The sequence below is a fragment of the Planococcus beijingensis genome, from assembly GCF_016820615.1.
GTDB lineage: Bacteria > Bacillota > Bacilli > Bacillales_A > Planococcaceae > Planococcus > Planococcus notacanthi.
This window is the reverse complement of sequence record NZ_JADHDZ010000005.1, coordinates 1-115,343: the sequence shown is the minus strand read 5'-3', so window position 1 is coordinate 115,343 and position 115,343 is coordinate 1. Positions and strand designations below refer to the sequence as shown.

At 44.7% G+C, this 115,343-nt stretch carries 102 protein-coding genes, 1 tRNA gene, 2 pseudogenes and 2 riboswitches (1 of these 107 running past the window's edge); of the genes and pseudogenes, 67 read left to right on the top strand and 38 right to left on the bottom strand.

Annotated elements, in window-relative coordinates:
* On the bottom strand, nt 1–797 hold the 5' portion of the coding sequence (locus tag IRE19_RS13670; RefSeq protein ID WP_203340838.1) for a GNAT family N-acetyltransferase. Its footprint begins 70 nt before the window's first position; 797 of the gene's 867 nt are visible here — the first part of the coding sequence; its start codon is at nt 795–797; its stop codon lies beyond the left edge, outside the window.
* A 176-nt stretch (nt 798–973) separates the two neighbouring features.
* Here IRE19_RS13670 and IRE19_RS13665 point away from each other — a divergent pair, with 176 nt between their 5' ends.
* From IRE19_RS13665 to IRE19_RS13625, 8 genes and pseudogenes are all read left to right on the top strand, one after another.
* A complete protein-coding gene (locus tag IRE19_RS13665) occupies nt 974–1,774 on the top strand; it encodes an SDR family NAD(P)-dependent oxidoreductase (protein ID WP_203340837.1) in 801 nt (266 codons plus the stop codon).
* Nucleotides 1,775–1,907: 133 nt separating this feature from the next.
* Nucleotides 1,908–2,465, top strand: coding sequence for an MEDS domain-containing protein (locus IRE19_RS13660; RefSeq protein ID WP_203340836.1), 558 nt, complete (start codon nt 1,908–1,910; stop codon nt 2,463–2,465).
* Nucleotides 2,466–2,594: 129 nt separating this feature from the next.
* A pseudogene (locus IRE19_RS13655) lies at nt 2,595–4,109 on the top strand (aldehyde dehydrogenase family protein).
* 34 nt (nt 4,110–4,143) lie between these two features.
* On the top strand, nt 4,144–5,268 hold the full coding sequence (locus IRE19_RS13645) for a zinc-dependent alcohol dehydrogenase family protein (RefSeq protein ID WP_203340833.1): 1,125 nt from the start codon (nt 4,144–4,146) through the stop codon (nt 5,266–5,268).
* Between the two features lie 135 nt (nt 5,269–5,403).
* Complete coding sequence (locus tag IRE19_RS13640; protein ID WP_203340832.1) at nt 5,404–5,904, top strand: SRPBCC domain-containing protein; 501 nt, start codon at nt 5,404–5,406, stop codon at nt 5,902–5,904.
* 28 nt (nt 5,905–5,932) lie between these two features.
* Complete coding sequence (locus tag IRE19_RS13635; RefSeq protein ID WP_191716161.1) at nt 5,933–6,370, top strand: VOC family protein; 438 nt, start codon at nt 5,933–5,935, stop codon at nt 6,368–6,370.
* Between the two features lie 192 nt (nt 6,371–6,562).
* Entirely contained in the window at nt 6,563–7,426 is an 864-nt protein-coding gene (locus IRE19_RS13630) for a PPK2 family polyphosphate kinase (RefSeq protein WP_203340831.1), read from the top strand.
* A gap of 279 nt (nt 7,427–7,705) precedes the next feature.
* Nucleotides 7,706–8,548 (top strand): YitT family protein, encoded by an 843-nt coding sequence (locus IRE19_RS13625; RefSeq protein WP_203340830.1) that lies wholly within the window; start codon nt 7,706–7,708, stop codon nt 8,546–8,548.
* Nucleotides 8,549–8,625: 77 nt separating this feature from the next.
* Here the strand turns inward: IRE19_RS13625 and IRE19_RS13620 are convergent, their stop codons facing one another.
* From IRE19_RS13620 to IRE19_RS13600, 5 genes are all read right to left on the bottom strand, one after another.
* Complete coding sequence (locus IRE19_RS13620; RefSeq protein WP_203340829.1) at nt 8,626–9,450, bottom strand: STAS domain-containing protein; 825 nt, start codon at nt 9,448–9,450, stop codon at nt 8,626–8,628.
* Between the two features lie 68 nt (nt 9,451–9,518).
* Complete coding sequence (locus IRE19_RS13615) at nt 9,519–10,736, bottom strand: EAL domain-containing protein (protein ID WP_203340828.1); 1,218 nt, start codon at nt 10,734–10,736, stop codon at nt 9,519–9,521.
* Nucleotides 10,737–10,782: 46 nt separating this feature from the next.
* Nucleotides 10,783–11,160 carry a YidH family protein gene (locus IRE19_RS13610; protein ID WP_203340827.1) on the bottom strand — a complete coding sequence of 126 codons (378 nt, stop codon included), beginning with the start codon at nt 11,158–11,160 and terminating at the stop codon, nt 10,783–10,785.
* A 194-nt stretch (nt 11,161–11,354) separates the two neighbouring features.
* Nucleotides 11,355–12,197 carry a DUF4097 family beta strand repeat-containing protein gene (locus IRE19_RS13605; RefSeq protein WP_203340826.1) on the bottom strand — a complete coding sequence of 281 codons (843 nt, stop codon included), beginning with the start codon at nt 12,195–12,197 and terminating at the stop codon, nt 11,355–11,357.
* 38 nt (nt 12,198–12,235) lie between these two features.
* Nucleotides 12,236–12,448 carry a helix-hairpin-helix domain-containing protein gene (locus IRE19_RS13600; protein WP_203340825.1) on the bottom strand — a complete coding sequence of 71 codons (213 nt, stop codon included), beginning with the start codon at nt 12,446–12,448 and terminating at the stop codon, nt 12,236–12,238.
* A 315-nt stretch (nt 12,449–12,763) separates the two neighbouring features.
* On the opposite strand from IRE19_RS13600, the gene IRE19_RS13595 reads away from it, so the two are divergent.
* Nucleotides 12,764–13,315, top strand: a complete 552-nt coding sequence (locus IRE19_RS13595; protein WP_203340824.1) for an alpha/beta fold hydrolase — start codon at nt 12,764–12,766, stop codon at nt 13,313–13,315.
* 241 nt (nt 13,316–13,556) lie between these two features.
* Here IRE19_RS13595 and IRE19_RS13590 read toward each other — a convergent pair whose 3' ends face one another.
* The 6 genes from IRE19_RS13590 to IRE19_RS18440 form a co-directional block, all read right to left on the bottom strand.
* Complete coding sequence (locus IRE19_RS13590; RefSeq protein WP_203340823.1) at nt 13,557–14,702, bottom strand: CapA family protein; 1,146 nt, start codon at nt 14,700–14,702, stop codon at nt 13,557–13,559.
* Between the two features lie 274 nt (nt 14,703–14,976).
* On the bottom strand, nt 14,977–15,432 hold the full coding sequence (locus tag IRE19_RS13585) for a GtrA family protein (RefSeq protein WP_203340822.1): 456 nt from the start codon (nt 15,430–15,432) through the stop codon (nt 14,977–14,979).
* Between the two features lie 34 nt (nt 15,433–15,466).
* Nucleotides 15,467–16,606, bottom strand: coding sequence for a glycosyltransferase family 4 protein (locus IRE19_RS13580; protein ID WP_203340821.1), 1,140 nt, complete (start codon nt 16,604–16,606; stop codon nt 15,467–15,469).
* Between the two features lie 43 nt (nt 16,607–16,649).
* Nucleotides 16,650–17,798 carry an NAD-dependent epimerase/dehydratase family protein gene (locus IRE19_RS13575; RefSeq protein ID WP_203340820.1) on the bottom strand — a complete coding sequence of 383 codons (1,149 nt, stop codon included), beginning with the start codon at nt 17,796–17,798 and terminating at the stop codon, nt 16,650–16,652.
* 140 nt (nt 17,799–17,938) lie between these two features.
* Complete coding sequence (locus IRE19_RS18445) at nt 17,939–18,298, bottom strand: hypothetical protein (RefSeq protein ID WP_238943233.1); 360 nt, start codon at nt 18,296–18,298, stop codon at nt 17,939–17,941.
* Nucleotides 18,292–18,675 (bottom strand): hypothetical protein, encoded by a 384-nt coding sequence (locus tag IRE19_RS18440; RefSeq protein ID WP_238943232.1) that lies wholly within the window; start codon nt 18,673–18,675, stop codon nt 18,292–18,294. Before IRE19_RS18440 ends, IRE19_RS18445 begins: the two co-directional genes overlap by 7 nt.
* Nucleotides 18,676–18,887: 212 nt before the next feature.
* Here IRE19_RS18440 and IRE19_RS13565 point away from each other — a divergent pair, with 212 nt between their 5' ends.
* Both IRE19_RS13565 and IRE19_RS13560 read left to right on the top strand, forming a co-directional pair.
* Nucleotides 18,888–20,921 carry a Na+/H+ antiporter gene (locus IRE19_RS13565; RefSeq protein WP_191716144.1) on the top strand — a complete coding sequence of 678 codons (2,034 nt, stop codon included), beginning with the start codon at nt 18,888–18,890 and terminating at the stop codon, nt 20,919–20,921.
* A 188-nt stretch (nt 20,922–21,109) separates the two neighbouring features.
* Nucleotides 21,110–21,583 (top strand): DinB family protein, encoded by a 474-nt coding sequence (locus IRE19_RS13560; RefSeq protein ID WP_203340819.1) that lies wholly within the window; start codon nt 21,110–21,112, stop codon nt 21,581–21,583.
* A 48-nt stretch (nt 21,584–21,631) separates the two neighbouring features.
* On the opposite strand, the gene IRE19_RS13555 is transcribed toward IRE19_RS13560, so the two are convergent.
* From IRE19_RS13555 to IRE19_RS13525, 7 genes are all read right to left on the bottom strand, one after another.
* A complete protein-coding gene (locus IRE19_RS13555) occupies nt 21,632–22,228 on the bottom strand; it encodes a polysaccharide deacetylase family protein (protein WP_290215223.1) in 597 nt (198 codons plus the stop codon).
* 60 nt (nt 22,229–22,288) lie between these two features.
* Complete coding sequence (gene phnC, locus IRE19_RS13550) at nt 22,289–23,059, bottom strand: phosphonate ABC transporter ATP-binding protein (protein WP_203340818.1); 771 nt, start codon at nt 23,057–23,059, stop codon at nt 22,289–22,291.
* A 12-nt stretch (nt 23,060–23,071) separates the two neighbouring features.
* On the bottom strand, nt 23,072–23,827 hold the full coding sequence (gene phnE, locus IRE19_RS13545) for a phosphonate ABC transporter, permease protein PhnE (protein ID WP_191716141.1): 756 nt from the start codon (nt 23,825–23,827) through the stop codon (nt 23,072–23,074).
* A gap of 11 nt (nt 23,828–23,838) precedes the next feature.
* Complete coding sequence (gene phnD / locus IRE19_RS13540) at nt 23,839–24,741, bottom strand: phosphate/phosphite/phosphonate ABC transporter substrate-binding protein (RefSeq protein WP_203340817.1); 903 nt, start codon at nt 24,739–24,741, stop codon at nt 23,839–23,841.
* A 116-nt stretch (nt 24,742–24,857) separates the two neighbouring features.
* Entirely contained in the window at nt 24,858–25,907 is a 1,050-nt protein-coding gene (gene selD, locus IRE19_RS13535) for a selenide, water dikinase SelD (protein WP_203340816.1), read from the bottom strand.
* Between the two features lie 50 nt (nt 25,908–25,957).
* Complete coding sequence (locus tag IRE19_RS13530; protein ID WP_203340815.1) at nt 25,958–26,953, bottom strand: glycosyltransferase; 996 nt, start codon at nt 26,951–26,953, stop codon at nt 25,958–25,960.
* 407 nt (nt 26,954–27,360) lie between these two features.
* Nucleotides 27,361–27,457, bottom strand: a tRNA-Sec gene (locus IRE19_RS13525).
* Between the two features lie 158 nt (nt 27,458–27,615).
* Here IRE19_RS13525 and selB point away from each other — a divergent pair.
* Complete coding sequence (selB, locus tag IRE19_RS13520) at nt 27,616–29,517, top strand: selenocysteine-specific translation elongation factor (protein WP_203340921.1); 1,902 nt, start codon at nt 27,616–27,618, stop codon at nt 29,515–29,517.
* Nucleotides 29,517–30,920 (top strand): L-seryl-tRNA(Sec) selenium transferase, encoded by a 1,404-nt coding sequence (selA, locus tag IRE19_RS13515; RefSeq protein WP_203340814.1) that lies wholly within the window; start codon nt 29,517–29,519, stop codon nt 30,918–30,920. The genes selB and selA overlap by 1 nt, the downstream gene beginning before the upstream one ends.
* 57 nt (nt 30,921–30,977) lie before the next feature.
* Here the strand turns inward: selA and IRE19_RS13510 are convergent, their stop codons facing one another.
* Complete coding sequence (locus IRE19_RS13510; RefSeq protein ID WP_203340813.1) at nt 30,978–31,511, bottom strand: hypothetical protein; 534 nt, start codon at nt 31,509–31,511, stop codon at nt 30,978–30,980.
* 156 nt (nt 31,512–31,667) lie between these two features.
* On the opposite strand from IRE19_RS13510, the gene IRE19_RS13505 reads away from it, so the two are divergent.
* Nucleotides 31,668–32,042, top strand: coding sequence for a hypothetical protein (locus IRE19_RS13505; RefSeq protein ID WP_203340812.1), 375 nt, complete (start codon nt 31,668–31,670; stop codon nt 32,040–32,042).
* Nucleotides 32,043–32,222: 180 nt separating this feature from the next.
* Nucleotides 32,223–33,512: an MFS transporter gene (locus tag IRE19_RS13500; protein WP_203340811.1), complete on the top strand. Its 1,290-nt coding sequence runs from the start codon at nt 32,223–32,225 to the stop codon at nt 33,510–33,512.
* A gap of 150 nt (nt 33,513–33,662) precedes the next feature.
* Here IRE19_RS13500 and IRE19_RS13495 read toward each other — a convergent pair whose 3' ends face one another.
* The 5 genes from IRE19_RS13495 to cysK all read right to left on the bottom strand — a co-directional run bounded on the left by IRE19_RS13495 (nt 33,663) and on the right by cysK (nt 38,336).
* Nucleotides 33,663–34,379 (bottom strand): 3-ketoacyl-ACP reductase, encoded by a 717-nt coding sequence (locus IRE19_RS13495; RefSeq protein ID WP_191716133.1) that lies wholly within the window; start codon nt 34,377–34,379, stop codon nt 33,663–33,665.
* A gap of 148 nt (nt 34,380–34,527) precedes the next feature.
* On the bottom strand, nt 34,528–35,514 hold the full coding sequence (locus IRE19_RS13490; protein WP_191716132.1) for an ABC transporter substrate-binding protein: 987 nt from the start codon (nt 35,512–35,514) through the stop codon (nt 34,528–34,530).
* 114 nt (nt 35,515–35,628) lie between these two features.
* Complete coding sequence (locus IRE19_RS13485; protein ID WP_203340810.1) at nt 35,629–36,384, bottom strand: ABC transporter permease; 756 nt, start codon at nt 36,382–36,384, stop codon at nt 35,629–35,631.
* A complete protein-coding gene (locus tag IRE19_RS13480; RefSeq protein WP_191716130.1) occupies nt 36,368–37,156 on the bottom strand; it encodes an ABC transporter ATP-binding protein in 789 nt (262 codons plus the stop codon). Before IRE19_RS13480 ends, IRE19_RS13485 begins: the two co-directional genes overlap by 17 nt.
* 259 nt (nt 37,157–37,415) lie before the next feature.
* Nucleotides 37,416–38,336: a cysteine synthase A gene (gene cysK, locus IRE19_RS13475; protein WP_203340809.1), complete on the bottom strand. Its 921-nt coding sequence runs from the start codon at nt 38,334–38,336 to the stop codon at nt 37,416–37,418.
* A gap of 187 nt (nt 38,337–38,523) precedes the next feature.
* Between cysK and IRE19_RS13470 the strand changes: the two genes are divergently transcribed.
* Nucleotides 38,524–39,417 carry a sulfurtransferase gene (locus IRE19_RS13470; RefSeq protein ID WP_203340808.1) on the top strand — a complete coding sequence of 298 codons (894 nt, stop codon included), beginning with the start codon at nt 38,524–38,526 and terminating at the stop codon, nt 39,415–39,417.
* A 65-nt stretch (nt 39,418–39,482) separates the two neighbouring features.
* On the opposite strand, the pseudogene ade reads toward IRE19_RS13470, so the two are convergent.
* Nucleotides 39,483–41,211: pseudogene (gene ade, locus IRE19_RS13465) on the bottom strand (adenine deaminase).
* A gap of 285 nt (nt 41,212–41,496) precedes the next feature.
* Here ade and IRE19_RS13460 point away from each other — a divergent pair.
* Complete coding sequence (locus IRE19_RS13460) at nt 41,497–42,555, top strand: AbrB family transcriptional regulator (RefSeq protein ID WP_238943231.1); 1,059 nt, start codon at nt 41,497–41,499, stop codon at nt 42,553–42,555.
* Between the two features lie 50 nt (nt 42,556–42,605).
* Here IRE19_RS13460 and IRE19_RS13455 read toward each other — a convergent pair whose 3' ends face one another.
* Nucleotides 42,606–44,219: a glycoside hydrolase family 43 protein gene (locus IRE19_RS13455; RefSeq protein ID WP_203340807.1), complete on the bottom strand. Its 1,614-nt coding sequence runs from the start codon at nt 44,217–44,219 to the stop codon at nt 42,606–42,608.
* A 240-nt stretch (nt 44,220–44,459) separates the two neighbouring features.
* Between IRE19_RS13455 and IRE19_RS13450 the strand changes: the two genes are divergently transcribed.
* The gene (locus IRE19_RS13450; RefSeq protein ID WP_203340806.1) at nt 44,460–44,648 is read left to right on the top strand and encodes a hypothetical protein; all 189 of its coding nucleotides are present in this window, start codon (nt 44,460–44,462) and stop codon (nt 44,646–44,648) included.
* Between the two features lie 22 nt (nt 44,649–44,670).
* Here IRE19_RS13450 and IRE19_RS13445 read toward each other — a convergent pair whose 3' ends face one another.
* A complete protein-coding gene (locus IRE19_RS13445) occupies nt 44,671–45,879 on the bottom strand; it encodes an ROK family protein (protein ID WP_203340805.1) in 1,209 nt (402 codons plus the stop codon).
* Between the two features lie 316 nt (nt 45,880–46,195).
* Between IRE19_RS13445 and IRE19_RS13440 the strand changes: the two genes are divergently transcribed.
* The 3 genes from IRE19_RS13440 (at nt 46,196) to IRE19_RS13430 (ending at nt 49,305) form a co-directional block, all read left to right on the top strand.
* Nucleotides 46,196–47,497: an extracellular solute-binding protein gene (locus IRE19_RS13440; protein ID WP_203340804.1), complete on the top strand. Its 1,302-nt coding sequence runs from the start codon at nt 46,196–46,198 to the stop codon at nt 47,495–47,497.
* Nucleotides 47,498–47,591: 94 nt separating this feature from the next.
* On the top strand, nt 47,592–48,470 hold the full coding sequence (locus IRE19_RS13435; protein ID WP_191716123.1) for a carbohydrate ABC transporter permease: 879 nt from the start codon (nt 47,592–47,594) through the stop codon (nt 48,468–48,470).
* Between the two features lie 13 nt (nt 48,471–48,483).
* Nucleotides 48,484–49,305 carry a carbohydrate ABC transporter permease gene (locus tag IRE19_RS13430; protein ID WP_191716122.1) on the top strand — a complete coding sequence of 274 codons (822 nt, stop codon included), beginning with the start codon at nt 48,484–48,486 and terminating at the stop codon, nt 49,303–49,305.
* A gap of 30 nt (nt 49,306–49,335) precedes the next feature.
* On the opposite strand, the gene IRE19_RS13425 is transcribed toward IRE19_RS13430, so the two are convergent.
* Nucleotides 49,336–49,971: a YesL family protein gene (locus IRE19_RS13425; RefSeq protein ID WP_203340803.1), complete on the bottom strand. Its 636-nt coding sequence runs from the start codon at nt 49,969–49,971 to the stop codon at nt 49,336–49,338.
* Between the two features lie 209 nt (nt 49,972–50,180).
* Here IRE19_RS13425 and xylA point away from each other — a divergent pair, with 209 nt between their 5' ends.
* From xylA to IRE19_RS13405, 4 genes are all read left to right on the top strand, one after another.
* On the top strand, nt 50,181–51,503 hold the full coding sequence (gene xylA / locus IRE19_RS13420; protein WP_203340802.1) for a xylose isomerase: 1,323 nt from the start codon (nt 50,181–50,183) through the stop codon (nt 51,501–51,503).
* Between the two features lie 30 nt (nt 51,504–51,533).
* Nucleotides 51,534–53,033, top strand: a complete 1,500-nt coding sequence (gene xylB / locus IRE19_RS13415) for a xylulokinase (RefSeq protein ID WP_203340801.1) — start codon at nt 51,534–51,536, stop codon at nt 53,031–53,033.
* 78 nt (nt 53,034–53,111) lie between these two features.
* On the top strand, nt 53,112–54,095 hold the full coding sequence (locus tag IRE19_RS13410) for an aldo/keto reductase (RefSeq protein ID WP_203340800.1): 984 nt from the start codon (nt 53,112–53,114) through the stop codon (nt 54,093–54,095).
* 81 nt (nt 54,096–54,176) lie between these two features.
* Nucleotides 54,177–55,190 carry a Gfo/Idh/MocA family protein gene (locus IRE19_RS13405; protein ID WP_203340799.1) on the top strand — a complete coding sequence of 338 codons (1,014 nt, stop codon included), beginning with the start codon at nt 54,177–54,179 and terminating at the stop codon, nt 55,188–55,190.
* 68 nt (nt 55,191–55,258) lie between these two features.
* Here the strand turns inward: IRE19_RS13405 and IRE19_RS13400 are convergent, their stop codons facing one another.
* Complete coding sequence (locus tag IRE19_RS13400; protein ID WP_203340798.1) at nt 55,259–56,179, bottom strand: PhzF family phenazine biosynthesis protein; 921 nt, start codon at nt 56,177–56,179, stop codon at nt 55,259–55,261.
* A 145-nt stretch (nt 56,180–56,324) separates the two neighbouring features.
* Here IRE19_RS13400 and IRE19_RS13395 point away from each other — a divergent pair, with 145 nt between their 5' ends.
* The 4 genes from IRE19_RS13395 to IRE19_RS13380 all read left to right on the top strand — a co-directional run bounded on the left by IRE19_RS13395 (nt 56,325) and on the right by IRE19_RS13380 (nt 59,313).
* Entirely contained in the window at nt 56,325–56,978 is a 654-nt protein-coding gene (locus IRE19_RS13395) for a potassium channel family protein (RefSeq protein WP_191716115.1), read from the top strand.
* Nucleotides 56,979–57,017: 39 nt separating this feature from the next.
* Nucleotides 57,018–57,677 (top strand): reverse transcriptase-like protein, encoded by a 660-nt coding sequence (locus IRE19_RS13390; protein WP_203340797.1) that lies wholly within the window; start codon nt 57,018–57,020, stop codon nt 57,675–57,677.
* 222 nt (nt 57,678–57,899) lie between these two features.
* Nucleotides 57,900–58,697, top strand: coding sequence for a DUF4397 domain-containing protein (locus IRE19_RS13385; protein ID WP_203340796.1), 798 nt, complete (start codon nt 57,900–57,902; stop codon nt 58,695–58,697).
* A complete protein-coding gene (locus tag IRE19_RS13380) occupies nt 58,657–59,313 on the top strand; it encodes a class F sortase (RefSeq protein ID WP_225218572.1) in 657 nt (218 codons plus the stop codon). Before IRE19_RS13385 ends, IRE19_RS13380 begins: the two co-directional genes overlap by 41 nt.
* 47 nt (nt 59,314–59,360) lie before the next feature.
* On the opposite strand, the gene IRE19_RS13375 is transcribed toward IRE19_RS13380, so the two are convergent.
* Nucleotides 59,361–59,966, bottom strand: a complete 606-nt coding sequence (locus IRE19_RS13375; protein ID WP_203340795.1) for a TetR/AcrR family transcriptional regulator — start codon at nt 59,964–59,966, stop codon at nt 59,361–59,363.
* Nucleotides 59,967–60,154: 188 nt separating this feature from the next.
* Between IRE19_RS13375 and IRE19_RS13370 the strand changes: the two genes are divergently transcribed.
* From IRE19_RS13370 to IRE19_RS13360, 3 genes are all read left to right on the top strand, one after another.
* Nucleotides 60,155–60,913, top strand: a complete 759-nt coding sequence (locus tag IRE19_RS13370; protein WP_203340794.1) for an SDR family oxidoreductase — start codon at nt 60,155–60,157, stop codon at nt 60,911–60,913.
* A 174-nt stretch (nt 60,914–61,087) separates the two neighbouring features.
* The gene (locus tag IRE19_RS13365) at nt 61,088–61,741 is read left to right on the top strand and encodes an SDR family oxidoreductase (protein WP_203340793.1); all 654 of its coding nucleotides are present in this window, start codon (nt 61,088–61,090) and stop codon (nt 61,739–61,741) included.
* A gap of 108 nt (nt 61,742–61,849) precedes the next feature.
* Nucleotides 61,850–62,677 carry an undecaprenyl-diphosphate phosphatase gene (locus IRE19_RS13360; protein ID WP_191716109.1) on the top strand — a complete coding sequence of 276 codons (828 nt, stop codon included), beginning with the start codon at nt 61,850–61,852 and terminating at the stop codon, nt 62,675–62,677.
* A 37-nt stretch (nt 62,678–62,714) separates the two neighbouring features.
* Here IRE19_RS13360 and IRE19_RS13355 read toward each other — a convergent pair whose 3' ends face one another.
* The 4 genes from IRE19_RS13355 to IRE19_RS13340 all read right to left on the bottom strand — a co-directional run bounded on the left by IRE19_RS13355 (nt 62,715) and on the right by IRE19_RS13340 (nt 64,919).
* On the bottom strand, nt 62,715–62,990 hold the full coding sequence (locus IRE19_RS13355; protein WP_203340919.1) for a spore coat protein: 276 nt from the start codon (nt 62,988–62,990) through the stop codon (nt 62,715–62,717).
* Between the two features lie 131 nt (nt 62,991–63,121).
* Nucleotides 63,122–63,322: a YvdQ family spore coat protein gene (locus tag IRE19_RS13350; RefSeq protein WP_191716108.1), complete on the bottom strand. Its 201-nt coding sequence runs from the start codon at nt 63,320–63,322 to the stop codon at nt 63,122–63,124.
* Between the two features lie 111 nt (nt 63,323–63,433).
* The gene (locus IRE19_RS13345; protein ID WP_203340792.1) at nt 63,434–64,207 is read right to left on the bottom strand and encodes an alpha/beta fold hydrolase; all 774 of its coding nucleotides are present in this window, start codon (nt 64,205–64,207) and stop codon (nt 63,434–63,436) included.
* A 160-nt stretch (nt 64,208–64,367) separates the two neighbouring features.
* The gene (locus IRE19_RS13340; protein ID WP_191716106.1) at nt 64,368–64,919 is read right to left on the bottom strand and encodes a TVP38/TMEM64 family protein; all 552 of its coding nucleotides are present in this window, start codon (nt 64,917–64,919) and stop codon (nt 64,368–64,370) included.
* Nucleotides 64,920–65,129: 210 nt separating this feature from the next.
* On the opposite strand from IRE19_RS13340, the gene IRE19_RS13335 reads away from it, so the two are divergent.
* The 5 genes from IRE19_RS13335 (at nt 65,130) to IRE19_RS13315 (ending at nt 70,358) form a co-directional block, all read left to right on the top strand.
* Nucleotides 65,130–66,179: a YkvI family membrane protein gene (locus IRE19_RS13335; protein WP_203340791.1), complete on the top strand. Its 1,050-nt coding sequence runs from the start codon at nt 65,130–65,132 to the stop codon at nt 66,177–66,179.
* 141 nt (nt 66,180–66,320) lie between these two features.
* Entirely contained in the window at nt 66,321–67,259 is a 939-nt protein-coding gene (locus IRE19_RS13330) for a ketopantoate reductase family protein (RefSeq protein WP_203340790.1), read from the top strand.
* A gap of 69 nt (nt 67,260–67,328) precedes the next feature.
* Entirely contained in the window at nt 67,329–68,291 is a 963-nt protein-coding gene (locus tag IRE19_RS13325) for a TRM11 family SAM-dependent methyltransferase (protein WP_203340789.1), read from the top strand.
* 255 nt (nt 68,292–68,546) lie between these two features.
* On the top strand, nt 68,547–69,788 hold the full coding sequence (locus IRE19_RS13320) for a cysteine desulfurase-like protein (RefSeq protein ID WP_203340788.1): 1,242 nt from the start codon (nt 68,547–68,549) through the stop codon (nt 69,786–69,788).
* A 123-nt stretch (nt 69,789–69,911) separates the two neighbouring features.
* Complete coding sequence (locus IRE19_RS13315; RefSeq protein WP_238943230.1) at nt 69,912–70,358, top strand: HEAT repeat domain-containing protein; 447 nt, start codon at nt 69,912–69,914, stop codon at nt 70,356–70,358.
* A 41-nt stretch (nt 70,359–70,399) separates the two neighbouring features.
* Here IRE19_RS13315 and IRE19_RS13310 read toward each other — a convergent pair whose 3' ends face one another.
* Entirely contained in the window at nt 70,400–70,981 is a 582-nt protein-coding gene (locus tag IRE19_RS13310; RefSeq protein ID WP_203340786.1) for a biotin transporter BioY, read from the bottom strand.
* Nucleotides 70,982–71,117: 136 nt separating this feature from the next.
* The gene (locus IRE19_RS13305) at nt 71,118–72,395 is read right to left on the bottom strand and encodes a glucose-6-phosphate isomerase (protein WP_203340785.1); all 1,278 of its coding nucleotides are present in this window, start codon (nt 72,393–72,395) and stop codon (nt 71,118–71,120) included.
* Nucleotides 72,396–72,630: 235 nt separating this feature from the next.
* Between IRE19_RS13305 and IRE19_RS13300 the strand changes: the two genes are divergently transcribed.
* The 16 genes from IRE19_RS13300 (at nt 72,631) to IRE19_RS13225 (ending at nt 94,949) form a co-directional block, all read left to right on the top strand.
* Nucleotides 72,631–74,655 carry a penicillin-binding transpeptidase domain-containing protein gene (locus IRE19_RS13300; RefSeq protein WP_203340784.1) on the top strand — a complete coding sequence of 675 codons (2,025 nt, stop codon included), beginning with the start codon at nt 72,631–72,633 and terminating at the stop codon, nt 74,653–74,655.
* A 201-nt stretch (nt 74,656–74,856) separates the two neighbouring features.
* Nucleotides 74,857–75,789, top strand: coding sequence for an aldo/keto reductase (locus IRE19_RS13295; protein ID WP_238943229.1), 933 nt, complete (start codon nt 74,857–74,859; stop codon nt 75,787–75,789).
* A gap of 72 nt (nt 75,790–75,861) precedes the next feature.
* Nucleotides 75,862–77,493: an alpha-amylase family glycosyl hydrolase gene (locus IRE19_RS13290; RefSeq protein WP_203340782.1), complete on the top strand. Its 1,632-nt coding sequence runs from the start codon at nt 75,862–75,864 to the stop codon at nt 77,491–77,493.
* A 269-nt stretch (nt 77,494–77,762) separates the two neighbouring features.
* Nucleotides 77,763–79,022 carry a S8 family peptidase gene (locus IRE19_RS13285; RefSeq protein ID WP_203340781.1) on the top strand — a complete coding sequence of 420 codons (1,260 nt, stop codon included), beginning with the start codon at nt 77,763–77,765 and terminating at the stop codon, nt 79,020–79,022.
* 96 nt (nt 79,023–79,118) lie between these two features.
* Nucleotides 79,119–80,357, top strand: a complete 1,239-nt coding sequence (locus IRE19_RS13280) for a helix-turn-helix domain-containing protein (protein ID WP_203340780.1) — start codon at nt 79,119–79,121, stop codon at nt 80,355–80,357.
* 263 nt (nt 80,358–80,620) lie between these two features.
* Nucleotides 80,621–81,286, top strand: coding sequence for a GNAT family N-acetyltransferase (locus IRE19_RS13275; RefSeq protein ID WP_203340779.1), 666 nt, complete (start codon nt 80,621–80,623; stop codon nt 81,284–81,286).
* 220 nt (nt 81,287–81,506) lie between these two features.
* Nucleotides 81,507–82,496: a hydroxyectoine utilization dehydratase EutB gene (eutB, locus tag IRE19_RS13270; RefSeq protein ID WP_238943228.1), complete on the top strand. Its 990-nt coding sequence runs from the start codon at nt 81,507–81,509 to the stop codon at nt 82,494–82,496.
* Between the two features lie 4 nt (nt 82,497–82,500).
* The gene (aspA, locus tag IRE19_RS13265) at nt 82,501–83,937 is read left to right on the top strand and encodes an aspartate ammonia-lyase (RefSeq protein ID WP_203340778.1); all 1,437 of its coding nucleotides are present in this window, start codon (nt 82,501–82,503) and stop codon (nt 83,935–83,937) included.
* Between the two features lie 126 nt (nt 83,938–84,063).
* The gene (locus IRE19_RS13260) at nt 84,064–85,770 is read left to right on the top strand and encodes a PucR family transcriptional regulator (protein ID WP_203340777.1); all 1,707 of its coding nucleotides are present in this window, start codon (nt 84,064–84,066) and stop codon (nt 85,768–85,770) included.
* A 217-nt stretch (nt 85,771–85,987) separates the two neighbouring features.
* Complete coding sequence (locus tag IRE19_RS13255) at nt 85,988–87,172, top strand: M24 family metallopeptidase (protein WP_203340776.1); 1,185 nt, start codon at nt 85,988–85,990, stop codon at nt 87,170–87,172.
* Nucleotides 87,173–87,201: 29 nt separating this feature from the next.
* Nucleotides 87,202–88,206 carry a cyclodeaminase gene (locus IRE19_RS13250; RefSeq protein WP_203340775.1) on the top strand — a complete coding sequence of 335 codons (1,005 nt, stop codon included), beginning with the start codon at nt 87,202–87,204 and terminating at the stop codon, nt 88,204–88,206.
* Between the two features lie 13 nt (nt 88,207–88,219).
* On the top strand, nt 88,220–89,419 hold the full coding sequence (locus tag IRE19_RS13245) for a cystathionine gamma-synthase family protein (protein WP_203340774.1): 1,200 nt from the start codon (nt 88,220–88,222) through the stop codon (nt 89,417–89,419).
* A 26-nt stretch (nt 89,420–89,445) separates the two neighbouring features.
* A complete protein-coding gene (locus IRE19_RS13240; RefSeq protein ID WP_203340773.1) occupies nt 89,446–90,663 on the top strand; it encodes a M20 metallopeptidase family protein in 1,218 nt (405 codons plus the stop codon).
* Nucleotides 90,664–90,789: 126 nt separating this feature from the next.
* Nucleotides 90,790–91,845 carry a homoserine dehydrogenase gene (locus IRE19_RS13235; RefSeq protein WP_203340772.1) on the top strand — a complete coding sequence of 352 codons (1,056 nt, stop codon included), beginning with the start codon at nt 90,790–90,792 and terminating at the stop codon, nt 91,843–91,845.
* 21 nt (nt 91,846–91,866) lie between these two features.
* A complete protein-coding gene (locus IRE19_RS13230) occupies nt 91,867–93,309 on the top strand; it encodes an aldehyde dehydrogenase family protein (protein WP_203340771.1) in 1,443 nt (480 codons plus the stop codon).
* 38 nt (nt 93,310–93,347) lie between these two features.
* Nucleotides 93,348–94,949 carry a BCCT family transporter gene (locus IRE19_RS13225; RefSeq protein WP_203340770.1) on the top strand — a complete coding sequence of 534 codons (1,602 nt, stop codon included), beginning with the start codon at nt 93,348–93,350 and terminating at the stop codon, nt 94,947–94,949.
* Nucleotides 94,950–95,046: 97 nt separating this feature from the next.
* Here IRE19_RS13225 and IRE19_RS13220 read toward each other — a convergent pair whose 3' ends face one another.
* Entirely contained in the window at nt 95,047–95,547 is a 501-nt protein-coding gene (locus tag IRE19_RS13220) for a GNAT family N-acetyltransferase (RefSeq protein ID WP_203340769.1), read from the bottom strand.
* Nucleotides 95,548–95,878: 331 nt separating this feature from the next.
* Here IRE19_RS13220 and ilvD point away from each other — a divergent pair, with 331 nt between their 5' ends.
* The 14 genes from ilvD (at nt 95,879) to IRE19_RS13150 (ending at nt 114,882) form a co-directional block, all read left to right on the top strand.
* On the top strand, nt 95,879–97,564 hold the full coding sequence (ilvD, locus tag IRE19_RS13215; protein ID WP_191716092.1) for a dihydroxy-acid dehydratase: 1,686 nt from the start codon (nt 95,879–95,881) through the stop codon (nt 97,562–97,564).
* 324 nt (nt 97,565–97,888) lie between these two features.
* A complete protein-coding gene (locus tag IRE19_RS13210) occupies nt 97,889–98,902 on the top strand; it encodes a TRAP transporter substrate-binding protein (protein WP_203340768.1) in 1,014 nt (337 codons plus the stop codon).
* Between the two features lie 123 nt (nt 98,903–99,025).
* Entirely contained in the window at nt 99,026–99,496 is a 471-nt protein-coding gene (locus IRE19_RS13205; RefSeq protein WP_203340767.1) for a TRAP transporter small permease, read from the top strand.
* Between the two features lie 2 nt (nt 99,497–99,498).
* Nucleotides 99,499–100,767, top strand: a complete 1,269-nt coding sequence (locus tag IRE19_RS13200; protein ID WP_191716089.1) for a TRAP transporter large permease — start codon at nt 99,499–99,501, stop codon at nt 100,765–100,767.
* An 18-nt stretch (nt 100,768–100,785) separates the two neighbouring features.
* Entirely contained in the window at nt 100,786–101,859 is a 1,074-nt protein-coding gene (locus IRE19_RS13195) for a tartrate dehydrogenase (protein ID WP_203340766.1), read from the top strand.
* Between the two features lie 16 nt (nt 101,860–101,875).
* Nucleotides 101,876–102,631: an SDR family NAD(P)-dependent oxidoreductase gene (locus tag IRE19_RS13190; protein WP_203340765.1), complete on the top strand. Its 756-nt coding sequence runs from the start codon at nt 101,876–101,878 to the stop codon at nt 102,629–102,631.
* A gap of 19 nt (nt 102,632–102,650) precedes the next feature.
* Nucleotides 102,651–104,093 carry an aldehyde dehydrogenase family protein gene (locus tag IRE19_RS13185; protein ID WP_203340764.1) on the top strand — a complete coding sequence of 481 codons (1,443 nt, stop codon included), beginning with the start codon at nt 102,651–102,653 and terminating at the stop codon, nt 104,091–104,093.
* Nucleotides 104,094–104,600: 507 nt separating this feature from the next.
* Nucleotides 104,601–106,070: a nicotinate phosphoribosyltransferase gene (locus tag IRE19_RS13180; protein WP_203340763.1), complete on the top strand. Its 1,470-nt coding sequence runs from the start codon at nt 104,601–104,603 to the stop codon at nt 106,068–106,070.
* Between the two features lie 11 nt (nt 106,071–106,081).
* Nucleotides 106,082–106,912 (top strand): NAD(+) synthase, encoded by an 831-nt coding sequence (nadE, locus tag IRE19_RS13175; protein ID WP_191716084.1) that lies wholly within the window; start codon nt 106,082–106,084, stop codon nt 106,910–106,912.
* Between the two features lie 157 nt (nt 106,913–107,069).
* Nucleotides 107,070–108,020, top strand: coding sequence for an AAA family ATPase (locus IRE19_RS13170; protein ID WP_191716083.1), 951 nt, complete (start codon nt 107,070–107,072; stop codon nt 108,018–108,020).
* A complete protein-coding gene (locus tag IRE19_RS13165; RefSeq protein WP_203340762.1) occupies nt 108,017–109,231 on the top strand; it encodes a DUF58 domain-containing protein in 1,215 nt (404 codons plus the stop codon). Before IRE19_RS13170 ends, IRE19_RS13165 begins: the two co-directional genes overlap by 4 nt.
* Entirely contained in the window at nt 109,228–111,411 is a 2,184-nt protein-coding gene (locus tag IRE19_RS13160) for a DUF4129 domain-containing transglutaminase family protein (protein WP_203340761.1), read from the top strand. Before IRE19_RS13165 ends, IRE19_RS13160 begins: the two co-directional genes overlap by 4 nt.
* Nucleotides 111,412–111,443: 32 nt before the next feature.
* Nucleotides 111,444–111,545: riboswitch (purine riboswitch) on the top strand.
* Between the two features lie 125 nt (nt 111,546–111,670).
* Nucleotides 111,671–113,209: a glutamine-hydrolyzing GMP synthase gene (guaA, locus tag IRE19_RS13155; protein WP_203340917.1), complete on the top strand. Its 1,539-nt coding sequence runs from the start codon at nt 111,671–111,673 to the stop codon at nt 113,207–113,209.
* A gap of 117 nt (nt 113,210–113,326) precedes the next feature.
* Nucleotides 113,327–113,428, top strand: a riboswitch (purine riboswitch).
* 116 nt (nt 113,429–113,544) lie between these two features.
* A complete protein-coding gene (locus IRE19_RS13150) occupies nt 113,545–114,882 on the top strand; it encodes an NCS2 family permease (protein WP_191716080.1) in 1,338 nt (445 codons plus the stop codon).
* Nucleotides 114,883–115,343 lie beyond the last annotated feature (461 nt).

Here is a 115,343-nt window from a genome sequence, read left to right as displayed (position 1 = left end):
GGCAAACTGCTGGCTTGATCGGGGGTTAAATCCATCCAGATCAATGTTTCGGATTTCACTTTTTCGCTTAAGCGATGCTGCGCTGTTGAAATGGTTTCCCAAAGCCCAGGCTGTTCCATGAGGTCATCCCATGGATAGACGGCATGCAGGTAATAATTCCGTTTATAATCCTTTTTGGCAATCAACACACGGCTCTTATCCCGATTTTCAAAAAATGCCCATTGAGACAAATCGGCATCAGCAAACAAGGCTTGAGAAGACGGAAACGTATAATAGCATTCATAAGGGAAAACCGCTCCGGTTTTAATGTACAGCTGATTGATCCACTCTTGCTTTTGCGAGAGATCGGATAGCTCCTGCCAAACAGCACCACCGGTGATAAGCGCGGCAACATCAGAAGAAATGGCGCTGTAGAGAGTAGAAATCTCTATAAGCCCCAGTTTGTCCATGACGCGCCGGGCAGAGCTGTTTTCCACTTGCGTATTCGCACCTACCCATTGCACACTGGGCAGTGAAAAAACCTCTTCCATGATATGGGCCATCAATTGCGTGGAAAGATTATTGCCACGGTAGCGCAGATCACTGCGCATTCGCCCAAGCATAGCGTATTGACCGGCGAAAATTGTGTAGCCTCCGATGCTGGCAAGCTGGCCATCTTGGAACAAACCGAATAAGCGGCTGGATCCCCCCGCTATGCGGTCGTATACCCGGAGAATGTAATCATCTTCAATTCCGGTCTTCATTTGCTTCAGGTAATGCAGGTCGTCCAGGTTCAGCTGGCGAATTAATTTTTCCATATATGGGCACCCCTTGCTCGTGTTGAAAAGACTACTTGTATTATATACGGAAAAAACATTGGAATGCATGCCTGAAACTGTCGCAAGTAAGGAGTGGCAACATCAGGTTGACCGTATGTTTGAGAAATGAGAGCAAACGGGAAATGTAAGGGCATATTCTAAAGGAGGCTGTCGGCATGACTGTTTTTTCAACTGAAGCATTAGCGCACAAACACGTATTGATCACCGGGGCAACTGGAGGCATCGGCATGGAAACAGCTCGGACATTGGTGAAAATGGGTGCACGCATCACTATTACGGGCCGCAACAAAGGCAAGCTGAGAGAGTTAGAGGGAGAGCTCCTGGATCACGTTCCTGCAGACAGGATCTGCATGGTGGAAGCGGATTTGACCAAACCTGAAGACCGGCTGCGCCTGATTGAACGCGCAGAAAGCGAACTGGGTTTCATCAATGGGCTGGTGAATTCAGCCGGCGTTTCGGGAGGCAAGGTCGTGGAAGACATTGACGAGGCATTTCTTACCGATATGATGAATTTGAACTTTGTATCGACGTTCCTTCTGACGCAAGGGGTATACCGGAAGATGATGGAACATAAAGAAGGGGCTATCGTCAACTTGGCATCTTTATCGGGGCTGCGGGGAACCTATGCAAACACGGCTTATTCAGCCAGCAAGTTTGCAGTTGTCGGATGGACTCAGTCAATGGCGGTAGAAGCCATTGAATACGGTATTCGTATCAATGCGGTTTGTCCGGGCTACGTGGATACTGAAATGGCAAGAAGCAGCCTGCGCAGAAAAGCAGAGCGCAACCAAACCAGCTTTACGGAAGAATTGGAACTCGCTGAAAAGTCGATTCCATCTGGGCGCCTGTCGACAGCTTTGGAAGTGGCGAATACCATCGCCTTTTTATTGACGGATGCCGCTGGAAATATTGTGGGTGAGTCGGTTAAGATTTCGGGCGGAAGTGTCATGAGGTGAAACAGCTAAAACTTTGCTGAAAGCGAAGTCCGGTGTTGCGTTGTCTTTTGGCGCTATTGTTGTGTATAGTAGATAGAGTGAATTAATTATGTTGAGAAGTCAGTAATTCTTTTGTTTAAAGGAGATTAATGATTTGGAAAAAGAAATTACAGACATCCAAAATATTTTTAAAACTGCTGAAGCTGCCCATGTTTTTTATTATGTGGACAATGCAGAACGTTATATTGACAATGCAGTTTCATATATCCTGGCTGGCATTGAACAGGGAGATCAAGTTCTCTTAGTTGAGAACGAACGTCTATACCCGAAAATCTTAAAGCGTGTGGAAGAGTTGGTTTCTAAAGAACAACTGCAGAACATACATTATGTAAATAATTTTACCTTCTATTGGCGCAACGGCAACTTCCATCCGCCGACCATCATTGCCTACTTTTTTGATGCAATCAGTCCTTTTGTGAAAGGGGAACAGAGCTTCCGGACATGGGGACATATCGAGTGGCGGGATGAGATGGAAATCACGAAAGACATTCAAGAATATGAATGCGGCATCGATCAGCTAATCCCGGGAATCAAAGCAATTTCCGTTTGTGCTTACGATGCGGCTCGGGTTTCAGATTCGCTTAAGAGAGTGTTGTTAAACTGTCATGGCTTTTTGATGACAGATGACAGCCTATCACCGATTTCCGGTTGAGAAATTAAATAGGATAAAAATTCTTTCTCTGTGAAGTTACAGCGAAAGTTTTTTTTGTAGAAAAATATTGACGGAATATTGACAATTATACAAAAGGGCATACTATATTAAGTAACAAGACCTTAAAAAATGAATGTTTTTTTTGAAATAAGAGCAGAGTTCGGCAGATTGAAGAAAGGAGGAGCCGGCATGGCTGATTCCGGAAACGACTATCTGTCTTCAATCATAAATGGTGTGGAATTGCCTGAAGATGGCCGCAGCAAATTGATGGGTGTTAATCCGTTTACCCATGAAACCATCTCCAAGATTATCTGTGCCACACCTGAGGATGCAAGGAATGCAGTGGCAGGAGCTCATCGGGCATACAGTATAAGTATAAAGAAAATGCCTGCTCATCTGCGGGCCGAAATATTGCAGAAAACAGCCGAATATCTGCAGGCTGAAAGTGGTGAATTCATATATCTGCTGTCAAACGAGTCTGGCAAAACCGTTAATGAAACCCGTCAGGAAGTGGAACGCGCCATTCAAGTGCTGCTGTTTTCTTCAACAGGAGCACAATCAATCTACAAAGAATTGATTCCTTTGGGGAGTTCGGGAGGTACAGAAAGCCAACTCAGCATGTCGAAGCGGGTTTCTATCGGAACAGTGGTCATTTCCACACCTTTTAACCTTCCAATTAACCTTGTGCTTTATCATATAGCACCGGCAATAGCAGCAGGAAATACAGTAGTCTTTAGGCCTTCATTAAAAACGGCACGTTCTTCCGTATATCTGTACCGGTTATTCGAAAAGGCCGGATTGCCGAAGGGAGCTTTCACCATCGTTCTGGGGGTGGGAGAGGACCTAACTCAAGCATTGGTGACTCATCCGAAAGTAAAAAAAGTGGTTTTTACCGGGAAAGATGAGACGGGTTGGAAAGTGAAGGAAATGGTGAAGCGGAAAAAGTTGAAACTGGAGACGGAATCGAAAGTCGTGAATGTCATCTTTGATGATGCTGATTTGGATACGGCGGTCAATGCAGTCGTCATTGGCGGATTTAGGTTTGCCGGACAATCCTTTATATCCACTCAACGGGTTTACGTACAGGAGATTGTCTATATGGAATTTTTGGATAAGCTGTCTTCCAAAATGAAAACGCTTAAAATTGGTGATCCACTGGATGAATTAACTGATATAGGCCCGATGATCACCAAAGAATCCGCTGAAAAAGCGATGTCTTAGGTGAGGGAAGCTATTGAACAAGGTGCGACTCTTTTAACCGGAGGGAACCGGCGTGAAGCTTTGATGGAACCGACCCTTATCAGTCATGCGACAATCCGTATGAAAGTCGTCAGTAAACAGATGCTGGCGCCGGTTGTCAGTGTCATGCCTTTCGATAAAGAAGAACAAGCCCTGACTGGTATCACGGAGTTGAACTTAGACAGATATGCAGCCGTATTCACAGCAGACATCAGAAAGGCGGTGCGTGTGGCTGATGTTCTGGGGAGGGAGGCAGTCTGGATCAACGAAGTGGCAGTTAACCGTTATGATCAAATGCCATATGGTGGTGTAAACAATAGAGGCATGAGACGAAAAGAGACGTATCGTGCTATTGAAGACATGACAGAATTAAAATTAGTCAGTATGCAATTGAAACAGCAATGAGTTTGGAAAAATTGGCGGAGGAGAGGGTGGCAATATGCAAGTGAAATCAGCGGTACTGCGTGAAATTGGGGCATCTGTCCCTTATGAGGAGAGCCAGCCAATAAAGATTGAAACATTGGAATTGGATTCACCGGAAAAAGACGAAGTATTGATTCAAATAAAGGCGGCCAGCTTGTGCCATTCCGATTTATCGGTGATGAATGGCAGCCGGCCACGGCCGGTACCGATGGCGCTGGGCCATGAAGCGGCAGGAGTGGTCATTGACATAGGGCAAGAAGTTACGGATTTGGAGCCGGGAGATCATGTTGTCTGCGTCTTTGTTCCAAGCTGCGGACAATGCGGACCATGCCGGGAAGGACGCCCAGCTTTATGTGAGCGAGGGGCCGCTGCCAATACAGCTGGGACATTGCTGGGTGGCGGGCAGCGTCTTCATAAGGAATCCGAAACCATCAACCACCATCTAGGCGTCTCTGCATTTTCGGAATACGCGGTGGTTTCAAGAAATTCCATCATTAAAATAAGCAAAGACATCCCTTTTGAAAAAGCGGCATTGTTTGGTTGTGCTGTCATAACAGGAGTTGGTGCAGTAGTGAATACTGCAAGTATTAAATTGGGCAGCACAGTCGCAGTGGTCGGACTTGGTGGGGTAGGGCTGAGCGCACTGCTGGGGGCCATCGCTGCTGGGGCGAGCCGGATTGTCGCCGTGGATATCAACGAAACCAAGTTGAAGCAAGCAAAAGAATTAGGGGCTACCGATGTCTTCAATTCCAAAGACCCAAATGTCATTGAACAGATACGGCAAGCGACAGGCGGGGGCTTGGATTATGCTTTTGAAACAGCGGGTGCCGTACCGGCAATGGAAGTCGCATATGGGATAACCAAACGAGGGGGAACTACTGTAACAACCGGTTTGCCTCATCCGGAACACCAATTTTCATTTCCATATGTGTCGCTGACCGCTGAAGAGCGCACATTGAAGGGATCCTATCTGGGAAGCTGTGTGCCAAGCCGGGATATTCCGCGTTATATGAATCTGTTTCAGGAAGACCGGCTGCCTGTCGATAAATTAATCACGGACTTTATCACATTGGATGAAGTGAATAAAGGATTCGATATTTTGGCAAAAGGCGAATCTTCACGGATCATCATTAAGTTTTAACTGATTCGATTACCGGCAGCATTTTTCGCCTGTTCAAATGAAATTCGCAACGGGGATAGAAAATAAGAAAGGAGGCAGCCCGAGTTTCTGTTGCCGCAGAGCCAAGGGAGCAAGTACAAACAAGGAGGATTTACCATGTCTGCAAATAAGGTTTCTTCAAGAGTTGAGGGACTGGAACTTGTGATGGAAAGATCTTTTGACGCGCCAAAAGATCTGGTGTTTTCAATGTTTACAGAACCTGACCATCTTGTTCGTTGGTGGGGACCATTTGACTGGGAAACAGCAGTTTATAAAATGGATGTCAAACCAGGCGGTATCTGGCATTATTGTATGCGCTCGCCGGATGGACAGGAAGCCTGGGGGAAATCCATTTACCAAGAAGTCGACCCGCCGAACAAATTGGTTTATACCGATGCTTTTTCCGATGAGCAGGGAAATGAAGTTGATGGTATGCCGAAAATGCTGATTACGATGGTTTTTTCTTCTGATGGACCTGGATGTATTGTTAGTTCCAGCACGAAGTTCGATTCAAAAGAAGAATTGCAAAAGGTAATCGATATGCAGGCTGTAGAGGGCATGTCCCAAACTTATGACCGACTTGAAGCATATCTGGCTAAGCTGCAGCCATCCGAATAAAATCTGATTTTTGGAGAGTGGAGCTCTAATGATTACAAAAGTTTTTCCCTATCTGAACTTTGAAGGCGAGGGACAGGAAGCTACTCATTTTTATGCGGAGGTCCTTGGTGGAGAATTGGCTGGAATATCCACATACGGCGAAGCCCCTGATATGGGTGGCGGTGAGGTGCCGGAAGAAGCAAAAGACATGGTCATGAATGCGCAGATCAACTTTAATGACGGCAATACCTTAATGATTTCAGATGTGCCTCCCGGAATGGGCATGCCATTCAAAAAAGGAAACAATGTATCAATTACTATCCTTTATGACGACATAGAGGAAGCAAGAACCGTATTCGGCAAGTTGGCTGAGGGCGGCACTGTCATCATGGAATTGCAGGAAACGTTTTGGAGTCCATTGTACGGGAATTTGACAGATCGTTTCGGAATCGACTGGCAGATTTCCGTGGAAGGGGAGATGGAATAGATTTTTGTAAACCGCACTCCTTTCAAGGGTTGCGGTTTTTTGTCAGTTTTTTTGGATAGCAGGAGGTGAAGAAACTTTTTTCTGTTTTAAGGATCCTCTGTATCAGTGTGTTAGAGTCTTCACACATGAGGGTATGGAAGAAAGGGACAGCCAATCAAGCTAAAGCTACAAAAAACACAAAGGAGGATGACCATGGATACCGATAAATACTTAGTCAAAAAAGACAAGAAAATCAAACTCTCTGATTATCCCACGACAGAAAAAGATATATACAGTGAAGAAGAACTGAAAGAAAAACTAATTCCGGAAAGTCTTGAAAAGCTCAAGGAATTGCATATGAAACTGCATGCTCAAGAAGAGAAAGGAATTGTTGTGGTGCTACAGGCGATGGATGCTGCTGGGAAAGATGAAGCCATTACATACATCTTTTCGAACTTGACGGCACAGGGTCTGAAAGTGACGTCATTTAAAAAACCGTCAGACACTGAACTTGCCCATGACTACTTATGGCGTTTCAAGGAAGGCATGCCATCTAGAGGGCAAATCGGTGTTTTGAACCGATCCTATTACGAAGAAGTGATTGCACCAAGGGTCCATGACCTGCTCGGAGAGACACCACTGCCGGACGAACTGATTGACGAGAATATTTGGGCAGTCCGTTATCGCCAAATTACGGATTTTGAACGCTATATGGGAGAAAACGGTTTCCCCGTAGTGAAGTTCTTTTTTAATATGTCTTTTGAAGAACAGCGGAACCGCTTGCTTGAACGCATGAAAAACCCGGAAAAAAACTGGGAGTTTTCGTTCAATGATGTAAAAGAACGTGAGCATTGGGACGGCTATCAAGAAATATTCGAAGATCTATTGAACCATACGTCGACTGAGTATGCGCCGTGGTATGCCCTTCCTGCCGACGATGAATGGTTTTCGCGCTATATCATATCAGAAGTGATGGTCAAAACCTTGGAGCAAATCGATCCTCAGTACCCCGAAATTACGGGCGAGGAAAAAGAAGAACTGGAAAAAGCGATACGCAAGCTGGAAGAAGAGGATTAACTAAGAGGGTTCGGAATTGTCATTCCGAGTCCTTTTTTAATATGTGAAAAGAACGTGTCCAAAAGAAGAAAGGCTTGCATTTGTATCCATAAAGCTACTATAATATGAAACGTTGGTTCACTATAAAAAGAACAATTTATCTTTTTCACGTAGTTTTTATTGCAAAGTAAGATTACATAAAAATAAATGCTCTTAAGGTGACGTGCCTCTGCACGGCCTTTTTTTGTGGCTTGAACAAAATAGAATGATTAAGAATATCCTTAAGAATGGAGTATGGACATGAATAAATGGACGAGATTAATGATTATTTTTATTTCTTCAATAGTGCTTGGATTTGCGTTTAATATGTTTTTGCTGCCCCACGAAATACTGGCGGGCGGAGTAACGGGAATTGCGATGATGCTGGGGTTAGTGACGCCTTTGAATGCCGGGATTTGGATGATTATTTTGAATATCCCGATTCTGATTGTGGGCTGGATGAAACTGGGCAAGACGTTCATCGCCAATAGCCTGTTTTCTGTAGTCGTGACATCCATTTCAATGCTGTACATTCCAGTAGTCAAGTTGACGGAAGATGCATTGCTGTCATCCGTTTTTGGAGGAGTAGTGGCGGGAGTGGCCATTGGGCTTATCATCCGTTTCTACAGCTCGACCGGCGGTTTTGATGTGATTGGATTGTTGTTGTCGATGAAGCGCGATATTCCGCTTGGAACCTTGGTATTTATCTTGAACAGTGCTGTGGTTTTTGTATCTGGATTTATCTTTTCATGGGAATTGGCGATGTATACGATGGCTTCCATCTACATCACCGGTTTGGTGATCGACCGAGTCCATACCCGCCACATTAAGCTGAGCTTGATGGTAGTGACCAATCAAGGCGAAGCAGTCAAAAAAGAGTTGCTTGATAACCTTTACCGCGGCATCACCGTAGTTGATGGTGAGGGGGCTTATTCATCGGCAAAAGTAAAAGTGCTTTATAGCGTAATCAGCCGCCATGAATTGGCTTTTGTACGGCCATTGATTAAAAACATTGATCCGAAAGCATTTGTCAGCATCAGCGAAACGATGGAAGTCATGGGGAACTTCAGAAAAGACGATAACTTCATGAAACTTCCGATGTAACGAAAAACCACCTTTTCTGTAAGCCGAGCTTACAGAAAAGGTGGTTTTTATTTTAATGAAACCGAGCTTAACCAGTGCTAGAAAATCAAGTATTCTTTCAGTGCTTGCTGCAGGGTACCAGCAGTTTTCGTTTTTTCGTCGAATTTCATCCCTGAATGAATCATTTGGCGGACTACTTCTGCACGCAATCCTGTGATGATTGTGCTGCACCCCATTAAGCTTGTCCCATCGATAAGTTTCATCAAGTGGTGGATGACCTGCGCTTCCATTTCAGCAATCCCGGACAAATCGATGATCAATGTCTGGATCTGCAGTTTTCCTATTTCAGTCAACACTTTTTCTTCGATAATCGAGGCCCGTTGAGCATCGACTGCACCGATAACCGGCAGGATACAGACCGTACTGTTAATCGGGATGATGGGAACTGAAAGGTTTTCAACCAATTGGCGATGTGCCTTCAACAAAGTGTCTTTGTATGTAGAATAGTTCAGGAAAAAAGAATTCAAAAATGAGTCGATTCGCGTGTTAACATCTTTTTCCATGCGGAAAAAATTCATGTCTTTTCCTGCTGGAACATCCTGATTGAACTTTTCAATGAATTTCCATAAAGTACGGCGAATGGCTTGCACCCATTCGAGCTTGAATGAAAGTTCAATCGAATGAGTTGCCCATGCAATTCCTTCTTGTTTTGCGAATAATTCCAGTTCTACTTCCTGTCCATCAATAATATAAATAACCAGTTTATGGGCGTTCGTCACCAAATCAATGTTGCCAATCGATAAAATTTCCTCAATTTTATCTTTGACGTTCACAGCCTCCATTAAGAGGCTATCTTCAAATTCTTGATTATGGGTATCAAAAAAAATTTGCAGTTCCAAAGAATTCTGCAGCGACTGTGCCATTTCCATTCTCCTTCTTTCTTCCTAATATAACAAATTGCATGAAATTTTCTTGAGTGATTTCAGCACGATTATTGAAACAGCAGATAGTCTGATTCAGACAAAAAATCATGGCTGATATCAACGAATAAATAACAGTCCTCTGATAAAGGATAACTGAATGTGCGAATTATTTCACCTGTTTCAATATCCGAATAGATGTCCGACAAAATCCCTTTATGCCAGGTTTTCATTTGCATGGTGTTCTCCAGGAAGAAAGGGCGGAATGCCCAATGAGACCCAATTTGATCCCGTTCAAATCCCCACTGCTTATTGTGTTTTCTGAAGTTGGATGACACTTGTTGCCCATCGCTGTTGCAGATATACAAACGGAAACTTTCTTCATCGAAAGCCTCGGAGACCAATTCAATAAAATCATCAGCTTTTTCAGGTCCGTGCCAGTTGGAAAGCAATTTTTTTACTTTTTCTTCACGGCTCACTACAAAAGCATAGCGCCCTTCCACCATCGATTTTTCCCGTTGGACAAAAGCCTTAATTTTATCTCCCACATCAAGTGACATGGCATCGTTTATCGGCAAGTCAAAATCAGGTTTAGCCAAATAGAACCCCTGGTAATAATGGCCGCCGTGCTTCCAGGCAAAATACAATTGGTGGTCGTCTTCAATATTTTCATAAGACAGTTTAGCTCCGATGCGCCGTGCCAGTACTGACAATGTCTGAACGACGTCTTGAAACACATCTGAATTAACATTTCGGACTAAACTAGTATCAATTTTCAGGATGTGGGGTCTGAGTTGGCGGATCCGGTCAATATTGGAGCTTTTTGCTCCTACATGATCGACAGCAATTTGTATGCCGTAGGTTTTATAGTAAATCAATAAATGCGCCAGTTGATCAAAGTCTTCATCAAAGTCATGTTCAGTGATTTCAAGAACAATCCGGTCCATGGCAAAACCCTTCTCCACAAACGCTTGCAGTGTTTTCAAAAAATCTTCCCCGTCGTTAATCATTAATTGCCGGGCGTTGCGGTTGATGAATAGCAGTCCTTCATTGCCGGAATCGAGCATTTGGCTAATCGCCAACTTCAATAAATGTTGATCGACTTCTACTTTGTATTCATCCGGAACGTCATTGTCTTGAAAAAAATCACCCAAGCTGCTCCAGTCGTTCTCAACTTGGAACCGTCCCAAAACTTCATAGCCAATAACAGTATGCTTAACTGCACTGACAATTGGTTGGAAAGCAGGTTTTACTTTATCTAAGTTCTCGAGTATATCTAATGGGTCCATAATTTGTTCTCCTTTGCTGCCAATCTGTAAAGCATCAATGGACAGCCTACATGATCATAAAGAAATAAATGATGACCATGATGATCATGACTGCCAACATTGATGAAATCAATGTGATGTGCATATTTGATGGTGTAAAGGTCTCATTGATGATTTGCTGGCGTTTCTTTTTATAATTTTGTGTTGCCGAAAAAATAACAGTGAGCCCGAAAATACAGGCAAAAATGCCGAGAGCGATGGTAAAGACATCGACAAATTGGTTGCGCGTGACGCCCATCGTGAAATGCAGGCTTGTAGCCAGAAACCCGACGCCGACAATTGAAATAACAGTCCGGATCCATGCCAGATAAGTGCGTTCATTGGCAAGGTGCTGTTGGGTATAGATCAGCTGGTTTTTTTCTTTTCGATATGATTGACGCGACATTTCATTTCTCCTTCCGAAAATAAGTGGTTTCAGAAATTCGGCAATCCGAAATCGGAAAAACTGATGATCTTTTAAGTATAAAGGAACGAGGAATAAAAAGAAATTTCGAATAATGGATCTTAAATGTTCAAAAATTGAATAGAGAAAGGCACCGCTCCAATTAGGGCAGTGCCTTTTATAGTTTTCAACTTTCCTTATTCCATTACAATATCGCCGTTTACAGTCTCTGCTTTTAAATGGGGGAACTCCCCGCCAAATGACACGTTTCCAGAATCATCCCCGAAAATGTCGATCATGCCATTTGAAGCTTTTGCTTCAACATAGCCTTGCGTGGGTTTGTTTTCTGTGTAAATAGTGACATCTCCATTATCTGTTGTAAACTCGATAGAAGAATTCAGCATTTCAGTTTTCATTTCGATGCTGCCATTGGAGGAGTGGGCGATTAAATTTACGTCTGAAGTTATATTCTCCAGTTGGATATCGCCATTTGAAGAGTTTGCCCAAATCCCTTGCGCTGCACTGTCTTTCATGAAAATCGAGCCATTCGCTGTTTCTGCTGAGAAATATTTGGCATAGACATTTTGTATGTCAATATCTCCATTGGCTGTGTATGCTTCGAATTCATAGGGACCGATATCAGCCATATTCAAATTGCCGTCGCCGCTATTGACTTTGAGAATCGTGGTGTTGGCTAAAGGAATATGGACCGTTAAGACGGGGGGATTGGAAGAGCCAAAATCAAAAAAACTTGAGTTGCTTCTGGCTTCAACAGTAAACTGCGTTCCCTTAAGTTGGGTCAATAATTTGGAGTCATTCTTGCTGTCGGACAATTCGATCGTGGTGCTTTCGTTTTCAGAAGAGAGCATGATGACGTTCGCATTTTCAACCTTGACGGTGATGTTACGGATTTCTTCATCGAAAAAAGCTTCCTGTGAACTGCCGCTTGCAGTAAAGGTGTTGAATAAGAAGATGATTAATCCGATGGCCAAGAGTAAAAAGAAGACAATCAATAAAATGATTCTTCCAGATTTCCTCATAAATGACCTCTCCTTTATTCAAATCTAGTGAGCGATTGTCACGATTTGAAGCTCTTTCCTTGAGCAGCAAGGGCCTCACGCAAAATCCGCAACGCCTTTGGCCCGAAGCCATGCAGTTTCAGCAAGTCCTGTTCAGTCGCTGAAGTCAAATCCTGCAGGCGCTGATAGCCCGCTGCCAGCAAAGCTCGCTGTGCCGGCTTGCCGATGGTGCTTGGGAAATCGTGTTCTGTATTAGAGGGGTTTTCTGCCATCTTAATCGCACCTCCTATTCACTAATAGCTTTGCACAAAGTGATCTGGTACTCGAGACAAGCGTTGAGGAAGTCAATGTCTAAATCTTTCCTTCCTTATGATCGATCAGTTCAGAGATGAATTCTATAGCGGCTTCGTCGAATCCTTCTTCTATAACTCTGTATTTCCAGTACCATTTGTTATCGCTATTTTATCAGGAATGGTTCAAGAAAGGTATGTTTGAAAAAACGGATAACGGAGAAACAAGTAATGAAATTATCTTTTTGGTGAGCAGTTTGATGTACTGACAGGAGAAATGATAAGGAGGTGGCTGCGATGGTGCAGCAGGTTTTGTTCATCCATAGTGCCGGCCCTCAAGGTGAGCAGGAGGGGAGTTGGGGCTTAGTGCAGTATTTGCGAAACGAATTAGGAGCAGCTTATGAAGTCCATGCTCCAGCCATGCCAAACCCGGAAGACCCAAAGTATGAAAATTGGAAGAAGAGATTAAAAGAAGAGATTGCTTCTTTGGATGATGGAGCCGTTTTGGTGGGGCATTCCATCGGTGGGTCGGCTTTATTGAAGTTTTTATCGGAAGAAGAGTTGGGCAAGTCATTTGCAAAGCTCATTTCCGTTGCTGCGCCATTTTGGGGGATTGACGAAGAATGGAAACTAGAAGAGTTTACTTTAGCAGAAGATTTTGTTTCCCGAAATTCACTGTTGCCGGATGTTGTTCTTTTCCACAGCATCGGAGATGAAACCGTCCCTTTTAAACACTTGGAAAAATATATGGAAAACCTGCCAAGCGCGACCATCAAAAAAATCTCCGGAAATGATCATATTTTTCAAGAAGGGCTTCAGGAGCTGGTGGACGAAATTCGGAGAGGGTAAACAAAAAATGCCCGCCATCATCTTTTGATAGCGGGCATACTGACTTTATCTAGAAAAACAACAGATTCAATAGAATCGTCAGGATAATCGAAAGAATAATCGAAATGAGCAGACTTCCCATACAGGATATTCGCATAACCATCCCACCTTTTTGAAGATAATATCAGATACCCGAACTATCGAGGCGTTCAAACCCTATTCCTATTTATAAAAAACGCATCGAGCCAGCAGCTCGATGCGTTTACTCAATGAACCGAAGATCGTTGATCCAAGTGGAGAGATGATTTTTGGTAGCTGTGTTTAAAGCGGGATCAACGTTTTTCAATAAATCCACGTGATAGCCTTTTTCGTTTGAGCTTCGGACAAATGTTGGTGTAAAAGCTGGATTCTGAATGGTGATGGCAGTCGAATCAGCCGTCACTTTTTTTTCAATATCAAGATGGAGAATCGCGCCGATTTGACGGTCCGGTTCATCTTGGCCAGACAGGAAATTCCCAAGAGAATAAATCACGAACACTTTGCGTCCATCTGCAGTGTCAATCCATTCAGGGGGCTGCAGCACGTGAGGATGATGCCCGAGTATAATATCGGCTCCATTTTCAGCGGCAAACTGTGCCAGTTCAATCTGTTCGGCATTAGGCATTTTTTGATATTCTACTCCAAAGTGAAGATTTAAAACGACCACATCTGATTTCTCTCGTGCACGCTTCAAATCCTGCTGAATGATAGCCGGATCAATCCGGTTAACTAAATAGTCCCTGCCAGCGGGTGTCTCGATTCCATTCGTTCCATAGGTATAGGATAAGAAAGAAAACGTGATATCATTTCGTGTCATCAAAGCGATTTCCGAGCGGTCATCAGCGGATAAATAAGAGCCAGCATGGACCATTCCGATTTGGTCCCAATAACGTACAGCATTTTCAATGGCTGGAACTCCACGATCGAGTGTATGGTTATTGGCGAGAGTCACGACATCAACGCCTGCCTGCTTTAAAGCATCTCCCACTTCGTAAGGGCTGTTGAAAGCAGGATAGGTGGAGAGGCCGATTTCGCTTCCTCCAATTATGCTTTCCGAATTGGCGACGGTAATATCCGCTTGTTCCATGAAAGGTTTCACTGTTTCGAGCATAGGATTGAAATCATAGCCTTCTTCAGTTAAGGCATCTTTATAGACGCGTTCGTGTATGAGTATATCTCCGACTGCTGACAATGTGGCAGACGCAGTCAAGCCCACTTCCGAAGGGGAAGTGGCAATCGGAAGCTTGCGTGTTTCAAAAACAAGCTCCTGGTTTTCATCAGCAACGGAAGTCTGCTCTGTGGTACATCCAGTTAAAAGAAACAGGGCAGTAATAACGGATGAGAAAATGGATTTTTTGCGGGCATTCACTGGTTTCACTCCTTGAAGTTAGTAAGATGGCGAGCGGAATGTCCCTGAGTAAAAGTCAAATAAATTCCATCTGTATATCTTTTCCAATAATAATATTTAATCAAATAGTCTTTAATTTAGAATACTACGGAATTGGCGTTTTAACCATAGGCATCGAATGGAATATTTTTTGCCTTTATTTTTTTGTGATCCATAATGTGGGGGATATGAAAAGATCTTTGGAAATTTCATAAAACGCCTATCTGGTATCGACAGGCGTTTGGCGTATATATACTTAGAAACGGCTGTTTCGCTTTGGCTGTTCTTTAAAAACAAAGTACTTCATCATAAAGAAACTGGCTGTAAAGGAAGCGAACATTGCCACAGCTTTTGCTGAATTATGGCGAATCCATGCTGGCATGCCAATGAATTGGAAAAGGAAATTGAACAACAGGAAAACGCCGTTATTAATCAACAGGCTGAACAGGGCTTGCAGGAAAAAGCCAAACCGTTGCTTAGAGTTTCCTCGAGCGGTATGGCGAAAGGTGATCATGGAGTTCCAGAGGTAACTATTACTTACTGCTAAGCAATAGGCGATGGTATTGAAAGTCGTCAAAGTGAGATTTTGATTCGTCGGGTGCAACAGCAATAACAAATTGAGCGAACCGATATCCACAGCTGCATTCGATAAGCCGATAATCGTAAACTGCATAGTTTGGATAGGAGTTCGGGGTTTTTCGTTTTTTTCCATAAGGCCCCTCAGTTCTGCCGGAATTCCGGGTTTCCTATTCTGTTGCTTCCAAGGAGTTTGCGGTCTTCGCATCGGCTACCTGTCTGTACAAATCCCGAATTTGTTCTGCAGCGGCAGCCCAGCCTAACTCTGACACATCAGCCACAGCTTGTTGTGCCAGCTGTTTTCGAAAGGAGCTATTTTCCAATAGGCGAACGGTTTTCTTGAAACTGTCGGGATCTTTTGAATTGTAGAGCAGTCCGTTTCTCCGATGGGTAACTTGTTCTTTTGTAGGTCCACTTTCAGCTGCCACTACCGGAAGACCCGAAGCCATTGCTTCCATGATGACCAGCCCCAAGGTTTCGGTAGTGGAAGGGAAGATGAACGCATCAGATGAAGCAAAGGCTGAAGCCAGTTCCTGTCCATGAATAAAGCCGGTAAATACGGTGGCTGTACCAGCAAAATGTTTTTCGAGTTGCTTTCGGTGCGGGCCATCTCCGACAAGTGCCATACAAAACTGGCTTGATGCAGTTAAGACATCCCGGATTTTTTCGATTTCTTTTTCAGCTGCCAGGCGGCCAACGTAGAGAAGGAGGATTTTATCTGGTTGTCCCCCCGATAACCTGTTACGCATAGCTGTACTGGAATGCTTTGGATGGAATTGTTGGGTATCAACGCCGCGCTTCCAGACCTGCATCCGTTCAAAGCCCTTTTGATTCAACTCCTCCAAAACAGTGTGAGAAGTACATAAATTGAGGTCAGCCTGATTGTGCATCTTTTTCATAAACCACCACATCAGCCAATCTAATTTGCCCAATTTGTAATAGGACATATACTGAGGGATATGGGTATGGTAGGAAGCAATCAATGGAATGTCCAGTTTTTTCGCGTAAGTGACTCCGGAATAACCGACAACTGCAGGATTGACGACGTGAACGATATCCGGATTAAACGCTGCCATATATTTTTTGACTACAGGATTGGGAAAAGCGAATTTTTTGGAACGATAAAATGGGAATGCAAAAGCAGGGACTCCTTTTATGAAAGCCCCGTCAAATTCACGAACACCCAAATCTGGTGCAACGATTTGGACTTCGTGGCCATCACGGTGAAGCCAACGGATACAGGCTGTCAATCGCGTAACGATTCCGTCCGTAGAAGGCAGAAAAGTTTCGGTGACGATCATGATCTTCATAGAAACAGCTCCCTCCGGAAATATTCGGTTCGGCGACGACTACTTACTTCCAGGTAACAGTCGGCAGGACGTTTTCTTTGATGACACGATCTTTATGATCAATAGCGGTCTTTAAAATACTTCCAATAACATCCTCAGTCAATAGATGCGGTTTTAATCCCAGATCTAGCAAGCTCGTATTAGCAGCTTCATAGAAATGCTCTTCCTTTTCAACCCGAGGATTTTCCAGGTGAGAAATGTTCACGGACAATCCTACTTTTTCGGCTGCTTTTTTGACCATCTGAGCCAGTTCCATAACCGAGAATTCTTCTGTAAACTGATTGAAAACACGGAACTCCCCGACGTCAGCTGGGTTTTCGGCTGCAATTTCAATGCAGCGCACGGTGTCTTCGATATTCAAAAAGCCGCGTGTCTGTCCGCCTTTTCCGTAGACAGTCAGGTCATGGCCAATGGCAGCCTGAATGATAAAGCGGTTCAGCGCAGTACCGAATACAGAATCGTAATCGAGGCGGTTGGCAAGAATCGGGTCCAAACTGGTTTCGTTTGTAGATAGCCCGTATACGACCCCTTGGTTCAAATCAGTTGCACGAATTCCCCAAATACGACAGGCGAACATGATATTGTGGCTGTCATGGACTTTGGACAAGTGATAGTAGGAACCTGGTTGCTTTGGGAAAGGCAACCGGTCTTTTCGGCCTTTGTGCTCGATATCCAAATAACCTTCTTCAATCGGAATATTCGGTGTCCCGTATTCACCCATGGTCCCCAGCTTGATCAAATGGCAATTCGGTACAATGTCTTTTATCCCGTAAAGCACATTGAGTGTTCCGACCACATTGTTGACCTGGGTATAAATCGCGTGTTTCCTGTCAATCATCGAGTACGGTGCAGACCGCTGCTCCGCATAATGGACAAATGCTTCGGGCTGCTCTTTTTCAAGGACCATCTTCAAGAAATCAAAATCCTGCAGATCGCCTTCATATGTACGTATTTCTTTTCCGGTTAAATCCTTCCATTTAGCTACCCGTTCTTCGAGGGCGGCAATCGGTGTGAGTGAATTGGATCCTAATTCTTCATCAATATGCCTTCTCACCTTACTATCCACAATTGATATGTCGTGTCCTTTTTGAGATAAATACAAAGCAGTGGGCCATCCGCAAAATCCGTCTCCGCCTGCTACAATAATCTTCATCTGAAATTCCCCCATTCCGACAATTTGTCTGACGGTCCTGATGTTACTCTTTTATTAATATCAGATTTTTCAGATTAATACATATATCTTTTGTACCACTTTAAGGTGAAAAGTAAACATTCAAACCGAAAAGCCATCCCTTACAGGATGACTTGCAATAATACAGTGATAATAACTAGGCCAGCGACGAATGAAGGATAGCTGCTGTTTTTCTCGACTGGAAGTTCATCGTTTAAGATATTCAAAATGACGCCTCCAGTAAGGAAGGCAGAGAAAAACGCAATATTCAACTCGGTAGTTTCCGTGAAATTATAAAGTACCCATCCAGCTAATACGGACAAAGCAAGGGTCCAGCGGCCAATTCGGGTATAAAGTTCTTCATGGGTCAAATGCAGGACCCGATTATTGGCGATAAAATGAAAGGAAAAAACAATAAAGTAAATGAAGTAATCGATGAGCTTATCGCCGCTCAAATCAATAAGCAGATAGCCGATCAGCACGTATAAAGGGAGAACGAAAGAATATCCAATGCGAAAACCGGTTTGCTCGGTCGTGTGAGGTCTTTTTGTCTTTTGTTTTTTTCTTGGGATTTGTCATTCAATTGACTGATCCCGTAGAAAAAAGCGATGCCGGCAAGAGTCGCAAGGTAAGTCACATAATCAAGGTTTTCCAACCAAGTCGGCAAATGAGCCTCTTCGGCTACTTCTTGATAATGGGTCAACTCAGGGACCAGGTGCAGGAAGACGTAAGCAATCGAGCCGCCGGATACAAAAGACATTAACCTGTTTTTCGGTTTGCGATCCAGGAACTTAATGTAATTCGTAAAGATATGAATTATCATGAAACCGATAATAAACGCCAGGCTCAGATAGAACATCGAAGCACCTCCTGAGTATTTTAACTACCTATACCCGAATTCACATAACAAGATCTTTGATTTGAAGAAAATAGTTTAACGGAAACAAAGGGCTACAAGATCAAAACTCTGAACGAAATACTCCGAATCTGCGTATGCAGCAACAGATTTTGGGTATACATAAACTACTCATATTGAGAAGGCTCAAAATTAGAGCAGAATGGAGAACAGTTATGGACTTATTGCTTACCATCTTTCTTTTGCTGATTTGTCTGCTTATTTCAAATGTCGTGAGCCATTATATTCCTTTTATCCCTACGGCATTAATCCAAGTGGCTCTTGGAATTATTTTGGTTTTGGTTTATCAGGACATTTCCTTTGAAATCGAAACGGAATGGTTTTTGCTGCTGTTTATCGCACCGTTGTTATTTAATGACGGCCGCCATTTTCCGCGGGAAGAACTCTGGCAAATGAAAGGCCCTATCTTAGGCAATGCCATTATTTTGGTGTTGCTGACAACTATCGTCGGCGGTTATTTTATTCACTGGCTGATTGATGAGATTCCGCTTGCTGCTGCATTTGCCTTAGCGGCTATCCTGTCGCCTACAGATCCGGTGGCAGTGAACGGCATTGCACAGCGAATTCGGATTCCGCAGAAAGTGCTGAGTCTGGTGAGAGGCGAGTCACTGATTAATGACGCCTCAGGTCTTGTGGCATTTAACTATGCGGTGACGGCTGTTGTCACAGGGTATTTTTCGTTGTCGGAAGCTGTCTTGGACTTTTCTTATAAATTTTTTGCTGGCGGGTTGTTGGGTCTCCTACTCGGATTGCTGATTATCGGAATCCGTTTGGTTCTGCGCAAGCAAGGCATCAATGATGTGACGTTTCATACCCTCTTGCAGATCATGACTCCGTTTTTGATTTTCATTGTCACAGAAGATATTCTCCATGCTTCCGGTGTCATCGCCGTGGTGGTTGCGGGAATCGTGCATTCCTTGGTTAGGGAGCAGACTGAAACCTTTATAGCCGAAGAACAAGTGGCGACTGAGAATATTTGGACAATCATTCTCTTTGTTTTGAACGGTATTGTGTTCCTGTTGCTTGGCTTGAATATCCCCACCTCAATGAGTGGTGTTCTGGAAAATCCGAATTCCAGCTTATGGCTGATTTTTTCATATGTGGTTGCTATCGGTTTGATGATTCTTGGAATCCGTTTTATTTGGGCTTATCTGTTTTCCGTTTATGAATACCGCTTCGGTAAAATGGAAGAAGCCGCTAAACCCAGTTTGAAATTAACGTTATACGTCAGTTTAACGGGAGTACGCGGAACAGTAACGATGGTCGGGGTCTTGTCATTGCCTTTTCTATTGGATACCGGAGAGGCCTTCCCCAATCGTTCACTCATTCTCTTTTTAGCTGCAGGGACGATTTTATTCACGTTGATCGTTGCGACGATTCTGCTGCCGCTGCTGAGCAAGGGGCAGCTGTCCGACGGGAAAGAAGAATTGAAAATGGATTTGGAGGAAGCACGGCGCCGCATTTTGCTTGATTCGATCAAAAAAATCAAATCTGAAATAACAGAAGAAAATGAAGCCGCCGCTTACGAATTGATGGATGAATACAAATTGCGGTTCCAGCAGATTCAGCCCGAAGAAGATGCCGCAGAGCAAGCGAATAAAAAGTATCAACGGAAAATGCGGGAAGTCCGCCTACAGGCATTGAAGCTTGAACGAAAATACATTCAGGAGCTCCATCGCAAAAAAGAGCTGACTGGTGAAGTGTACGAAGCCTTTGAAAGTTCTTTGGACCGCCGGGAAGAAGTGATTGCTGATACTACGCGTTCAACGTTCTTGTATTTGCAAGGTAAGCTGATTCGGGCATGGCGACGCTTTAGAGGACAGAATCTCAAAGAAGAAGAGACGCGTTTGGTTGAATTCCAGGAAGGGCGCGAAATTCAGTTGCACGCATTGCAGGCAGCGTTGCAAGGGCTTGAAAAAACAGCAGGAAAATACAAACCTAAAAAAATTATGGATGCAGTCATCTCTGATTACAAGCAGATGATCAGCCGTTTGAAAAAGCCGGAAGCTTTGTATGATGAGAAATACGAGTTGCAGAAAGAAGAATTGCGGGTCATTGTCATGGACATGGGCCGCTCAGAGATTTATCAGATGTATGCTGCAGGCGACATCACAAGAGAGCAATCCAAAGAATTGAGACGCTTCATCAATTACATTGAAAGTGTCACGTTGCACGAGCACGGAGAATGATTGGTATCTGTCTAAGAAATTTTGTTAGTAGAGCTATCTGGTCTATCCATAGTTCTCCCGCTGGCTTGTTTATCACATTTAGCAAAAAAACAGTTCTCGGCCTAACTGAATAGGGTTCAACGCTTTTGAAAGGGATTTAGACTTTTTCGTTGAATCTTTATTAATAATATGCGAAGGAGGAATGTTGGATGATCAATCGTTATTTACAGAACGGGCTGCAAGGAAAGTATGCACATTATCAGACGGACATGCTGTTTGATAGTTTGAGTTGGGAACAGGCTGGCGAAAAACCGGAAGGCAGTCCCCATTCTGTCTGGGAACTGTTGTTTCATATGAATTACTGGCAGGATTTTATATTGGTGGAGTTGAATGAAGAAAAAACGGAAAGTCCTGAAGATTTAAAATCATGGCCCAGTTCTCCGTCTCCTTCAAACGAAAAAGAATATACAGACGCGGTAACCCGATTTTTGAAAAGCTTGGGAAGAGCGACGCAGCAAGCTTCCAAAGATTCATTGGAAGAAGGAATCGGGGGAAGAAAAAGAACGCCTGCAGATTTGTTGATGGTTCTCATCAATCACAATAGCTACCATGGTGGACAGGTGGTCTTTGCCCGCCGTTTGATCGGTGCCTGGCCACCGCCTTCTACTCAAGACGACAATTAAAACGAGTGTCAATAAAAAAACAGCGCCGGAAATCGGCGCTGTTTTTTACTATTCATGAAGCAAAGAGAAGCTGTAGCCCTGTTTTTTGATGGCTTGGATCAGTTGAGGCAGGATAGCTACGGTTTGCTCTAATTCATGCAAGAGAATGATGGCGCCATCCTCCAGGTTTTCTGCCACATAGCGAATGATTTGATCGGGATTGTCTTTCAGTTCCCAATCCATCGAGGCAATTCGCCACAAGACGGTTGTTAAGCCTAATGCCTTTGCTGCTTTTAAGGTATTGGAATCAAAACGTCCATAGGGCGGACGGAAATAATTAACCGGTGTGCCGGTGATGCTTTCAATATGGGTTACGCTGTTCTTGAGATCCAGGTATTGTTCCTCGTAGGACAGCTGCACCAAATTGCGGTGTTTCATGGAATGTGTGCCGACAACATGTCCCTCGTCCAGCAGCCGTTGCCATGGCCTTGCCGGATATAACAGGCGAGACTGCCAAAAGAACAGGGCAGGCACGGCTTCCTGTTTCAGGATGTCTAAAATCTGCGGCAGCACTTTGCTTGGGCCATCGTCAAAACTGAGGACCACAGACTTGTTGCTGCCGTCTTGATTGAGCGTTACGATTTGCGGGTGAGTAGAGTCGTACACGACCCTGGATTGGTCAACTGCTCATGGACTTTTAATCACGAAGATCATCTCCTTTTGCTGTCAAATTCCAGCATCGAAATAAGCCGTTTGCGGTTCGGATGTATAAGTTTCCCGGTATTGGGAATCAGAGAATTTTTCAGGTGGCCCGTCGAAGATCAACTTGCCGTCTTTTAACGCCAGGATGCGGGTAGCATAGCGTTTCGCCAATTCAATGTCATGAACATTGATGATGGTCAGCAGGTTCAAACGCTCATGCATTTCCGTCAGCAGCGTGAAGATATGATTGGAAGTGCCGGGGTCCAAGCTTGCGACCGGTTCATCTCCAAGCAGAACTTTGGGCTGTTGTGCCAGAGCGCGGGCAATGCCCACGCGCTGCTTTTGTCCGCCGCTCAGCTGCTCGACTTTCCGATATGCCATTTCCGACAAGCCGACATCTTCAATGACTTTTTTAGCTAAAGCCAACTCCTCAGCTGTGAACCAACCAATCAGGTTTTTGAAAGAAGAACGGTAGCCGAACATGCCGGTCAGGACATTTTGCATGACGCTTAAGCGGGGAATCAGGCTGAAATGTTGAAAGATCATCCCGGTCTGGCGGCGTACTTTGCGCAGCTGTTCTTCGTTATGAAAAGAAATGTCTTGCCCATCAAAATGGATTTCCCCGCCAGTGGGCTTTTGGAGGCCGTTCAAGCAACGGATGAATGTTGACTTTCCTGCACCACTTTTGCCTAGTACACAGACAAAATCGCCTTTTTCGAGAGACAGGCTGACATCAGCAAGTGCTTCGGTTTTCATATTTGGGTAACGTACAGTTAAATTTTTCACTTGAATCATATAGCCACTCCTTTAAATGACGCGATTTCGAATGGTGCTGGCCAAAAAGTCGATGGCAATAACCATGATCATAATGATCAAGACATCCAGCGATACGGAAGAGTATTGAAACGTTTTAAAGTCATTGAACAAGCGCTGGCCAATACCGCCGCCGCCGATAAACCCTAAAATAAGCGAGGTGCGGATGGCGACTTCAAAACGATAGAAAAACTGGGACAGCACATTCGGCCAAATTTGTGGAAGGATGCTGAACAGGTTGGCCAGCCAGTTTTTGGCGCCGACTGCACGCATCGCTTCCTGTGGACCCGGATCGGCGGCTTCGATCAACTCGGAAACAAGCTTCCCAAAAACGCCGATATTATGGAACATAATGGCGATGACAGCGGGAAATGGTCCGAGACCGAGTGTTGTCAGCAAAATCAAGCCGAATACAATTTCAGGGATGGAACGTACAAAGCTGAGTGTGACACGTGTAAATTGGAAAAGGGCCTTTGAAGGCGCGGTATTGCGTGCCGCAAGGAAGCTGATCGGCAAAGCGATCAATAAACCGAAGACACTTCCCAGAAAGGCCATTGCCAAAGTTTCGAATGTATCTTCCAGCATACCCGGCAACTTGGAAAAATCCATCGGCCACCATTGGGCCAGGAAGTCGATCATGTTGCGGAAATCCTTGAACTTAGTGAGGTCGAACTCCGTAATCCTCATGCTGAAATAAATCAGCACCAGAACGATTAATACTGTAATAAAATTGCTTTTCTTAAACCACAAGCTAATCAACTCTATTCTTCAATGATTCCTTGCTTTATCGCGGCTTGTTTGATGCTTTCGTAATCTGCATTGTCAGCTTCCGTAAAACCGGTTGCGCCGAATGCATCAAGGATTTCGGGATCTTCTATCGCCAAAAATGCTTCCCGCAGTTTTGCGACAGTTTCATCATCAGTGCTTTCAAGCACAGCCCATGGGTATTGGAACAAAGGCTCAGACTCCCAGATGATTTTTAATTGGTCTTCATCGATTTTACCTGATTCCAATAATTGATTGTAGATGGCGCTGTCGATAGCACCTGCATCAACTTGTTTGTTTTGAACAGCCAATGCCGTTGCATCGTGTGATCCGGTAAAACGGACAGTTTCAAATTCATTTTCCTGCTCAGACTCATAGACACCGCGGTCCTGCAGTTCAATAGATGGAATCAAGGAACCGGAAGTTGAATTTGGATCGCCGAAAGCGAACTGCACTTCACCGGGATTTTCCAATAACTCGTCTAAAGAAGCAACTGGATTGTCTGTATGAGTGATGATATAGGCATTGTAGAAAGGTTCGCCATCAACCAATTGGGTAATGATGGCTTTGGCGTTGCTGTTTGCTTCAGCGATTACATAGGTTAACGGACCAAGGTAAGCCATATCAATTTGATCGTAATTCATGGATTCAACGACGCCATTGTAGTCGGGATATACTTCAATTTCGACTTCGCGATCCAATTCTTCAGCAAGGATAGTTTGCAGTTTATCCATTGCCGTCTGCATTTCACCTTCTGTTTGGGCTGGAATTACACCGATAGTGAAGGGTTCCTGGGTGTCGCCTGTTGTTGAACTTTCTTCTTCAGCTGAATCGTTTCCGCAGGCTGACAGGAACAAGGCCAGCAAAAGTATAGAAACGGTTAAAATCCATTTTTTCAATACAAGCACCTCTTTATCGTTTTGGGTATAGAGCATATATCAAAACAAGGACTCCTGCAGAGTCCTTGCACAAAGCTTAATTTTAAGCTTTTCATTCTTTTGAACAGCCGGTGATCTTAAACTACTTGGATCCGTCCGGCATTGTCACTGCTTACATTGCCGATAATGGCTGATTGGACGTGGTTTTCCAACAGCTCCTGCTGCAAAGCCTCGGCTTCTGATTCAGGGACTGATATCAGCAGTCCTCCAGAAGTGACAGCATCACATAAGATCAATTGATCGATTTCACTGATGTTATCGGCATAATCGATGTCATCTGCAAGCCATTGACGGTTTTTTCTCGTGCCGCCTGGAATGACATTTTGTTCGGCGAGCTCTTTTGCACGCTTCAGGACAGGGACATCCTGGTTTGTCACGGTTACGCCGACATTGCCGCCTTTGGCGATTTCCATCGTATGGCCAAGCAAGCCAAATCCGGTCACGTCCGTACAGGCATTGACGGTGTATTTTTCCATCACTTCTGCTGCGGTTTTATTCAATGTGGCCATGACATTCATGACTTCATCCAAATCCTCTTTTTCCAAAATACCCTGTTTGATGGCAGTCGTTAAGATGCCAACACCAATCGGTTTGGTCAAAATCAGCCGGTCTCCCGGTTTTGCACCGGCGTTGGAACGGATCCGGTCGGGGTGGATTGTGCCGGTTACGGAAAGTCCGAATTTCGGTTCCTGATCATCGATTGAATGGCCGCCGACCAAAGTGGCGCCTGATTCCTTGACCTTGTCAGAAGCACCAGCCAGGATATCAGCTAAAATGCTTTTATCCAATGTGTTGATTGGGAAAGCGACAATATTCATGACAGTCAGCGGCTTGCCACCCATCGCATAAACATCGCTTAAGGCATTGGCTGCACCAATTTGGCCGAACATATAGGCATCGTCCACAATCGGGGTAAAGAAATCCAAAGTCTGTACTAATGCTGTTTCATCATTGATTTTATAAACGCCTGCATCGTCAGCTGTTTCCAGGCCGACCAAAAGGTTGGGATCATCTACATTTTTCGGTAAGTGACGCAGAACCTGCGCCAGGTCCTCAGGACCAATTTTGCAGCCTCAACCGCCTTTTGTAGATAAAGAAGTCAGTTTTACAGTATCTTTTTCAACCATGTCAATCTCTCCTTTTCAATTTCCTATTCTATTATACAGTGTAAAAAAAATTATTTTACAATGCGCTTGTAAATTTCCAGCAAAGTTTCAGCTTCGCGTTCACTTGAATGATGTTTTCTCACATAAGCTTCCGCAGCATGGCCAACACTTTCCCTTATTTTGTTATTATTCATGAGCTTTTCTGCATAATCAAGGAATTCGTTTCGAGTTTTATATATAAGCCCTGTTTTCCCATCAGAAATGATGCTCCTGTTGCCGGGAATGTCCGAAGCAAGCACAGGTAGAGCATATCCCATCGCTTCAAGTATCGTTGCAGGTTGCCCTTCAGACAGCGAAGTGTTCAAGACCACGTCTGCTTGTTGGTAAATAGCTGCCATGTCTTTGTGCGGCACTTGACCCAAATAGCAAATCCAGTCTTGATGGCGGTTAACAAGATTCAATACCCGTTGTCCTTCTTCTTCTTCCAAAACGGGTCCGACAAGCCAGAGCCGAAGCTGTGGGTAACGCAAATGCAAATCATGGAGCATTGAAATTGCAGCAGGTATGTTTTTGACTTTCCGAATGCCTGCAGGCAAGAAAAACAAAAAACTGTCCGGTTCTTTTTTAACAGGAGAAGTTCCTCCGGGAGCAGGGAGATTGCCTTGGGGCATAATAAACACTTTATCAGCCAATCCCGGAACTTCTTTCAATAGCAGATTTTTGGCTTTTTCATCGAATACATGAATGGCTTCCGCTCCGCTTAAAGAGGCGAAGACATCCTGCCGTCTTTCGGGATCAAAAAGGTCATGGTTCAAATCAGTGCCTGTAATTGTGACGATGTAATGGTCGGGCATTCGCTCCAGCTTTTGCAGAAATTTATAGAAATTATAAGCATGAAATCCATGAACGATATCAGCTGGCGGAAACGAATGAATGGTATTGTCGTCTGTTGTCGAGACAATTTCCGTATCTACACCCAGTTTTTTTAGATTATCTGCGATTCGTTGTACTGTTATTGTGTTGCCGCGCAGCTGCGGGTAATTCGGTGAAGCTAAAACAATTTTCATTTTCTTCATCCTTTTATTCCGTGATTAGAAGTTATAAACACTTCTGGTCTATTAGATTATCCGTAAGCCTTTGTGGCTTGTCACTTAACTTGTCTTTCATCAAGAAAAAAAGACTGCCTAAGAGGCAATCTTTTGGTGGCTATGCGGCTGAAAAAACGCCGCTTCGCCAGTGCGTCTTATGCCCGTCGAATCTACACGGGCGCTTCAGCATTTCAGTATGTCCAGCTTCGTCGCCCAGATTCTAGGGTTATAAGCCACTCTGGCTGGGCGGCTGAAAAAACACCGCTTCGCCAGTGCGTCTTATGCCCGTCGAATCTACACGGGCNGCGGCTGAAAAAACACCGCTTCGCCAGTGCGTCTTATGCCCGTCGAATCTACACGGGCGCTTCAGCATTTCAGTATGTATTTGGCGGGATTGTGTGGGAATCGAACCCACCGAGCCTGGCACGCAGGCCCCTCAGGGTTTTGAAGACCCAGGAAGACACCAGTCACCCATCCAACCCCATATAGTAGTGACGGACTTGTACAAGTTTATACTGAAAAAAAGTTCTGTGCAAGATAGGTGCTTGAATATGCATATGGATAGGAGGCTCAGGCTTGAAACCGCCTTTAGTGAAGACTAAAGTAAAGGGAGAAGCAATAAGAGAAGGCGTGTGAAGAGAATGGAAGAACGGTATTTTACCATCGGCATGGCTGGACATATCGATCATGGCAAAACAAGTTTGACGAAAGCTTTGACGAATGTCGATACTGACCGATTAAAAGAAGAGAAAGAACGGGGCATTTCCATTGAATTGGGCTATGCGCCTTTGCAATTGGAAAACGGTGTCTTCGCGTCGATTGTGGATGTGCCGGGTCATGAGCGGTTTATCCGCCAGATGATTGCGGGCGTTGCTGGAATTGATTTGGTGATTTTGGTGGTGGCTGCGGACGAAGGCATCATGCCGCAGACTGAAGAACATCTGGAAATTCTGCAGTTTCTGGGAGTGAAACGCTGCATTGTGGCCATTTCAAAAATCGATCGGGTTGATGAAGTGATGCTCGAATTGGTGATGGATGATATTAAAGAGCGGTTGGCGGGGACTGTGTTTCACGGAGCGCCATATGTCGCGCTTGATAGCCTTTCAGGTACAGGAATCGAGGAATTAAAGCAAACGATACTGGTAGAATTGAATACAACCGAATATCGTGATGCTTATGGTTCTTTCCGATTGCCGATTGATCAGGTGTTTTCGGTTCAAGGACAAGGGACAGTAGTCAGAGGGACCGTGTATGAAGGAGTGGTCCGGAAAGCGGCGCAACTGCTGATTTTGCCGGGGGAAATCCCTGTGAAAGCGAGGCAAATTCAAGTCCATCATGAAGAACGCGAACAGGCACGGGCAGGGCAGCGGACAGCCATCAATCTTGGCGGCATCGATCGGACAGCTGTAAAGCGGGGGGATGTATTGGTGGATTCCGAGCATTTCCTGGTGACGGACACTCTCGATGTTGCATTGCGGGTGATTGGCCGAAAGTTTGCACCCTTAAAGCAACGGACGGCTGTTCGGCTTCATATCGGCACATCCGAAGTGATGGGAAAGGTTATCTTTTTCGATCGCAAGCAACTGGAACAGACACCGGATGAAGTGCTGTGCCAAATTCGCTTGGATGAAAAAATCGTGGTCCGCCGGGGCGACCGGTTTATTTTGCGCCGGCCAAGTCCAATGGAAACGATTGGAGGCGGCTGGGTAATCCAGCCAAATGGCGGCAGGTACCGTTTTGGTACAGAAACCACTGAAATGCTTCGCCAACATCAACAAGGGACCCCGCAGGATTTGGTGGCGGATGCACTCAACAACTATCAGCTGCTTGATGAACAGCAACTGATGCAACAGACTTCACTGGATGCCGGCGTTTTGAAAGCTATCTTAGCAGAAGGAGTGGCTTCAGGGTTGTGGATGGAAATTCCGCGACAAGGCTATGGCTTAAGCAAAACCTTCATTAAAATAAAAGATGAATTCCTGGAAAGTCTGCGGGAATTTCATGAAGAATTCCCGATGCGCACCGGCATGGGCAAAGCTGAGATGATACAGTCAGCGAGTGCAGCCTTCCCAAAGCCGCTTCTTGAATACAGTTTGAACTTATTGGTTGAACAACAGGAAATCAAGCGAACTGGTCAGTTTGTAGCAATTGCATATTTCGGTCCGCATCTTCCGAAAAAATGGCGTGCACGGATGGAGCAAATAATTGAGGCGTTAGAGAAGGACGGTTTCCAAGCAAAGAAATGGGAAGAGTATTTCCTTGGATCACCGTTGCCGAAAAAGGAAATCTCTGAGTTGACAGCTTATGTTCTTGAAACTTCTCAAGCTTATCGATTAAAGGAAGATACGTTGATTCACCGGACTGCATTTCAAGAAGCGTTTCAGCTGTTGAAAGAAAACACGGGATCTTCATTTGATTTGAAGCAGGCAAAGGATATCCTTAATTTATCTAGAAAATACATGATCCCGTTTTTGGAATTGCTGGATGAGCAAAACTATACGAGACGGGCAGATGACCAGCGTTACTGGATGGAGGAGAAGTGATGAAACAGTATTTGCGGCAGCTTCCGGCGATCCATGAATTACAGAAAGATCCTCGCTTTAAAGAATTGAAAATGCTGTTCCAGCTGAGCGATGTGCAGCTGACTGAATTCCTGCAAAAAGAAATAGGCAAACTGCGGCAGAGTTTGCTGGCGGAAGATGCGTTGGTTAAAGAAGAAGTTCATGATTTTGCCGGACAGCTTTTCAAATCGGTTGAAGAACGTATCGGTGATTGGCAGAAAGACCGTTTGGCACGGGTGATCAATGCGACGGGTACGGTTCTGCACACTAATTTGGGGCGTTCCCGTTTAAGTGCTGCGTCTATTGCCCATGTTGTAAAAACAGCGGAAAATTATTCGAACCTGGAATATCGTTTAATGGAAGGAAAGCGCGGATCGCGCCATGACATCATTGAAGATTTATTAGTGGAAGCGACCGGTGCCGAAGCCGCAATGGTCGTAAATAACAATGCAGCAGCTGTGTTTCTGATTTTAAGCGCGTTGGCTAAAGGGCAGGAAGTTATTGTCTCACGCGGCCAATTGGTGGAGATCGGCGGTTCTTTCCGTGTCTCTTCTATTATGGAAGAAAGCGGCGCCCGGCTTGTTGAAGTCGGAACGACCAACAAGACCCATCTCTATGATTACGAGCAGGCGGTAAATGAAGAAACCGCCATGATCATGAAAGTCCATACCAGCAATTTCAAGATGATCGGTTTCACAGAAACTGTGGAAACGTCTCAATTAGCCGCATTGGCGAAAGATCATCATGACGTCATTTTCTATGAAGACTTAGGCAGTGGCGCGCTATATGACTTTAAAAAGCACGGAATCGGAGATGAACCGGTTGTCCGTGAAGTGATCGAAAGCGGTGCAGACCTGGTTTCCTTCAGTGGCGACAAGCTGTTGGGCGGTCCACAGGCAGGGTTGATTGCCGGTAAAAAGGAATGGATCGACCGATTGAAAAAGCATCAATTAGCACGTGTCCTGCGTGTCGATAAAATGACGTTGGCGGCATTGGAAGAAACCTTGAAACAGTATTTGGGCGATCCTGAAAAAATCAATGAACTGCCCACGGTCCGGGACATAATCCGCCCGGCGGCAGCTATTCAAGTGCAGGCACAGTCATTTGTGGATATGTTGCAGTCACAGTCTTCGAAGTATCATAGTGAGCTCAAGGCAAGCACTTCCCAAATAGGCGGCGGCACAATGCCAGGAGTGGAAATCCCCACCTATGTGGCAGCAGTGAAACATCACTCTTTAAGTTCCGAACAATTAGCGGCTCGCTTAAGGCGGGCCAAGCCGGCCATCATAACCCGTATTCAAGATGATCGGGTATGTCTGGATTTTCGGACCATCGAAAATACAGAGATGATGGCTCTGGTCGCGGGATTTGTAGCTTGTGAATAATCGTGCAGGATGGAAAAGGTGAACCGGGAATAATCCGGTTCACCTTTTTGATTGCTGTCATTCATTCAAAACGGAATTTTCCTTGTAGTCAAATGCTATATCAGGCAGGAGAGAGGGCTCGACATTCTCCCAAATCAATTGATTGCGTGTGGTCCTGTCCAGTCTGAAGGACATGACGCTTTGGTCAGTTACTCTGTCGTTTGGGCCGACAACTGGGTAAACCCAGGAAATGGAGATATCATTCAGTTCTTGAAGTTCCGATAAAGGCTTCAGGATGGCGATCGCCTGTTGCCACATAGACTGTTTGGTTGAAACCATGGTGAATCCTTTATCCGCATTTAAGGTGATCTCTGCATTCCAACCCGCTGACACCCGAGAAACTGTAATCTTTGCAATGCGTTCTTTATCCATATTGCTCTTTTCTCCAAGCTCTTCAATAACGGTTGTCTGCAGTCTAGCTGTTAAGTTTTTTGCTTCTTCGGATTCAGGCTTTAACATCCAGCCACCGACAACAAGAAGAATGATGACCGGCGCCAAGAACCATAGCCAGGCAAAGAAGAGGCGAGACTTCTTTTTTTGTATAGTCGCCATTAGCTTACAACTCCATTTCAGTCTATTCATTTTATATTATATAGAAAATTTCTAAGGATCTTTGTTTATTAGGACAAAAGAAGGGTATTTTTTAATAAATACAGAATAAAAAGAATCAACAAAAACTCTCGCGCAGCTGAAAAGGAGGAAGAACAGATGGATGACTTGTATGCAGATGAAATGTCGCCAGTGAAACTTGAAGAGTTGAATAGTCTTTATGGAGATATGAAGAAATTTTATTATAAATACAGACCAGATTTGGAACAGCTCAAAGACCAAGAGGAAGCAGCACGGATGATCGGTAATTTGAATATGCTGGCACCGTACAATCAAGAAGAGCATATCGAAGCTATCCAGTTTCTGTATTATTTCTTAACCGAGTATTGCTGGCCAGAAAATCTGCATGCGGAAGCAGAGATGGAATCGTTATTAAAGCGTGCTAAAAAAGCGATGCCGAGAGAAAAGCGGCAACGCCAAAAGATGAGGAAATGGCTGCGCCCGATAGATATAGAAGAACAGCCGCTAGCTTAAAAGACAAGCGCAATAGAATGGAAAGTCAAGAGGGACCTGCAAAGGTCCTTTTTTTATTTTGGAAAGGCAATGATGGACATTAAGGAAACCGTTATACTGAGAAGAGAAACGGATTTTTTTAGATGCAAGGCTTTAATGACAAAATCCTTCAAGAAAATCGGCATAGAAACGAGGGGAAACATGAACAGGAAAACCAATCAACAGATGCTGCAGGGCTATATCGAATCTCCGGAAAAAATCAAGGAGCTGTATCGGCGAACTTTATGGATTGTTGTGCTGTCGCAGATTTTTGGAGGAGCCGGCCTGGCAGCTGGGGTGACAGTGGGCGCACTTCTTGCGCAGGATATGCTGGGGACGGATCGCTTTGCAGGGTTGCCGGTGGCACTGTTTACGCTGGGATCGGCTGCAGCGGCGCTCATGATCGGCAGAGTATCCCAACGTTTCAGCCGAAGAACCGGTTTGGCTTCCGGATTTTTAGCTGGCGGAATCGGTGCAATTGGAGTAATTTTGGCAGCCCTCTCAACTAATGTCTGGTTGCTGTTTGCCGCTTTGCTGATTTATGGTGCCGGAACAGCCGCTAATTTGCAGGCGCGCTATGCAGGGACAGATTTGGCGAGTGCCAAACAGCGCGGTACAGCTATCAGCATTGCCTTAGTGTCGACAACGTTTGGTGCATTTGCCGGCCCTAATTTGGTGGGAGTGATGGGTCGTTTTGCCGAATCCATCGGCATTCCGGCTCTAGCCGGACCTTTTATTTTGGCGGCGATTGCCTATCTTCTGGCTGGGATTGTTCTGCTGATTTTCTTGCGGCCGGATCCGTTGCTGGTGTCACTGGCAATCCAGGAGCATCGGCAAGTTCGCCAAGAGAGTAAAGCGGATATGGAACCTGTAGATTCAACCATCAATAAGAAAGGCGTGTATCTGGGAGCTACAGTTATGGTGCTGACGCAATTGATCATGTTTGCCATTATGACTATGACGCCGATCCATATGGGGCATCATGGCCACGATTTGGGAGCCGTTGGGCTGGTCATCAGCATCCATATTGCTGCGATGTATCTGCCATCCATCGTCACGGGAATCCTTGTCGACAAATTAGGAAGGGTAGTCATGGCAACAGCAGCTGGTGTGACATTTATGGCAGCTGGAGTTGTAGCCGCATTGGCGCCGGCTGATTCTTTAGCCGTTCTGATTGTTGCGCTTGCGTTGTTGGGACTGGGTTGGAATTTCGGATTGATCAGCGGCACTACGCTTATTGTCGATTCAACCCATCCATCTACGCGCGCCAAAACACAAGGAACCGTTGATGTGCTGGTTGCTTTAGCAGGCGCTGCAGGCGGCGGGTTTTCGGGAATGGTCATGGCCCAGTCAAGCTACGCAGTGATGTCTTTGGGCGGCGGGTTTCTTGCGCTTCTCTTGATTCCGGTTGTTGTTTGGTCTATGAAAAAGACGGCACAGGTGGATACTTGAAATGAAAAAAATTCAGGCGGCAGTCCCAGCCGGTTTATCGCGAGTCTGCTGAAGCGAATGAAACGGCATGGATATTATACAAAAAAAGAGGCTGTCCTTTTGTCAATTATAAATGACATTTGGGACAGTCTCTTTTATAGGATTTAGGTTTTAAGGGTTGGTCGACCAAAGTCCAGCCGATTTCAATAAAACACGGGGATGCAGCTTCAATTGAGCAACCATCATTTCAGCGAGATCTTCCGGCTGAATAACTTTGTCGGGGTTGCCATCGGTCAGATTTGCTTCAACTGCCAAGTCAGTGGCAACGGTACTCGGGGTTAAAGCACTGACACGGATATTGTGTTTTCTGACTTCCAGCATCAATGATTCCGTCAATCCCATGACACCGAATTTCGATGCACTATAAGCACTTGTCACCGGCGCTCCTTTTTGTCCGGCTGTTGATGAAATATTGATGATATCCCCTGATTGGCGCTCGATCATTTGCGGCAGGACGGCACGTGTCACATAGTAGACACCCATCAAGTTGGTATCGATAATCCCTTTGAATTCTTCAGCCGACAGTTCCAGGAATTTGCCGAATTTGCCGATCCCGGCATTGTTGATTAGAATGTCAATTGATCCCAGCTCGCTTGCAATATGCTCGACTGCTGCATTGACCGCTTCAGGGTCAGCTACATCAGCAACAGCAAATACAGTTTTCACACCGTACTGCTCCAGCTCTGCTGCAACTTTCTCCAAATTGCTTGCAGTGCGTCCCACAAGTCCGACGTTGATTCCTTCTGCAGCAAAAGCAATCGCGGTTGCTCTTCCAATCCCTCTCCCAGCTCCTGTAATCAACGCATTTTTTCCTGTTAAGTTTTGCATATAGACAGCTCCTTTTTTCACAAATCATTTCCATCTTCTAGTGTAGCAAAACCAACTTAGAAAACCTTCAGGAAGAGCTCAAAAAGGAGTTTTTTGTTAAAAGGATACAAAAAAGCAGCAGAAAAAATTTCTGCTGCTAATTGAAGTTTTAATCAAGGAATTGTGTATCCGTCAATAAAGCGAAATCCGGTTGCTCTTTCAGGAACTTCAAGTCGAACGATGAATCGCCGAATGCTTGAATTTCTTCAGGTGCAAGAGCAGTATCAAAAATCATGTTTTCCCATGCACCGTCAATGATAGAGGCTTCGAGCTTTTGGCCGGTGATGTCATCGATTGTGTTGATCGTGATCTCTTTTGCCTGATCCGGATTTTGTGCGATAAATTCTGTCGCTTCTTTATGTGCATCAACAATGCCTTGCACCATTTCAGGATTTTCCTCAATCAGTTTGCTTGAAGTCACCAAAACGGAAGCCGGCAAGGTCGTTCCGAATGAAATTTCATCCGGCTCAATAATCACTTTAGCGCCAGTTTTTTGCTTCAGTACAGAAGCCCAAGGTTCAGGAGCAACGGCAACATCGACTTTTTCAGTAGCGAACATCGCTTCATACTGAGCCGGGTTGCCAGTTTGGTGTAGCATTTCTCCGCCGATCCGGTTAGAAGTGATGCCATGCTCTTTCATGAAAGTTTCAAATTGCACATCGTGTGTGCAGCCGACGCGTGGCGTAATGAACGTCTTGCCTGCGAAATCTTCAACAGACTCAACGCCGCTGCCATTTCTGGCCATGACTACGGTACCGCCTGAAGCGCCGCCAGCAATCATGGTAACGTCTGCACCGTTCGTGTAGTTGTTCATCGCGGGGCCAGGTCCAACAAGGCCGGCATCAATATCTCCGGTTTTCAGTGCTGTCATAAAGTCGGCTCCATCAGCGAAAGTTACATATTCGACAGCTGTGCCGTCTTCCAGGTTCTTTTCATACATTTCCTGGTCTTTTGCAACCATTGCAGGAACGTGGTCCAGGTTAGGGAAATAGCCGATAGTGACAGAAGATGAGTCGTCGCCAGCTTCAGGTGAACCACAAGCTGCCAGCACGCCGACCATAGCGACAGGTGCAATAAGTGAAAAGATACGTTTCATAAGATGAGTTCCTCCTGTATAAAATAATTTTTTATTTAATAAAGTATTCGTGGCGAATATTCGTAAGGTCAATAGCTGAAAGTGCTTTTCCTGGTGAACATCTGTTAAAAAAGTTTATGTTTCCAATCCCCAACGCTTGAGGACGTTTTTCTCGATTCGCTGGAATATCATCAGATCGACAATCGCGCCGACGACACCAATGATGATCATCACGCCGATGACCAGTGACATATTGCCGAAATCGGATGCATAGCGGAGCGTATATCCGAGTCCGGGACCGGAACTGAGAAGTTCTCCGGCCATCAATGCCCGCCAGGCGAAAGCCCAGGCAAGGCGTGCGCCTGTCACGAAATAAGGGACGGAAGCGGGAATGATCACTTTAATAAAAAGGTCCAGTCCGTTCGACCCCATTGTCCGTGCGGCTTTGATGAAAAGGGGATCGACGTTCTTGATGCCGGTTCGGACATTCAGAATCATCACGAACGTTCCGCCCAAGATGACGACGAAAATGATGGAACCTTCGCCAAGGCCGAACCACATCATTGCCAGAGGCAGCCAAACGATACTTGGTACACTTTGCAGAGCCAGCACCAATGTTCCAAGTGTTTCATCTGCTGTTTTCGAGCGGGCCAGCAGGATACCGATACCGGTTCCGATAACGACAGCTGCAGCCAAACCGATCAACAATCTGCGGAAACTCGCAATCAGGTCGTAGACCAATGTCATATCGGCAAATCCGGCTACCAGCGAATCGTAAACACTGACGGGGGAAGGAAGGATGGTTTCGTGCCACAGTTCAAAGCGGGAACCCAGTTCCCAGAAGACAATGAGCGCGGCGAAGAAAATGATTCGTTTAACTGCCGGCTTCATATGCTTGCTCCTCATCTATGACTTTATCGATTTCTGTTTTCAAAAGACCCATAATCTGTTCTTCCAAAGCAGCGATTTCCTGCCGATGCTGTTCGCGGGGGCGGGGAATATCAACCCGAATGTCAGTCAGGATGGTGCCGGGCCGTGTGCCCATGACGATGATGCGGTCCGACAGTTTGATCGATTCGGAAATGCTATGGGTGACAAAGACGATGGTCTTTTTCGTATCAATCCAAATTTCTTCGAGCTGACCATGAAGGCGGCTTCTTGTTTGTTCATCCAAAGCGCCAAAAGGTTCGTCCATCAACAGGACAGCTGGGTCCATGGCTAACGAACGGGCAATGGATACCCGCTGCTGCATCCCTCCGGAAAGCTCGTGTGGATAGTGGGAAGGGTAATTGCTGAGCTGTACCATTTTTAAGAAATGCTGTGCGCGTTCCAAGCCTTCTTTTTTGGACATTTCCTTGCGCAAAGGAAACATGACGTTTTCAGTTACATTCATCCATGGGAAAAGGGCGGCTTGCTGAAATACCATGCCCCGGTCTTTTCCTGGCTTGACGACTTTTTTGCCATCCACGATAATATCGCCGGAAGTCGAGCTGACAAGCCCGGCAATCATCGACAACAAAGTGGACTTGCCACAGCCGGAAGGTCCGAGGATAGAGACAAATTCTCCTTTTTGGATCGATAAGTCGATATCTTTCAAAACCGTATTCGGTTTATTGTTTTTATCGTAATAAACTTTATTGATTTGCTTGGCTTCAATAAACAAAATAGATCACCGGTAATAAAACCTACCTTTCCTATCGGATAATATTATTAAAGTATAGTAGAATGATAGGAATTGTCAAGATGAAAACGCTGAAAAAACAGTTTCTTTACTTTTTCAAATAATATAGCGATAGGGATAAGGATAAGTAGTTGCATCCATTTCTTCGATAACGTAGATTCATGCTAAAATTGAGAGCAAAAAAAACAGGCAGACCCAACTTGCAGGTCTGCCTGTTTAAATAAGAAAAGAGTCTGTGTTTTTATTCGCCGAACAGATTCATGCTCAAATACCGTTCGCCTGTATCAGGAGCGATGCACAATACTTTTTTGCCTGTGCCGAGGCGTTTGGCCAATTCAATGGCAGCGTAGATGGTAGCACCGGCAGAAGGGCCAACGAAAATTCCTTCTTCACGAGCCACTCTTTTAAAGATATCAATGGCATCTTCATCATTGATGGCCATGATCTCATCGTATACATCCGTATTTAAAATATCAGGGATAAAACCGGGGCTTGTCCCCACCAGGAGGTGTTTGCCGGGTTTTCCGCCTGACAACACAGGTGATCCTTTCGGTTCCACGACAGCAATATACAGCTCAGGAAGATGCTCTTTCAAGGTTTCTCCAGTGCCTGTGATGGTGCCGCCAGTTCCAGCGGATGCCACAAACGCATCCAGTTTGCCATCCATCTGCTCGAGGATTTCCATCGCTGTTGTTGTGCGGTGGATATCAGGATTGGCTTTATTTTCGAATTGCTGCGGGATAAAGCTGTTTGGAATCTCTTTTTGCAGCTCCAGTGCTTTGCTGATTGCTCCAGGCATTTTGGCATCGCTAGGGGTCAACACCACCTCAGAACCAAATGCCTTCAATAGATTGATGCGTTCTTTTGTGGCATTATCCGGCAAGACCAGAATAGAGCGGTAGCCTTTTGCAGCAGCGACCATTGCCAAGCCGATGCCTGTATTGCCGCTGGTCGGTTCGATGATGGTAGCTCCTTTTTCAATCAAGCCTTCTTTTTCAGCCATTTCAATCATGTTGAAGGCAGCCCGGTCTTTAACGCTTTTTGATGGATTGAACATTTCGAGTTTCACGTATACATCGGCCGCACCTTCAGGCACAATGCGGTTTAATTTTACAACCGGCGTGTCGCCGATCAGTTCAATGATGTTATTGTATGGTTTCATAGAGAAAACAACCTTTCTAAGTGATGGAATCAACAGCTCTTTCATTCGATCCATTATAGGATAAGAAGGAATGCACACGCTGAAGTTTTTCAGTTGACGAAGTTAAACTCAAACTTTATTGTACTAGTATAACGCATTTTTGTTAATCATATTGGATTGGTCGGTTTAAAAGTGAGGAGAATGCTAAATGGAAAAAATACCGTTAATCGTCAGTACAGACTGGTTGGAAAAACGATTGAGTGATCCGAAACTGCGCATTGTGGATGCGACGACGTTCATGGATATTCCTGAAAATGGTGGACCGCCGTCAGTGGAATCCGGAAGAGCTTCTTATGATGTAGGACACATTCCAGGAGCGGTGTATGCGGACTTGTTGAATGAATTGTCGGACCCTGAATCATCGCTGCCATTTATGGCGCCTCCACATGAGCATTTTGTCAAAAAGATGACGGAACTGGGGGTAGGGGACGGGACATATACTGTCATCTACGACCAGGGAGCATTGGTGGAAAATCCAGTGGTGGCGGCTTATTGGGCGTCTAGACTGGCTTGGCAAATGCAGTATGAAGGATATGACAATATTGCGATTCTGGATGGCGGGTTGCCGAAATGGAAAGAAGAAGGCCGTCCGTTGACAGCTGTTCCCGGAAATTATTCGCCTGCAGTTTTTACCGGACAGCGTCGTCCGGAATTGATTGCGACAAAAGAAGATGTACGGCAAGCGATGGAGGATGACAATGTCGTCTTGATCAACAGCTTGTCTCCTGAAGATTTCAGAGGTGAAACAGATACTTACCCAAGAAAAGGGCATATACCCAACAGCGTCAATATCTTCTTCGGCATCCATGGCGACCAGCAAACGAAACAAGTGTATGCGGATTCGATTTTGCGGGAGCCATTCGAAAAAGTGGGCGCCTTGGATCCAGGTAAAAAAGTCATTACGTATTGCGGCGGCGGAATTGCGGCAACTTGGAATGCTTTATTGCTCAATAAGCTTGGGCAGAAAAATGTGGCTGTCTATGACGGTTCGATGAATGAATGGGCGAGCGATCCATCTTGTCCACTAGTAACTGGAAACTGAATGAAAACCCGCGCTGGCTTTGAAGGCAGCACGGGTTTTTTTCATTTCACAAAATGCCAATCACTTCATCCTTCGGCCACAGCAACTCGGATATGCTGGAAGCTGTTGACGTCGAACAAGCCGCAATCCGTCAGTTTCAGATGTGGAATGACCGGTAAAGACAGGAACGACAAGGTTAAAAAGGCATTAAATTCTGTACTAGCGCCAATCTTCAAGAGACTGTCGCCGATGGCTTTGAGTTGTTCATACACGATTTCATAAGGCTCTTCAGACATCAAGCCGGCAATGGCAAGAGGCAGGCTTGCCAACACTTTTCCATCCTGCACGACCACCAACCCGCCTGTTAAGTTTTGCAGGGCTTCAGCTGCAGCTTTGATGTCTTGGTCAGTTGTCCCGACTGCAATGATGTTATGAGAATCGTGTGCAACGGTAGTCGCAATGGCGCCGTTTTTTAGGCCCAGCCCGCTGACAATGCCGAGGCCGATATTGCCGGTCGCTTTATGGCGTTCTATCACGGCGACTTTCAACAGATCTTTTTTCCGTATTTGAAACGAAATAGCCATCTATTACAGGTGTTGCAATTATTAAGTGCTCGGTGATCAGGTTGTTGGGATTGATGCCGATAACATGGGCCTTGGAGCTGCTGCCCATTGGAATCTGGAAACTGTCATTGGATAATTCTGCTATGCGAACGGTATCCTTTACCGCTGATACATCGGTCTTTTCTTGAACCGGCCCCACGTACTGGCCTTTCTGCGCTACTAATTGGCCGCCTTTATAGACCGAGGCAATCTCCAAATTCTCTAGGCTGTCAAGCAATAGAAAATCGGCATCGTAACCGGGAGCGATGGCGCCTTTACCGCGCAGTCCGAAACATTGCGCGGCATTGATGGTGGCCATCGAAATGGCAGTGATCGGATCGATTCCCTGTTTGATGGCAACCCGGACATTGTAATCGACACTGCCTTCTTCAATCAAATCATCCAAATGTTTGTCGTCGGTGCAAAACAAGCAGCGGTGGGCATTTTTTTCTGTTACACCTTCAAGCAAAGCGTGAAGGTTTTTAGCGACGGACCCTTCACGGAGCATGACATACATCCCACGCTCTAGGCGGATGATCATTTCCTCTTTTGTGACACATTCATGATCTGTGAGAATTCCTGCAGTTCCGTAGACATTGATGTCATTTTCGCTGAGTCCGGCAGCATGTCCATCGATTTGTCGGCTCAGCAGCAGTTTGTCCAGCATCGCATCATCTCCACGAAGGACAGCGGGAAAATCCATCACCTCTGCCAATCCCAATACCGCCTTATGATTCAAGAAAGGTTCCAGGTCTTCAGCGGAAAGTTTGGCCCCTGCATTTTCAAAAGAGGTGGATGGCACACAGGAGGGGAGCATCAATTTGATATCGAGCAATAGCGATTGCGCATCTTTCAGCATGAAATCCAGTCCCGCTGTCCCGCTGACATTAGCGATTTCGTGCGGATCGGTGATAACGGTAGTGACGCCGTGAGGCAAAACAACTTTCGAAAACTCCTGTGGTGTCACCATCGAAGATTCAATGTGAACATGTGCATCAATCAAACCAGGTGCAATGAATTTGCCTGCTGCATCGATTTCCTGAAAGCCTTCATAGCCGCCGATGCCGACAATAGTATCCCCAGTGATCGCGACATCGCCGGTAGTGAAGCTTTTTGTGAATACGTTGACGATAGTAGCATTGCGAATGACCAAATCAGCTTTCTTTAGTTTATTGGCGGCATCAATCCGACTTTTCAATAATTTTTTATTCACTATGATTCAAGCTCCTTTAAAGTGGTTTTGAATAATGCGCAAGCAATCAACTGGACAAGCCGAATCCCATAAATGAAGAGTTGAACATTGCCTCATTTTACACGAGATGGGGGATAAGCTCTAGCGAAAAGCGGGAAGAATATGCTCAGGCATCCAAAGCGCGGAAGGGAAAAGTGAGCTCGCATAAAGAGGGCTTTTTAGCTGGAAAAGGTACAGCGGTTTTACTTGGAGCCTGAAAAAGTTATAATAAAGAAATTAGCTAAGTTTTAGAAAGAAGATGACAAGATGATGATTTCCCCAATGGCAAAATCGTTTGTAATCGGTTTAGCCGGTGCCGGGGTGTTTGTTCTGGCAGGAGCTCCAATGCCTTGGTTACTGGGCCCTTTGTTTGCCGTTTTGTTGATGCAATTATTGACGCCGGTGAAACTGGAATGGCATTCCCGTTTCCGCAACGGCGGATTGGTAGTGGCCGGTTATGTAATCGGTTTTGCTTTCACTTTAGAAGCCTTACAGGGAATGAAAGACTATTTTGGAGCTATGGTATTAATCAATATCGCCTTTTTTCTGCTGTTTCTATTCATCAGTGCATTGATGGCTTCGCGGACAAAAGTTGATCAGGCAACAGCAATGACTTGCTGTGTACCCGGTGGTTTATCGCAGATCATCACTTTTGCTGAAGAGCAGAAAGACATCGATTTGACGGCTGTCACGTTCTATCATATTCTTCGCGTCTTGATGATAGTTGCCATCGTACCGTTTATTGTGGCTAGCGGTGAACCGGCGTATGTGGAACAGTCGGGGCAAGGCAATTATTCCCTGCTGTTGCTTGGGTTGCTTATACTGTGTTACGGCGTAGGAATCTTGGCGCAGAAAGTCAAAGTGCCGACAGCTTTTTTGCTGGGTCCTGTTTTTCTAATCATGCTTTTCAATCTGGCAGGTATAGCGGTGCCGATCATGCCAAGCTCGTTGCTCCATATCGCGCAGCTGTTTATCGGCATTTATATTGGGCTTTTGTTGAAAAAAGAGGACTTGAAATTGACGAAGCGCATGATTTTCTATTCGTTTTTCTCAAGCGCTGTACTGATCGCTTTTGCTTATGGCCTCAGTTTTCTTTTGCAAGACCTTTATGGCCTCAGTTTTTCAACCAGCTTCTTAAGTGTGGTACCGGGCGGCCTTGACCAGATGGGGATCATTGCAGCATCGGTCCATGCAGACGTAACCATCGTGACGGCGTTTCAGCTGTTTCGCATTTTGTTCTTATCCATATTGATTGTGCCGTTTGTTAAAATAGTTGCGGCTCGAAACAAGAAACAGGCAAGAGTAGCGGAAGAGAATATCGGATGATACAAAAAGGCAGCCCTGGACATATGAGTCCGGAGCTGCCTTTTATAGGGTTATTCGTTTGTTTCTTTATAAATGAAATAATCGAAATCGGCCGGTAGTTGCTGACCGGATAGATCCTGGCATTGCATGCCGACAAATGCACCGGTGAAAAATCCTCCGCCTTGAATATAATCATCGGACAGCTTGGCGGACTCGAACTTGATCGGCAATGTCGTCCAGTTCTCGCCATCAAAAGAATAGGAGTACGTATAGGTTTTGGTTTTCACTTCTACACGCATGTAGACTGATTCGACATGTTCAGGGATGTTGATTTCTTCACCTTGCAGCGGCTGCGCGAAAGAAAAATTATCACATACCGTAAGATCCAGGATCCGTCCTTTTTCTTCGTGCCAGGAAATCTGCAATGCCGTCCAGTTTTCCGTATTGTAATAGTTCACAAGCCCAGCACCTTGCTGGAAAGTAGTTGGCTGGAAAGCGACTTTTGTTTCAGCAATGAAATTGAAATGCTGCCAGCGTCTTGCTACAAAGGACTGCGTGAATTTGGAGGTCAGTGATTCACGCCCGTACAGGCGAAGGTGTCCAGGGTTGTCCGTTAAAGAGACGATTTCTTCACCAAGCGGAATGCGCAAGGTTTGAAAATGGCTGTTCAATTCTGCAGAATCGAAGTCGTCCTTTTCAGGAAAGTCTGCAGGCCATGGGACTTCTTCGATAGCCGGGCCTTCAATTTGAGCAGCGGGTTGGTTGCCGCCGACAACGTAGGGCCAATCATTTTTCCATTCCAGACGCTGGATGGCCGTTTCTCTGCCAAGCGGACAAAAGCCTCGCGGATCCAATAAAGCCTGGCCGTCCTGCGGTAATGGCCGTCCAGTTAAGTGGACGAGAAACCATTCATCTGTATGTGTTTGGACCATGGAGGCGTGCCCGGCTTTTTGAAGAGGATTTCTTGGATATGGCCAAGAAGTAATCAATGGATTTTCCGGATGTACCTCATAAGGGCCGTCGATTTGACGCGAGCGGGCAATGGTTGCCTGATGATCGTATTTTGTTCCGCCTTCTGCAGTCAGCAAATAATAATAGTCACCGATCTTATAAAGGTGAGGCGCTTCGGTCAGCTTGATATCCGTACCTTTAAAGATGATTTTGGAATCGCCAACGAGCTTGCGCGTTGCAGGATCGAATTCCTGCAGGACAATGCCGTAAAAAGCATGGTGTCCAACGCGATGGTCCCAGTACATATTGACGAAATATTTTTTTCCGGATTCATCATGGAAAAGGGAAGGATCGAATCCAGAACTGTTCAGATAAGAAGGCTCAGACCATTCGCCATCGATGGTTTCACAGGTCACCAAGTAATTATGGCAGTCTTTCCATTGCCCTTCAGTCACCTTCACATCCGTATAGATTAGCCAAAACTGGCCGTCGCTATAGGATAAAGCAGGTGCCCAAACGCCTCCTGAGTTTGGATTTCCGGACATGTTCAATTGGCTTAGGCGATTTAGTGGACGGGAAATCAAACGCCAGTTTTTTAAGTCTTTTGAGTGATAGATGCCGACTCCAGGAAACCACTCGAATGTAGAGACAGCAATGTAATAATCTTCCCCCACACGGCAAATTGATGGATCAGGGTTGAAACCGGTCAAAATCGGATTTTGGATTACGCTCATTCTTCTTCATCCTCCATTCAAATATGTAAGTGCTTACAAATTTTTAAATTTAACTTATATCCGATCATACCTTACTTAGTCTATTGAGTAAACTAAGTATTTGAAAAGTTGACTTAAAAAGATAAAAGGCGCTGCCCTATAAGTCTTTAAAAATAAAACAGCGGGAGAGAAAGAAAGCCTTTTTCTCCCGCTGTTATTTGATGGGGGAATACGTTTTCTGAGAACAGCCGGCTGATGGGAATGGAGGCGGCGACTCCAGCGGGAACAGCACGGGCTGGAGCCACTGGACTGAGCGCAGCGAGGGAAGCTGCAGAAGCCGTGCCCGCGGAACGCGTCCGCCGCAATGGACATCTGCCGGGTCTTTCGGGAACGACAAAAGGGCTGTCACCAAAAGTCATTTTTCATAACCTTTTGGGACAGCCCCCATAACCAACAACTCGGGTGTGCATTCTTAAACGTTCATGCTAATTTTCTGCTGAATACTGACACTGAGGAAGTTCTCGATAGAAAACGCGGAGGCCCCTAATGCGCTGGAAAACGTACTCAATTCAGAAAAGCAGATAGTCAAATCATTCTGTTGGAACCACAGAGCCTGATTGGACACTCGCTCAGTCAAGGTTTTGTTGAGCCATTTGTAAGAAGAAGCCATTCGGTTGCCGATAATCACTTGCTGGGGGTTAAAGCTGTTGATGATATTATTGATGCCGACTCCAAGAAAATCTCCTGCTTGTTCGAACAAAGCAATTACTTTTGGATCGCCTTGTTCGGCAAGGCTCAATAGGTCACTCAGCTCTAATTCTTTCTTTGTTGGAAGAGTCAACTGCATTTTTTCTGCAGCTGTCAACAACGCCTGTTCAGAAGCATACAATTCCCAGCATCCTTTATTTCCGCAGCGGCAGGTAGGGCCATTTACTTGAATCGTCATATGCCCAAGTTCGCCTGAAAAACCTTTCGAACCTTTATACAATGATCCGTTCAATATAAGCCCGACACCTATGCCGATTCCCGCACTGACATAAATGATATGCTCGGAATCTTTTCCTGCACCGTATTTCTTTTCCCCGTAAGCGCCGGCATTTGCTTCATTTTCGATAATGACCGGCAGTTGATACTTGTTTTCCAGGATCAGCTTCAAATTCAGGTTCTTCCACTTAAGGTTTGGAGCAAGCAGAATTTCGCCATGATTATCGACGATTCCCGGCACCCCGACACCAATTCCGACAATTCCGTGAGGGCTCTCAGGAGCGGAAGCCATCAAGTAATCGATCGTATTGAAAAGTTGGTTTTCAATTTCTTCATATGAAAGATTTTTAAAAGTGACTTCTTTTTCATGGCAAATCGTGCCGCTCAAATCTGTCAAAACGCCCAGCAGGTAATTGACTCCGATATCAATCCCGATAGAGTAGCCAGCTTTTTCATTGAAAAGCAACATGACAGGACGCCTTCCGCCACTGGATTTGCCTGGACCGGATTCACAAATCAAATGGTCTTCCAGAAGATCATTTACTAAGGAAGACACTGTCCCTTTATTCAACCCGACTTCCTGGGCCACTGCTGCTCTGGAAATAGGTGAGTGGTTGATAATTTTTTTCAGTACAAGGGATTTGTTGCCTTCTTTGACTACATGATGATTCCAGGTTTTATTTACTCTAGGATTCATGGTCATCAACTCCTTCTGCGCAATTTTTTTTACATGACGATATTCCCCAATCGCGTTGACGGCTACTTCTTCAGAGCGGCACAATAAAAATCAACAATTGAACACGGGAATGGAATTATAAGTTTTAACTATTTCTACTAACATTGTAACGTGATTTCTTTAATTAATGTGAAAAAGCTTACTCTCGCCTGTAGTTTATCATGAAAATAAAACTTTGTTTAGCCACTAGACTAACAAAAATAATTTTGCTACAATGAAACCGCATACAACAATCTGAAAATTGTTGTAATAACAAAATTGTAAGGGGGAGAGAAATATGGGGAAAAAGAAAACGCTTACGCTTCTATCGTCCGCTTTGGCTTTATCAATGTTATTGGCTGGTTGTTCAGATTCTGAAGAAGCAGGGGGATCATCAGGATCTGCTGAAAAAGAGATAAAGTTCATGCATTTGTGGCCTGAAGGAAGTTCGAAAAAGCATTTTGATGTGGTAAACGAAATTATCGCTGAATACGAAGGGGAAAATGAAGGGGTTTCTATTGACCTGGAAGTATTGAGCAATGAACAATATAAAGATAAATTGAGAGTTCTCTCGACATCAGGAGACCTTCCAGATGTCGGTTTGACTTGGGCAGCAGGATTCTTGGAGCCTTATGTCGGCGGGAATATGTTTGCACCGCTGGATGACGTAATCGAAGAAGAATTGAGTGACGCTTTTGTACCGGGAACCACGGAAGCGTATGCAATGGATGGCGCAACTTATGGTTTGCCGCTTGAATTGAACATCGTTTCTCTGTATTACAACAAAGCAATGTTTGAAGAACAAGGCATTACGCCTCCTGAAACCTACGAAGAACTTGAGACGGCAGTGAAAGAGTTCAACGATGCTGGAATCCAGCCGATTGCTCTAGGGAACCGTGATTCATGGACAGGGTCGATGTGGTATATGTACCTGGCTGACCGAATTGGCGGCGCTGATGTTTTGAATAAAGCAATTGACCGTTCCGGGTCTTTTGAAGATCCTGCATTGGTTGAAGCAGCTGCAAAAACACAGGAACTAGTCGATATGGATGCTTTCGTCAATGGCTTTAACGGCCTCGCAGATGAAGAAGCTAAATCTATGTTCATGAGTGGGCAAACACCGATGTATTTGATCGCCACTTGGGATCTTCCTAACTTCACAACCAATGAAAGTGTGCCACAGGAATTCAGAGATTCCATCGGCTATCTGAACTTCCCGACTGTTGATGGAGAAGGCGATACAAGCAGCTTTGTCGGTGGACCTGGAGTTGGATTATTTGTCGCTGAGGAATCAGAAGTAAAAGAAGAAGCAAAAGATTTCGCTTCATACTTTGTTAAAGCCTGGGGAGAAGAAGCAGTAACCAAAGCAGGCGTTATTCCTGCTACTAAAGTGGATGCTGGATCTTTAGATCTTCCAGAAATGTATGTAGATATCCTTGATGAATTGAATGGCGCAACGAACATTACATTGTTCGCAGATGTTCAGATGAGCCCGGATGTTGCTCAAGTGCACCTGGATTCCATTCAAGCCCTTTTCGGCAATGAAATAACGCCGGAAGAGTTCGCTAAAAATCATGAAGAAGCTCTGTCGAAAGAGTAATAAAGCTTCTTAAAAAAATCTAATTAAAAAGAGGGGACATATCCTAACTTGTGGAATGTCCCCTTCTATTTTCTAAGATGTGGGGTTGAATGGTATGAACAAAGTAATGTCCAATAAATTCTATATCGCTTTCTATATTGCACCGGCTCTTCTCCTGCTTCTAATCCTCGTTTTCATCCCCTTGGGTTTGTCAGGGTATTATGGCTTGATGGATTGGGATGGCATAGGAGAAAAAACCTTTATCGGGTTAGAGAATTACATCCAAGGAATTCAAGACAAACTTTTCTGGAATAGTGCCTTCCATTCGTTTTTACTGGCAATCTTTTCTACGTTAAGTTTGGTCATTTATTTGACGGTCTCCTTTATATTGGCTTCCAAAATTAAAGGAGCAGATTTGCTGCGTAAAATCTATTTGATTCCCATGCTGTTGTCTTCGGTTGCCATTGCACAACTATGGGTAAAAATCTACAATCCTTCCAATGGTATTCTAAACGTCTTCCTGATGAGCATCGGGGTGGAGAATCCGCCATTGTGGTTAGCGAATCCTTCTATTGTATTGTTTGCCATATTCGTTCCGATCCTATGGCAATATGCCGGCTTTTATATCTTGATCTATTATGCGGCATTAAAGAATATTCCCGAGTCGTTGATAGAGGCTGCCCGAATCGATGGGGCTTCTGCTTTCCAGATTGCGACACGCATTAAGTTGCCGCTGATCAAAGAAGTGGTCAGTGTGACAATTGTGTTAGCCATTGTGGGATCACTGAAATACTTCGATTTGATTTATGTAATGACTGCAGGCGGACCGAACGGAGCCAGTGAAGTTATGGCATCTTATATGTACAAACTCGCTTTCTCCAATTATAACTTTGGATACGGCAGTGCCATCGGCTTCCTGTTATTGATCATTACGTTGATCGTTACACTGATCATCCGCAAACTGACCGAAACCAAAGACAAGCTCGAATACTAAAGGAGGCATGAAAATGCGCCGCATTGGTTATTTCTTTCTTTACCTGGCTTTGATCATCGTTGGATTGTTTCAAATCCTGCCATTGATTTGGCTGTTCCTATTCTCATTAAAAGACAATAATGAAATTTTTGCAGGTTCTCCATTCGCTCTGCCATCAGAATTCAGATGGGAAAATTACGAGAAAGTCTGGAACGGCGGCATTGGAACCTATTTCTTCAACAGTGTTTGGATTACTGTGCTTGCCATCATTTTGACGGTCCTTTTTGCCAGCATGGCGGCTTTTGCAATTACGCGGTTAAAGTGGAAATTGAGCGGACTCGTGCTCGGCCTTTTCATGGTTGGCTTGATGATTCCGATTCATTCAGCCCTGATTCCGCTTTACAGCATGTTCTTGAGTGTGGATTTGATCGACAATCCGATATCGATTGTCATTACGTATACGGCATATAATTTGCCCATCACTTTAATGATCCTGTTAGGCTTCTACTACACTTTGCCTCACGAAATAGAAGAAGCTGCCATAATCGACGGTTGCTCCATTCACCGGATGTTTTTCCAAATCATCTTGCCGATGACATCACCGATTTTGGCGACAACTGTGGTCATTAACATGATCTATAACTGGAATGAGTTTGTATTTGTCAACACGTTCATCAGTTCAGAAAAGTATAAGACGTTGACAGTAGGTATCCAAAACTTCATCGGACAGTACATGACCGATTGGGGGGCGATTGGAGCGACGTTGGTCATCAGCGTACTGCCGATCATTGTGGCCTTTATCTTCTTCAGTAATAAAGTGGTTGAGGGGATTTCCTCGAGTGCAGTAAAAGGTTAAAGTGGGATAAATGAAAAAAAGCTTCACACCTTAAGGAAGAGATTCCTTTTGGTGTGAAGCTTTTTTATGGGTTTTTCCGAAGGCATACATCGCCATCCACGTGGTAAGAAAAGCATATAAGCTGCCGCCGAAAAGAAAGGCCAAAGCTGGAAACAACCTCATGATAAAGAATAATGGAACGAAGCAGAGCACGATGACTGCAGTGGCTACTGGACTGACGAGCATAAGAAGAAAAGCATTTTTGATGACCTGGGGCACCTTGACATCAAAGTGTACAAAGGACGGGAACAGATAAAACAGAAAAAAAGTGAATAGCAAGATGAATGCAAAAAGCGGAACATACGTCCAATCCAATTGTTCATTCGGGCTTGTTTGGATATAGAAGATATCCAACGCAATAAACAAAAGCAGTACATTGATAAAGACGCCAAGAAGATTGCTTTTCAGAAACTCTTTCTTATAGAATTCCCAGAAAGAGTTGAAAAGCGGAAGATCCGCATTGCCTTTCAGCCATTCACGGCAAATGGCAAACATGGAGGTAGTGGCAGGATAAAATCCGAACAAGACCCCGCCCAATAGCGTAAAGACAACCCATAGTAAATTCAAATAAGCGAAACGGGTGATCCATTCCAATGCCACATAGATATAACTGCTTACAGTATTCATTAACAACCGCCTCTATCCTAAATTTCAATGATTTATAAAAGCATACCTCACGTGGCAAAAAAACTCATTTAAAAGCTTATAGAAACTTTGTTTAATCAATAGACAAACTAATTATAACTTGCTATAATCCTTAATGAAAGCCTTTTCACTAACAAGTCTAAATATTAGTACATATTCGTAGAACTAAAATTATATTGGAGGTATGGAACATGGCACATTTCACAGGAATTGAAAAGATAAAATTTGAAGGAGCAACTTCAAAAAATCCATTCGCTTTCAAATTCTACAACCCGGAAGAAAAAATCGGTGGAAAAACAATGGAGGAAACTCTTCGCTATGCAGTGTCTTATTGGCATACATTTACAATGGACGGTTCTGATCCATTCGGTGCCGGAAGTATGGTCCGTTCATGGGATCGTTTACAAGGGATGGACTTAGCAAAAGCGAGAGTTGAAGCTTCTTTTGAATTTTATGAAAAAATGGATGTACCATTTTTCTGCTTCCATGATGTTGACATTGCACCGGAAGGCAGCAATTTGAGAGAGTCCAATAAAAACTTGGACGAAATCGTTGGGATGATCAAAGAATACATGAAAGACAGCAAAGCGAAATTGCTGTGGAATACAGCTAACAACTTTACGCATCCACGCTTTGTTCACGGAGCAGCAACTTCAAGCCATGCAGATGTCTTTGCCTATTCTGCGGCAAAAGTGAAAAAAGGACTTGAAGTCGGTAAGGAGCTTGGCGCTGAAAACTACGTATTCTGGGGCGGCCGTGAAGGCTACGAAACGCTGTTGAATACCGATATGAAACTGGAGCTGGACAACTTGGGCCGCTTCTATCACATGGCTGCGGACTACGCGAAGGAAATCGGTTTTGATGCCCAATTCCTGATCGAACCAAAACCGAAAGAGCCTTCCACACATCAATATGATTATGATGTAGCGACAGCACATGCTTTCTTGCAGAGCTATAACCTGGACGATAAATTCAAATTCAACATCGAGGCCAATCACGCGACGCTTGCTGGCCATACATTTGAACATGAACTTCATTATGCACGCATCAACAATATGCTGGGATCTGTCGATGCCAACCAGGGCGATCCGTTATTGGGCTGGGATACGGATGAGTTTCCGACTGATCTGTGGTCAACCACTTTGGCGATGTATGAAATCCTTCAAAATGGCGGACTTGGGCGCGGCGGTTTGAACTTTGATGCCAAAGTAAGAAGAGGATCATTTGAACAGGACGATTTGTTCCATGCGCACATTGCAGGAATGGACGCTTTCGCTGTCGGCTTGAAAGTCGCGCAGCAGCTGATTGACGATAAAGTGCTTGAAAATGTAGTCAGCAACCGCTACGAAACGTATACATCTGGAATTGGACTGGATATCGTCAATGGCAACACGGACTTCCACCAACTTGAAGACTATGCATTCGGCATTACAGATATCAAGCAAACTTCTGGACGCCTTGAACAGATCAAAGCGACAATCAACCAATACTTGCTGCAGGCTTTCGCGAAATAAGAAAGTTTCCAGAGTGGGAGAGCTGACTTTATGAAATATGTAATTGGCGTCGATTTGGGAACAAGCGCTGTAAAGATTTTATTGGTGGACCAGCAAGGAACGGTCATTGAAACGGTTTCAAAACCGTACCCGCTGATCCATGAAAAGAACGGCTACAGCGAACAGGATCCGCAGCATTGGGTGGATCAGACAGCTGCAGGGCTAAAAGAATTGCTGGGCATCTTCGGCGGGAATGCGGAAGATATCGAAGGCATTAGTTTTTCCGGCCAAATGCACGGATTGGTTTTGCTGGATGAGAACAATGAAGTGCTGCGTCCAGCCATTTTGTGGAATGATACGCGGACAACAGCCGAATGCCGGCAAATTTATGATGTAGTTGGACAGGAAAAACTGTTGAAAATCACAAAAAATCCGGCATTGGAAGGTTTTACTTTACCGAAAATCCTATGGGTTCAGAAACATGAACCGGAAATTTTCAAAAAAGTGAAATCTTTTGTACTGCCGAAAGATTATTTGCGTTATAAGTTAACGGGCAAACTCCAAATGGAATTGTCAGATGCAGCAGGGACGCTTTTGCTGGATGTTACGCACAAACAGTGGAGCCAGGAAATCTGTGATTTGTTGGAACTGGATTTTTCGATGTGCCCTCCGTTAGTGGAATCGCATGAAGAAATTGGCACTGTCATAACCGAATTTGCTTCTGCTTCTGGATTGTCCCAGTCTACCCGCGTTTTTGCTGGTGGTGCCGATAATGCCTGCGGAGCGATCGGAGCGGGAATTTTAGAAGAAGGCAAAACATTGTGCAGCATCGGGACTTCGGGTGTTGTTTTATCGTACGAAGCACAAGGAGATAAGGATTTTGGCGGCAAGGTCCATTATTTCAATCATGCAGCACCAAATGTATTCTATACAATGGGTGTGACTCTAGCAGCAGGCTATAGCTTAAGCTGGTTCAAAGAAACATTCGCACCGGAAGTGTCTTTTGATGAATTGTTGTCTGACATCGACCAGGTGCCGGCCGGATCTAATGGATTGGTGTTTACACCGTATCTTGTTGGGGAAAGGACTCCGCATGCAGATGCTGTGATTCGCGGCAGTTTTATCGGAATGGACGGCTCACATCGCCGGAAAGATTTTGCGCGTGCGGTTCTGGAAGGAATCACGTTTTCGCTGCAAGAGTCCATTTCAATCTTCAGAGAAAACGGCAAAACGATTGATACCATTGTATCCATCGGAGGCGGAGCACAAAATGCAGACTGGCTCCAAATGCAAGCCGACATTTTCGATGCGAAAATCGTTCGCCTAACCAGTGAACAAGGCCCAGGGATGGGGGCAGCAATGCTCGCAGCTTATGGTTGTTCCTGGTTCCGGACATTGCAGGAATGCGCGGATGCATTTTTGCAGGAAGATAAGCAATATCTCCCGATAGAAGAAAATGTTTTGGCTTATAAAAAGTTGTTTCCTATTTATCAGCAAGTTTATGAAAACACGAAAGATTTGAATAGCAAACTTTTGGAATTTCGCAAATAACTGCCAAAATAGAACCTCAACTATTCAGTTGAGGTTTTTTTGGTAACAAAACCCCAATCTTAAGAAGAGGTGACTGGAATGAACTATCGCGAACTGGGCAAAACAGGTATGAAAATCAGTGAATTGAGTTTCGGGACATGGGCAATTGGAGGATCTTGGGGAAATACCAATGATCAGGAATCTTTAAAAGCATTGGAATACGCTATGGAACAGGGTGTGAATTTCTTTGATACAGCAGATGTCTATGGTGACGGACATAGTGAAGAGTTATTGGGAAAAGCGACCAAAGGAAAACACGAAGAAATCCATATCGCCACTAAGTTTTGCCGGGCTGGAGATATTCATGATCCTAAGACTTACTCGATGGAACAAGTTTCAAAATACACTGAAGCGAGCTTGAAGCGTCTAGGGCGTGAGCAACTTGACCTGCTTCAAATTCATTGCCCGCCAATGGAAATTTTACAGGATGGCAGTGTATTTGAAGTGTTGGACAAACTGAAGGAACAAGGGAAAATCCGTGCTTACGGAGTCAGCGTTGAAACCGTGGAAGAAGGGCTTCTATGCCTGGAAAATCCGAATGTCAGCAGTCTGCAGGTGATTTTCAATTTATTCCGCCAAAAACCGCTGGAAGAACTCTTTCCAAAAGCACTTGAAAAGAATGTCGGCATACTGGCGCGTGTTCCTCTTGCCAGTGGATTATTAACGGGGAAATTCAAAGTGGATTCACAATTTGAAGCTGATGATCATCGAAACTTCAACCGCGACGGTGAGGCGTTCAACGTCGGAGAAACGTTTGCGGGACTGGAGTTTGCTAAAGGCGTGGAATTGAGCGACGAGCTTGCATGGATTGCAGAAGGCCGTGGAAACCGGACGCAAGCTGCATTGAAATGGATCTTGCAGCAGGAAGCGGTCACTTCCGTCATCCCGGGATTCCGAAGTGTTGCGCAGGCAGAAGACAACCTGAAAGCGTTGGATGTCCGGGAGTATACCCCTGAAGAAATCGATCGATTGGCGCAATTCTATAAAGAACGCGTCCATCCGGAAATCAGAGGCGTATATTAATAGAAGAATCTTACCGCTAAAGGGCAAAAGTCCCTTTAGCGGTTTGTTTGAATACCTATACGTTTAAAAGGAGAGAAGGATATGAAGAAAATTCGGTGGGGAGTCCTTAGTACAGCCCACATTGGAAGAACGCAAGTCATTCCAGCGATTTGCCGCGCTGACAATGCTGAAATCATCGCCATAGCGAGCCGAACCAGCAAAGTGCATGCGATAGCTGAGGAACTGCAAATACCCAAAGCTTACGAAAGTTATGAAGAACTGTTGGATGACCCTGAAATTGATGCGGTTTATATTCCGCTTCCCAACCATCTGCATAAAGAATGGGTGATCCGCTCGGCACAAAAAGGCAAGCACATTCTTTGTGAAAAACCGATCGCATTGTCTGAATTGGAAGCAGATGAAATGTTTGCCGCTTGCAAGGAAGCTGGCGTCAAATTGATGGAAGCCTTCATGTACCAATTGCACCCGCAGCATGCCCGTGCCAAAGAAATCATTGCTTCAGGAGAAATCGGCGAAATCAAATTGATGAAATCCAGCCACTCGTTTTATTTAGAGAATCGTTCAACGGATATCCGGATGGATGCCGCAATGGGAGGGGGCAGCATCTATGACGTCGGATGTTATGCCATACAGGCGATCCGCCATTTGACAGATGCTGAACCAGTGGAAGTACAGGCAGAAGGCGATATTGATCCGTCAACTGGAATCGATTTGACTGGAATTGTGCGCATGAAAATGAGCAACGGCGTCCATGCCTTGTTCGATTGCAGTTTTGATATGGTCAGCAGAAATGACTATGAACTGATTGGTACTGAAGGCAGCCTTAAAGTGCCATTTGCTTTCCGTCCGGATCTCAATGGCCATATCGGCACCGTACTGGTTCATAAAAGTGGCGTTACACGCGAAGAACGAATTTTAGGCGATAGTTACAGGCTGGAAATTGAACAGTTTTCAAATGCGATTTTAACGGATACGGATCCGGCCATCACTGCGGATTCGACATTAAAGAACATGCGGACCATTAATGCCTGCTACCGTTCGTTGGAAACTGGAGAAAAAGTCCATATTGAAGAAACGGAAGAAACCTTCTACTAAAAGAAGGTTTTGTCCGTTCTGATTGAGTTCAGGCGCAGAGCTTTTTAAAAGTCACTGTCCAGCCAGGTTTACGGAACATAAAGTTCCCCTTGCCCTACCACAATAGCGGAACCGCCAATTTTCACTTCTCTGTATTTCTGTTTTTTCTTCACTACCGTAATGTCGATAAAACTCGGCCTCCCCATTTCGATGCCTTGCTCGCTGCGGATTTTGTAGAGCCCTTCTTCCATGTGGCTAACAGCACCATGCTCGACTAGAAATGCGCCGAGAGGTCCTGAGGCGGCACCTGTTGCCGGATCTTCAGAAATGCCCATGGCAGGAGCGAACATCCGGCAGTGCACAGTGGAATTGTCTTCTTCCGTTTCATTAGTAAAGGCGAAGATATGCTGGCGATCGGGATCTCCGCTAAAATGGCGTTCCCATACATCGGTGCGGAAGTTGATTTCCCGCATAGCAGCAAGTGAACGGATAGGGACAAACAGGAAAGGCAACCCAGAAGAAACGGTCTGAATCGGATAACGGAAGTCCAGCTCGCTCTTTGGCAGTGACAGCAGATCCGCGACGAGAGCATGCCGCGTCAAGGTCTCGCCAAAAACAGGGAGAGGCTGAATCATTTCAATTTTGATGATTTTCTCAGCTTCTTTTTGCACAGTGACGTTGATATCTCCGAAATTCTCTTCGATGGTCCATTCATTGATTCCATCCTGTGTAGGCAGCATTTTCAAATACGCCAGTACATAAGCTGTTCCAATGGTGGGGTGGCCCGCTATCGGCAATTCAACCTGGGGCGTGAAAATTCGGAGACTGACCTGATTTTGCGGTTTTTGGGGCGGACAGATAAAGGCTGTCTCCGATAAATTCAGTTCATTGGCTATTTTTTGCATGGTCTTTGATTCCAATCCTGATCCATCATGGAAAACCGCTAATGGATTTCCACCAAAAGCCTTTGCAGTGAAGACGTCGACTAAAGTATACTTCAAGGTTTGCATAGATACCCTCCTTTGTTAGAATAGTGAGACTTTAGAGTTTCTTTGTATCAATTCGCCATTTAAAAGTCCAACACCTTTTATTGCAATCTTTTCAATTTGAGAATACAGTGAATGTAATGAACTGGAAAAGAAAAGAGGAAAACGTGTGAAAAAACAGATTGTGGTTATTGGGCTAGGCCGTTTCGGCAGCAGTGTTTGTAAAGAATTGCACAGCATGGGACATGAAATCATGGCCATCGATACAGATCCAGAGAAAGTCGATACTTTAAGAGATTATGCGTCTTTTACCGTCATTGCAGATGCAACGGACAAAAATCAGCTGAACTCTTTGGGAGTCCGCAACTTTGAGCATGCCATTGTTGCAATTGGAGACAACCTCCAGGCCAGTGTTTTGTGCACATTGATGTTGAAGGAACTCGGATTGCCCAAGGTCTGGGTGAAAGCTCGCGATCTCCAGCATGAAAAAATCCTTCACAAAGTCGGGGCTGACCGTGTTATTCAACCAGAAAAGGAAATGGGAATACGTGTCGCCCATCATGTAGACTCGGAAAGCATTGTGGATTATATCGATCTTTCACATGATTACAGCATCATCGAGCTGGTCGCCTCTAAAAAAATGGCCAATAAAAACTTAGTGGACTTGAACATCCGCAAAGAATTCAATTGCATTGTATTGGCAATCAAAAAACAGGAAGAAGTCAATATCGCACCGGCGATTGATGAAGTGATTGAACAAAGTGATGTTTTGATTGTCATGGGGCATAAAGACGATTTGAAACGCCTGGAAGACAAAGCTTAAGAATGCTTAAGCAGAATAGGCGGGAAATGGGGACTGAGATTGAAAATCCGAATTGAGTGGACCTATAAGGTTCCTAAAAGCCGGGAAGCGGTTTTTGTTTCTGAAGAAATGGCGGCAGCTGAAGCATTGGTGATAGCAGAGGATTTGGAGCGTACCGGACGTGTCAAAAATCTTCATTTTTCCGATCAGTTCGACAACAGCTGGACCGTTAAGGAACTCAAGGCTTATTTGAAGGGGATTGAAACCGAACCGCATAATATCACTGTCTATTTTGATGGAGGATATGAGCGGACAACCCGGACTGCAGGTCTTGGCTGTGCGATTTATTACGAGCAGAACAGCAAAGCGTATCGCTTGCGGACCAATGCCAAACTGGCTGGGCTGACATCGAATAATGAATCGGAATACGCTGCCCTCCATTTCTGTTTGCAGGAGCTCGAATACCTGGAAGTCCATCATTTGCCCGTCCGTTTTATGGGAGATTCACGCATCGTCATCAATGGACTGACAAATGAATGGCCTACAATTGAAGAACAGCTGATTCCTTGGGCCAATCGAATTGAAGAAAAAATAACGAAGTTGGGTATACAAGCCGAATACGAGTTAATTCCGCGTAAAGAAAATGCAGAGGCTGACAAATTAGCCACACAGGCTTTACATGGCGTAATGATTGCGGCAACCAGTGAAGTTATCCGGTAAGGCATCTCATACGGTCTGCAGAACCAGAGCATATAGCTCTGGTTCTTTTTAAATTCTTCTTCAATAAATTAGGGTAAGTGCTCCAGGTTTGTATAGTTTACTGCGCCTATTTAATTAAATATCTAAATAGTCAGTTTATTGCTTGCGGAATGATTGTGTATAGGTTATAAATGAGTTGTACAATAATTGTGCAAAAACTATACACATGAAGGAGAGGAAGAAATGAAGAAGATTCTGGTTTCATTCTCAGTCGCAATGGCCCTCGTATTTTCGCTTCTCGCTGCTGGAGTTATTGCAGATAGTCATACTGCTAAAGTACGGGTGCTCCATGCTTCACCGGATGCTCCTGCTGTCGATGTTTACGTCAACGGAGATTTAACGCTTGAAGAGGTACCGTTTAAAACAGATTCAGGTTATTTGGAAGTACCAGCCGGTACACATGATGTAGAAGTTTTTGCTAGTGGAACAGAATATGCAGCAGGCGAAGGGGTGTTGCAGGCGGATCTTGCAGTAGAAGCCGGCAAAGCGTATACCGTTGCTGCAGCAAACTTATTGGAATCGATTGAATTTGTTGTTGCAGAAGACTCGATGGAAGTCACTGAAGGAAAAACAAAAGTCCGTGTTGGCCATTTGTCACCGGATGCACCGGCAGTTGATGTCGGCTTGATCGGTGGAGACGCTTTATTCAGCGGAGCAGAATTCCCTGGAATTACGGATTATGCAGAATTGGATGCCGGTACTTATGATTTGGAAATCCGTTTGCCGGACGGAACACAAGTATTGCCGTTGGAAGGCACTGAATTAGCCGCAGATACTGTCTACAGTGTTTTTGCAGTAAACACAGTGGATTCGTTGGAAGTCATCGCGTTGGTTGATTATGAAGCTGCGGGATCTCCTGATGGGATGCCAACTACTGGACTTGGAACACCTGACCAGTCACAATCCATGTGGTTGTTAATCGGTGGAGCACTCGTTCTTTTTGGAACAAGTACCCTTGTTTGGAAAAGACGGTTTCAATAAGCAGCTGATGGCACTCCTGCTTCTTTTCTTATTGGCGGGGTGCCAACAGCCTGTTGATGAAGTGAGTATCCGTTCAGAAAATGTGGGCTTTACACTGGATGAACCGGCTGCCGTCACTATTCAACAGCCGGCTCCTCTCAGCAATCCCATCAACGGATTAAAACGTACAGGTATTCAACCCGACACTCTGAAAATTCCTGCAATTGATGTGGAAGCACAAGTCCAGCATCTTGGAATGACAAAAACAGGTGAAATGGCAGTTCCGGACAATATCGAAGACGTCAGTTGGTTTTCTCCAGGCTACCAGCCAGGCCAAAACGGCCGCGCTGTTATTGCCGGACATGTGGATGGTGTCGAAGGGCCCGCAATTTTCTGGGACCTTTCCGAGCTCCAATTAGGGGACGAGGTATTGGTGCAGGATGAAGACCGAACCTTGACTTTTAAGGTTCACACAATGGAATCCGTACCGTTGGACTTGGCGGATGTTTCGGCAGTCTTCGGTTATACATCATCTCCGGAACTGGTTCTGATCACTTGTTCAGGCACCTACGATTTTGACCGGGGGACACGGGAAGAACGTTTGATCGTTTACGCCAGCCTTATAGAAAATGAATAGAAAAGATGCTCCGCTTTCCTGGTTAGGGAAAGCGGAGCATCTTTACATTAAAATGGGTTTTCCAGTTTAAAGATGGAATCCGTTTCTGCTCTTGATGTCTGGTAAAACAGGATGTGAATCAGCTGGTCTGCCATCTCTTGAGGAGTGAACTTGAAATCGCCATTCACCCATTCAATGATTAAGCCGAAAAGGGCGTAGGCATTATAGCTGCTCAGCAAGCTCGGATCAATATCAGGATTCGGCAGGGGGGTGAGCAGGTCTTTCTGGACTAGTTCCTTCAATACCTGGCATATCCGGTTTTGAAATCCGGGAAGAACATTGGAGTTGATGATGATGGTATAGAAACGGGAATAGCGTTCGACATGATCAAAAATTTTGATCGAAGAGGAGGAAAGTTTGCCAACTTTGAAGTCTTTTATTTTTGCGTACGGTTCGCGGTAGGAATGGATCAGGTCGATTAAGACATCGTCAATCAATTCATTCAGAAGTTCTTCCTGTGTCTGGTAATGCTTATAGAAAGTTCCGCGATTCAGATTAGCGGACTGGACAATTTCTGTAATGGTGATGCTTTTGAATTCTTTTTCATCCATTAAGAAAATCAATGCTTCTTTCAAAGCAGATTTTGACTTGTCGATTCTTCGGTCTTTTTTCATCGAGCATGACCTCACTTTCGTCATTTGTTTTGCAATACTGCACAAAATCAAACGCGGATGTTCGTTAATCAACATTTAGAGGTTGATTTGCTGATTGCTAACTAAATTATAGGACAATATACTGTGACTGTATAGGTGGGGACATCTGTTCATGCCAGAAAATAATCGATGAAAAGAGGAACTGAAAAATGAAACTTGAAGGAAAAGTAGCTATCGTAACAGGAGCAGCATCCGGTATGGGTAAAGCAGTTGCAGAACTTTACGCGAAAGAAGGCGCAAAAGTAATCGTTTCCGATATTAACGAAGAAGGTGCAAAAACAGTAGTTGCCGGCATCAAAGAAAATGGTGGTACTGCAGTATCGGTGAAAACCAATGTAGGAGATCTTCATGAAATCGAAGCGATGATCGACTTGGCAGTAAGCGAATATGGAACTTTGGATATTCTCGTAAACAATGCAGGCATCATGGATAATTTTGAGCCTGCTGGAGAAATTGAAGATGAAAAATGGGAACGGATTTTTTCTATCAATACAACGAGTGTCATGCGTGCAACACGTAAAGCATTGCCAATTTTCCTTGAGAAAAATAAAGGCATCATCATTAATGTCGCTTCAGCAGGTGGATTATATGGGGCGCGTGCAGGCGCTGCTTACACAGCTTCTAAGCATGCTGTTGTCGGCTTTACGAAAAACACTGGTTTCATGTATGCAAATGAAGGAATCCGTTGCAACGCCATCGCACCAGGCGGCGTAGAAACCAACATCAGCTCATCGATGACTTCCATCAGCGAAATGGGAATGGGACGCATAAGAAATGGATTGGCTTTAAACCCACGCAACGGAAAATCCGAAGAAATCGCAAAAGTAGCTTTGTTCTTGGCTTCTGATGATTCAAGTTTCGTCAATGGTACAGTAATTACGGCTGATGCCGGATGGACGGCTTACTAATCAATAGAAACCACTCAGCCCGCTGCATGAAAATGCAGCGGGTATTTTTATTGCATGCATGATGGCTGTTGTGCAATATGTGTTTAAGGTGGGGGCGTTTAGGCTATAATGAGGTGGAAGTGAAACAAGAAAGAACGGCTGGAACCACCAATTCACTGAAAGGGCGTGCGTTTGATGAAAGTGGCAATTATTGGAGCAAACGGAAAAGTGGGCAGCAAGTTAGGGAGGATTTTGGCAGAAAACGGCGATGAGCCTATCGGGTTCATCCGTAAGGCAGAGCAGGCGAAGCAATTGGAAGCACAAGGGATTCAAACGGTAATAGCTGATTTGATCGAGACGGATATTGAGGAGTTTACTCGTCTGCTGAAAGCATGCGACGCTGTAGTGTTCACTGCAGGTGCCGGTGGGGCAGGAGACGAGCTGACGACTGCTATTGATGGGGAAGGCTTAGTGAAAGTCGCCAAGGCTGCTGAAATGGCAGATGTCCGCCGGTTCATACTCGTATCGGCATTTCCAGACGCAGGACGGGGAAAAGACATGCCGGCTAGTTTTGAACATTATATGAAAATCAAACGCCAGTCGGAAGTCGATTTAGTGAAAACAGCTTTGGATTGGACGATTTTGCGGCCGGGCACTTTAACAGATGATGCTGGGAACGGAAAAGTGAATCTAGGCTATACATTGATGTATGACACGATTGCCCGTGAGGATGTGGCCGCAGTATTGGCGGAATTGCTCCAGTACCCGGAAACAGCTGGGCAGATTCTGGAAGTGGTGCAAGGTCACGAGCCGATTGCATCTGCTGTGAAAATAAAAGCAGGCAAATAAATAGTAGGGGGGCAGCCGGTCTAAGCGAAATGGCTGCAACCTTTTGGCTATCAGAGCGTTCTAGTAGATTCAGGACTTATTTTATTATAGAAAGCAGGATTAATGGACATGGATTGGTTTGATTTGCTTAAGGCATTAATTTTAGGATTTGTAGAAGGCATGACAGAATTTGCACCGGTTTCTTCTACGGGTCACTTGATCATCGTTGATGATATGTGGTTAAAATCGCAGGAATTTCTAGGGAAATACCCTGCTAATACATTTAAGATTGTCATCCAGCTGGGGTCGATTCTGGCGGTTGTCGTAGTATTTTGGAAACGATTGTTTAGTTTAGTCGGACTTTATAAAATTGAAGGGCAGCAGGCAAGCTCAAGCTTCAATCTTCTGCATGTCATCATTGGGATGCTGCCGGCAGTAGTTTTTGGATTTGCTTTCAAGGACTTGATAGATGACCATTTGTTTGGTGTAGAGACCGTTATCTATGCATTGGTGGCCGGAGCAATCTTAATGATCGTTGCAGATAAGTTCGGACCTAAAAAACCGACCGTCAACTCGTTGGATGAAATTACATATTTTCAGGCGTTGAAGATCGGCCTCGTGCAATGCCTTTCCCTATGGCCTGGATTTTCACGCTCAGGTGCAACCATTTCAGGTGGGGTGCTCTTCGGCTTGAACCACCGGGTTGCAGCTGATTTTACCTTTATTATGGCGGTTCCGATCATGTTCGGAGCGAGTCTCGTCTCGGTATTGAAGAACTGGGATACCTTGTCAATGGACTATCTATCTTTCTACATTGTGGGATTTGTATCCGCCTTTGTGTTTGCATTGATCTCCATCCGATTCTTCCTGAAACTGATCTCACGCATCAAGCTGATGCCGTTTGCCATATACAGACTAGTATTGGCAGCTGTGCTGGCAATTATTGTTTTCCTATAATCAGTAAAAGGAGCTTCCATTGGAGGCTCCTTTTGCATTACACGAATTTATTGTTTTTAATGAGTTCAAGTGCGATATCCGCTTTTTTCAGATCATGTTCAATTTGCTCATCGACATTATAGGCATGGTACATTTCATTTTTGATCATGTATTGGGCAATTTTATCATGTGTATCGATGGCGGTATCCAATTCGCGGCGCAATAATTTTTTCACTTCGGGAGTTGCGGTTTCCGTGATGGCAACGGCAAGATTTCGCACAGCTGCTTTTGCTGTTACCAGGAAATCTGTGGCAATGGCCATATCATCAAGCATCGATCCGGGAATCGCTAAATTATCCTTTTTGGCTTTTTTCTTTATCGCGCTATTCTTATCCGTTGCTTTCTTTGTTTTGGTGTCATTTTTCTTTGCCATGAGATCCATCCTTCCACATTGAATGCTGTCTGTTATTTCTCTGAATCGGCCAATAGTTTGCGGAAATCTTTAATGGCTTTTTTGGATAGTTCCAAATCTTCTTCCAGAATCGCTTTTAATTCCGGATCTTTTACAAGTCCACTGAATACTTTATTTTTAGCCACACAGGCTGTTTTAAAGGTCAATACTTCATGGACTTCCAGTTTTTCGTGCATTGCCAATTGCTTCGCCATGTTTTTCCTCCTCCATAAATGGATAATGGTAAATGCTAATTACCCTTTACCCGTTTACTCATTTTTAAATCATCAGAAGCCGTCTTGTGAAACCGGAGCTTTTGACATGATCTATTCGAGAAAGTTGTCTACAACTGCAAGAAACAACTGGGCTTGTTCTACATTTGGGCCATGCCCGGATCGCTTAAATTCCATAAAAGTGGCATCAGGTATGGCGACCGCTGTTTCACGACCTTTTTCAGGCGGATTCAAGCCGTCAAATTTCCCGCTGATGACTAAGGTTTCAGCAGTAATTTGAGAAAGCTGATTGCGGAAGTCGAATTCCTTCAACGCTTCAGAAGCGGAGATCTGCTCCTGCATCGTCAGTTGGCGGCTTTGTTCAGCTGTTTTGCTGAGCCACTCATCAATCAGCGGTTGGTTATGGTAAATGTAACTGGAGGAAGCAGCGAATTTCTCCAACATGCTCAATCCTTCGAAAATCTCCTTGTGGCGTTCAAAAAGCTCAGCCATGGATGATTGCCTTCCGTGGGATTTTGTGGCGACCAGTATCAGTTTACTTACTTTTTCTGCATATTTGATAGCTAACCCCTGTGCGATATAGCTGCCCATCGAAACCCCTAAAACGTCAACAGTCTCCAGTTTTAAATAAGACATGAGGGCGTAGGCATCTTCTATATGATCTTGTAATGTATAAGAGTCTTGGCGGCTCGAATTTCCATGGCCACGCGAATCCATTGCTATGATGCGTTGCTTATCTTTGAAAAATTCAATTTCACGGTAAAACATCGCAGAGTTGCTGGTCAATCCATGCAGCAGCAAAAGCGGCCGTCCTTCACCAATATCTTCATAATATAATTCAATCCCCTTACGTGTGAATGTAGGCATAAATAATCCTCTTTTCCTCAAACAGTTTGAACTTCTCTTGTAACGTTATACCCTGTACTGAAAGAAATTAACTTTAGGGAAAAATAAAAAGCACAACAAAGAGTTGTGCTAAAAATTTTCGGGGGTTCAGTAACAGTTCGTTGACATGAACGCTTTTTATTCAATTGGACTGTGTCCTGGAATTTTGCCATTTCTCGATAAAGCTGAAGATGGCGGCAAGCAATAGGAACATGCTGACAGTCGTGTACCAGGGGAATTCCGAGATGGCTTGGCCGAAAGCCGTGTAAAGTATGGCTGGGGCGATCAGCCCTAAAGCAGAGATTGCCATATATTCTTTTCGAGATTTGGTCATTTCAATCAAATACAAGGACAGCAAGTGAAAGTGAACAAACGGCATGATGCGCAAAATCATGACTTGCGCGACCGACAAAGTGCGGTCAGGAAAAATCTTCTCTTTCAGCCGTGACATTTTCCCGCGGAATTTCGGGAATTTATTGACCAGCAGGTAAGAGATCCAGCTCATTAATGTCAATCCGATAAAGGATAAAAAAGCGCCTTCGAGAAAACCGAAAAGGTAGCCGCCTGCAATACACACAGCAATAACCGGCAAAAACAACAAGGGACGCAATAAATGCAAGAGAATAAAGAGAAACGGTGCCAGCCAGCCGACATTGTCCATAAATACTTCGAGGGATTGATCGAATTGCTCCATACGGTTCCGACCTCTCTAAATGTGATTACTAATAAGGAAGGATAAGCCAAAAAGACTTTAAAAGCAAGGAGTATGACAGACATCTCTTGAATTTTGGGTTTATACTTTAAACAGACGGGGAAAGAGAAGAAGTGGCTTTATTTGAAAATAAGGAAATAGCTTGAATGAGAGCGATTAGAAACGCGCTATTAAAAATGAAAGGAAGAGATGATGAATAGAAGTTTAAAGATTGCAAGTGCTTTTATCGGTATTGTAGTAGGAGCAGGTTTTGCTTCCGGGCAGGAAATCCTTCAGTACTTCACAAGCTTTGGTTATTGGGGATTGGCCGCAGTTTTGGTTGCCGGAGCCCTGTTCGGTTATATAGGAATGATTTTGACGCGCCTTGGCAGCCGGATGAATACAAAATCCCATGAAGATGTAATCTATGCCATAAGCGGAAAAACACTTGGAAAAGTGATTGATTATACTTTGATTCTTACCTTATTCGGAATCCTGGTTGTGATGATAGCCGGAGCAGGTTCGATTTTCTCCCAGCAATTTGGTCTCGCACCAGCATTTGGCCGAAGCATTATGATTATCCTCGTTGTTCTCACCATCATGCTGAATGTTAAAAAAGTTATTACGATCATCAGCAGCATCACCCCATTTTTGGTCTTATTGGTCGTTGGAATTACCATCTACAGTTTGTTTACTATGAATTCAAGTTTTGCCGAGCTTGAACCGGTTGCCAGAGAACAATTGTCTTCAACACCTCATTGGCTGCTATCTGCCATCAACTACGTTGCATTAGCCATCGCGCTTGGCGCTCCCATGGCCTTGGTAATGGGCGGGGCAGAGAAAGACGAAAAAGTAGCGGCACGCGGCGGCTTGCTCGGCGGACTTGGCTTTGGAGCTTTGCTGTTGCTGAGTTATTACGCGATTTTCTCAAAAGTCGATATGATCGGCAGTTCGGACTTGCCGATGCTGGCGCTGGCAGACAATATTTCACCGATATTAGGGATCGTTATGGCAATTGTCATATTCGCAATGATCTACAATACGGCCGTCAGTTTATTGCTGTCATTTTCAGCCCGTTTCATGAAGATGGGCACAGGCCGTTTCCGGGTATTTGTCATCATTACAGGAGCTGTCGCATTTTTGTTGAGCTTTCTCGGATTTACCGCACTTGTCAACTGGTTCTATCCGGTTGTCGGCTACTTGGGCTTATTATTAGTGGGAGCCCTGATAGTCGCAAATATCCGCGAAGTCGGAAAGAAGTAAGTTTCTAAACCAGCTGCTCGGCTATGGAGGCAGCTGGTTTTTATTGTGCTCGCCACCAGAAGAGATGATGAAAAATCCGCTGCTAGTATGGTATATTCAAGCTAACCGGCAGTAGTGAAACTGCTTGAAAAGAGGGGTTCTATGAAAATACTGGTGATTGGTGCAGGGGCCATGGGTTGTTTGTTTGCTGGCCGCTTGAAAGCACAACAAGCTGACGTTCTTCTATATAATAGATACAACCCGCATATAGAGCAGATCAATCAAAGCGGATTGGTGATTGTCGAGCGCGACGACAAGGAAACAACCATACCCTTAAAAGTTGTACAAGCTGTTTCCAAAGAGGATGGCTATGATGTTGTCTTGGTGCTGGTGAAAGCACATGCCAATAAAGCCGTATTAGAACCTATGAGAGATTCCTTTTCTCCGGATGCCTTGCTTATTACGATGCAAAACGGCCTTGGAAACCTGGAAACGATCAAAGAATTTTTCCCGAACAATCCATCGGCGGCAGGGACGATGGGCTGTGGTGCCAGTGTTGAAAGTGACGGACGAATCCTTCATCGGGGCTGGGGGAAAAACTACATCGGCCCGGTTGAAGAGGCAGCTGCACAGGAAAAACTGTTGGACTTTATTGCCTTGCTGAATCGTTCAGGGCTGCAGACGGATTTGGCTGATGATGTCCAAACTGTCATCTGGAATAAATTATTCGTAAACCTTGCTTATAATTCGCTGACCGCATTGACCCGGTTGCGAAACGGTGACATCCTCAATACCGATGAAGGACAGGACTTGTTGCGGAATGTCGTGAGAGAAGCGGCACAAGTAGCGGAAAGGATAGGCGTTACGGTGGATGCAGAACAAACTATCGCCAATTGCCTGCGGATGGGAAGAGAAGATATCGCGGCCAACAAATCTTCCATGCTGATGGACGTCCTGCATAAGCGGAAAACGGAAATCGATGCCATCAACGGAGCTGTAGCAAAACTAGGAAAGCGGCATGGCGTTGAAACGCCTTACAATGATTTGATAACAGGAATCATAAAAGTCATTGAAGCGAATTATGATCTTCAAGTCGACTAACTGCCAACAGATTCTGCTATACTTAAGGGATATTGTCCTGCACAAAAGGGCAGATAAGGACGGGATGAATTGAATCGATTAACTGCAACAGGTGATTATCTTTATACGTATGCCTACACAAATGATGAAGAAGCTTTATGCCAATTGGAAATGCGGTCTTTCTTCGGAAAAGACACGACTGAAAAAATCATCAAAAGCGGAGTGGCCATCAATCCCAGCCGAAGCCCGTTCATTAAAGAACGCATCGAATTGTTTTTTGAAGCCGATAGTCTTCAGGCGATCATTGAAAAATCCACGGAAATAGACATGAGCGAAACGACGTTCAAAGTGATTTTTCTAAAGATCAATGGATTGTCTGAACAGGACCAAGTCGATTATTCAGGGAAACGGGATGTTGAACGGCAGATCGGTTCGGCTATTACAGGAGAGGCGGATGTTCACAATCCGGATGTGACATTCGGTTTGATTCCTTTTGAAGGGCGTTGGTATTTCGGGCGTTATCTTCAAAGTGAACCGATTTGGTTTAAGCATATGAAAAAGCCAAGGGAATATTCAACGGCACTCAGTACACGAGTCGCACGGGCAGTGGCAAATATTGCAGTGCCGGAACCGGAAGGCGTTAAGGCAATCGATCCATGCTGCGGCATCGGCACGGTTTTAGTCGAGGCATTATCGATGGGCATTGACATTGTTGGGCGTGACATCAACCCGCTGGTGGTTGAAGGATCGCGTGAAAATATCGCTCATTTCGGTTTATCGGGCGACGTCAATCTTGGTCCAATCGCGGAAGTCGAAGAGCGGTACGATGTAGCCATCATCGACATGCCCTATAATTTATACACACATGCAACCCCTGCAGACCAATTGGCAATCTTGAAAGATGCCCATCCGTTTACGGAGAAACTGCTGGTCGTCACGATTGAGACGATGGACCATATGGTGGAAGCGGCTGGATTTGTGGTCACAGACCGCTGCATCGCAAAAAAAGGGATGTTCCTGCGTGAAATTCTGGTCTGCCAGAAAGCAGTTTAACGGAATGAAGGCAACGCCGCGATTTGCGGCGTTTTTTTGTTGACTGAATGGTGATGGAATCAGCTGTTATATGTATTGGACTGTATTTAAGCTTAAACGGACTGTATTTCAGGCCCGATGGATCGTATTTGGTATCGAATCGATTGTATTTCATCCTGAATGGATCGTATTCTGTAAATCATCCAAAAATAAAGGAGATTCAAATGGAAAATTGAATACGTTAACAGTAACTTAATCAAAAAGGAGCTGCAAACAATGAAATCCACCAAAACGACTTTTCCAATCACCAAAGTTCGGGAACAATTCCCGGCTTTGTCCAGAACGTATAAAGGGAGACCCGTAGCTTATTTTGATGGCCCAGGAGGATCACAGGTCGTCAAGTCAGCAATCGAGGCAATTGCCGGCTATATGGAAAGAGGGGGCGGCAATCTTCATGGTACATTCCCATCCAGCTGGGAAACCGAGGGAATCATTTCAGAGGCAAGGTCGGCCGTTGCTGATTTCCTCAATGTCCAAGCAAAGGAAGTGGCATTCGGTGCCAACATGACGACTTTGACGATTGCCATTGCCAATGCACTCGGCAAAAAATTCAAAGCGGGTGACGAAATCGTCGTCACCGAAATGGATCACCGTGCCAATGTAGATCCGTGGATTATGATGGCAGAAGACCGCGGATTAACCGTTCGTTGGGTCAAAGTTGATACCGAAAGAAAAACCTTGGACCTGACGGACTTGGATAATTTGATTAATGAAAAAACGAAAATTATTGCGGTCGGAATGGCTTCTAACGCCATTGGCACGGTCGTCGATCTCCAGCCTTTCGCTGAACGGGCGAAAAAAGTCGGTGCCTTGATGGTAGCGGATGCTGTACATGCAGCTCCGCATCTGCCGATTGACCGGGACCAGCAGGCGATTGATATCTTATTGTGCTCCGCCTATAAATTCTTCGGTCCGCATATCGGCATTGCAGCCATCAAAAAAGAAGTTTTCGAGGACCTCGAACCTTATAAACTGACTACTTCGCCGAGCTATTATCCGGACAAATTGGAGACCGGTACGCAAAACCACGAAGGCATCGCTGGTATTCGTCCGGCCATTGAATTTTTTGCGGGATTCGGTGAAGGTGAAACCCGTAGAGAACGAATCTTAAGTGGAATGGAGCATATTGAAGCTTATGAAAATCGGTTGGCGAATCAGTTGCGGCACGGATTGGCAGCGATTCAAGGGGTGACGGTCACGCAAGCGGGAGCCGATGTGCCAAAAACACCGACAGTCGCTTTCCAGGTAACCGGCATTGAACCTGGAGAAGTTTGCAGGAAGTTAGCTGAAGAGTACAGTATTTTTGTTGCATCCGGCCATTTTTATGCATCGACTTTGGGGGATGTACTGGGCGTCAATGACAGCGGCGGTTGGGTACGGGCTGGACTTGCACCTTACAGCACAGAAGAGGAAGTTGAGCGGCTGATTACTGGAGTTGAAGAACTAGTCAAACTGTAGTATGAATAGTCGACCTTTTTCTTTTTGCCTCAATTGGTGGTATACTGGTGGGAACTTGTTCCGTCAACGGAGAGCATTACACCATTTCCCGCAAAGGGAGATGAACAAAGGAGAATGAAATTTTTGAAACAACCGAACAAAAACACACCGAATTTACCACCGAATTACGACGAATTGAAAAAAGCGGCGAACCGGACAGCCAACTGGAAAGAGCGTTTGGCTGCGGTTGAAGAGCTTGGCAACTGGAAAAGCGATCCAACGATCGACCTTTTGACACATCGTATGAACCATGACCCTGTCTATCAGGTACAAGAAGCAGCTTATGCGAAATTAAAAGGTTTTGGAGAAAATGTCCATATGCCGGAACGGAAGAAATTTGATTTGATCAAAGATACTTCCAAAGTGCTTGTGCGCATCAAAAAAAGCTTGTCTGCAGACCACAGCTATGAAGACTTCAAAGTGAAGCTTCAAAAAATGCGTGTGGATATCTACGACACGTATAAAGGCGATAAAGGCGAGGATTTCGAAGAATGGTTGGAAGACCAGTGGAAATCTGCACCAACTAAATAAACAATAAAAAAACCGGAGGCCTTTGAGGCTTCCGGTTTTTTCTAGCGGTATTTTTGGATGATCGGCCGTAAACGGTAGCCAAATAATCCAGCGAGTACTGCGAGTATCAAATCTTTTGGAAGCGGCACGGCCATCCAGGCCCAAGCCAGCTGGTAGGTGAAACCTTCAGGAGCAGCAAACCAGAGCTTATAGGCTGCGTACATCCAATTGGTGCCGAATAAATAATTGATGGCTGTCCCGGTCAGTGCCGCAATGATGAAGCCTTTTTTGGAAGGCCACTTCTCCACAATCAATCCGACAATATAAGCAACGAAAATATAAGAAAGAATAAAGCCGAATGTCGGGCTGATCAAGGTATCCATGCCACCTGAGAATTTTGCGAAGACGGGTACGCCGGCAAGGCCGATAAATGCGTATACAATCATGGAGATGGCCCCAATCCGGCTGCCGAGCAAAATACCTGCCAAAATGGCAAAGAAAGTCTGGAGGGTAATCGGAACGCCGCCGATAATTAAAAAAGAAGCGATATTTGCGCCAATAGCCATCAAGGCTGCGAACATGGCGATATGTACCAATTGCAAAGTGCGGGAATGATTGGCCGATCGGGCTGTTGTGGTCGTCATCAATATGCCTCCTGCTATTTATTATAAATTGAGTATAATCAGATAAAATATTTAAGTCAACCTATTTTTTGTTTTAGTTAACACAAATCAAACACCAAAAAAGCTGACCCCTTGAGGTCAGCTTTTATTTATTACATTAAAATCCAGGTTTGTTCAATAGTTTGAAGATGTTGTTCTTGTAATCTTCTACTCCTGGCTGATCGAACGGGTTGATATCGAGCAGATAGGCACTGTAGGCACATGCCAGCATATAGAAATACAGCAAGTGGCCTAGGTGGTATTCGTTAATTTTAGGAATCGTTAGGCTGAGTTGAGGGACGCCGCCATCCAAATGTGCGCTTGATGTGCCTTTGTAGGCCACATGATTGAATTCCTGCAAGGAAAGTCCAGCCATATAATTCAATTCGTCGTCATCGTTTTCTGCTTCAAAAATTGTGAGGTCTTCATTTGCTTCCTGGACCAGCAGGAAAGTTTCAAACAAATTGCGTTTGCCATCCTGGATGTACTGTCCCATAGAATGAAGATCTGTTGTAAAGGAGACGGAGGCAGGGAAAATCCCTTTGCCTTCTTTGCCTTCACTTTCGCCGAACAATTGCTTCCACCATTCCTGGACGAAAGAAAGTTTTGGTTCGAAAGTTGCCATCACTTCAGTGGTATAGCCTTCCACATAAAGCTGGTGGCGGACGGCTGCGTATTGCAGTGCAGGATTTTCATCCGCATCAGTGTTATTGTACAGTTCTTCAGCATTGGCAGCTCCTGCGATTAACTCGCGGATGGAATAGCCCGCCGCTGCAATCGGCACTAATCCGACAGCAGTGAAAACAGAATAGCGGCCGCCTACATCTGCAGGCACCACAAAGCGTTCATAGCCATTTTCTTCAGCAAGTGTCAGCAATGCGCCTTTTTCAGCATCAGTTGTGACGATGATCCGTTCAGCTGCTTCCTGGCCGTAACGTTTTTCCATATAATCCTTCAGGAAACGGAACGCAATAGCGGGCTCTGTCGTTTTTCCTGATTTGGAAATGACATTCACCATGACGCGTTTGCCATCAAGATGTGCAAGCAATTGTTTTAAGTATTCACCGCTGACCTGATGTCCTGCAAATAAAACTTCCAGCCCCGATTCCTTACTGAAATAAGGATCCAATGCTGATAATACAGCTTTAGCACCGAGATACGAACCGCCGATGCCGATAACGACCAATACATCCGCGTTGTCACGAATTTGGGCAGCTGTTTTCTCGACCTTTGCCAAGAATTCCTCATCGAGTGTACTTGGCCAATCCAGCCAGCCAAGGAAATCTGAACCTTTTCCTTCTTTCTTATAAAGGTTTTCATGAATCTGTTTTAATTGCGCTCTTTTTTCAATTGTCAGTACAGAGCCGATAGACTCTGAAAATGTAACTTTAACCATATTCACCCTCCTGTCTTTTGTTAATCAGTTTACCATATTAAAACCAGAAATAGCGGAAGTTTTATGCTATGAAAAGCGCGTTCAAAGATCTCTTTAAGAAAAATCGACTGCCCAGTACTCAGATGGATGGGCAAATAATCTGCTTTTTCTTCTTCCTCTTTTGAATTAAAGCTTTTATTCTTTCACCTTGATGTTGTTTATTGGTAAAATAAAGAAAACAATTGGGGGTTATTGTATGGCAAAGAAATTTTCAATTATCCTGGCGTTAGCTGTCCTGATTTTTTTGGCTGGTTGCCAGCAACAGGCGACACCTGAAGACAGGCTGAAGGAATACATAGAGCATTGGAACAATGGAGAGTTTTCGGAGATGTACACTGCTTATTTAAATAGCGGTACGAAAGAAGCCTATGCTTCAGAAGATTTTGTCGAACGGCAGCAAAAGCTTTATGAAGATCTGGCAATTGAGAATGTTGAAGTGACTTATACAAAACCGGATGAGGATGCAAAATGGGATACGGAAAAACCAGCAGACTTTCCTGTGCAAGTGAAGATGGATACACTGGCAGGGCCAGTTGAATTTGAGAAGTCGATGACGTTGTTATTTGAAACGAAAGAAGAAACTGAAGATTGGTTTGTTGAATGGGATCCGTCCTTTATCTTTGAGCAGTTGGAAAAAGGAGACGAGGTTCAAGTATCTACAACAAAATCGGTGCGCGGAGAAATACTGGACCGCAACAAGCAGCCGATTGCCATCAACGGAACCGGCTTTAATATCGGGGTGGTTCCTGAGAACTTTACGGAAGCCTCTGCCAAAGAAGACCTGGCAAATGTACTAGGGGTTTCGGTGGCTTCTATCGATGAGAAACTGGGGCAAAGCTGGGTTCAGGACAATCAGTTTGTTCCGATTTCGAAAGCAGCTAAAAACGATACGGAGTTATTGGAAAAAGCCACAGCGATTCCAGGCGCCACTTATCAGGAAACCGCGATGCGTGAATACCCATACGGGGAAGCTCTTGGCCATTTAAGTGGCTACATTGGACCTATCACTGCTGAGAAGTTAGAGGAATTGAAAGAGCAAGGGTATACAGATACTGACTCGATCGGCAGAAGAGGCCTCGAGCAAATCTTGGAAGAGCGTCTTCATGGGGCCAACGGCGTAAAAATCGTCATTGCCAAGCAAGGGGAGAACGGGGAAGAGGTGACGGTCGCTGAAACGCCGGCTGAAAACGGGGAAACAATCATCTTGACGATTGATGCCGAACTCCAGAAATCGACCTATGAGTCGATGAAAGGGGAAGCAGGCACCAGTGCAGCGGTCAATCCGGAAACGGGAGAAACGCTTGTATTGGTCAGCTCACCGGCTTATGATCCGAACGAATACATGTTGGGCATCAGTGAAAGCCGCTTCAAGGAATTGAGCGAAGATCCCTTGAATCCGCTTTTCAACCGTTTTGGAGCAGCATATGCCCCAGGTTCGACCATCAAACCCGTGACAGCCGCTATCGGCATGGAAGCGGGGGCGCTTGATCCGGCGCAAGGTCTGCAGATTGACGGAGCAACCTGGCAAAAAGATGGTTCTTGGGGAGATTACCGGGTATCCCGACTGCATCCGGAAGCACCGAATCCCATCGATTTGAATAAAGCATTGGTGTATTCGGACAATATCTATTTTGCCCGCCAAGCGCTCGAAATGGGCAATGAAACATTTGTAGCAGGTTTGAAGAACTTCGGGTTTGGTGAGGAAATTCCCTTTGCCCTGGAATTGCAGCCTTCACAGATTTCCAATGAAGGCACTTTAGGATCTGAAGGCCAACTGGCCGATACTTCTTTCGGCCAAGGACAGATGCTGACGAATATTCTTCATCTGGCTACGATGTATCAGCCCTTCCTGACAGACGGCATCATGTATAAGCCGCTGCTGTATATGGAAGAGGAGAAAGGGCAGGTATGGAAAGAGGGAGTGCTGAGTGCAGAAAATGCTGCGATACTGCGCAAAGGGATGCGTAATGTTGTAGTGGACGGCTACGCCCAGTCAGCCAATAGTTCTTCTGTTAAAATTGCCGGTAAAACCGGTACTGCTGAATTGAAAGGTGCAATCGGAGAAGAAGGTCAGGAAAACGGCTTTTTCGTTGCGTATGATTCCGATCAGCCGGACTTTATTCTCGCAATGATGATTGAATCTATTGAAGACAATGGCGGAAGTGATTATGTCGCCGGATTTGCAGCGAAAGTCTTTGAAGAGTATAAGCAGAATCAATAACCGCAGCAGCTACCCTTTCTTCAGGTAGCTGTTTTTATTTTACGAAGCAAAGTATTTGGAATTATCCGATAAATAAAAGGGTTAATTGCAGGAATTCCCATATGAATATTGAATAGAAAAGGTAAAGGAATTGCTGCGGAATTACGGACCATAAGCGTTAGGGGGGATTGGGTGGAATACAGACACTTAGGAAAAATAGGAATGAAGATTTCAGCGATAAGTTTGGGAACCATGGCTTTTGGGCGTTGGATAGATGAACGGGCTTCATTTGAAATAATGGATGTAGCGATGGATCGAGGAATCAATGTGATCGATACCGCCAATTTTTATGGCAAGGGACAGGATGAACCGTTTAAATATGGGACAGGAGAATGTGAAGAAATTGTCGGCAAGTACTTGAAAGGAAAGCGAAATCAGACAATCCTAGCCACAAAAGTCGGATTGCCGATGGGCCAAAGCCCGAACCAACAAGGGCTTTCAAAGCTTCATATCATGCAGCAGGCAGAAGAGTCGTTGAGGCGTCTTCAGACCGAGTGGATTGATTTGTACCAAGTGCACCGCTTTGATGAAACGACTCCATTGGAAGAAACTTTGTCTGCGCTGACGGATTTGGTGAGGCAGGGGAAGGTCCGCTATATCGGCTGTTCGAATTTTGCTGCCTGGCAAATGGCGAAAGCAAAAGGAATCAGTGATTTTCATGGTCTCGAGCATTTCATCTCAAGCCAATCCGAATATAATCTATTATCGCGTGAATTGGAAAGAGAAGTAGTCCCTTATTGCGCTGCTGAAAAAACGGGGCTGTTTGTCTACAGCCCTATGGCGCGAGGCGTGCTGTCCGGAAAATATAAAGCAAAAGGCGATATGCCCGAAGGCAGCCGTGCAGCAAAAGGAGAAGGCCTCATTCAGCGTTATTTTACGGAAGCTAATTTTGAACGGGTCGCTGCCTATAAAGAATTGGCAGCTGAGCAGGATTGCCAATTATCTCAGTTTGCATTGGCATGGACGTTGAACCAGCCGGCAGTTACTTCTGCAATCGTGGGTGCGAGCAAGCCGCATCATGTCTCAGAGGCGGCGGACATCAGTGGTTGGAAATGGCCGGAAAATTTGAAAGCACAAGTGGCAACTATTAATTGATAGAATTTGAAGCTGCTCAAGGAAAATGAAACGATAGTAGCGATTTCCAATGGTAGGAAGAGGGAGAGGAATGTGAAAAAAACCTGGTGGAAAGAAGCCGTAGTCTATCAAATTTATCCACGGAGCTTTAATGATTCAAATGGTGATGGAATCGGGGATTTAAATGGCGTGACTGAAAAACTGGATTATTTGGATGAGCTGGGCATTAATATTATTTGGATATGTCCGATGTATAAATCTCCCAACGTGGATAATGGCTATGATATCAGCGATTATCAGGCCATCATGGAAGAAATGGGAACAATGGAGGATTTTGAACGCCTGCTCGAGGAAGTCCATAAAAGAGGAATGCGGCTTATCATTGATCTGGTCATTAATCATACAAGTGACCAGCACCCGTGGTTTGTGGAATCGCGCTCTTCTAAAGACAGCACAAAACGCGATTGGTATGTCTGGCGGGATCAGCAAACCAATTGGGAATGTATTTTCGGGGGACCAGCATGGACTTTTGACCCGAAATCCAATCAATACTATCTCCATATCTTCACCAAAAACCAAGTGGATTTGAATTGGGAAAATGAAGATATGCGCAAAGCCGTCTATGAAATGATCCGCTGGTGGCTGGATAAAGGAGTTGATGGTTTCCGTGTAGATGCTATCAACCATATAAAGAAAGAATACAGCGATATGCCAAATCCTAAAAACCTTCCGTATGTTCCAGCTTGGGAAAAATTCACGGAAGTGGAAGGTCTGCAGGAAATGCTGGCAGAATTGAAAGAGAAAGCTTTTTCGGGTTATGATATTGTCACAGTTGGCGAAGCAAACAGCGTTAAATCACATGACATGGAACAATGGATCAGTGAGCATGAGGGAAAATTCAATATGATTTTCCATCGAGAAGCCTTGGAAGCAGCCAGTGATGAAGTTAATGGCGGATTGGACGTAGAAGATTTAAGAGAAGTTCTGGACCGCTGGCAAAAAGCAGCCCACGGTGTCGCGTGGAACTCCCTGTACCTTGAAAACCATGACCGCCCAAGAACGGTTTCCATTTGGGGGAATGATCGGGATTATTGGTTTGAAAGCGCAACGGCATTGGGATGCATGTACTTTTTCATGCAGGGCACGCCATTCATCTATCAAGGGCAGGAAATCGGGATGACCAATGCGCCGTTTGATGATATTGATATGTACAATGACATTGAAACCAAAAATATGTACCGGTACAACCGCAAAGAAGGCGTTCCCCATGAAGATTTGATGAAAATCATCAAAACAATCAGCCGGGACCATGCCCGTACGCCGATGCAATGGAACAGCAGGAAATACGGTGGCTTCTCAACTGCCGAACCATGGCTGGCAGTAAACCCAAATTATAAATGGCTGAATGTAGAAGCTCAGAAAGACGACCCGAAATCCATTTGGTCTTATTATAAAAAGATGATTCACCTGCGGCAAAACTGGGATGTGCTGGTCTACGGAACGACCAATTTGACGGATTCCGGTTGCCCCGATGTCTATGCTTATGTACGGGAAGACCGCTATACCAAAATGCTGATTGCTTCCAATTTAAGCGAACGCCCTTGCACATGGAATACGCCGTATGATGCTGAACTTCTTCTGACCAATTACGAAAAACGGGTTAAAGGGGTGCTTCAACCTTATGAAGCATGCATCTATTTTATGAAAAAAGAAATTTATGGATAGCATAGCAGGTAAATTAAGCCTCCTCATTGTTTTACTTAACAATGAGGAGGTTTTTGATGTGGAAAATAAATAGGTACAAATGTATGAGTATATAAGCTCATAATCGTTTTATGGCCGAAATTTTCTTGAGAATTTCCCAATTACGGAAAAACGGATGTTCTGCTAACGTAAGTGTATGGCAGGTTCACCAACCGGGATTACGTTAAGGTGCGGGACGCCGCTCCTGGATCCTAACAGCCATATACCATATTGGAAAAGGGGATTGAACGATGAAGAAATCAGCAAAATTCATTACGACGGCAATGTTGGCAGCTACTTTGCTAATACCGGCAATGGGTGTCAGCGCTAACGGGGACTCTACTGAAAAAGCGAATGGCAATGAGAAATTCCGTGTACTCGTCGATTCGGCAAATCAACAGGACCTGAAAAATGCGAAAAACCAATACGGGGTCCAATGGGATTTTAAAGGTGAAGGATTCACCACCAATATGAACACAAAGCAATATGAGGCTCTCCAGAAAAACAAAAATATAAAAGTAGAAAAAGTTCCTGAATACAGCATTGAAGCAACATCTTCTGAACCGCTTGCTAAGTATTCAACAATGGCTGCTTCTCAAGCAACGCCATGGGGCATTAAAGCAATCTATAATAACTCCAGCCTGGCCAAGACATCAGGTGGTGCAGGCATCAATATCGCCGTTCTGGATACTGGGGTTAATGTGAATCATCCTGATCTATCGGGCAATATTGAACAATGTAAAGACTTTACTCTCGGCGCAAGCATCACAAACGGCACGTGTACAGATCGCCAAGGGCATGGCACGCACGTAGCCGGTTCAGCTCTTGCGAATGGTAATGGAGGATTATATGGAGTGGCTCCTCAATCCGATCTTTGGGCTTATAAGGTATTAGGCGACGATGGGTCAGGTTCTTCCGATGATATCGCTGCAGCGATTCGCCACGTTGCAGACCAGGCCACTGCTTTAAAAACAAAAGTAGTCATCAATATGTCTTTAGGATCTTCTGCGGAAAGCAGCTTGATTACAAACGCAGTCAACTATGCATATAACAAAGGGGTATTGATCATTGCAGCAGCCGGTAACTCAGGTCCTGCACAAGGGTCAATCGGCTTCCCGGGCGCATTGCCGAATGCCGTAGCAGTTGCGGCACTTGAGAACGTTATCCAGAACGGCACATACCGTGTAGCGGATTTCTCTTCACGCGGCTATAGCTCTACAGATGGCGATTACTCCATCGGCAAATACGATGTTGAAGTCTCAGCTCCTGGAGCAGCGGTATACTCTGCTTGGTATACAGGCGGCTATGCAACAATCAGCGGAACTTCAATGGCTTCGCCGCATGCAGCAGGCCTTGCAGCAAAAATTTGGGCAACAACTCCAAATTCTTCAAACGTCCAAATTCGTACAAACCTGCAAAATCGTGCAAAAGCATATGACATCCTTTCTGGATCAGGTGCTGGCGTTGGCGATGATTATGCATCAGGCTTTGGTTTCTCACGTGTACAATAAGCAGTTACAACTTTAAATGCCAAACAATCCCTTCAAAAATGTAGGGATTGTTTTTTTATGGTATATTTCTTTTAATCTGTAAAAAAGGGTGAAATTATGAACGTCGGCTCGATTATCAAATATTACCGCTCGAAAAACAATTTAACGCAATCTCAATTGGCAGATGGCATCTGTTCGATTTCTCATTTGAGCAAAATCGAATCCAATGCTTATTTGCCGCACGAATCCACTATCAAGGCATTGTTGTTGAAAATGGGCGTCCAATTGAACAAAGAACTGGAAAAGCATAAGCGGCTGGAAAAACTGCTCGGGAGATTTGTTGACTGCTCTCTTCATTACGATCTTGAAACCATGCGCAATTTGTACCAGCAGCTTGAAGTGGAAAATGATTATATACAATCCACCGGGTTGGTGAACCAGTACGAATTGTATAAATTCCGTTTTTATATTTATGACAATGACAGAGTCAAGGCAGAGCGGCAAAAAAAGCTGCTGGAGCGCATGAAAGCCTCTTTCTTGGCAGCAGAGCTTTGGGTACATCAGTTTTTTCAATCGCTGTACTTCTCGATGTTGGGAGACAACAGCCGTTCGCTCGAATTCCTAAACAACCTGGATTCGGGGATCCAAAGCATTCCTCAAAAGTTTGAAGGAGAATTTTATTATCAGAAGGCACGCATGCTGGTGCTGGCTGACCGCTATGAGTTGTCTGCGCATTACGCAGAACTGGCGGTACGATCTTTCCAGCTTCACCATAATTACATCCGGCTCCTGCATGCGCAAATGCTATTGGCCATCAATTATACGCGAAGAAACCTGCTGGTCCAGGCAGAAAGCATTTACGAAGTGCTGATTCGCAACACGCACTTGACGAAACAAATGGAATTGCATAACCAAACACTCTACAACTACACCGAGTTGCTGAAAATCAAAGGCGAGCATGGGGAAGCCTTAGAAATACTGCATGCATTAAAAGACAAAATAACTCCCGACAGTTATTTCTACAAAGCTGTACTATTAAGTTTATTGGAAGCAATGGTTGAAACAGGCCAAAATGCCACGCTGCTGATTGAGGAACTGAAAGCAATCAGCAATCCATTAAAGGATAAATACTTTCATATTTATGCCAATTACTTCGATAAAAGAAATTTTTCCCAACCAGATCTTTTGACCTATTCTGAAGAAAAAATGTTTCCATTTTTCAGAAAACATGGTTATATAAAGGAAACGAAAACTATTGCAGCTGAATTAGCAGCTTATTACCAAAAACAAGAAGATTGGGAAAAAGCTTATTTTTACCAATCTTGTCGGGAAGAGAATGGCGGTGAATTGAAATGATGAAAACAAAACTGTTTCTGCTGTCAGTTGTATGCACCGGCCTACTTGGTGTCATGGTCATAGGCGGTCCGAATATCCTGCCGCCAATTTAATCAGTTCAATAAAAGGCTGCTCCACGTTGAGCACTTTTCTGGCTACAGGCAAACTCAATCTATCTGAGTTTGCCTGTAGCCGTTTTATATGAAAGTTCCAACGGTCAGAACGCTTTGTGGTTTCAGTAACCAGCGGTGTCGTATGATAAAGATAAGAAAGGGGAGAGGCATGTGTATAACAAGAAGCAATATGTCTTTGACAATGAAAAGCCGGTGAAGGCAGAGATCCGTAATTACGGAAAGTCTGATTTTCCGGAACTGATTGCCATTCAAAAGGAAAGTTTTCCGCCCCCATTCTCTTCGGACCTCTGGTGGAATGAACAGCAATTGGCGAACCATGTAGCTTTGTATCCGCAAGGAGCCTTGTGCATTGAAGTGGAAGGAGAAATGGCGGGTTCGATGACAGCATTGCTGACGGACTTTGATCCTGCTCATCCGGAGCATACATGGCAGGAAGCGACAGACAATGGCTCCATCCGAAACCACAAGCCTGGTGGCACAACATTGTATATCGTTGATATCTGTGTCCGGCCGAAATACCGGTCATTGAAGTTGGGGCAGCTTCTGATGCAGGCGATGTATGAACAAGTGGTGCACAATGGACTGGAGCGCTTGCTCGGCGGTGGCAGAATGCCGGGATACCATAATTTTTCAGACAAGCTCACGGCAGAACAGTATGCGGAGCAGGTCATCGCCGGAAAACTGAAAGACCCCGTGATTTCTTTTCTGCTGCGTTGTGGGAGAACACCGGTAACCGTGGCAGCCAATTATGTGGAAGATGAAGAGTCTGAGAATTATGCATTGCTGATGGAATGGAAAAATCCGTTTCATCAATAATGCCAGGAGAAGACAGTAGCTGAAGAACTTGGAAAATTAAAACTTAATATGGAAATAAGAAAACAAGCCGCAGGAATTTTCGTGGCTTGTTTTCTTCATCTTATCAATTAAGTTGTATGAAAAATTAATTGATAAACTAGCCATTATGAGCAATAGATATATTCAATAAGGAAGACTAAGATTTAGTTAGTGGATAGATGCACAGAAAGGAGTTTTTTGCTTGAGCAGAAAAATGGGAATAAAAGAAGTATGGGAAGCACGAAAGCGAATCGCTTCTCTTGTAAAGAAAACACCTTTAATCGAGTCTTCGGTCTTATCGGAAAGATTGGGTCGGCCGGTTTATTTGAAACTGGAGAATACTCATGATATTGGTGCTTTTAAAATAAGAGGAGCGGCCAATAAAATCTTAAGCTTAAGTGAAGAAGAAAAAAGGCGGGGAGTCACGACATATTCGACCGGAAACCACGGCATGGCGGTCGCATATGTAGCACAAAAACTGGGGATTGAGGCAGTGGTCTGCATTTCAAATCGTGTCCCAAAAGCGAAAGTGGATTCATTGAAAAGACTGGGCGCTCGAATAGAAGTGGTGGGAAAAAGCCAGGATGCTGCCAGTGTGCGCTGTTTTGAACTGGAAAAGGAACGAGGCTACACAGTGATCGAACCATTTGACGATCTTTACGTTATTGCCGGACAAGGAACCATCGGCTTGGAACTTTTAGAGGATGTACCAAATTTGGCAGATGTGCTGGTTCCATTATCAGGAGGAGGCCTGCTTTCGGGTATCGGCTTGGCTATAAAAACGAACAATCCAGAAACCCGTATAACCGGAGTTTCAATGGAACGATCCGCTGTCATGCATGAAAGCTTAAAAGCAGGTAAACCGCTGGAAATGGAAGAAAGTGAAACGCTCGCGGACAGTCTGCTTGGCGGAATCGGTCTCGATAACCACTATACTTTTGATATGGTTGGAGAATTCATGGATCAAATAGTGTTGATTCCTGAAGACGAAATTGGCTATGCCATGGCTTATATGATGGACAAGCAGCGTATTATCATGGAAGGTGCAGCGGCTACAGGTATTGCTGCCGTATTGGGCAATCAAATCCCTCACCAAAATGGAGCTCTTGTAGTGATCATCACCGGGCAAAACGTGGATATTGCAATTTTACTCGAATTAATTCAAAAATATACTTTCGAAAAGGAAGAGTGACCTTATGACAAGTAGAGCTGAGGATGCAGCAACAAGAATAGAAAGCGATTTTTTGGGTTCGAAAAAAGTGCCGCGAGAGGCATACTATGGCATTCAGACTATGCGTGCTGTTGAGAACTTTCCAATCACTGGTTATCGTGTTCATGAAGAGTTGATTGTAGCGTTGGCTATTGTAAAAAAAGCGGCTGCTTTGGCAAATATGGATATAAAACGTTTGCCCGAAAACTTGGGCAATTCCGTCGTCCAGGCATCAGATGAAATTATCAAAGGTAATTGGCATGACCATTTTATCGTGGATCCCATACAAGGTGGAGCCGGAACATCAATGAATATGAATATGAACGAAATAGTGGCTAATCGTGCTTTGGAATTGATGGGGAAAGAGAAAGGAACGTATTCGGAACTCAGTCCCAATAGCCATGTCAATATGTCCCAATCCACAAACGATGTTTTCCCGACGGCCATCCATATCGCGACATTGAATTCAGTAGACAAGCTATTGCAGACAATGGCAGGAATGCATTCCGCCTTTAAAGAAAAAGCGAAGCAATTCGACCATGTCATAAAAATGGGAAGAACACATCTCCAAGATGCCGTCCCAATCCGACTTGGGCAGGAATTCGAAGCCTATAGCCGTGTGCTCGGCCGGGATATTAAACGGATTCAGCAATCGAGACAGCATTTATACGAAGTCAATATGGGTGCCACCGCTGTCGGCACAGGGCTGAATGCCGATCCCCGCTACATCAGGAAAGTCATAAAACATTTGGCGGATATCAGCAGACTGCCGCTGACACCAGCAGAACATCTGGTGGACGCGACACAAAATACCGATGCCTATACTGAAGTATCTGGCGTGCTGAAAGTCTGTATGATGAATATGTCGAAAATCGCAAACGATCTCAGATTGATGGCTTCTGGACCAAGAGCAGGCTTAAGTGAAATCTTTTTGCCGGTCAGACAGCCCGGATCTTCCATTATGCCTGGAAAAGTCAATCCAGTATTGCCGGAGATGATTAACCAAGTCGCTTTTCAAGTAATCGGCAACGACCACACGATTTGTTTGGCTTCTGAAGCCGGCCAGCTGGAATTGAATGTCATGGAACCGGTAATGGTTTTTAACTTACTGCAGTCCATCAGCATCATGAATAATGCATTTTATGCTTTCACACATTATTGCTTAAAAGATATTGAGGCAAATGAAGACCGTTTAAAGCAATACGTTGAAAAAAGTGTAGGTACCATTACAGCAGTAAATCCTCATATCGGTTATGAAGCAGCGACCGGGATTGCCAGAGAAGCTATTTTGACGGGGAAATCTGTCCGTGAATTGTGTTTAATCTACAAAGTGTTGACGGAAGAAGATCTTGATCTTATTCTGAGTCCCTATGAAATGACAGAACCAGGCGTTTCCGGTATGGCTCTTTTCGACAGAAAATGAAATTTGATAATACAGATTAATGTTTCCCCGCATTTTCTGCAGTGCTATAATCAGAGTTATCAATTTGGCTGAAGCTTTATTTGTTTGCAGCGAAAAGAAATCTGTTTAAGCGCAAAGGGGGATTCCATGCAATTGACGGTAGAGAGCGTATTAAACTATGAGATTTTAAAAAATGCCCGCGTTTTAACGGCAAAAGATTCTGTGGCTGATTGTAACGTTCAGTGGATATCTGTAATGGAGATGCCAGTTGAGAACTTTGTCCGTCAGAATGAAGTTGTCCTGACGACTGCTATCGGATGCCATAACGATGTAGAGAACTTTAAAAGTTTTGTCCAAGACATCATCGATTCAAATGCTTCGGCGCTGATGATAGCCATTGGCCGCCATGTTTTTGATATTCCTACAGAAGTCGTTGAACTGGCTGAACAGCAGAACTTCGTCCTTATTGAACTTCCTTGGGAAGTGAGATTTTCCACTATTATCGAAGAAGTAATGAGGGACATCAATGATACACAATACAAAGACCGTGAGAGATCGGAGAAAGTACAGCGGGAATTGCTGAAACTTATTCTCGGTGATACAGATTTGGATCATATTTCAAAATACATTCAAAGGCAGATTGACTGCCAACTTCTGATAACTGACCGAAATGGATCCGCACAGGTTAAAAGCGGATACACACAAGCCTTTATGGAAAAATGGAAAAATGCAGTAATTAACGGCGATTTTCCGATTCGGAAAGAAGCGGATTTGGTGAACAACGATCCCATGCTCCAAAAATTCCGGACGGCAGATTTGGATGATCGATTGATCTTACAAATTCCGGTTCTGCAAGTTTCAGAAGATCCACAAGGCTATATTTTTGTGGTATTACCGAAGGAACTACCAGTAGTTTCTTATTTGACGCATTACAGGATTGCGGTGCTTGAACATGCGGCGACGACCATATCGTTGTGGCTTTCCCGGAAAAATGCCATTGAAGAAACAAAAATAAACCTGCGCAGCGATTTTGTACAGGAAGTGGCCAAAGGGGAATTTGTTTCTGCGGACCAGGCACTTTCAAGGGCCAAACTGCTGGGATATAATCTCGATTTGCCTTACATCAGCCTGATCGGATATCCTGAAAATTTCAAAGAGCTGTTTGAGAAGCGTAAACAGGATTACGATTCTTATACCCAGTGGACAGAAAGCATGATCCGCTATATTGAAGAAGAAATCTATTTTGCGGCCCAGTCGTTGAAAAGAGAAGTGATGATGACTTATCAAGGAAACCAATTGCTGATTTATCTGGAAAAGCCGGCTGAAACAGATTATGAGAATGTCATCAATTTCCTGGATTTGGTGAATCGCCGTCTAAGGAACCTCTTGCCGGAAGTCACCATTTCTTGGGGAGTTGGAGATTACAGCGAAAGTTTTCAAGGATTGTCCGAAAGTTACCATCATGCCAAGATTGCATTGGAGATAGGCCGACGGAAAAAAGGGAGAGGCCAGTGCATGTTCTATAGTGATACCCGTATAGACCGTGTCCTTTTGACCCTCGCTCAAAATGAGGAAATGAAAAAAGTGATCATGGCAACTATCAAACCACTTGTTGATTATGACAAACAGCGAAATATGGATTTGATCGGAACTTTGAAATCCTACAACCAGAACCATGGAAATGTCAGCCAGGCAGCAAGGGCTTTGAGTTTACATCGCCAATCTTTATTGTACCGCCTCAGAAAAATCGAATCACTGACAGGGCATTCTCTTATTGATCCCGATGATTTATTCTTGTTGGATTTAAGCCTAAAGACTTGGGAAATCGGAGTGGCAGAAAATATAAATGGATAAACCGCCATCCGGGCTTTTAATACAGAGTCCGGATGGCGGTTTTTGTTGCCTGAATAAATGATGGAATAATTAGAAAATTTGACTACAATAAATTTATATTTTCATACAATATTGCAGATGATAGTTTCGCGGCTGGACCTCTATACTGAATTTACGGATATAGTGTTCCGAAAATTCGAAAAGCAAATTCAACTTCATTGAGGAGGGGAAAGTTTCCATGTCATTTGGAACAGCAGAGTATCAAGAAAGAATTAGAAAGACGAAAGAGCGAATGGCATCGAAAGGAATAGAAGTTCTGCTTATCACAGATCCGGCAAATATGAACTACCTCTCCGGTTACGATGGCTGGTCATTTTATGTACATCAGATGCTGATTGTCATTAATGACGAAGACCAGCCAATTTGGGTGGGACGGACAATGGATGCAAATGCGGCAAAAATCACTACATGGCTGTACCATGACAACATCATTCCTTACCCTGATACGTATGTTCAGTCGGATACGAAGCATCCAATGGATTTCATATCCGATATTTTAAAGCAAATCGGACAGGAGAAACGCAGCGTAGGAGTTGAAATGGAAAATTATTACTTCACTGCAAAATGTTATGAACAGTTGAAAAAAGGATTACCGGAAGCAAGCTTCCAGGATGCGACTTTATTGGTGAACTGGGTACGGATCGTGAAATCGGATCAAGAAATCAACTACATGAAACAAGCTGCTGTATTTGCTGAAAAGGCGATGAATGTGGGCATTGAGATGATCAATGAAGGTGTGCGTGAATGTGATGTTGCCGCACAGATCCTGCATGCGCAAGTGACCGGCACAGAGGAATTCGGCGGGGATTATCCAGCTATCATGCCGCTGTTGCCATCAGGTGAAAAAACATCGACACCTCATTTAACATGGACGGATGCCCGCTATAAGAACGATGAAGCAGTCATTTTAGAATTGGCCGGCTGTTATAAACGGTATCATTCGCCATTGGCACGGACTGTCCATATTGGAACTCCGAGCGATGAATTGAAAAAACTTGCCCATGTGACATTAGAAGGCCTTGAAAAATGTCTTGCAATGATCAAACCCGGAATTGCCTTGGAAGAAATTTGCGAAACCTGGACCAAGTCAATTGCCAGACACGGCTACGAGAAAGAAGCTCGAATCGGTTATTCAATGGGCTTAAACTATCCGCCGGATTGGGGCGAACATACAGCAAGTATCCGTAAAGGCGACCGGACGATTCTCCAGCCGAATATGACTTTTCATATGATTCCAGGAATGTGGTGCGACAAATCCGGTTTTGAGATAAGCGAATCTTTCCGGGTAACAGAAAATGGCTGCGAAACCTTTGCCAATCTGCCCAGAGGACTGTATGTCAAAGATAAAACCTTAATCAGATAGTGAGCTCCATTCAAGGAGGTGCTGCAAAATTGTTAATCTTTACGGAGCAGGAGCTGAAGCAATATATCACTTTGAATCGGGAAGCTATAAAAGTGATTGAAGATGGCTTTACCAAACTGGTGCAGGGCCAGGTGGAGATGCCGCCCATCATGAGGATAGACATTTATGATCAAAACGGTGAAGTGGATGTGAAGACTGCTTATGTAAAAGGCAAAGAGATGTTTGCCATCAAAGTGTCTTCCGGATTTTTTGATAATCCTAAACTTGGTTTGCCGAGCGGTAATGGCTTCATGATGCTGATGAGTACGCAAACCGGTATTCCGCAAGCGCTTCTCCTGGATAATGGTTATTTGACTGAAGTCCGGACTGCGGCGGCTGGGGCTATTGCCGCAGACTGCTTATCGCGAAAAGACATCCAAACTGTCGGAGTTATCGGAGCGGGAAGCCAGGCGAGATTCCAGGTGAAAGCATTGGCATTGGTCAGGGATTTCAAGAAAGTTCTTGTGTATGCCAGGTCTGCCGAGCGAGCCCGCCAATACGCCGAAGAAATGGGTAAAGTACTTGGCATAGAAGTTCAAGCAGCAGAAAGTGCCGAGCAAGTGGTCAGAAACAGCGATTTGGTGGTAACAACGACTCCGGCAAATGAACCAATAGTAAAAGCGGAATGGCTGCATCCCGGTCTTCATATCACAGCAATGGGTTCTGACGCTGAACATAAACAGGAACTGGAAGCTGGAGTCCTGGCAGCTGCGGATAAAGTGGTCTGTGATACGAAAGAGCAATGCGCCAAACTTGGAGAATTGCACCATGCTTTGGACAGCGGGACTTTAAAGGATGCTTCCGGAGTAATAGAACTTGGCCAATTAACTTCCAAAGAGTTGAAGGGGCGTGATAACGATGGCCAAATTACGGTTTGCGATTTAACCGGTACCGGAGTACAGGATACGGCCATTGCCTTGTTTGCTTATCACGAATTGATGAAGCAGCATGCAGGGATGGAAATTGACAATAATCATGAATTACAAAAAAACTAAGAGGAGTGGTCATATGACACACAAAGACATTCAAGTAGGAACAAAAGCGGTATGGGCAGGGGAAAAAGAATATTTGGTTCACGGAGCAACTCAAGTGCCCGTAGTATTAAGCGTGGCTTATACGTATGACGATATGGATGAGTGGTACGATGTGGCGACCGGAAAGAAAAAGGGCCATATTTACGGACGCAACACAAACCCGACGGTACAAGCATTTGAAGATAAAGTAAAAATTCTCGAAGGTGCCGAAGCGGCCACCAGCTTTTCTACCGGGATGGCTGCAATCAGCAACACCTTAGCGACATTCTTACTGCCAGGCGATCGCATTGTTTCAGTAAAAGACACTTACGGCGGCACCAATAAAATCTTCACAGAATTTCTTCCGCGGCAAAATATTGAAGTCTCTTTGGCCGAGACCGGCAATCATGAGTCAATAGAGGCGGAAGTCGCAAAAGGCTGTAAAATTCTTTACCTGGAAACACCGACAAACCCGACGGTTAAAATCACTGACATTGAACGAATGGCAAAAGCAGGGCATGCAGTAGGAGCTCTTGTTATTATCGATAATACATTTGGAACACCGATTAACCAAAACCCTCTTGAACTTGGCGTGGATCTGGTCATTCACAGCGCAACAAAATTCCTCGGCGGTCATGCAGATGCGTTGGGCGGAGTATTAGTCGGTTCCCATGAACTTGTTGAACAAGTTTACCATTACCGTGAAATCAACGGCGCGACAATGGATCCGATGGCAGCTTACTTGACTTTGCGCGGCATGAAAACACTTCACCTCCGTGTCCGTGAGCAATGCAAAAATGCGATGGAACTTGCCAAATACCTTCAAACAAAAGAATTGGTTGAAGATGTCTTCTATCCAGGGCTCGAAACGCATCCTAATCATGACATCGCGAAAAAACAAATGAAAGATTTCGGAGGCATGCTCAGCTTTGCGGTAAAAGGCGGCGTTGATACCGTACGGGACCTTCTTCCAAAATTACAATATGCCCACCGTGCAGCCAATCTGGGAGCAGTGGAGACGACCGTCGGACCAGCGCGGACGACAAGCCATGTGGAGTGTACACCGGAAGAACGTGCAGCAATGGGGATTCCTGAAGGCTTAATCCGAGTATCCTGCGGCATCGAAAACATCGAAGATATCATCGCTGATTTTGAACAAGCGTTCAAACATGTCGAAAGCGCTTTGAAAGTTTAATTTTGAAGATTTGAGGTGCAGAGTGAATGCCGGAACATCATCTTATTGTTGAACAAGCCAACTCCATAACAGACAAATTGATCGAATGGCGGCGCACGTTTCATCAATATCCCGAACTCAGTTTTCAGGAGTTCGGGACCTCTCATTATATTGCAGAAACTTTACAGAAAATTGATGGCATCAAAGTAGAAAATGGAATCGGAGTAAAGACGAGTGTCATTGGGACATTGACTTCCGGAGAAGGGCCGACGATCGCCATTAGAGCGGATATCGATGCACTTCCCATCGAAGAAGAAAATGAAACCGATTATCGCTCACAAAATCCCGGTATCATGCACGCTTGCGGCCACGATGCACATTCCGCGATTTTATTGGGAGCGGCTGTGATTTTGGCTGAGCAGTTTAAAAAAATGGACATCAAAGGGACGGTTAAATTCATCTTCCAGCCGGCGGAAGAATGCATAGACGAAGAGGGTATGTCAGGATCCCCTTATCTGGTGGAGGCTGGCGCATACGACGGAGTGGATGCGGCCATTGCGCTTCATATGTGTCCGTGGCTGCCTGTCGGAGAAGCACAAATCAATGATGGTTGCAGCATGGCGAGTGTCGATGTTTTTCAGGCGAAAATCATGGGCACTGGCGGACATGGTGCTTACCCCGAACTTGGAACAGATCCTACATGGATGCTGGGGCCTGTTTTACAGGCATTGCATGGGATTGTTTCACGCAAAGTGCCGGCTTTAGAAGCAGCAGTAGTCAGCATCGGTCAAATCCATGCTGGAACTGCCAGCAATATCATACCGACGGAAGTGGAAATCGAAGGGACGATCCGCAGTTATTCTCCCGAAATCCGTGATTTACTGTCAACCGAAATAAAGAAAGCGTTTTCAATCGTGGAAAACTTGGAAGGTGAATATTCTTTGGAAATTCAAAGAGGAGAGCCGGCATTGGTCAATAATCCGTCAGTTAATGACAGGTTTCTGAAAGCGATGCACGAAACCTATCCTGATTTAAAGATCACTAAAAAGCCGTTTGGCATGGGCGGAGAGGATTTTGGTTATGTCACACAAAAGCTGCCCGGTTCCATGTTTTTCTTAGGAAGCGCCCTTACAGAAGGTATCCATCGAGATCTTCACACGCCGACTTTCGATATTGATGAAAGCTGCCTTCCGATAGGAGCGGCAATTCTTGCGCAAACAGCGCTCAATTTTTTAAAGGATGAAAAATCATTTATCGACAAATAAACGCTGTTATAAGCTGCTGTTGATATTCCGAAAAACAGCCGTTCTTTCTGCCTGAAGTGATTTCTTCAGATCTTCATCAGCAGAAGACGATCGTTGCTGAAAATAAAAAGATAGAGGTGTAAAAACATGGTCCATAAATTAGCATTTATAGGATTTGGCGTAGTCGGACAAGGCTTGGCTGAAATTCTTCACGATAAAAAAGAAGCATTAAAACGGGATGAAGATTTTGAAGCACAAATTGTGGCAATTTCTGATTTGATGAAAGGCTCTATTTATCAACCAAATGGTCTTGATATCGATTTAGTTTTAAAAACGCTGAAAGAAACCGGCAACCTGGAAGATTACCCTCAAACAACCGGGCTGATTAAAGGGTGGGACAGCTTGACCACCATTCGTGAATCCAATGCCGATACCATTATCGAAGTGTCCTATACGGATGTGAAAACGGGGCAACCGGCAATCAATCATTGTAAATCAGCATTTGAAAACGGGAAAAACGTGGTGATGACAAACAAAGGACCCGTTGCTTTGGCGTATAAGGAGCTTTCGGAAATTGCTGAACAAAATGGAGTATCCTGGGGATTTGAAGGTACAGTGATGAGCGGAACTCCGGCCCTTCGGATGCCGGCCGCTACACTTGCCGGAAATGAAATTACAGAAATACGCGGGATTTTAAACGGCACTACAAACTACATTTTAACGAAAATGGAGACGGAAGGCGTCAGTTATGAGGAAGCTTTGGTAGAAGCGCAAGCTTTAGGTTATGCCGAAGCGGACCCAACCAGTGATGTAGAAGGTTATGATGCCCGATATAAAATTGTCATTCTTTCAAACTATGTGATGAAAGCCCCGTTGACCGTTGATGAAGTTTCATGCAAAGGAATTTCAAGCATTACATTAAAAGATATTGAAGAAGCAAAAAAAGAAGGAAAGCGCTGGAAGCTCTTAGCGAAAGCACGTAAAGAAGAGACTGGAGTCATCGCTTCGATTGCTCCAGAAAAAGTGGACTTGACTGATCCATTGGCATCTGTCAATGGCGCCATCAATGCCATCACCTACGAGACTGACCTTTTAGGGCCTGTGACATTAAGCGGAGCAGGAGCCGGAAAATTGGAGACAGGCTTCTCGTTATTGATTGACCTGATAACGATCGCCCGCGAAAAGCAAACGGTAAAACTATAATGAGATAAAGGCGGTAATCATATGACTACTCATCTTAAGGGCCAAAAAATGTTTCTTGCAGGGGAATGGGTGAACAGCGACCAGGTTATTGAAGTCCGTGATCCCCAGGATAACAGCATCATTGATTTAGTTCCTGCTGCTACAACGGAAGATATGCTGAACTGCGTGCAAGAGGCAAAAGAAGGCGCAGCAATTGCAGCTGCAATGCCTGTCCACCAGCGCATAAAAGTGATCAATGACGCTGCTGATTATATCGAACAGCACAGCAGTAAATATGCACGGACGATTGCATCGGAAAGCAGCAAAACGATTCGTGAAGCGAAAAAAGAAGTAGGGCGTGCTATTCAAACCTTGCGCATCAGTGCAGAAGAAGCAAGGCGGATCAACGGGGAAACAATTCCTTTCGATCAATCGCCAGGAAGCGAAAACCGCATCGGCTATTTCTACCGTTTTCCAATCGGCATTATCGGGGCGATCACACCATTCAACGATCCACTCAATTTGGTTGCGCATAAAATTGGTCCAGCCATTGCTTCAGGAAATGCCATCATCGTTAAGCCGGCAACTGTCACGCCTCTTAGTGCCTTGCTTTTGGCGGAAGCCTTTTCCGTTGCTGGCTTGCCAGCTAAAGTCCTGTCCGTAATTACCGGCCACGGCAGAGAAATCGGAGATGCACTTGTCACGCATACTGCAGTCAGAATGATCACTTTCACAGGTGGACTGGAAGCGGGTGGAGAAATTTCACGCAAAGCGGGATTGAAAAAAATCAGCATGGAACTTGGTTCAAATTCGCCGGTCATCGTACTGGAAGATGCTGACTTAGAAGATGCGGTGGATTCCAGCGTTTCGGGAGCCTTCTGGGCGGCGGGACAAAACTGTTTGGGCGTTCAACGGATTTATGTGCAGGAAAGCGTCTTCGGATCATTCAAGACACAATTTGTAGAACGTACAAATGGTTATATCGTTGGCGATAAGCAATCTGAACTTACGGATATGGGACCACTGATTACTGAAAAAGAAGCGATCCGGGTTGAGAAACTGGTCGAAGAAGCGGTTGGAAAAGGAGCTGTGGTCCTGACAGGAGGAGAACGCAACGGTGCTTTTTACTCACCGACTGTGTTAACGGATGTTCCGGAAGATTGCACGATCGCCAAAGAAGAAATTTTCGGGCCTGTCGTCTTGCTTTATCCAGTAGCAGATCTTGATGAAGCCATTGCATTATCCAATAGCGTCAATTATGGATTGCAGGCAGGAATCTTTACGAAAAATATTGATTTGGCGCATAAAGCGATTGCTAAATTGGATGTAGGCGGAATTATGGTCAATGACAGCAGTGATTATCGTATTGATGCGATGCCATTCGGAGGGGTTAAAAACTCTGGTTTAGGCCGTGAAGGCATCAAATTTTCAATCCAGGAAATGACAGAACCAAAAGTAGTCTGCTTTAAACTATCCGGTCAATAAAAAAGAAGATCATCGGAGAAGGTGAAGGGGGAAACCTTATGACGAAGAAAAATCCGGAACGTGCATCATTCAATAATTCGGTCTTTAAAATATCAGCTGTCATCGTCGCATTATTTGCCTTATGGGGTGTGCTTTCACCAGAAAGTATGACAAAAAATGCAGCTGCTGTCGCCAACTATATCGGCAGTTCATTCGGCTGGTTCTATTTAGTTTCAGTTGCATTTTTTGTTGCATTCTGTCTATTTCTTGCTTTTAGCAAATACGGCAATATTAAGCTTGGAACAGAAGACGAAAAACCGGAATTTTCATTTTTTGCCTGGATCAGCATGTTGTTCGCAGCCGGTTTTGGCGCAGGGATTGTCTTTTGGGGCGTCGCTGAACCGTTGACTCATTTCGCTAATCCCCCCAATAGCAGCATTGAACCTCAATCCGCAGAAGCGGCTCGAGTTGCCATGAATTACTCTTTCTTTAATTGGGGATTGCATCAATGGTCCGTTTTTACACTTGTGGGATTAGCTCTTGCTTATTTCCAATTCCGTAAAAAAAGCAAATTGCTCATAAGTGAGACACTTGATGGAGTTTCCAAGAAGAAAATGAGCAGCAAATTGAAGAAATCCATCAATATTCTGGCAGTTGTCGCGACGGTAACAGGTGTTGCTACTTCCCTAGGCATGGGAGTGCTACAAATAAACGCAGGTCTCAGCCATGTCTTTTCATTGCCCGATAATGCCGGGATGCAGATTGGGATTGTCAGCATCATGTTCGTCTTATTTACCTTATCCGCTCTTACCGGAGTCAATAAAGGGATTAAAATTTTAAGCAATCTCAATATGTTCTTAGTTGTCGGATTTATGTTGTTCTTCCTGTTTAATGGACCCACTGTTTTTATCCTTGAAACTTTCGTGCTTGGAATCGGTGATTACATAACAAACTTTATCGGAATGAGCTTTCAAATGTCACCCTATACGGGAGATCCGTGGGTAAAAGATTGGACAGTCTTTTACTGGGCTTGGGTCATCACATGGTCGCCATTTGTCGGATCGTTTGTTGCCCGCATCTCAAGAGGGAGAACAATTCGCCAATTTGTTTCCGGTGTTTTGATTGTCCCACCTGTAATTGCTTTTATGTGGATGGCTATTTTCGGAGGGACAGGCATCTACATGGATCTGTTCCAAAACACGGCACTGTCCACAGCTGTCTCAGAAAACGTCGCTACAGCCATTTTTGTTTTTTTGGAGCAGTTCCCGCTATACGGTTTGCTGTCGGTGCTGATGTTAGCATTAATCATGATTTTTCTAGTTACTTCAGCCGATTCGACGGTTTACGTACTTGGCATCATGACTTCTGATGGCAATGAAAATCCATCAAATGCTGTTAAAGGCATTTGGGCTGTATTAATCGCTGTCATTACGGGTGTATTGATTGTCAGCAGCGGATTGCAGGGCCTTCAATCAGTAGCATTGATAGCCGCTTTGCCATTTACCGTCATTATGCTGCTGATCAGCGTGTCTTTGATAAAATCTCTGTCTCAAGAGAAGTTCGAAACAGCGGCTCAGAAAAATGAACTGGAATTGAAACCAGTTCTGGTAACAACAGACAAAGCTTCAGCTGAAGAAGGACCGCTGAAGAAGAAAGCCTGACAACAAAAATGGTTCCGTCAAATTTTGACGGAACCATTTTTATTTCAGCTTAAGAAAGTATAACTTTTCTGCTTTTGGGCGCTTGCGCTTTTCTTATTTAAATATCCAGGCGAAAGGCTTTTACAACGATTCCATCATCTAAAGGCATGATGTCGAGTGATGCAATCCGTTCAAAGCCCATTTTCTCATAAAGGGCAATCGCGTTTTTCATAAAGCTTCCGGTATGGAGGCCGACAAATTTTTGCTTGCGTATTTTACAAATATCAATGCAATGTTCGACCAGCGCTTTACCGACTCCTTGGGAACGGAAATCGGGACTGACTGCCAATAACCGGATTTCCGGATATTCTATCGTCTTCGAATCCCATTCATAAGCTTTGGACTCAGCCGGGAACAACACAACACTGCCCGCAATATGCCCATTTATTTCTGCAACGAATACTTCAGCCCCGGCCTGCTGATCGTTCGTGGATGCCAAGTTGGCTTTCAGCATTGCCCAATGCTCTGGCGAGAGCTCTTCTTCGTATGGGTGATAAGATATAAGACGTTGTTCTTTCAATATATAAAACTCATTTTTCTTAGCTTCACGGATCAACATATGCCCATCTCCTTTTACTCACGGTCCCTGAGTATTCTCACGGCCTTTCACAAAAATTAGAATCGAGGGATAGTTCACTTGAAAACACTGCTTAAAAATGGATGAGAATAGAAGGATCTATTGAACTCCTGACATAAAAGTTATTGTAGACATGGTAATTATAAAGAAATATATTGTATACATCAAGAGAACGAGACCAATTAATAAGATGAAACCGTATACATGTGTAAGTTATTTGACGATTATAAAAATAATGAAATATTATTTTTTAATTCGTTGAATTCTGACAAATGTGCTCTATAATAAATAGAAAAGAAAGGATAGGATAATTATGAAAAAAGATTTGCGCATCAACAGTAAGGTTTTTAGTGAAGGGGCAATGAAAGCACCGAACCGTGCCATGCTTCGTTCAGTGGGTGTAACAGATGAAGATTTCAAGAAACCGATGATTGGTGTCGCGAGCACATGGAGCGAAGTGACACCGTGTAATATACATATTGACGACTTGGCGATCAGTGCAAAAAAAGGTGCTAGAGAAGCTGGGGGTGTCCCATTCATATTTAATACGATTACAGTGTCTGACGGAATTTCCATGGGAACCGAAGGCATGAAATATTCTCTTTCAAGCCGCGATGTGATTGCCGATTCGATTGAAACTGTAGTAGGGGCGGAAAGTTTGGATGGTTTAGTGGCCATCGGCGGATGTGATAAGAACATTCCGGGTTGCTTGATCGCCATTGCCAATTCAGAGGTTCCAGCTGTTTTTGTGTACGGTGGTACGATTGCGCCTGGACGCCACAATGGGCAGGATATCGACATTGTTTCGGTATTTGAGGGTGTCGGCCAGCATAATAATGGAGACATCAACGATGACACGCTTCGCAATATCGAATGCGGTGCTTGTCCAGGAGCAGGATCATGCGGCGGCATGTATACTGCAAATACAATGGCATCTGCGGCTGAAGCGATGGGCATGAGTTTGCCGGGGAGCGCTTCGAACCCGGCAGTATCTCCTGAAAAGCTAGCGGATTGTGAAAAAGCTGGAGCAGCAGTACATAACTTGCTTGAACTGGGAGTTTATCCGAAAGACATTATGACGAAAGAAGCGTTCGAGAACGCCATCACCGTTGTTATGGCGCTTGGCGGTTCAACAAATGCTATCTTGCACTTACTGGCTATTGCGCATGCAGCGGAAGTTGATTTGACAATCGACGATTTCAACCGCCTGCAGAAGACGGTTCCGCATTTGGCCGATTTGAAGCCGAGCGGCAAATACGTCATGCAGGACTTGCACGAGGTTGGCGGAGTACAGGCAGTCATGAAAATGCTGCTTGAAGCAGGCTATATTCATGGAGATTGCATGACGGTCACAGGCAAAACAGTGGCTGAAAATCTTCAGGAGTCGCCTGGATTGCAGGAAGGGCAAAAAGTCATCATGCCTTTCGATAATCCGAAACGTAAAGATGGTCCACTGATCGTCCTGAAAGGAAATCTTTCGCCGAACGGCGCAGTAGCGAAAGTGTCCGGCGTAAAAGTGAAACGCCACACAGGTCCTGCTCGCGTTTATAATAACGAAAAAGAAGCAACGGCAGCCGTTATGGCCAATGAAATCAACGATGGAGACGTATTGGTCATCCGCTATGTAGGACCAAAAGGTGGTCCGGGAATGCCGGAAATGCTATCGGTATCTGCAATTCTGGTTGGTAAAGGCATGGGCGCATCCGTCGCTTTGCTGACTGATGGGCGTTTTTCAGGGGGAACCCATGGCCTTGTCGTTGGACATATTGCACCTGAGGCACAAGTTGGCGGGCCGATCGCCTTTTTACAGGAAGGCGATCTGGTGACAATCGATTCGGAGTTGCAGGAAATTTCCATGGATGTTTCCGAAGCAGAACTGGAAGAGCGACGTAAACAATGGGTAGCGCCACCGCTTCATAAAAAAGGCGTTCTTGGAAAATATGCACATAACGTGTCATGTTCTTCAAAAGGAGCAGTTACAGATTATTTGAATCGATAAGTTTACTCGGTGGGAGTTCACATTCCCGCTGAGTTATTCTGATCTAAATAGACGAAATATTGAATAAAATATTGTTTTGGAGCTGTGCTCTTATCATAGGCCTATCTTGCTTAATCTAATGATATTTCTGCTGGAAACTGAAGAAGTCAGCAGGATTATGAAATTGCTGATTATCAGTTAAATTAAAAAGCTCTATTCTGCAGGGGTTTATATTCCGCAGAAATGTAACGCACCATATGGACTTTCACGAGGAATGGATGCCCAACTTCCATAAGAGCATTCAATTCATCGGTAAAGCGCGATAAAAAAGGGGGAAGCAAAAGTATGGCAAAGAAGAAGTTCGGATTTATTTCGGTGATGATGGCCAGTGTTTTAGCATTAACGGCATGTGGAGGTTCCGATAGCAGTTCATCTTCAGAAGAAGGAAGCTCAGGAGAAACCTATGTCCTTCAAGCTGGACATTCGCTGCCAGATGACCACCCTTACCATATCGGCTTTTTAGAGATGGCTGAAGCGGTAGAAGAACGTACAGATGGCCAAGTGACAATTGAAGTGTTTGCGAACAGTGAGATTGGTGCGGAACGTGAGTTGACTGAAGGAATGGGACTGGGGACAGTCGATTTGGTGGTCTCTTCAACCGCACCAGTCACTAACTTTGTGCCGGAGTTGGGCGTATTGGATGTGCCATTCCTTTTTCAAGATCGTGAATCCGCAGTAGAGGTTCTCGAAGGCGACATTGGAGACGAGTTATTCGCCAAAATGGAGGAAAACGGCATTATCGGCTTATCATGGGGAGAAAATGGCTATCGCCACATCACCAATGCAGTACGTCCAGTCGAAACTCCTGAAGATTTGAAAGGCCTGAAGATTAGAACACAAGAAAATGAGATCCATCTAGCTGCTTTTGAAGCATTAGGTGCGCAGCCGACACCGATGGCTTGGACTGAAGCGATTACAGCTTTGCAACAAGGGGTTGTTGATGCACAGGAAAATCCGGCAATTGTCGCAGATCAATTCAGCCTTTACGATGCGAATCAGAAATACATGAGTTTGACTGGCCATGTCTATTCTGTTGCCATCTATATGATGAGCCAGCAAACATACGACGAACTGCCTGAAGATTTGCGTGACATCGTTGTTGAAGAAGGACAAAAAGCAGGAGCGAAAGAACGTGATTTGATTGTTGAGATGGAAAAGGAATCCATTCAGAACTTGAAAGACAACGGCGTGGAAATCATCGAAGACATCGACACTGCACCTTTCCAGGAAGCGGTTCAACCGGTTTATGAAACCATCGAGCACCAGGATCTGCTCAATGAAATTCTGGACGCCCAATAATTGAACGAGGAAAACTTTTAACAGAAGTTTTCTTTATCTTTATTGTTCGTTAAAGCATGGAGATATAAGGAAATCTGAAAAAGAGAGAATCTATTCTCTCTTTTTTCTATCGGGGGAAAGGCGATGAATAAATTAGTCGATTACATGAACTGGGGCATCAAGCACGTATTGAACCTTTTGATGGCTTTGTTGGTCGTTGTGGTTTTTCTGCAGGTGATTTTCCGCTTTGCACTTGATTCACCGCTTGCCTGGACTGAAGAATTGGCACGTTACAGCTTGATTTGGCTGACTTTTTTAGGAGCAGCTTATGCAATGTCTTCAAAGGCGCACATCGGGATGGAATTTTTTGTGAATTTATTTAACCTCTCTATCCGCAAAGCACTCTACATCATCGCGACATTTGCCAGTCTGCTTTTTTTCCTGTTGATGGTGATAGAAGGCTATGACTTGGCGATGCAAGGGATGTCACAATTATCGCCGGTGTTACGAATTCCTATGGGCATGATTTATATGGTCATTCCAGTGAGTGGTGCGATTTTAATTATCAATATGGCCTCGCAGTTTTCAAAAGACTTTAAAAGCGGGGGTGTCTGAAGATGGCATTGGTACTGTTTATCTTATTGATGGTGTTATTTTTAATAAATGTTCCAATTGCAGTAGCTCTTGGGCTTGCCTCTACTCTTGTCTTCTTTCTCGATGGCAATGTATCGTTGATTGTGATCATCCAACGGATGTTCAACTCTGTAGATTCATTCCCTTTGATGGCTATTCCCTTCTTTATTTTGGCAGGGAAATTGATGGAAAGCGGAGGGATCTCCCAGCGTCTGATTCATTTGGCCAATGTTATTTTCGGCCGTGTCAAAGGTGGACTAGGCATTGTCTCAATTGTCGCTTGTGCGTTTTTTGCGGCTATTTCAGGTTCGGCTGCTGCCACTACAGCAGCAGTCGGAGCGTTGATGATTCCGGCAATGGTCAATAAAGGCTACGACAAAAGTTTTGCAACAGCAATCCAAGCTGCAGGGGGAACTATCGGCATTATGATTCCGCCGAGTGTACCGCTCGTTCTTTATGGAGTAGCAGCCGGTGTTTCGGTGAGTGACTTATTCATCGCTGGAATTGTTCCTGGATTGTTCGTTATGGTGTCGCTCATTCTGTTGGTTTATTTGATCTCTTTGAAAGAAGGGTATGGCGGAGGAGAAAAATTCGGCTTCAAAGATTTCTTTAAAGCATTTTTCGATGCTTTCTTGGCCTTGATGATGCCGGTCATCATATTAGGCGGGATTTATGGGGGGATCTTTACTCCGACGGAAGCAGCCGTTGTGGCAGTTGTCTACGGATTGATTGTCGGGATCTTTATCTACCGGGAAATCAAATTTAAAGACCTTATCCATATATTTTCTTCATCCGTCGTGGTGACAGCGGTCATCATGTTCATCATTGCGGGAGCTTCCGTATTCGGCTATTACTTGACGCGGCAACGGATTCCAGCTGAATTGACCGAGCTGATGCTCGGGGTTACCGAGAATTGGATCATCGCTTTATTGATCATTAACTTGTTATTGCTGATCTGCGGCGTTTTCCTTGAAACTTCAGCTGCCATCATCATTTTAACGCCGATTCTCGTGCCGATCGCCAGTGCCCTGGGCATTGACTTGGTCCATTTCGGAATCATTATGATCGTCAACCTTGGAATTGGATTCATTACACCGCCAGTAGGCGTCAATTTATTTGTTGCAGCCAATATCGCAGGAACGAAATTTGAAAGTCTCTTGAAAGCGATTGTTCCGTTTATTCTGATCATGATTGTAGATGTCATTATAATTTCGTTTATTCCAGGGATCAGCTTATTCCTTCTTGGAGATTAACTAATTGGGGGAGAGTTTATGACAACGTATAAAATAGCGGTTCTTCCGGGGGATGGGATCGGACCGGATGTAACTGCCGAAGCTATCAAAGTGCTGGAAGCGCTGAAACAGCAGGATCCTGATTTTAAAATCGAATTTCGGCCATTCGAATGGGGCAGTGAGTATTATTTGGAACACGGTCGGATAATGCCGGAAGATGGGTTGGATCAATTGAAAAGTTTTGATGCCATTTTATTTGGAGCAGTGGGAGATAAGCGGGTGCCGGATGAAATCACCATTTGGGAATTGATTATGCCCATTCGGAAAAACTTTGAGCAATATGTCAATATGCGTCCCATCAGACGCTTGGCGGGCATTGAATCCCCTTTGAAAAATGAACAGCCCATTGATTTTATGGTATTCCGTGAAAATGCGGAAGGAGAGTATTCAAATATCGGGGGACGGCTTTACCAACAGCAGTCCCAAGAAATGGCCATTCAAAACACTGTCATTACGAAGCAAGGTGTAGAACGCATCGCTAAATATGCCTTTGAATATGCCAGAAAAAACAATAAATCAAAGGTGACAAGCGCCACGAAATCCAATGCCATCATCCATTCGATGAAGTTATGGGATGAAGTCGTAAAGGAAGTAGCGGAAGACTATGGCGAGATTGAACTCGAAAGCAATTTTATCGATGCGCTGGCCGCTTATTTCGTGATGCGTCCGGAATCGTTTGAAGTAGTGGTGGCATCGAATCTATTCGGAGACATATTGACGGATCTTGGAGCTGCTTTAGTAGGGGGCTTAGGTGTTTCGCCGTCAGGCAATATCAATCCGGACCGGACATTTCCTTCCATGTTTGAAGCGATTCATGGATCAGCACCGGATATTGCTGGAAAAGGAATCGCTAATCCGATTGCACAAATTTGGTCAGCTGCTCTAATGCTGGATCATCTGGGACGGCCGGATCTATCAACGGCAATTGTCGATGCCATTGAACAAGTATTGCAAGAAGGCCGGGTACTGACGCCGGACTTAGGCGGAACTTCAACGACGCAGGAGCTTGGCACGGCGATTGCGGAAAAGGTTCAACAGCTGATTGTTAAATAGAAGCGGAGGAACTCAAATGAATGTAAATGAGAAAGTGGCGATTGTAACAGGTGCAGGAGGCGGAATGGGAAAAGTGGTTGTCGGACAATTTCTTGAACAAGGCGCAAAAGTGGCGGGAATCGATATTCAAACTGCCGGCCTAGCCGAACTGGAATCTCGATATCCTGAACAATTGCTGGTTATACAAGGAAATTTGGCAGACGAGGAAAGTGTCGAATCGGCTATAAAAAAAACAGCGGAAACTTTCGGTCAGATTGACGTATTGGCCAATGTCGCCGGCATTGCCCAAGCGGCAACAGATATCGAAAAAGTTTCATTGAAAGACTGGGAGCGTATCATGTCCATCAATTCGACAGCGGTCTTTTTAACTTCCCGAGCGGTTGTACCTTATATGAAACAGCAAAAAAACGGATCCATCATCAACATCGCATCGGTGTCCGTGGATCGGCCAAGACCAGGATTGAATGCATATGTAGCTTCTAAGGGAGCAACGATTTCTTTGACGAAAGCGCTGGCGATTGAATTGGCTCCGTATAACATACGGGTCAATGCCATCAATCCAGGGCCAGCCGATACTAAAATGCTGGGAGAATTCACCGCAGCTGGCAGCGATGAAGGCGAAGCGAAAGAGAACATCTTCCGTAAAAGTGTGCCACTTGGGGAATTGATCACACCTGAGGCTATTGCCAATTGTGTTTTATACTTAAGTTCGGATTTAGCGAAAATGATGACCGGCAGCGTAGTGAACGTTGATGGAGGACGCGGAATTTAATTGGAAAGAGGTGAAAAACGTGAAAAAACAACAGATGTACATCAATGGCCAGTGGATGGACAGTGTCGAAAAAGAACAACTTGAAACAATAAATCCGGGTACCGGCGAAGTGCTGGCGCAAATTCCAAGAGGCAAAAAACAGGACGTGGACGCAGCGGTCCAAGCGGCACGCAACCGGTTTGAATCAGAGGAATGGCAATCCTTTCCCCCGATTGAAAGAGGGAGGATTCTGCATAAAGTGGCCGATGCACTGAGGGAAGATGCGGAAGAAATCGCTTTGTTGGAGACCTTGGATACCGGAAAACCGCTGACGCAGGCACGTAAAGATGTGGAAGCGTCCGCGCTGTATTTTGAGTATTATGCTGGAATGGCGGATAAAATTTTCGGAGAAACCATACCGGTTCAACCGGGGATTCTGGATTATACCTTGCGGGAGCCGATTGGTGTCACTGCCCATATCATCCCTTGGAATTATCCTTTGCAAATCATTTCCCGTTCAACGGCAGCAGCAATTGCGACCGGCAATACCGTGGTCGCAAAGCCCGCGGAAGATACACCGTTGACCGCCATCAAACTGGCGGAAATTTTTGATAAAACGGCCTTGCCGAAAGGCGTATTCAATTTGGTGACAGGTTATGGTTTTGAAGCAGGAGCGGCAATTTCCGAACATCCGGATGTCGACCACATTACCTTTACGGGTTCTGTCCAAACAGGATCGGCAGTTATGATGGGTGCGGCTAAAAATGTGAAGCCGGTGACGTTGGAGCTGGGCGGAAAATCACCGAACATCATCTTCGAAGATTGCGATCAGGAAGAAGCAGTGGATTGGGTTGTGCGGTCCATCATTCAAAATGCGGGCCAAACCTGTTCAGCGGGCTCACGTCTTCTGGTCCAGCAATCGATTAAGGATGAATTCCTGAAAAAAGTTGTAGCGAAAATGCAGGCGATCCAAATCGGCAAAGGAGTAGATGACCCTGACTTGGGCCCGATTTTAAACGAAAAACAATTCACCCGGATTCTGGAGTTCATGGATGTTGCCAATAAAGAAGGTGCAACTTTCTTAACAGGAGGACAGCGGCAGGAAACCCCCGGTCTTGAAAACGGCTACTTTTTCCAGCCGACCGTCATTGATGGACTGGCTCCAAAAAGTTATGTTGCACAAGAAGAGATTTTTGCACCGGTGGTTGCAGCCTTTTCATTTGATACGGAACAGCAAGCGATTGAACTGGCTAATGGCACGGAATATGGGCTTGTAACGGGAATCTGGACAAAAGACGGAGCACGGGCCCATCGTGTAGCCAGCAAAATTCGGGCAGGCCAGGTGTTCATCAATAATTACGGCGCTGGCGGCGGGGTTCAAATGCCGTTTGGCGGTTATAAGAAAAGTGGGTTTGGCCGTGAAAAAGGGCTCGAAGCTTTGCGCAATTACACCATCTTGAAAAATGTAGCGCTGAAGTACTAACGCATGGAATTGGAAAAGGGATGCCCTCTGTGTAGAGGACATCCCTTTGTTTGTTTAAGGTAACTATAATTTATTTTGACTCAATTTTTCAACCCGTGTTATCGGGGAATCATTTCCATTGAAAGTGTTACTTCCAGTACCGCGGTCATTGTTCCACTGGTTGCTTTCTAACTTAAGCAACGTAAACCCTACCTTCTTTTACGTCCTTGCGATCCTTAAATCGCGCCAGTGTGAATAAGTATTCTCAAAAACTTCTATAGTAGAATGCCAGATTATCAAAATTTACAAGTTACCTTTGTGTTAACTAATTGAGTATCTCACATATATCCATGTTTGTCAAAGAGTTAGTCTATATGATGCTTACAAAACTGTGTAACACAAAATCGATTGATGTCTGGTCATATGCCCTCAAACCAATTAAAAAGCAGGCAAATAGCTTTTATTTATTGTCACACCAGTATTGGTGTATAATTGTAGGCATTACGGATGCGGAAGAAGGAGATTCTTATGGATAAGCATTATACGGATGACAGTTTGGCGCTACATACAGATTTATATCAAATCAATATGTCGGAAGCTTATTGGGCAGATGGCATGCACAATCGGAAAGCGGTATTTGAATTGTTTTTCCGCAAATTGCCGTTTGGCAATGGCTATGCACTTTTTGCTGGGTTGGAACGTGTGTTGGATTATTTGAAGAACTTCAAGTTTACAGAAAGTGATTTGGAATATTTACACGAAGAGCTGGGCTATAAAGAAGATTTTATTGCGTATTTACGTACCATTCGATTTACGGGTACTGTTTATTCGGTTGTTGAAGGTGAATTGGTTTTCCAAAACGAAGCGTTGATTCGTGTGGAAGCTCCGCTTGTGGAAGCGCAGTTGATCGAAACGGCCTTATTAAACATCGTCAATTACCAAACACTGATTGCGACGAAAGCGAGTCGCATCAAGCAAATTGTGAAAAAAGAAAAGGTTATGGAATTTGGAACAAGACGCGCACAGGAAATGGACGCGGCTATTTGGGGAACGCGTGCAGCTTACATTGGCGGTCTTGAAGCGACCAGTAATGTACGTGCAGGGAAAAAATTCGGAATTCCGGTAGCAGGAACGCATGCCCATTCAATGGTGCAGGCTTACAAAGATGAATACGAAGCATTCCATGCATACGCAAAGCGACATAAAAACTGCGTCTTTTTAGTCGATACATACGATACCTTGAAATCAGGCCTGCCCATTGCCATAAAAGTGGCACAGGAACTTGGCGACCAGATCAACTTCCAGGGAATTCGCCTGGACAGTGGAGATATTGCTTTCTTATCTAAAGAGGCAAGAAAAATGTTGGATGCGGCCGGTTTCCCTGACGCTGAAGTCGTGGTATCCAATGATTTGGATGAATACACAATACTGAACTTGAAAGCGCAAGGCGCACGTGTTGATGCATGGGGAATTGGGACAAAGCTGATCACTGCTTATGACCAGCCGGCTCTGGGCGCTGTTTATAAACTTGTGGCTATTGAAAATGAAAACGGCGAAATGGAAGATACCATTAAAATTTCGGGAACTGCAGAAAAAGTTACTACACCCGGATTGAAAAACGTTTACCGAATCATAGATAGGGAAAATGGGAAATCAGAAGGTGATTACATTGCCATGCAAGATGAAGATCCTGCTTCTGAGGAGCGCTTGAAAATGTTCCATCCAGTCCATACATTTGTCTCGAAATTTGTAACGAATTTCGATGCAGTCAACATTCATCAGAAAGTCATTGAAAATGGTGAAGTTATCTATGACAATCCAAGCCTTAAGGAAATGCAGCTCTACGGGATTCAAAACATGGAACTGTTATGGGATGAATACAAGCGCTCATTGAACCCTGAGGAATATCCAGTAGATCTCAGCCAGAAATGTTGGGACAATAAGATGAAGAACATTCAAGAGGTTCGGCAGGCGGTTCATGACTATATCGGAGACTGAGGAGGAGTCAAATGTCTACTTTACAGCAGCAAATCATTGAAGAGCTGAAAGTTCAGCCTTCCATTCAAGCAAAAGAAGAAATCGAGCGTACCGTTTCATTTTTGAAAGAATACCTGAAGCACCATTCGTTTTTAAAAGGATACGTATTGGGGATTTCTGGTGGACAAGATTCTACATTAGTTGGAAAGATGGCTCAGATGGCTGTCGATCAGTTGAATGAAGAAACAGGGGATAATACGTACGGATTTTACGCAGTGCGATTGCCGTACGGCGTCCAATTCGATGAACACGATGCAAAAGATGCGCTGGAATTTATTCAGCCGACGAAAGTGTACACCATTAATATCAAAGAAGCTGTTGATGCCAGTGACCGCGCGTTGGAAGCGGCCGGTATTGAATTGACCGATTTTATTAAAGGCAACGAAAAAGCGCGTGAACGGATGAAAGCCCAATATTCAGTAGCGGCGATGCATAATGCAGTTGTATTGGGAACGGATCATGCTGCGGAAGCCATCACTGGATTTTACACGAAATTCGGAGATGGCGCTGCTGACGTGACGCCGTTAGTCCGTCTAAACAAACGCCAAGGGCGGGCAATGCTGAAGGAACTTGGTTCTCCGGAACATCTGTACACGAAAATCCCGACTGCGGATCTGGAGGAAGACAAACCCGCAATTCCAGATGAAGTGGCTCTTGGGTTAACCTACGACATGATCGATGATTACTTGGAAGGCAAAAAGATCCCAACAGATGCTCAGGAAAAATTGGAAGGTTATTATTTGAGAACGCAGCATAAACGCCATTTGCCGATTACAATATTTGATGATTTTTGGAAAAAGTGAAGAACAGCAGGGATCCTTTGGGAGTCCCTGCTTTTTCTTTGGGAAAAAGGTCCGATGAAACAATCCGTGTAGTTGAGTTCTTGTCCATTATTCGTTATGATTACGATAAGATTGTGACAATTCAAACATTTTCTGATTTATATTGGGGGAACCATAGATGAACGCAAAAGAGCGATTGGAACAGGTAATTGATAATATCGAAAAAGTCATCATCGGCAAACGCAATATTGCTGAACTCAGCATTGTCGCGATGCTGTCGCATGGCCATGTCCTGCTTGAGGATGTTCCCGGTGTTGGAAAAACGATGTTGGTCCGTGCATTGGCAAAATCTGTAGGAGCAGATTTTAAGCGCATACAATTCACACCCGATCTTCTTCCATCGGACGTAATCGGTGTCTCCATTTATAACCCGAAAGACATGGAATTCCATTTTAGGCCCGGTCCAATTATGGGCAACATCATTTTAGCCGATGAAATCAACAGAACCTCCCCGAAAACACAATCTTCCCTACTCGAAGCGATGGAAGAAGCTTCTGTGACCATTGATGGTGTCACAATGCAGATTCCTAAACCATTCTTTGTCATGGCCACACAAAACCCTATCGAATATGAAGGGACCTATCCGTTGCCGGAAGCGCAGCTCGACCGCTTTTTGCTGAAAATCAAGATGGGGTATCCTACGCCTAAAGAAGAAATGGAAGTGTTGAACCGCGCGCAGTCTGCTGCTCCGATTGAAGAACTGACTTCCGTCATTTCGCTCAATGAATTGCTGGAACTGCAGGAACAGGTGAAGACGATCAAAGTGGACGAAACCATCCGCAGCTACATTGTTGATTTGTCCAGACAGACCCGTCAAGATTCCTATGTTTATTTGGGGGTAAGCCCGCGTGGATCCATCGCACTCATGAAAGCTTCCCAAGCCTATGCTTTATTGAAAGGACGAAATTACGTAACGCCTGATGATGTGCAATATTTGGCGAAGTTTGTTTTCGGCCATCGCATCATGCTGCGGTCGGAAGCTCGTTATGATGGAATAACCGCCGAAGAAATTACTGAACGTATTTTAGCGAAAACCCGTGTGCCTGTCCAAAGGCTTGTTGGCCAATGAATCGGTTGAAAAAAATTACGGGTCTTTCAGGCCGGCTGATTCTTGTGGTGTTCTTTCTTTTCCTTACTTTTTCTTTTGCCATGTTTCAAGGAGGATTTGTCAGCTGGTTCATTTTTTATATGGCGCTGCCATTTATTGTGTATTCAATTTTGCTTACTTTCTATCCTTTGCAGGACGTTGAAGCCAATCGGGAAATACATACTGCCCAGGTTAGACAAGGGGGGGATTTTTCCGCCACTACCACGATTTACCGAAAGTACCCTTTCCCTTTGCTTTATACAGTGGTAAGCGAACAAACCAATTCGCCTTCCTTGAATAAGAGGTTGGCTGGCCAACAGCAAAAAATGATTGTCCCTGGATTTCGGAAAAAGGTTTCCTGGACATATGCTGTGGAGCAGATGCCGAGAGGTGAGCATGTGTTGGAGGGTGTTCATCTGGAAATTGCTGATTTTTTTGGGTGGGTGAAAAAAAGCCGCCTTTTGCCGATTCAACAAACGGTGCTAGTGTATCCAAATACTGTAGAAATCGCTTATCGTCCCATGGAATCCCGTTATGATCAAGGATCGACGGCTGCTCCTTTTACGCTGGTAAAAGATACCACCATGGCAAGCGGAATCCGTGATTATCAGCCAGGGGACCGAGTGTCCTGGATTCATTGGAAATCATACGCGCGTACCCAAACTTTGCGGACGAAAGAATTCGAAGACCGCCAATCGCAGGACTTATTTTTGCTGGATGACCGCAGAAATTCAGAAAAATTCGAGTCGCAGGTGGAGCTTGTGGCATCAATCCTGCAGTCAATCGTCCGCGCCAATTCGAGCGTCGCGTATCTATCGGTCGGACACACTCGAAATTATTTCCCGATTATCCAAACCGAAGAGCATTTGCAGCGGGTCATGTATCATTTAGCCAAAGTACAAGATGACTTGGACAAGTCGGCAGAACAGGCCATTGGCCGCGAGCTTCAGCGGATGAATACATCAAGTTTGCTCTACGTGACCAGCGAATTGTCGGTAGATATGGTTCAGGCCATCCGAAAAAATGCGAAAAGCCTCAGCAATTGTACCTGTCTGGTCATCGCCAATAAAGGTGAACCTTTAAGTAAAAAAGATGAAGACGTGCACCAGTTTGCCCGCTCGAAAGGATTTATTGTCAGGCGTGTGAGTCCAGAGAACTTTGCAGCGGTGTTTACGGAGGTGAGCAGACAATGACTTCCATAAGAAAAAACAAACTGTTCATGGCTGTTTTGTATGTGCTGGTTTTTCTAATGCTTGCCGAATGGCTGACGCCCGTCATTGTGCTGACTGAAACGGGCCATAAAGCATTGTTTCTGTTTTTCATCGCTGCCGGTTTATTAATGGCTTTCTTGAGAGCACCTTGGTGGTTTTCAGGACCCATCAAGATTCTCTATATTCTCTGGTTCATTGTCTACGTCTATACAGGGGATTTGTTCTTTACCGGCGAAGCCATTTCATTTCTCCGAACGGATTTCAGTGTTAATTTTACTGCTCTGATGTCTCAAAATTGGGCACAGACAACGGATGTTTTCCGTACGGTATTATTTTTCACTTTATTATGGATGGCTATTTATTTGATTCATTACTGGGTAAGTTTCAGATTAAGCATCTTTTTATTTTACTTGCTGACGGTCATTTTCATAGCAGTCCTGGATACGTTCAGCCCTTATTCCGGAGACGCGGCAATTGTCCGCATCATGGTGATTGGCCTGCTTTTAGCCGGATTATTGCATTTGGCCCGTTGGATGGAAGGGCACCGCATTCTGGAGCGGACAGATAAATTGGCCGCCTTTGCCGTGCCCTTGGTTTTATTGGTGGCAGTATCGACGGCTTTAGCCTTGTACCTGCCTAAAGCCGGACCGATTTGGCCTGATCCTGTGCCGTTTTTCACTTCATTCTCCGGACAAGGAGGTGCGGGGATGGGTGGCAATGTCGGCCGTATCGGATACGGAGTCGATGATTCGCGTCTCGGTGGATCCTTTATTGGTGACGATACTGTGGCTTTTCATGCAGAGGTATCAGAAGGGCAGTACTGGAAAGTCGAGTCGAAAGATGTGTACACGACAAAAGGATGGGAATTAACCGAAAACGTAGATGAGTCCATCTTCTATGGCAATGACGAAACGGTTGATACCGGCTTTGATCCGGCTGAAGAAGAAATGGATTTGGCTATCTTGTCGATGGAGCAAGATTTTCCGTTTGTTCTTTATCCTTATGGGACTGCTTCTTTTTTCATGGAAGAATCACCGGATTATCAATACAGCCCGGCAGATCAACGATTTGAAACCTATCAAAATGGACGGGAATTCGAGCCTGAAGTTTATGAAATAGCTTTCAATGAGCCCAGTTATAGCTTAACTGCATTACGGGAAACGAGCGATGAAGATTTAGCGGAGCTGTCGGGCGATTTCGACCGTTTCCTGCAATTGCCCGATGAACTGCCGGAACGCGTCAGAGATCTGGCTGCTGAAATTACGGCAGGGGCAGAAACTGTCTATGATAAAACACGTGCTGTAGAACGTTATTTCAGTATCTCCGGATTTGAATACAGTCAATCCGATATTCCTGTACCTGAAGCTGATCAGGATTATGTAGATCAGTTCCTATTTGAAACCAAAAGAGGGTATTGCGATAATTTTTCCAGTTCCATGGTAGTGATGCTGCGTTCTTTGAATATTCCTGCCCGTTGGGTCAAAGGCTTCAATGAAGGAGAACTGATCGGTACCACTGGCGAGATTGATACGTATCAAGTGACGAACAATAATGCCCATTCTTGGGTAGAGGCCTATATGCCTGGGGTCGGGTGGATGCTGTTCGAACCAACTATCGGCTTTACTGGCGCTGCTTCCATCGATTTCGATTTAGAGCTGGATGCGGAAGATCCGGTACAGCCTGAACCAGAAGAACTTCCCCTTGAAGATAATCCTCAAACAGCTGAGGAAGAAGAAACGGCTGTTGCAGCCGGTCCTTCATTTGGAGATCGCGTTGCAGATTTCATTTCAAAAAATCGCTGGAAATTGATTTGGGGATTGCTTGGAGTGAGTGTTGCTGCATCCATTCTCTTTAAAATTCGTCGTAAATGGATGCCCAAGCTACTGGTTTCCTATTACCGGAAAAGCGGCGGTGGGAGTGGGCAATTTGAAAAAGCGTATTTGCGGCTTTTGAAGCAATTGGATTTGTATGGCATCCATAGAAATCCGGGCCAAACCTTGAAATCCTATGCCGCATACATTGATTCGTTTTTTGGGACACGGGAAATGACTGAGCTGACCGAAGCATATGAACGTGCAGTTTATGGAGACAATGCTGAATCTGTTGACTGGCTTGAGTTAAGGGAAAGTTGGGAAAATTTAATCAATCGGACAAGCGGTTGATTTTACAGCATGTAGCTTGTACAATTGAGAAAATTAAAGATTACAGGTGCCCTCATATATGTCCGGTAATATGGATCGGATGTCTCTACCAAGTCCCCGGAAATGACTTGACTATGAAGGTGGATGACGCATGCTTTTTGACATGTGCATTCGCCTTTTTGATGTAGAGCAGAAGAACGCGAGGTCCAATTTTCGCGTTCTTTTGCTATTTTGAGACCTGAATTGAATAGAAGAGGTGAAGGTTTTGCCAGTTAGTCCAATGTTGAAAGAACAGAAAAAAATCGTCGTTTTGGATTTCGGAAGTCAATACAATCAGTTGATCACTCGCCGCATCCGTGAAATTGGTGTTTATAGTGAGCTGCATCCACATACTGTCACAGCTGAAGAAATCAAAGATATGAACGCTACGGGGATCATTTTCTCTGGCGGCCCGAATTCTGTTTACGATAAAAACGCTTTTTCTATCGATGAAGCAATTTTTGAAATGGGCTTGCCGATTTTGGGGATTTGCTATGGCATGCAGCTGATGGCGTTGCACTTGAAAGGAAATGTGGAGAAATCCCAAAACCGCGAGTACGGTAAAGCAGAGCTTAAGTTGACGAAAGAGAGCAAGATTTTCAAAGACCTTCCGGAAGAGCAGATTGTCTGGATGAGCCACGGTGACTTGGTCACTGCTGCACCTCCGGGATTTGATGTGATTGGAACAAGTGCTGGCTGTCCGATCGCTTCAATGGCTGACGAAAGCCGCGGATTCTACGGTGTTCAATTTCACCCGGAAGTGCGTCACTCGATTTATGGAAACGATCTTCTGCGCAAGTTCGTCTACGACGTTTGTGGCATGACTGATGACTGGTCGATGGAAAATTACATCGATTTGGAAATTGAAAAGATTCGTGAAGAAGTCGGCGACAAAAAAGTTCTTTGCGCACTTAGTGGTGGAGTAGATTCATCCGTAGTGGCTGTGTTGATTCATAAAGCGATTGGTGATCAATTGACGTGCATGTTCGTGGATCACGGTTTACTTCGCAAAGGAGAAGCCGAGAGCGTTATGAAAACTTTTGCTGACGGATTCAACATGAACGTCATCAAAATCGATGCACGCGACCGCTTCATGAAAAAACTTGAAGGCGTTACGGATCCAGAGAAAAAACGCAAAATTATCGGCAATGAATTTATCTATGTCTTTGATGACGAAGCTTCGAAGTTGGAAGGCATGGATTTCCTTGCACAAGGAACTTTGTACACCGATATCATCGAAAGTGGAACAACAACTGCACAAACCATCAAATCTCACCACAACGTAGGCGGATTGCCTGAGGACATGCAGTTTAAATTGATCGAGCCATTGAATACATTATTCAAAGATGAAGTACGTGTTCTAGGGACAGAGCTCGGCATGCCGGACGAAATTGTTTGGCGCCAGCCATTCCCAGGTCCTGGCCTAGGCATCCGCATCATGGGGGCTGTCACTGAAGAAAAATTGGAGATTGTCCGTGAATCCGATTGGATTTTACGCGATGAAATCAGCAAAGCTGGTCTCGATCGTGATATTTGGCAATACTTTACTGTGTTGCCGGATCTGCGCAGTGTAGGTGTTATGGGCGATGCCCGTACGTACGATTATGCTATCGGTATCCGTGCAGTCACATCAATTGACGGAATGACTTCTGACTGGGCACGCATCCCTTGGGAAGTGCTTGAGAAAATCAGTGTCCGATTGGTCAACGAAGTCGACCACATCAACCGTGTACTGTATGACATTACGAGCAAGCCACCTGCAACTATTGAATGGGAATAAACTACAAAGGATGTCAGCTAACTAAGCTGGCATCCTTTTTTACGAACTTTATTTGCTTATTTTATATAAATGTTCGTGTTTAATCTTGTTAATTCATTTTATACATGATATATTACTAATGAAATTAAATAAGCTTGTCGTATAATGTCGGGGATATGGCCCGAAAGTTTCTACCGAGTTACCGTAAATGACTCGACTACGATTTTAATCCGCTCAAGTGAAGAGTAGGGTGCCTTTCAGTTTTCAAGTGAAAGGATAAATCGAACGCATACGGCAATCTGCTGTATGCGTTTTTCTTTTGTAGAATTTATACGCAGGCATTCGGAGGAATCAGAATGAAAAAGTATTTTCAGTTTGAAGAACTGGGGACGAATTACCGCCGCGAAATTATCGGAGGTTTAACAACATTTTTAGCGATGGCTTATATACTTGTCGTCAACCCGTTGACGTTAACGCTGGAATCAGTTCCGGATCTTGATGATGCTTTACGGATGGATTACGGCGCTGTCTTTATGGCGACAGCTTTGGCTGCAGCGATTGGTTGTCTGGTTATGGGGATCCTGGCAAAGTATCCAATTGCGCTTGCTCCAGGAATGGGTTTAAATGCATTCTTTGCTTATACGGTTATTCTGACTTATGGGATTCCATGGCAAACAGCTTTGACAGGCGTACTGTTTTCCGGTCTTATATTTATTCTCATTACGTTAACCGGTCTTCGCGAATTGATCATCAATGCTATCCCTGCTGAATTGAAATATGCGGTAGGTGCCGGCATTGGGCTTTACATTACATTTATCGGGTTTCAGAATGCGGGAATTATTGTGGGCAATCCCGATACCTTGGTCGGGCTCGGAGATCTTTCGGCTGGCTCAGCGTTGCTGGCGATCTTTGGTTTGGTGGTCACAGTCATTTTTATGGTCCGCGGCGTTCAAGGCGGAATCTTTTTTGGAATACTGATTGCAGCAATAGTTGGAATGATTTTCGGAGTCGTCAATTTGCCGAGCGCTATTGTAGATTTCAACGTACCGAGCATGGCGCCGACTTTTGGTGTAGCGCTTGAGCCGATTTTCAACGACTTCGGTTCATTGATGAACATTCAGTTCCTTGTAGTAGTATTGACTTTCCTCTTCGTCGATTTCTTTGATACAGCTGGCACATTAGTAGCTGTAGCCAATCAGGCAGGGTTAATGAAAGACAATAAACTGCCGAGAGCGGGCAAAGCGCTGATGGCTGATTCAATTGCTACAGTAAGTGGAGCAATTTTCGGAACGTCAACAACAACTTCCTATATTGAATCCACTTCAGGAGTTGCGGCTGGTGCCCGTTCAGGATTCGCCGCTGTTGTTACTGGCCTGCTTTTCCTGGTTTCGATTTTCTTTTACCCACTGCTTGAAGTGATCACAAGTGCAGTCACAGCACCAGCATTAATCATTGTAGGTGTATTGATGGTTTCGGCTTTAGGGAAAATAGATTGGACGAGATTTGAAATTGCCGTTCCAGCGTTTCTGACGATGATTGCTATGCCTCTTGGTTATAGTATTGCCACAGGGATCGCAATCGGTTTTATCTTCTACCCGATTACGATGATTGTAGCTGGGAAAGGGAAGCAAGTTCATCCTATTATGTATGGGTTGTTTGTGATTTTCATTCTCTATTTCATTTTCATAGCGTAAGCAAAAAAAGTCTGCCGGTTTTAACGGCAGGCTTTTTCTTTTTAAGTTGACTGAATTTCTGAGCTTTCTACTATATAGAAGGAGCTTTAAATCTATTGAGGTTTTAATTGAGGAAAGTTTATTGGAAAATAGGTTTGAAGACTTAGAAGCTGAAGATTTTAGAGGGCTTTCTATAGAAGGAATTTCAATTGCGGACCAGCTGTGGGAAGCTATTGAAAGTTAGGGGGAAGATTGAATGTAAAGAGTGGATTTCCTTTCAAATTTGTAACGTTTTTGTAATCTTTTTATTAAGAATTTTCTGTTATAATAAAGTTGTGCAAAAATCTATTTTATAGTGTTGACTCTTAAATGCAAGCATGGTATATTAATTGAGTCGCAAGTGAGCGCGACAAACTGAACCTTGAAAACTGAACAGCAAAACGTCAACATACAGCAACGGCCGTTGAACGCGGCCCGCGCAA

What these genes read in the sequence shown, in the direction of transcription:
- IRE19_RS13665 (WP_203340837.1), top strand. Translation starts at nt 974, where the DNA reads ATGACTGTTTTTTCAACTGAAGCATTAGCGCACAAACACGTATTGATC.
- IRE19_RS13645 (WP_203340833.1), top strand. Translation starts at nt 4,144, where the DNA reads ATGCAAGTGAAATCAGCGGTACTGCGTGAAATTGGGGCATCTGTCCCT.
- IRE19_RS13640 (WP_203340832.1), top strand. Translation starts at nt 5,404, where the DNA reads ATGTCTGCAAATAAGGTTTCTTCAAGAGTTGAGGGACTGGAACTTGTG.
- IRE19_RS13635 (WP_191716161.1), top strand. Translation starts at nt 5,933, where the DNA reads ATGATTACAAAAGTTTTTCCCTATCTGAACTTTGAAGGCGAGGGACAG.
- IRE19_RS13630 (WP_203340831.1), top strand. Translation starts at nt 6,563, where the DNA reads ATGGATACCGATAAATACTTAGTCAAAAAAGACAAGAAAATCAAACTC.
- IRE19_RS13625 (WP_203340830.1), top strand. Translation starts at nt 7,706, where the DNA reads ATGAATAAATGGACGAGATTAATGATTATTTTTATTTCTTCAATAGTG.
- IRE19_RS13620 (WP_203340829.1), bottom strand. Translation starts at nt 9,450, where the DNA reads ATGGCACAGTCGCTGCAGAATTCTTTGGAACTGCAAATTTTTTTTGAT.
- IRE19_RS13615 (WP_203340828.1), bottom strand. Translation starts at nt 10,736, where the DNA reads ATGGACCCATTAGATATACTCGAGAACTTAGATAAAGTAAAACCTGCT.
- IRE19_RS13610 (WP_203340827.1), bottom strand. Translation starts at nt 11,160, where the DNA reads ATGTCGCGTCAATCATATCGAAAAGAAAAAAACCAGCTGATCTATACC.
- IRE19_RS13605 (WP_203340826.1), bottom strand. Translation starts at nt 12,197, where the DNA reads ATGAGGAAATCTGGAAGAATCATTTTATTGATTGTCTTCTTTTTACTC.
- IRE19_RS13600 (WP_203340825.1), bottom strand. Translation starts at nt 12,448, where the DNA reads ATGGCAGAAAACCCCTCTAATACAGAACACGATTTCCCAAGCACCATC.
- IRE19_RS13595 (WP_203340824.1), top strand. Translation starts at nt 12,764, where the DNA reads ATGGTGCAGCAGGTTTTGTTCATCCATAGTGCCGGCCCTCAAGGTGAG.
- IRE19_RS13585 (WP_203340822.1), bottom strand. Translation starts at nt 15,432, where the DNA reads ATGGAAAAAAACGAAAAACCCCGAACTCCTATCCAAACTATGCAGTTT.
- IRE19_RS13580 (WP_203340821.1), bottom strand. Translation starts at nt 16,606, where the DNA reads ATGAAGATCATGATCGTCACCGAAACTTTTCTGCCTTCTACGGACGGA.
- IRE19_RS13575 (WP_203340820.1), bottom strand. Translation starts at nt 17,798, where the DNA reads ATGAAGATTATTGTAGCAGGCGGAGACGGATTTTGCGGATGGCCCACT.
- IRE19_RS18440 (WP_238943232.1), bottom strand. Translation starts at nt 18,675, where the DNA reads ATGTTCTATCTGAGCCTGGCGTTTATTATCGGTTTCATGATAATTCAT.
- IRE19_RS13565 (WP_191716144.1), top strand. Translation starts at nt 18,888, where the DNA reads ATGGACTTATTGCTTACCATCTTTCTTTTGCTGATTTGTCTGCTTATT.
- IRE19_RS13560 (WP_203340819.1), top strand. Translation starts at nt 21,110, where the DNA reads ATGATCAATCGTTATTTACAGAACGGGCTGCAAGGAAAGTATGCACAT.
- phnC (WP_203340818.1), bottom strand. Translation starts at nt 23,059, where the DNA reads ATGATTCAAGTGAAAAATTTAACTGTACGTTACCCAAATATGAAAACC.
- IRE19_RS13530 (WP_203340815.1), bottom strand. Translation starts at nt 26,953, where the DNA reads ATGAAAATTGTTTTAGCTTCACCGAATTACCCGCAGCTGCGCGGCAAC.
- selB (WP_203340921.1), top strand. Translation starts at nt 27,616, where the DNA reads ATGGAAGAACGGTATTTTACCATCGGCATGGCTGGACATATCGATCAT.
- selA (WP_203340814.1), top strand. Translation starts at nt 29,517, where the DNA reads ATGAAACAGTATTTGCGGCAGCTTCCGGCGATCCATGAATTACAGAAA.
- IRE19_RS13510 (WP_203340813.1), bottom strand. Translation starts at nt 31,511, where the DNA reads ATGGCGACTATACAAAAAAAGAAGTCTCGCCTCTTCTTTGCCTGGCTA.
- IRE19_RS13505 (WP_203340812.1), top strand. Translation starts at nt 31,668, where the DNA reads ATGGATGACTTGTATGCAGATGAAATGTCGCCAGTGAAACTTGAAGAG.
- IRE19_RS13500 (WP_203340811.1), top strand. Translation starts at nt 32,223, where the DNA reads ATGAACAGGAAAACCAATCAACAGATGCTGCAGGGCTATATCGAATCT.
- IRE19_RS13495 (WP_191716133.1), bottom strand. Translation starts at nt 34,379, where the DNA reads ATGCAAAACTTAACAGGAAAAAATGCGTTGATTACAGGAGCTGGGAGA.
- IRE19_RS13490 (WP_191716132.1), bottom strand. Translation starts at nt 35,514, where the DNA reads ATGAAACGTATCTTTTCACTTATTGCACCTGTCGCTATGGTCGGCGTG.
- IRE19_RS13485 (WP_203340810.1), bottom strand. Translation starts at nt 36,384, where the DNA reads ATGAAGCCGGCAGTTAAACGAATCATTTTCTTCGCCGCGCTCATTGTC.
- cysK (WP_203340809.1), bottom strand. Translation starts at nt 38,336, where the DNA reads ATGAAACCATACAATAACATCATTGAACTGATCGGCGACACGCCGGTT.
- IRE19_RS13470 (WP_203340808.1), top strand. Translation starts at nt 38,524, where the DNA reads ATGGAAAAAATACCGTTAATCGTCAGTACAGACTGGTTGGAAAAACGA.
- IRE19_RS13460 (WP_238943231.1), top strand. Translation starts at nt 41,497, where the DNA reads ATGATGATTTCCCCAATGGCAAAATCGTTTGTAATCGGTTTAGCCGGT.
- IRE19_RS13455 (WP_203340807.1), bottom strand. Translation starts at nt 44,219, where the DNA reads ATGAGCGTAATCCAAAATCCGATTTTGACCGGTTTCAACCCTGATCCA.
- IRE19_RS13450 (WP_203340806.1), top strand. Translation starts at nt 44,460, where the DNA reads ATGGAGGCGGCGACTCCAGCGGGAACAGCACGGGCTGGAGCCACTGGA.
- IRE19_RS13445 (WP_203340805.1), bottom strand. Translation starts at nt 45,879, where the DNA reads ATGAATCCTAGAGTAAATAAAACCTGGAATCATCATGTAGTCAAAGAA.
- IRE19_RS13440 (WP_203340804.1), top strand. Translation starts at nt 46,196, where the DNA reads ATGGGGAAAAAGAAAACGCTTACGCTTCTATCGTCCGCTTTGGCTTTA.
- IRE19_RS13435 (WP_191716123.1), top strand. Translation starts at nt 47,592, where the DNA reads ATGAACAAAGTAATGTCCAATAAATTCTATATCGCTTTCTATATTGCA.
- IRE19_RS13430 (WP_191716122.1), top strand. Translation starts at nt 48,484, where the DNA reads ATGCGCCGCATTGGTTATTTCTTTCTTTACCTGGCTTTGATCATCGTT.
- IRE19_RS13425 (WP_203340803.1), bottom strand. Translation starts at nt 49,971, where the DNA reads ATGAATACTGTAAGCAGTTATATCTATGTGGCATTGGAATGGATCACC.
- xylA (WP_203340802.1), top strand. Translation starts at nt 50,181, where the DNA reads ATGGCACATTTCACAGGAATTGAAAAGATAAAATTTGAAGGAGCAACT.
- xylB (WP_203340801.1), top strand. Translation starts at nt 51,534, where the DNA reads ATGAAATATGTAATTGGCGTCGATTTGGGAACAAGCGCTGTAAAGATT.
- IRE19_RS13410 (WP_203340800.1), top strand. Translation starts at nt 53,112, where the DNA reads ATGAACTATCGCGAACTGGGCAAAACAGGTATGAAAATCAGTGAATTG.
- IRE19_RS13405 (WP_203340799.1), top strand. Translation starts at nt 54,177, where the DNA reads ATGAAGAAAATTCGGTGGGGAGTCCTTAGTACAGCCCACATTGGAAGA.
- IRE19_RS13400 (WP_203340798.1), bottom strand. Translation starts at nt 56,179, where the DNA reads ATGCAAACCTTGAAGTATACTTTAGTCGACGTCTTCACTGCAAAGGCT.
- IRE19_RS13385 (WP_203340796.1), top strand. Translation starts at nt 57,900, where the DNA reads ATGAAGAAGATTCTGGTTTCATTCTCAGTCGCAATGGCCCTCGTATTT.
- IRE19_RS13375 (WP_203340795.1), bottom strand. Translation starts at nt 59,966, where the DNA reads ATGAAAAAAGACCGAAGAATCGACAAGTCAAAATCTGCTTTGAAAGAA.
- IRE19_RS13370 (WP_203340794.1), top strand. Translation starts at nt 60,155, where the DNA reads ATGAAACTTGAAGGAAAAGTAGCTATCGTAACAGGAGCAGCATCCGGT.
- IRE19_RS13365 (WP_203340793.1), top strand. Translation starts at nt 61,088, where the DNA reads ATGAAAGTGGCAATTATTGGAGCAAACGGAAAAGTGGGCAGCAAGTTA.
- IRE19_RS13360 (WP_191716109.1), top strand. Translation starts at nt 61,850, where the DNA reads ATGGATTGGTTTGATTTGCTTAAGGCATTAATTTTAGGATTTGTAGAA.
- IRE19_RS13355 (WP_203340919.1), bottom strand. Translation starts at nt 62,990, where the DNA reads ATGCTTGATGATATGGCCATTGCCACAGATTTCCTGGTAACAGCAAAA.
- IRE19_RS13350 (WP_191716108.1), bottom strand. Translation starts at nt 63,322, where the DNA reads ATGGCGAAGCAATTGGCAATGCACGAAAAACTGGAAGTCCATGAAGTA.
- IRE19_RS13345 (WP_203340792.1), bottom strand. Translation starts at nt 64,207, where the DNA reads ATGCCTACATTCACACGTAAGGGGATTGAATTATATTATGAAGATATT.
- IRE19_RS13340 (WP_191716106.1), bottom strand. Translation starts at nt 64,919, where the DNA reads ATGGAGCAATTCGATCAATCCCTCGAAGTATTTATGGACAATGTCGGC.
- IRE19_RS13335 (WP_203340791.1), top strand. Translation starts at nt 65,130, where the DNA reads ATGAATAGAAGTTTAAAGATTGCAAGTGCTTTTATCGGTATTGTAGTA.
- IRE19_RS13330 (WP_203340790.1), top strand. Translation starts at nt 66,321, where the DNA reads ATGAAAATACTGGTGATTGGTGCAGGGGCCATGGGTTGTTTGTTTGCT.
- IRE19_RS13320 (WP_203340788.1), top strand. Translation starts at nt 68,547, where the DNA reads ATGAAATCCACCAAAACGACTTTTCCAATCACCAAAGTTCGGGAACAA.
- IRE19_RS13310 (WP_203340786.1), bottom strand. Translation starts at nt 70,981, where the DNA reads ATGACGACCACAACAGCCCGATCGGCCAATCATTCCCGCACTTTGCAA.
- IRE19_RS13305 (WP_203340785.1), bottom strand. Translation starts at nt 72,395, where the DNA reads ATGGTTAAAGTTACATTTTCAGAGTCTATCGGCTCTGTACTGACAATT.
- IRE19_RS13300 (WP_203340784.1), top strand. Translation starts at nt 72,631, where the DNA reads ATGGCAAAGAAATTTTCAATTATCCTGGCGTTAGCTGTCCTGATTTTT.
- IRE19_RS13295 (WP_238943229.1), top strand. Translation starts at nt 74,857, where the DNA reads ATGAAGATTTCAGCGATAAGTTTGGGAACCATGGCTTTTGGGCGTTGG.
- IRE19_RS13285 (WP_203340781.1), top strand. Translation starts at nt 77,763, where the DNA reads ATGAAGAAATCAGCAAAATTCATTACGACGGCAATGTTGGCAGCTACT.
- IRE19_RS13280 (WP_203340780.1), top strand. Translation starts at nt 79,119, where the DNA reads ATGAACGTCGGCTCGATTATCAAATATTACCGCTCGAAAAACAATTTA.
- aspA (WP_203340778.1), top strand. Translation starts at nt 82,501, where the DNA reads ATGACAAGTAGAGCTGAGGATGCAGCAACAAGAATAGAAAGCGATTTT.
- IRE19_RS13260 (WP_203340777.1), top strand. Translation starts at nt 84,064, where the DNA reads ATGCAATTGACGGTAGAGAGCGTATTAAACTATGAGATTTTAAAAAAT.
- IRE19_RS13255 (WP_203340776.1), top strand. Translation starts at nt 85,988, where the DNA reads ATGTCATTTGGAACAGCAGAGTATCAAGAAAGAATTAGAAAGACGAAA.
- IRE19_RS13245 (WP_203340774.1), top strand. Translation starts at nt 88,220, where the DNA reads ATGACACACAAAGACATTCAAGTAGGAACAAAAGCGGTATGGGCAGGG.
- IRE19_RS13240 (WP_203340773.1), top strand. Translation starts at nt 89,446, where the DNA reads ATGCCGGAACATCATCTTATTGTTGAACAAGCCAACTCCATAACAGAC.
- IRE19_RS13235 (WP_203340772.1), top strand. Translation starts at nt 90,790, where the DNA reads ATGGTCCATAAATTAGCATTTATAGGATTTGGCGTAGTCGGACAAGGC.
- IRE19_RS13230 (WP_203340771.1), top strand. Translation starts at nt 91,867, where the DNA reads ATGACTACTCATCTTAAGGGCCAAAAAATGTTTCTTGCAGGGGAATGG.
- IRE19_RS13225 (WP_203340770.1), top strand. Translation starts at nt 93,348, where the DNA reads ATGACGAAGAAAAATCCGGAACGTGCATCATTCAATAATTCGGTCTTT.
- IRE19_RS13220 (WP_203340769.1), bottom strand. Translation starts at nt 95,547, where the DNA reads ATGTTGATCCGTGAAGCTAAGAAAAATGAGTTTTATATATTGAAAGAA.
- ilvD (WP_191716092.1), top strand. Translation starts at nt 95,879, where the DNA reads ATGAAAAAAGATTTGCGCATCAACAGTAAGGTTTTTAGTGAAGGGGCA.
- IRE19_RS13210 (WP_203340768.1), top strand. Translation starts at nt 97,889, where the DNA reads ATGGCAAAGAAGAAGTTCGGATTTATTTCGGTGATGATGGCCAGTGTT.
- IRE19_RS13205 (WP_203340767.1), top strand. Translation starts at nt 99,026, where the DNA reads ATGAATAAATTAGTCGATTACATGAACTGGGGCATCAAGCACGTATTG.
- IRE19_RS13200 (WP_191716089.1), top strand. Translation starts at nt 99,499, where the DNA reads ATGGCATTGGTACTGTTTATCTTATTGATGGTGTTATTTTTAATAAAT.
- IRE19_RS13195 (WP_203340766.1), top strand. Translation starts at nt 100,786, where the DNA reads ATGACAACGTATAAAATAGCGGTTCTTCCGGGGGATGGGATCGGACCG.
- IRE19_RS13190 (WP_203340765.1), top strand. Translation starts at nt 101,876, where the DNA reads ATGAATGTAAATGAGAAAGTGGCGATTGTAACAGGTGCAGGAGGCGGA.
- IRE19_RS13180 (WP_203340763.1), top strand. Translation starts at nt 104,601, where the DNA reads ATGGATAAGCATTATACGGATGACAGTTTGGCGCTACATACAGATTTA.
- nadE (WP_191716084.1), top strand. Translation starts at nt 106,082, where the DNA reads ATGTCTACTTTACAGCAGCAAATCATTGAAGAGCTGAAAGTTCAGCCT.
- IRE19_RS13170 (WP_191716083.1), top strand. Translation starts at nt 107,070, where the DNA reads ATGAACGCAAAAGAGCGATTGGAACAGGTAATTGATAATATCGAAAAA.
- IRE19_RS13165 (WP_203340762.1), top strand. Translation starts at nt 108,017, where the DNA reads ATGAATCGGTTGAAAAAAATTACGGGTCTTTCAGGCCGGCTGATTCTT.
- IRE19_RS13160 (WP_203340761.1), top strand. Translation starts at nt 109,228, where the DNA reads ATGACTTCCATAAGAAAAAACAAACTGTTCATGGCTGTTTTGTATGTG.
- guaA (WP_203340917.1), top strand. Translation starts at nt 111,671, where the DNA reads ATGTTGAAAGAACAGAAAAAAATCGTCGTTTTGGATTTCGGAAGTCAA.
- IRE19_RS13150 (WP_191716080.1), top strand. Translation starts at nt 113,545, where the DNA reads ATGAAAAAGTATTTTCAGTTTGAAGAACTGGGGACGAATTACCGCCGC.